Raw genomic sequence first — 115343 nt, 5'->3', positions numbered from 1 at the left:
GATATTGATCTTCAATCCGACCCGGATCCTTTTCTGGTTCTGTTCGTGGACCGACTGCTCATAGTCCATGAAATGGCGGTAGAGCTTTTCATAATCTTCCGGTTTAAATTTCTTGTCCATCACATTACCTCCGTATCATGCATTCGTTTCTCCATGAAATGGCTTAATTCATGCAGGGGCTTCTGAACCAGAAGGCCGATGCCGAGAGAAACCAGAAGAAAGACTGACAGCTGCAGGAGATAGAACTCATAATTGTGGCCGTACATACCGCCGATGCATTCCCTCATGGCATTGATCGCATAGGGGAAGGGGAAGAAAATGTAGACCTTTCGGAAGAATTCCGGCAAAAGCTCTATGGGGTAAGTTCCGGAGGATCCGGCGATCTGCAGAACGACCAGAACGACGGCGATGGCCTTTCCGACATCGTGGAAGGCAACCACCAGAGCATAGATGAGTAAAGTGAAAGTCAGCGAAGTAAAGGCGCAGGCAAACCAGAAGCGGAAAGGATGGAGACACTGGACCTTGAAAAGATAGAGATCTCCAAGAACTGTGACCATTGTCTGGACCTCCGCCAGAAAGAGAAAGGTCATGAAACGCCCGAAGAAACGCTGAGCAGAGGTAGAACCCGGATAGCGCTTCTTGTCCGGGCGGACTTTTACGATTGCAGTCAGGATCAAAGCACCGACCCAGATTGCCAGGGTGGTATAGAAGGGGGTGACCGCTGAGCCGTAATTTGCGACCGGATAGATGGCAGAGGACTTGATCGTGACCGGAGAGGAGAAGAAGGAAGCATAGAGATTGGGGTCTCCGGACAGGGTATTCATTAATACCTTGACTTTCTCATTATCGGATGCGGATTTTACCTGTGTGATCGTCTGACTCAGGCGGTTTGAAAGGGCCGAGAATACCTGTCTGGTATTGGAAAGAGAAGTATTGCCGGACGAAATGGTGACTTGCAGGGCACCAAAGACATTGCCCATGCCGGACAGGGTGTCGGACAGGGATGTCATGAGGGTCGAAGCCTGATTCAGGGTCTGGTCGGCGGAATCCAGAGCGGAATTCATGACAGGAAGCAGCTGGTTTTTGTACTGGTTCCTTAGATTTTCTGCCTGGGACCTGGCATTGGAAAGGTTATTTTTCAGGCTGTTTATCATATCAGAAGAGATGTCTTCGATGGTGGTATCATTCTGCATCTGATCCAGGGTCCCGTCCAATTTGTCTGTGGTTTGGATCATCTGTTCCAGGGCGCTTTTCAGGTTCTTTTCCCAGTCCTCTCCGCCGGACATGGAATCGCTGAGCGTTTTCAGCTCTGTCTGAACGGATGTGATATCTTCGGAAATGGTTTTTGCCCGGTCTTTTAAAGATGCAGTTGAAACAGATGGATCGGCATTTGTCAGCTGATCGGACATCCCTTGAAGCTGGTTTTCCAGAACTGAAATCTTCTGATCGACATCCTTGGAAAAGGCCTGAACCGACTGCCGGGCATTTGTCATGGAATCGCCGGTCTCCTGTAGAGAACGGGCTTCGTTCGAAGTCCCGTTTTGGGCGTATTGAACGTCAGAAGAAGCGGCTTTGACGGCCTGAGACAGGGCGGCGTTGCCTTCTTCGACTTGATCGATCAGAGTCATATAGGTATTTAACTCCTGGTTTAAATTTTCCATGCGGCGGATGATCTGATCCACCCCGCCCTGGGCCTGGATGTCAGATGCGATCTCATTGGCATCGGTAAAGACAGTCTTGGCCATGACTTCAATAAACTGATTGTTGACATTCGAAAGAACGGTCGTAGCCACGGTGTCTGTGATCTTATTTGCAACCGGATTCTTCTTCTGGTTTTGATAGAAGGTGATGGAAGGACGGTCTACATTTTTCGTGAAGACATGATACATAGAGTAGGTGAAGTCCTTGGGAACGATCAGGGCACCATAGTATTTGCCGGAGCGGACGCCCTCGATGGCAGCTTCTTTACTCTTTGGGAAGACCCAGTGGATCTTCTTGTTGGCCTTAAGATTCTCCAGAATCTTATCACCCGTATTCTCCGTCTTCTGATCCTCTGTGATATAATCCCTGTCGAGGGACACCGCAGCCAGAGTCAGATTCTGGGTATTGCCGTAAGGGTCCCAGTTGGAATAGATGTTGAGCCAGGCATAGAGGGCCGGCAGGACAGAAACGCCAAGAATGATGACGAGGACGAAGAAGTTCCGAAGCAGATGCTTCATGTCGTCCAGGAAGATTTTACGGATCATGTTCATGTGATTCCCTTTTTATTTCAGATTTTGCATGGCTTGTGAAGGATTAACCGGATCTTGCAGAAACTTGCGTAGTCATATTATAACAGAAATAGGTGCGTGAAATATAGGGCTTGAATGAGATTTGGATTCTTTTAGATCTGCCCTTGAAATTTACAATGGATTTTACTATAGTAATGGTTAATATGATGTCACACGTCAACGCATAAAAGTACACCGGATGGACTAGGAGAAAAAAGATGGAAATGCAGATGGACTTTAAACGCAGACTTCCCATACCGAAGGAAATCAAGGAAATGTTTCCCCTCCGGCCGGATGTCAGAGATCTGAAGGAGAGAAGAGATCAGGAGATCCAGCGGATCTTCCGCGGGGAAGATCCCCGTTTGATCCTTATCATTGGCCCCTGCTCTGCAGACCGGGAAGATGCGGTTCTGGATTATATGACAAGACTGGCTAAGCTTCAGGAGAAAGTGAAGGATAAGATCTATATGATCCCCCGGGTTTATACCAATAAACCAAGAACCACCGGAATGGGATATAAGGGGATGACGACTCAGCCGGATCCAACCAAGGGAGCAGATGTGCTGGGAGGCTTGATTGCGATTCGACAGCTTCACACCAAGGTTGTCGAGGAAACCGGCTTCACCTGTGCGGATGAAATGCTCTATCCGGCCAACCACCGCTATCTGTCGGACCTTTTGGCCTATGTGGCAGTCGGAGCCCGGTCCGTGGAGAACCAGGAACACAGACTGACTGCCAGCGGTGTCGGTATCCCTGTCGGCATGAAGAATCCGACCGGCGGAGACCTGTCCGTTATGATGAATTCACTGATTGCAGCTCAAAACGGTCATACCTTTATTTACCGAAACTGGGAGGTGCAAACCAGCGGAAATCCTTATACTCATTGCATCTTACGAGGCTATGTTGATAAATTCGGAAGATCTCATCCTAATTATCACTATGAAGATCTGCTTTCTCTGTCTGATGCTTATGCCAATCATCCGGATCTTAAATTTCCTTCGGTCATTGTGGACTGTAACCATAATAATTCCGGCAAGAAATTCCTGGAGCAGATCCGGATTGCCAAGGAGGTCATGCAGAGCCGGTCGCTTTCTAATGACATTCGCAAGATCTTCAAGGGCTTTATGATCGAGTCTTATCTGGAAGATGGGAATCAGCCGGTGGGCGGCGGAGTCTATGGTCAGTCCATAACAGACGCCTGCCTGGGCTGGGAGAAGACCGAGCGCCTGGTTCTGGATCTGGCGGATTTGGCCTGAATAGACGAAAAAAGGATCTGGAAAAAGATAAGAGCTGCTGCAGAATGATCTGTGGCAGCTGTTTTTTGTTACAATCTCATAAACTCATTTCTAAAATAATAGTAATTCCGGTGTTAAAAAGCTGTGATACATATCAGAAAAAATCAGATATTTTCCCGGCCTCTGCCTTCTTCCGGCAGGACCGGGCTTTTATTTGTGAAAAATCCGTTAAACCTGCCTTCAGAGTTCCCTCTTTCCCGCTCTGTCGTGTTATGATGATAGCAGAGACTTTTTCGTTTCTATCGTGTTCGTGCTAGCACGACTTGCAGTGTATCATTATGAAATAAAAACTGACAAAGAGGACTAGTTATATGGAATTAGAGGAAAATACAGACTCATCATCGATCTATGGTGATAAGATGCCGGATCTCTTACAGGTTCAGGAGAAACTCTTATGTGCGATTCAAAAACTGCGCGATAAAATGAAGGAAGAAACCGGCTCTGATCCTGTGGAACACTGTCTGGCCCGTATCAAGTCAGAAGAAAGTATGCGGGAAAAATGCCGGCGGCGGAATCTGCCGGAGACAGAAGAAGCCGCCTTGACGGAGATCTTCGACGCGGTCGGGGTACGGGTCGTCTGTGCTTTTATCAATGATGTCTATATGGTTCGGGATTATCTGGAGAACCTGCCGGATTTTGAAATCGTTCAGGAAAAGGATTATATTCGTCATGCTAAGCCAAATGGTTATCGCAGCCTGCATCTCATTCTTCGGGTCCATTTGGCAGAGGATCGTTCTTATTATGCGGAGATCCAGATCCGGACCATTTCCATGGATACCTGGGCTGCTCTGGAACATAATATTCGTTACAAACATAAGATCAAGGGAAATCTGGAGCTGATCGAGAGCGAACTCAAGCGCTGCGCAGATGAATTGGCATCGACAGATATGTCCATGCAGACCATAAGAGATATGATTCGGGAGGCTTAAGGAGAATGAAATTATTGCTTGCAGAAGATACGAAGGATCTGAATCGTGCATTGACAGCAATGTTGAAAATGCAGGAATATGATGTGGATAGCGCCTTTGACGGGGAAGAGGCTCTGCATCTGATTGAAGAAAATGACTATGACGGCTTGATTCTGGATATCATGATGCCGAAAAAAAGCGGCCTGGCTGTCTTGAAAGAGATCCGGGCCAAGGGGAATACCACACCGGTTCTGATGCTGACCGCTAAGTCGGAGGTCGATGACCGGGTAGAAGGCCTGGAGTCCGGGGCAGATGATTATTTGACCAAGCCTTTTTCCATGAAGGAACTCATCGCCCGGGTGCATGCCCTGACAAGAAGGAGTCAAAAGGCAAAACCTGTCGTTCTTCATTTTGGAAATGTGACTTTGAAGGAAGATACCGGAGAATTAAAGGCAGAGAACAGTATCCGGCTTTCCAATCGTGAGTCCGAGATGCTGGCCACTTTTTTAAATCATTCCGGAGAAAGCCTGGAGGCTTCTTATTTCATCGACCATTTGTGGAAGAATGACGCAGAGGCAGGAGAGGATATGGTGCTTCTCTATGTCCAGTATCTGAGAGATAAATTGTCTTATATCAATGCGGATCTGACGATCCTGGGAGAAAAGACAGGCCCTTTTGTATTGCAGAAAACAGCTTAAAGGAAAGGCGATTGCATGGATAAACGTGCCATAGAAAAGTTAAAACGAAAATTCGTCGGAATTGCCGCTCTGTCTTTTATGCTGGTCATGATCTTTATCGCCGGACTGATCTATGTGGGAAACCTCTGGATCGTAAATAGTGAGATCAATGATGTCTTGACTTATATTGTAGATAATGACGGAGAACTTCCGGAAAACGGACAGGCAAAGAAAGCCAGGGATTCTACTTTTGAAAATTTGCAGAAATCAGACAATAGTGACAGCAAAAAGACGATCACAGATAAATTGACCAATTTCTTCGGACTCCAGGGAAGTTATGATACGCCGGAGTTTCTCTACTCGACACGATTCTTTTCTGTGATCTATAATGCAAAGGACCATAGTGTTGTCGAAGTGAAAACGAGCCATATGGCATCGGTTGATAATGCAGAGGCCGTATCGATTGCGACTAAGATCGAGAAAAGGAATTTTGATTTCGGAAGATATGGCGATTTCTATTATAAAAAGTCGACAGATCCTGATGGCAAAAGCATCCTGGTCGTCATGGACTGTACCAGCCAGGTCTCTCTTTCCAAACGGATCTTGATTCTGTCTCTGATCTTTATCGGCTTCGGAATGGTTTTGTCATCCATCATTTTACGGGCCCTGTCTTCCCGGATTGTTGCACCGGAGATCCGAAACAGTGAAAATCAGAAGCGTTTTATTACCAATGCCAGCCATGAATTGAAAACACCGCTGGCTGTGATCCGGGCCAATACGGAATTGACAGAAGCCATGTCCGGCGAGACGGAGTGGACCAAAGCGACTCTCCGCCAGGTCGACCGCCTGCAGGGATTGATCCAGAACCTGGTTTTGATCACCAGGGCTCAGGAGCAGGATTCCAAGGATTCCCGGGTCGATATGGATATTTCAAGTGCAGCAAGGGAAACGGTGGAAACCTTCCTGCCCCTGGCTTCCCAGGAAGGTCTGAAAGTCACCATGGACATTCCAAAGGATCTCCATATGGTTGCGGAGGGTGGACAGATCCGCCAGCTGGTCTCACTTTTTGTGGATAATGCCATTAAGTATTGTGATTCGGATGGAGAGATCTGTATTCGGATCAGTCAGCCGAAAAGGGGACGGTATACCTTGTTCCAGTTTTCGAATTCCTATGCTGCCGGTAAGGATGTAGATTATACCCGTTTCTTCGACCGCTTTTATCGGGAGGATAAGTCTCATAATACCGATAAGGGAGGCTACGGCATCGGGCTTTCCATTGCAGAAACCATTGTAGAACAATATCACGGCTATGCCGGCGTTAACTGGAAAGACGGTGTCATCACATTTATCTGCCGTCTGTACGGTTAGGACTTTTGGGAGGATGATTATGCAGGAGGATTATCAAAAAGCAAGGAAACTTGGAAAAAAGGAATATAATAAGGCGGTTGCGGAAGGCCGTTATCCTTATCTTACGGCTCTGGATGACTTGATCAGTGAGAGCGATACCCGTGGGATCTATCCGGTCGGTTATGTTGAAATCCCCTTGGAAATGATTGCCGGGACCAAAACAGCCGGAAGGCAGAAGGCCTTTGCGGATGATTTTATGCCCCTTTTGGAATTCCGCTCGGAATTTGCCATGAAATGGTCCAATCTCTATGATTCCCAGATGGAAGAGGGAATTCGGGACCCCATCAAGGTCTATGAATATATGCACCGCTTTTATGTCCAGGAAGGAAACAAAAGAGTATCCGTTTCTAAATTTGTAGGTGCTGTCACTATTCTGGCTGAGGTCAACCGGATCATGCCGGCAGCGCAGGAGGAACCGGATTACCAGCTCTACATGGAATTTCTGGATTTCTATAATGTGGCTCCGATCTATGAGATCGATTTCTCCCAGGTCGGATCCTATCGAAAACTGGCAGAACTGATGCAGCTGGACTTCGAGCATCCCTGGCCCATTGATCTGGTTCAGAGATTAAAGGGCGGCTTCCAGTATTTTGACAAGATCTTTCGGCAGAAGTTTGAACAAAACCTCCGCATCAATTCCTCGGATGCCTTCCTGATCTATCTGAATTTCTATCATCTGGATGAAATGCAGGGCCTGCCGGAAACCGTCCTGAATGCCAGGATCTCTAAGCTTTGGAATGAGTTCCTGATCCGGTCCAACGCGGATGAGGTGACGGTCATAGACCAGCCTGATCCGGCCGGATCCACTTTCCGTACCCAGTCGGTTTTCCGGTCCATTTTCGGAGGGAACAGCCGTTACTCCAAGGAAAAACCGCTGAAAGTTGCCTTCTGTTATGAGAGACCTCAGGAGACCTCCAACTGGATCTATGGACATGAGTTGGGCAGAAATTTTGTGGAGAATAAGTATGGCGGGATCGTGGAGACCCTTTGCTTCGATCATTGTGGAAGTGAGGAAGAGCTTAGAACGGCGATCGACGATGCAGTTTCCAAAGACTGTGAACTGATCTTCACCGTCTCTCCCAAACAAATGACAGAGACGATGCGGTCGGCAGTGCATTTTCCTAAGGTGAAATTCTTCAACTGTTCGATCAATCTGTCACATGCCAGGGTGCGGACCTACTATGCCCGTATGTTTGAAGCCAAAGCCATTATCGGAGCTTTGGCCGCCTCTCTGTCCGATAATCATAAGATTGGCTATCTGGCGGATTATCCGATCTACGGATCTCTGGCTGAAGTAAATGCTTATGCAATCGGAGCGTCTATGGTGGATCCTAAGGTCGAGGTCTATCTTTCCTGGACATCCATGAAGGATGCCAACTGGCAGGAAGTCATGAAGAAGAATGGCGTAAAGCTGGTTTCCGGAAGAGATTTCATCCGGCCGGAAAAGGCATCCAGAGAGTACGGACTCTTTTCCATGGAAGACAATGGCTCGATACGAAACCTTGCTGCACCGGTCTGGAACTGGGGCAAGTTCTATGAACTCATTATCGATGCCTGTATGTCAGGATATCTGGATCAGGAGCCGGGAGATCAGGCCATCAATTACTGGTGGGGCATGTCGGCCGGCGTTGTGGATATCATCACGTCGGAACATCTTCCTTACCAAAGTAAGAAGTTGATCGATAATCTGAAACAGGCAACCGTGAACGGTGCGATCAATCCTTTCCGGGGAGAGCTGCGAAGTCAGAATGGATTGGTTCAGAAAGCAGGACACCATGGCTTGCCGGAACAGGACATTATTACCATGAACTGGCTGAATGATAATATCATTGGACGCCTGCCGCGTCTGGAAGAACTGACCAAGGCAGGACAGGATACGGTGGCAGTCAGCGGCATTATTAAGGAGGATGCCACGATCGCATGAAAATTTTAGTATTGGCAGATGAAGAAAATAAAGCTCTCTATGATTTTTACGATCCGGAGAGAACAAGAGGAGTGGATCTTATCATATCCTGCGGGGATCTGGACCATCGATATCTCGAATACCTGGAGACCATGACCAATGTGCCTTTGCTTTATGTTGCAGGGAATCATGACAAAGGCTATGTCCATGAGCCTCCCCAGGGCTGTATTCCCATCGATGATAAGATCTATGATTTTCGGGGATTAAGGATCCTGGGACTTGGCGGCTCCATGCGCTATCATGATGGTCCCTTTATGTATACGGAAGAAGAAATGAAACGCCGGATCAGTAAGATGCGGCCGGCCATCACCCTTCGGAACGGTTTTGATATTCTGGTGACGCATGCACCGGCAAAGGGCTATGGCGATTTGGATGATCTGCCCCACCAGGGCTTTGAATGCTTCAATACCCTGATGGATCAGTATCATCCCAAGTACATGCTCCATGGCCATGTGCATAAGAGCTACGGCGCCGAATTCAAACGGGAGCGCCTTCATCCAAGCGGCTGCCATATTTTAAATTGCTATGATACTTACTGCCTGGAGATCGGTGATGAGGAGCATCCGGCACAAGGGAAGACCGGTTCCGCTCTCTATGATCTCTATGTCGGCATGAAGGCCAGGCGAAGAGAGAAGAAGTACGGTTGTTGAGATAAGAATCGAGGAATAGAAATGGAAAAATTAAAAAATCGTTTTCTTAAATATATTAGTGTCTATACGACTTCGGATCCGAAGTCTGGGACAACGCCGAGTGCTGAGCGCGAACTGGATCTGGCCCGTCTTCTGATGGCGGATCTTACGGATATCGGGGTAAATGATGTCATTCTGTCAAAGCATGGCTATGTCTATGGACATATTCCTGCCAGCCGGGGGATGGAAGGCCATCGTTCCATGGCTTTGATCTCCCATATGGATACAGCACCGGATTATCCCGGGGAAAATGTAAACCCGCAGATTCTTCCCGACTATGACGGAAAGGATGTGAAGCTTGAAGGCAGCGGTGCCATCTTAAGCGTAAAGGATTTTCCGGAGCTGAAAAATCTGAAGGGAAGGACCTTGATCACGACCGATGGAACAACACTTTTAGGTGCTGATGATAAGGCCGGTGTCACGGAGATCATGACTGCTGTGGAAGAGATCCTTGAAAAGGAGCTTCCTCATGGTGATCTCTGGGTCGTATTCACACCGGATGAAGAGATCGGAGAAGGACCGGATCATTTTGATCTCGATCTCTGCAAGGCAGAGTATGCTTATACCGTAGATGGGGATTATGAGGGCGAGATCGCCTATGAAAACTTCAATGCGGCATCCTGTCAGGTCAAGATCAAAGGAAAGAATGTACATCCGGGTGAAGCCAAGAATATCATGGTCAATGCGGTAGATATCGCCTGTGAATTTGCATCCCGTCTCCCCAAGGATCAGAAGCCGGAAAAGACCGCAGGACGGGAAGGCTTTATTCATCTTATGGAGATGAAGGGGGATGTCGCATCCGCCGAGATGTCCTTTATTATCCGGGATCATGATCGAAACAAATTCGAAGAGAAGAAGAAACTGATGCAGGACCTTTCAAACCGGATGAATCAGGAATATGGACAGGGCCGGATTCAGGTCGAAATCAAGGATTCCTATTTCAATATGTTTGAAGTGATGAAGGATCATATGGACATTATTCATAACGCAGAAGATGCCATTCGTTCCGTCGGTCTGGATCCGATCTCCCGGCCGGTCCGTGGCGGCACCGATGGCGCAGCACTTTCCTTCAAGGGACTTCCCTGCCCGAATCTGGGTACCGGTGGATATGGTTTCCATGGACCTTATGAGCATTGCACCCTGGAAGCCATGGAGACTGTTGTAAAGGAACTGATCTATCTGGCTGCACATCCCCTGTGAGGGGATGGCTGATCCACTGTTGTATGTCAGAGCTGAAAAAAAGGCATTTCTGACGTTCCTGTGATCAAGCTTATAAATACGTTTTGCAGGGGGAGAAGAGTTATGGCAAAGATCCGGGATATTGCCGGAAAACTGGGCTTGTCACCATCTACGGTCTCTAAGGCCTTGAATGGATATGCCGGAGTTTCGGCAGAGACAAGAAAAATGATCCTACGTGAAGCAGAAAGGCAGCACTATGCAGTGCTGCCTCTTTCTGTCCGAAGGGAGCAGGCAATACGGGAGGAAATAGGCGAGAGCGGCTTTTTAAGACAGGAAGTGGAAGATGACATTCTTCCGGATTCCTCGAGTGAGAAGGAGTCGGACAGACTTTATGAGACTGCTTTCCGGGAGACTGCAGAACTCATCCGCATGGGTTTTCGCCAGATCTCTTATGAGACTTCCAGGGAATCTGTTGCGAGAGGCGTGGAGAAAGCCTGCATGGCAGGAAATGTGATTGCAGAGCGAATGAATGCAGATGCTGTTTCACAGACCTGCCTAGGAATGATCCATGCTTATTCTGCATCGGACCAAAGGAGCTTAATACGGATCATGGAAGATCCGGTGTAAATCAGGAAAAACGCATACGGATCATAGAAGATCCGGTGTAAATCAGGAAAACGCATACGGATTATAGAAAACCCGGATAGAAAACCCGGCCAATCAGGGGTGGGATTGGCCGGGCGAAACAGAGGGTATATGAAGAAAGAGAGAATCAGAAATTCCGATTCTTATTCTTAAGTAAGGCAAAATGAAAATCATTCGATGGGAATCGTCATTCTCCCAACCGGACCATAACGTCATGTTCTGTTCCGGACAAATCGGTCGGGATCAGATTGGACGCCATGACCTTTCCGTCTACTGTCATTTCTTTTACGCCTTTTTCCTTGTGGGCGCTGTTGTCGATATGGATATGGTATACATTTCCACGATACTTTCGAATGATATCAAAGCCATCGACAGAGGACGGAATGCAGGGGTTGATACGGAGACCGTCCAGGGTCGGCTGGATGCCCAGAATATACTGACTTATGGCAGTGAAAGTCCAGGCGGCCGTACCGGTCAGCCAGCTGTTCTTGCCTTCGCCGAAGGTCGGCGCATCGATACCGGCAACCATCTGGCAATAAGCATAAGGTTCGGTCCGGTGGATGTCGCTGATGTCCTCGAGATAGACAGGACAGGTCTTTTTGAAGACTTCAAAGGCCCGGTCTCCATGCCCAAGAACTGTTTCCGCACAGGCAATCCAGGGATTGTTGTGGCAGAAGATCCCGGCATTTTCCTTATATCCTGGCGGATAGGAAGAGATCTCCCCAAGCTCCAGATGATAGCGGGTATAGGCCGGCTGGAGAAGGACAATACCGTATTTCGTATCCAGACGTTCCTTTACGCTTAATAGAGCACTTTCAGCTTTTCCGCTGTCCAGGCCGACATGGGCCATGACGCACATGCCCTGAGGCTCGATGTAGATCTGGCCTTCCTCACATTCTTTGGATCCGACCGGATGAGACTCAGCATCATAGGCGCGAAGGAACCATTTTCCATCCCAGCCGGCGGTCTGAATGGTATGGTCCATTTCTTCGGTTTCTTTCCGGATTTTTTCGGCTTCTTCTTTGCAGTCGATATGATCCAGGATATCAGCCAGTTCATTCCCGTATTTTACGAACATGCCGGCGATGAAAACAGACTCTGCGACAGGACCTTCCGAAGGACCGCTGGTTTGGAAGGACTGACCGGGCCGGTCGGAGAAGCAGTTCAGATTCAAACAGTCATTCCAGTCTGCCCGGCCGATCAGAGGAAGGCCGTGAGGCCCCTTGTGGTTCAGGGTATATTGGAAGGAGATTCTTAAGTGGTCGATCAAGGGCTTGGCCTTGGAAAAGTCGCTGTCAAAGGCACAGAGCTCATCCAGAATACTATAGTCGCCGGTTTCACGGATATAAGCGGATGTTCCGGCGATGAGCCAGAGGGGATCATCGTTGAAACCGCCGCCGATATCGGCATTGCCCTTCTTGGTCAGGGGCTGATACTGGTGGTAGCAGCTGCCATCCGGGAACTGGGTGTTGGCGATATCCAGAATCCTCTGCCTTGCCCTTTCCGGGATCAGATGGACAAAGCCAAGCAGATCCTGACAGGAATCCCTAAAGCCCATGCCTCGCCCCATGCCGGATTCATAATAGGAAGCGGAACGGGACATATTAAAAGTGACCATGCATTGGTACTGGTTCCAGACATTTACCAGCCGGTTTAACTTCTCATCCTTCGAGGAAAGGCGATAGATCGAGAGAAGCTTTTCCCAGTAAGCGTGGAGTTCTGCCAGAGCCTGATCCACATCCTGATCGGTCTGATATTTCTGAAGCAGCCGGTAAGCCGGTTCCTTATTAATGACATTGGGGGCGATGAATTTCTTGTCGTTTGGATTTTCACAATAGCCGAGAAGGAAGATCACAGTCTTCTTTTCGCCGGGCTCCAGTGAAAGTCGGATCTCGTGGGCACCGATGGGTGCCCAGCCATGGGCAATGGAATTGGTACAGCCATCCCCGAATACGGCCTTTGGATGAGCCGGCCCGTTGTAGAGACCGACAAAGGCATCCCGGCTGGTATCGAAACCATCGATCGGACAGTTGCAGGCGAAGATGGCGTAATGATTCCGCCGCTCCCGGTATTCGGTCTTATGATAGATGACAGAACCCTCGACTTCGACTTCTCCGGTGGAGAAATTCCTTTGGAAATTTTCCTGATCATCTGCGGCATTCCAAAGACAGAACTCTACATAAGAGAAGAGAGTCAGCTCTTTTTTCTGATGACTCATGTTCGTCAAAGTAATCCGGTCGATCTCACAAGGATCGCTTGTCGGGACGAAACTCTCCTGCCGGGCCGAAACTCCATCCTTCTCCCCTAAGATCGTGGTATAGCCCAGACCGTGGTGACATTCATAATGATCCAGTTCGGTCTGGGTCGGCTGCCAGCCCGGGTCCCAGACAAGATCCTTATCCTTTATATAGAAATATAGACCATTGCAGTCAGCGGGAGAGTTGTTGTAACGATAGCGGGTCAGGCGTAAGAGCTTGGCATCCTTATAGAAAGCATAACCTCCGGAAGTGTTTGAGATCAGCCGGAAGAACTCTTTGGAACCCAGATAATTGATCCAGGGCAGCGGTGTTCTGGGCGTCTCGATGACATATTCTCTGGCCTTATCATCAAAATGACCATACCTCATTTCTGAAATCCTCCTTTTATAAGAAACATTCATATTTCTAATGTACAAATACAGAAACAAAACGTCTGAAATAAATGGAAAATGACGTTTTATTGGGAACGAATACGATTTCGTTCATTTAAAAGTATCATAATATCATTGATTACGAATTACAAGAGTTTCGGATTTTAGAAAGTCTTATTTGGCTATTTCGTGAAAATTTCGAGCAATTTTATTGGTTGAATTGTATATTGACGATAGACATGGGGTGAATTACTATAAGGTTACGAAAACGAGTTCGACATATTTCGAAAGAATCCTGAAAATAATGGCGAAATCGTATTCGAGTAATAGGCGAACCTGCACAGGGTTTGGAAAGCAGATTCCCGATGATGTGCACCAGATCCGGTATTACCTGATTCGTAAATACAGGGATCGTAAGGAAGGCATCAAGTATGGGGAAGGATCATGAATGGTTACAGTAAAGGATATCGCAGAATATTGTAAGGTTTCCAGCGCGACGGTGAGCAAGGCCTTGAATGGTTACGGAGACATCTCTCCGGCCACGGCAGACCGGATCCGCCAGGCGGCAAGAGAACTTCATTATCTGCCGAATGTTGCAGCAAGACAGCTGAAGACAAATAACTCCCATAGTATTGGCCTGCTTTTCGAAGACCATACGGGAAGCGGCCTGACGCATGAGTTCTTTTCAAAGATCTTAAATGCTGCGAAGAACGAGGCAGAGCATTCCGGATATGACGTAACCTTTATCAGCCGAAACCTGGGAGGGAAGCTGACATCCTATCTGGAACATGCCAGATATCGCAGACTGGACGGTGTCCTCATTGCCAGCGCCGACTTTGAATCCAGATCCGTGGAGGAACTGGTGCAAAGCGAGATCCCGACGATCACAATCGACTATAGCTTTAACGATCAGAGCTCTGTGATGAGCGATAATGTCGAAGGAAGCTACGCACTTACCAAATATGTGATCGAGATGGGACACAGGAAGATCGGATTTATCCATGGTGAGGATACTTCCGTTACCAGAAAGCGTATGGTCGGATTCAACCGGGCCCTGACCGAAGAGGGAATCACGGTTCCGGAAGAATACATCATAGAAGCGGCTTACCATAGTCCGGATTCCTGCAGGGAAGCAACAAGGAAACTGATGGAGCTTCGGGATCCGCCAACCGTCATTCTTTTCCCTGATGATTATTCTTACATCGGAGGATTGATGGAACTGGAGCGGATGCATGTGAAGATTCCGCTGGATGTATCTGTTGTTGGATATGATGGAATCGGTCTTTCTCAATATCTGCATCCGGTGCTTACGACCTATCATCAAGACTCAGAGGAAATGGGTAGGATTTCCATGAGAAAACTGATTGAGTCCATTGAGCATCCGAAGACCTGTGAAGCTGAAACACTAAATGTGAAGGGAAAGCTTTTGATCGGGCATACCGTTCGAAAGATCAGCTGACAGGAAAGAGAAAGATCGTTTGCATAGAAAAGAAATGCTCTTAAAAAGGAGGTAGAGAGTATGAAAAAAGGTGTTAAGAAGGCATTGTGTGTGGCACTTGCAGCCGGAATGATCGTTCCGATGGCCGCTTGCGGAAGCAAGGGTGGAAGTGCTGAGAAGACAGGCGGGGATGCCAAGACCACAAAAAGTGGCGGTGAGGGCAAGGTCCTGAACATTCAGTGCTGGAACGATGAGTTTGCAAGACGTCTGAGAGATCATTATCCCGATTTCAAACCGACAGATAAGGAAAATCCTACCAAGGGCGGCACAATCGGTGACGTCAAGGTGAAGTTTACCGTTACCCCTTCTGATAACAATGCTTATCAGAATAATCTGGATGAAGTTCTTCCGAAGAATGCCGACGCCAAGGATGACAGCAAAGTTGACCTCTTCCTGATTGAGGCCGACTATGCCAGAAAGTATATCAACACCAAGACCCCTGTAACGGAGAAGATTGCAGATCTCGGAATTACCGATGCAGATCTGGCTAATCAGTATCAGTACACCAAGGATGTTGTAACAGATTCCAAGGGAGATCTCCGTGGTGTATCATGGCAGGGCTGCCCGGGCCTTCTGATTTACAACAGATCCATTGCCAAGGCTATGTGGGGTGATGATTCACCGGAAACCGTTCAGGCTCATGTAAAGGATTGGGATACCTTCACAGCTACAGCTGCTGAGCTGAAAGCTAAGAATTATAAGGTTGAGGCAACGGTAAATGACTCCTACCGTGTATATTCCCAGAATGCCAAGACTCCTTGGGTAGACAAGGACGGTAAGATCCAGATCGATGCCAATATCATGAAGTGGGTAGATGATTCCAAGAAGCTGGTTGATGCCGGTGAGACCGGAACCGATGACCTCTGGAGTGATGGCTGGAGTGCAGGCTTCAAGGCTCCTGGCGATACCTTCTGCTATTTCGGACCTGCTTGGCTGATTAACTTCTCCATGGGCAATGCTCCCGATTCCGACAAGGGTGATGACGGCTCCATCGCACACGCCGGCGGATGGGGTGCATGTGCAGGACCTGAGTCCTTTAACTGGGGCGGTACCTGGATCTGCGCAGCCAAGGGCACTGATAATAAGACTCTGATCGCTGACATCATGAAGAAGATGACCTGCGATAAGGCTACCATGCTTGATATCGTGAAGAAGGATTCCGATTTCGTAAACAACCAGCCGGCTATGGAAGAAGCTGCTAAGGATGATTCCTATGCATTCAAGGTACTTGGCGGTCAGAACCCGCTGCCTCTGTTCTGCGAAGGCGCAAAGAAGATCAGCATGAAGAATCTTACCGATTATGATCAGGGCTGCACCGAGTCCTTCCAGAAGGCAATGAAGGATTACTTCACCGGTAATGCAACGAAGGATAAGGCTCTGGACAACTTCTATGCAGATGTTCTGAAGAAGTATCCGAATCTCTCCAAGTGAGAAATGTAGACCGATTCGTAGAGAAAGGTGCATGCTTTTGATCCCTTCGTCAAAATTTGAAATTTGATGGAGAAAAGGAAAGCACTTTTCAAAACAGGATCGTGAGTTCAGCATCTGCCTCCCTCATAAGGAGGCAGATGTTCTATCAGGACAATAGAGTCCTTGTTATGGGAGAAAAAGTATGAAAACGAAAAAGAATAAGGTCGCATCATATAACAAATGGGGTTATATTTTTCTCATTCCCTTCTTTGTTATCTTCACCATTTTCCAGTTGATACCCCTGGTAACGACTATTTTTAACAGCTTTTTTGAGAATTACCGGGTTGGACTGGAGCAGATCGGACCGCGTTTTGTCGGATTAGCCAATTATGCAAAACTGATCACCAAAGGGCACTTACTCATGTATGCCGGAAATACCATGATCATGTGGCTGATCGGCTTTATTCCGCAGATCATCGTTTCTCTCCTTCTGGCAGCATGGTTTACAGATCCCTCTCTTCGTTTGAAGGGTCAGCGCTTCTTTAAGACCGTTATTTATCTGCCGAACCTGATCATGGCAGCAGCATTCGCAATGCTCTTCTTTACTTTGTTTGGAGCATCGAAACATGCACCGATCAATGGACTTCTGATCTCCATGGGATTCTTGAAGAAACCCTTCGATTTCTTTGCCAGTGTATGGGCTACCAGAAGCCTGGTTGGTTTAATGAATTTCCTCATGTGGTTTGGTAATACGACCATTCTTCTGATGGCGGGCATGATGGGAATCGACCAGTCCCTGTTTGAAGCGGCAGAAGTCGACGGAGCCACATCCACCCAGATCTTCTTCAAAATTACCCTTCCCTTGTTACGGCCGATTCTGGTCTATGTTTTGATCACATCCCTGATCGGTGGTCTGCAGATGTTCGATGTACCGCAGATCTTAACAAACGGTAGTGGTCAGCCGAACAATACGACAATGACAATGATCATGGAATTGAACAAGCATCTGTATTCGAAAAACCTCGGTATGGGCGGTGCACTTTCCACGGTACTCTTCATTATCACCGGTATTTTAAGCTTCTTCGTATATAAGCTGACCATGAAAGGACAGGAGTCGTAAGGGAGACTTGTTATGAGAGATCGATTCGTAGAAAAGAGGGCATAGGATATGGATAATACATTCAGCATTCAAAGAAAGCAAGGCGTGGGAGTAAAAGTCAGAAGGGTCATTGCCTATATCGTTCTGATCTTCTTGTCCTTCCTCTGCCTCTTCGGATTCTATATCCTGTTTATCAATGCAACGAGAAGTAACGGAGATCTGAAGATGGGATTTCAGGCCTATCCCGGGACCCAGCTGGCGAAAAACTTCATCAATATGCTGCACAGTACACAGCCAATCGTACGAGGCATGCTGAATTCACTTTTGGTGGCAGGTGTCAGCGCATTCTTCTGCACTTACTTCTCAACCATGACAGCATATGCGATTCACGCATATCGTTTTAAACTGAGAAATGCGGCCTTTACTTTTATCCTGGCCATTATGATGATCCCGACACAGGTAACGGCACTTGGTTTCATTCAGTTGATCACCAAGATGGGATTGATGGATAATTACATTCCACTGATCGTTCCGGCCATTGCAGCGCCGGCAACCTTCTTCTATATGAAGCAATATATGGATTCCACCCTGCCCATGTCTCTTGTGGAAGCAGCCCGGATCGATGGAGCCGGAGAGTTTCGAATCTTTAATTCCATTGTACTTCCAATGATGAAACCTGCGATCGCAGTTCAGGCAATCTTTACCTTCGTAGCCAACTGGAACAATTACTTCACTCCGGCCCTGGTATTAAAAACGGAGGAATACAAGACCCTCCCCATTATGATTGCAGAACTTCGATCCGCAGATTTCCTCAAATTCGATATGGGTGTTGTCTACATGACGATCGCCTTCTCCATCTTCCCGGTCATTATCGTTTATCTGATCCTTTCGAAGAATATTGTAAGCGGCCTGGCCATGGGAGCTGTCAAGGGCTGATGGGATCGAGATCATAGGAATTGCAGTAGGACATGCATTGGGCGTGTGAAAAAACACCTTTTTTCACACGCCCATATTTTTTATAATTTTTACATCGAGTATTTGCCGGGCCCCGTGCCGGGAGAAATATCGTTATTTTCAATTTGAAGCCTTAGGAAAGGGAGGACAGTAAGCGTGAACGATATTCATTTCGAAATAGATGAGAAAGAAACCGATCAGAACCGGTTAGAGACCTGTGACCAGACACAGAATGATCCCCGGCCGGAAGTCAATGAATTGGCACAGGCTCAATTGTCTGGTGCAAAATTGTTTGAAGAAAAGTATGAGACTGAAGGAATGGCAGATCTCCTTCGAAAGGCGGCAGCTGAGGGTATCGTCCTCCTGGAAAACCGGGACCAGACCCTTCCTTTCCAAAAATCAGACCGCCTGGCTGTCTTCGGCCGCTGTCAGGTCGACAGTTTCTTTGTCGGTTACGGTTCGGGCGGTGATATCATCCCAGTCCGCAAAGTTTCCATTCTCCAGGGCATGGAGGAGGATCCGGACCTGACCATTGACCGGGATCTGGCGGATCTCTATCAGAAGTTTTCAAAAGCCAATCCGGTTGACACCGGCGACTGGAGCGCCTGGGGCAAGTGGCCGTTTTTTTATCCGGAGATGGAAGTATCCGACGAGACCCTTCAAAAGGTGGCGAAGGAATGCAACAAAGCGGTCTATATTATTGGCCGGGCGGCCGGGGAAGACCGGGAGAATCGCCTGGAGCCGGGAAGCTATTATCTGACTGCCGCGGAGGAGCGGATCCTGCAAAAGCTGGATCAGAACTTCGACTCCATCACGGTCCTTCTCAATATCGGAAACGTCATGGATCTGTCCTGGCTGTCGAACTATTCGCATATCAAAGCTCTGGCAATTGTCTGGCAGTTGGGCCAGGAGATGGGATATGCGGTTTCGGATGTCCTGTCGGGAAAGGTAAACCCATCCGGGCATCTTACGGACACGATCGCAAAGGAGTATCGTGATTACCCGTCCTCCGATTCCTTCGGTGATCCGGTTCGGAATGAGTATAAAGAAGGAATTTTCGTCGGTTATCGGCATTTTGAAAGCAGGGCAAAGGACAGGGTCCTCTATCCTTTTGGCTATGGTCTGTCTTATTCTGACTTTGAGATCCTGCCCAAATCGCTTCACCATTATCCGGGGCTGACGGAAATCCGGGCTTCTGTTAAGAATCTGTCCAAGAGACCGGGGAAAGACGTCCTCATGGTCTACGTTTCCACAGATCTGCCCAGGTCCAGGCTAAAGCGGCCGGCCCTTGCCCTGGTTGGCTTTGTAAAGAGCCAGCTTTTGAATGAGGGAGAAGAGGACACGGAAAATTTCATGGTCAGTGATTACCAGCTGTCTTCTTATGATGCGGACGGCCTTACCGGGCATCCTTCTGCCTATGTTTTGGAAGAGGGAACCTATACTTTCTATGCCGGGGATTCTGTCAGAAATCTGGTGGAGATCGGATCATTTGCGCAGGACATGACAGTTGTCACCCGCCAGTGTGAGAAGGCGACAACGGAGACCAGCCGGGAGCTTGCTGCCAGGATTCTGTCACGCCTGCCCAAGGAAGTGCCGAATCAGACGCGGGAATTGGCAGAGTCGGGAGAGAGGAAGGAGAAGCCTTTACCACAGTTTGAACAGATTAGTCTCCAGGATGTCAAAGATGGGAAGGCAAGTCTGGACGATTTTATCAGTCAGTTGACTTTTGAGGAACTGGTGGATCTGTCGCGCGGAGAAGGCCCCATGAATTCCAGCTTTGGAGCGGAGGGGAATACCGGGATTTTCGGCGGAGTGTCTGATTCTTTACGGGCCAAGAAGGTGCCTGTCATTGTGACCAGTGATGGCCCTGCAGGCCTTCGCCTAAGACATTATACGACTCTTCTTCCCATTGGAACGGCTTTGGCTTCGACCTGGAATGACAAGCTGGTCAATCAGCTCTATCAGAAAGAAGCGGAAGAGATGGAGCATTATCAAATTGATGTCATGCTGGCGCCAGGTATGAATATTCACAGGAATCCGCTCTGCGGAAGGAATTTTGAATATTTCTCGGAAGATCCTTATCTCACCGGTTGGATGGCTGCTGCGGTCGTGGATGGAATTCAGTCCAAGGGAGCCAGTGCCTGCCCCAAGCATTTTGCCTGCAACAGTCAGGAGACCGGGCGGAATCAGGAAGACTCTGTGGTGGATGAGAGGACACTTCGGGAGATCTATCTCAAAGCTTTTGAAATGTGCGTTGGTATCGCTTCGCCAAAGAATATCATGACTTCCTACAACCGGGTCAATGGTATCTATAGTCATTATCATTACGATCTGGTCACAACGATTTTAAGGAAAGAATGGAAGTATCAGGGAAATGTCATGACCGACTGGTGGATGCAGCCGGGCGAATCTCCGGAATTCCCGGGCCTTAAGAATAATGCCTACCGGATCCGTGCCGGCGTCAATGTCCTCATGCCCGGCGGCCGGGACTATATGGATCAGGGACCTCATCACAGTGATCCGGAAGTCGCAAAGTGTATGGAGCCGGAGGTTCCGGACGGTCTGACCCTGGCAGAGCTCCAGACAAATGCAAAGCATGTCCTGGAATTCTGCCTTGAGCGGATGGAATAAAAAGAGCATTGGAAAGTCCAGATATTATTTGGAAGATTGATGAATGTATTTCATTTAATGCTTGAACAAAATTTGATAAGTGATATATTTTGTATCAGCAGCAGGGAAATGAAAACCTGCCGCTGACAACTGCACAGCCTTTAAATTCATTGATGAGAACAAGTTCGGTTCACGAGTGAGAGCCATTCAGAGAACCTGCGGACGGTGTGAGCAGGCGGGCGCGCGAATTCGGATATCCTCTCGGAGAAGCAAAGCTGAACGGGAACGCTTTATATTTGATTCAAATCTGAAAACGGAATCGGAAGAATTCCGGACGGATCTGAACAGACTCAGACAGATTTGAAATCGAAATCCCAAGTAGGCGGCGACGGAATCCTCCGTTATAAGGAAACGTATGCTGGTACGTAAAAGTGTCGTCAGCCGTAGGTTTTACGGCAGGCGGAATCAGGGTGGTAACGCGGAATCATTTCGTCCCTCTCAGCCGTTAAGGCCGGGCAGGGACTTATTTTTTGTTTCGCGGAGGTATCACAAAATGAAAGCATTGAAAAAAGTATCAAAGTTTATGTCGAACCACACGGCGCTGGTCGTTATCGCCTTTGCCGTCGTGACCTTTATCTGGCCGGCCTGGATGGGCTGGGTCAACAAGGCCTGGTTTACCGATTTTGCAACCAATAAATTCACAACGCAGACCGTGATCATCGGCGTCATCATGATGAGCATGGGAATGTCAATGACGACCGAGGATTTCAGAATCCTTGCTCAGCGGCCCCTGGATATCTTCATCGGCGCAGCTGCCCAGTACGGCATCATGCCCTTCCTGGCCTATACGCTGGTTCATCTGCTTCGTCTGCCGGATGACCTGGCTCTGGGCCTGATCCTCGTAGGCTGCTGCCCCGGAGGCGTTTCCTCGAATGTCATGTCATATCTCTGCCATGGCGATGTTGCCTTTTCCGTCGGCATGACAACTGCTTCGACGATCCTTTCTCCGATCATGACACCGCTTCTCATCTCTCTTCTGGCAAGCGGTGCAACCGTCAGAATCAAGGCCTTCCCCATGTTCGTATCCATCATCGAAACCGTTATCCTTCCGGTTGCCCTTGGCTTTGTATTAAACGCAGTTTTCGGTAAGAGAGAAAAGTTCCGTGAATTCCAGCAGCTCATGCCGGCTGTTGCCGTTCTCGGTCTGGCTTTTGTTGTCGGCGGTGTTGTAAATTCCCAGGGCGCAAGCTTCTTTACATCCGGCCTTGTAATCTTTGTTGCAGTATTCCTTCACAACGGATTCGGCTATGTCCTCGGCTATCTGGTTGGCATCCTGACACGCATGAACAAGGCAAAGAGAAGAACCATCTCCATCGAGGTCGGCATGCAGAACGCAGGTATGGCTACAAACCTTGCCAATACGACTGCACAGTTTGCAACACTTCCCAATGCCGCCATCATCTCCGCTGTATCCTGTGTATGGCACTCCATCTCCGGAACCATCCTGGCAGGCTTCTTCTCATGGCTTGACAAGCGGGTAGAAAATAAGGCCCCTGCCGAGACCTTGGATGAGAAGGAAGAAGGGGCAGATCAGTCGACGGTAACTGAGTAATCGTACTGAAAAATAATATTGCTGAAAGAAAAAGTCCCGATGCAGAACGCACCGGGACTCTTCTTCTGTCTTTTTCATTGAACTTTTCGAATATTTATCGTGTGCCAGTGATGTAAATTTCGGGATTTCCATAAGACATTCGGAATCTATGTTCCGAATTCCTAGGTGTCAGGAATAACGCCTACCGGATCCGGGCAGGAGTGAATGTCTTAATGCCCGGTGGCCGGGATTACACGGATCAGGGTCCGCATCACAGTGATCCGGAAGTAAGGGATTGCATGGACGATAAGGTTTTGGATGGTCTGACCCTTGCGGAACTTCAGAATAATGCAAGGCATGTGCTGGAATTTTGTCTCTCCAGGATGTCCGGGCAGTAACCCATCGCCCCTACTTTTTTGCATCCCCCTTCAGGCGGTAGTCCCTGGGACTCATTCCATACTTCCCCTTGAAGATGCGATAGAAGAAGCTGGTATTTTCATATCCTACTGACACAGCGATATCAGCGATGGGGAGCTTCGTGGTAGAGAGAAGCCAAGCGGCTTGCTTCAGCCGGCGATCCATTAGGAGATCCTTAAAGGTTCCTCCAGTATGCTTTTTAATAAAGCGGCCCAGGCTATAGATATCAAGGCTGCACTGCTCTGCGAATTCCGTTAGTGTGGCCTTTTTATAGTCCTCATTGATGTAGGTTAAGAGCTGCATAATCAGCTTCTGATCATAGGAGTCCTGAGGCATCACAATCTGATCCATATGGGAGAGGAGATTCAGGAAGAGTAGTACCATGGTCTGCTGAGACAGAAGACGATGACCATGAGGCTTCTCTAGCATGATCCAGATCAGATTCTCCATGAGGTTTTGGACGGGCAGAATCCCAGACGCATGGAAGTAGAGGTAGTTACCGCCCATGTCCTGTTCTGTCAGGCAGGAGATCAGGAAGTCTGTAAGAGTGGAAGTATTATCCCCGATTCCTCGCAGAACCTCATCGAAAAAGGGCGGCAGGATAATGAAGTTAATGGCGATATCATCCCTCTTGGCAGGCAGAATCTCTTGCTTGGCATGCTGATTCATGAAGAGGAGATCTCCCTCCTCTAGCCGTATTTCCTGCCCATCAATGATATGGGTGGTAGATCCCTGGCACATGTATACGAACTCTACGAAGTTATGGCTATGCTCTGGGAAGTGTAGGAATCTGGTATTGGGACGGATATCGATGAGCTTTCCCTTTTCAAGGAGCAGAGTGGCATCAATCTGATTCTGTTCAGACAGAGTGGACTGTCTGGTCCCCTTCGTCTGTTGGCAATCCGCCTTTGCATCTCGATAGTAGATGCTTCGATCCACAGCCTTATTGCCTTCCAGGATTCGCTCCTCTTCTGGGGTGATTTTTGATAACTGTTCCAGCAATTCTTGATTCATATTGCATCCATTATTTCGTTTATATCGAATAGAACTCTCTAAATGTAAACCAAAGCAAAGATTGGTTTACATTTCTCATATATACTATCACAGTCGTGCAAATAAGGACATAAAAATAGATAAATCGTGTCCTTAAATGGCAAATAAGGACATGCTAGTATTTCTTGTAAAGAGATCATTCACTTGGTTCAAAGGAGAGCAAGATGAAAGTATTAGATTCAAAACTATTAGAGGGCTACGCAAGAATGGCAATGGACGGCTTCAACCAGGGCTGGCATGAGAGAAATGGCGGGAATCTCACCTATCGCATGAAAGCTGAGGAAGTGGCTGAGCTCCAGGAGGATTTCAATCTGAATGGTATCTGGGAGGACTTCGGCTGGCAGGCAGGTCATGAAGCAGACAGCACATTTCCTGAACTGGCTGGCGAATACTTCATGGTTTCCGGCTCTGGCAAGTACTTCCGTAATATCCAGCTGGATCCGGCAGCCAATGTCTGCATCATTAAGCTGAATGAGGATGGATCTAAATTCATGAAGGTTTGGGGCCTGGTGAATGGCGGCAGACCTACATCTGAGCTCCCTACTCATCTGGCAAATCTCCAGGTGCTGAAGGCAAGAGATGGTGAGATGCGCGTGGTTTACCACTGCCATCCACAGAATATCATTGCACTGACCTATGTACTTCCACTGGATACCAGGGTATTCACTCGTGAGATCTATGAGATGGCTACGGAGTGTCCAATCGTCTTCCCTGAGGGCATCGGCATCGTTCCTTGGATGCTGTGCGGCGGTAAGGAAATCGGTGATTACACTTCTGAGATTATGAAGAAGCAGGATATTGCGGTATGGGCACATCACGGTGCTTTCTGCTGTGGTCATGACTTCGATGAGACCTTTGGTCTTATGCATACAGTTGAAAAGGCGGCTGAGGTTCTGGTGAAGGTAATGTCTATGTCAAAGACGAAGCTGAACACCATTACACCAAGTCAATTCAGAGAACTGAATGCACCATTCGGCGTACATATCAATGAGAAGTATCTGTATGAGAAGAAGGATGCAACCATCGGACAGTTACCAGAGTAGACATCAGAAGGAGAAGAGAGATGCTAGTAGATACTAAGGCCAGAGTTGGCGTATTTTCTATTGCCCTGGGGGCATATTTACCACAGTTTCCACAGCTGCTTCCAGAGTTCGAGAGCCAGTTTGAGAACTTTAAGAAGTCACTCCCTGACACAGTTGAAATCGTGGATGGTGGTATGGTAACCACAAAAGAAGCTGCACAGCTTGCCGGGGATAAGTTCCGTGCTGCAGATGTAGATCTGGTATTCCTGCAGCTATTAACCTATGCCACATCCTATAACATGCTTCCTGCTGTGAAGGACTTAGATGTGCCGGTGGTACTGGTAAATGTACAGAAGAAGAGAGTGCCGGACTATGCGAAAGCAGAGATTCCTGACTGGTTAGGTGAACTCTATGCATGCGGTGCTGTTGGCGAAATGGTGGCTGATCTGAATCGCTATGATATGCGTCATGATGTGATCACTGGTGTGGTCGAGGGCGGTGATCCATATGTACAGGCTGAGATTGAGGAGTGGTGTCGTGCGGCTCAGGTTCGTCGCAGATTCCGCCAGACCAATATCGCTCAGATTGGACGTCCATACCCGGGTATGATGGATCTCTACATCGATGAGTCGAATCTCTATCGTAGACTCGGTCTCTACACCAAGCAGTTTGACTGGGAGCGTATGTGGGCTATTGCGGATGAGATCAGTGATGAGGATGCAAGAGTTACAGATAAAATTTCTGATATTCATAATACCTTCGATGTATTGGGCGATTATCAGGAGTCTGATATCCGTGTCATGGCCAAGTATGTGGTGGCCTTTGAGCAATGGGTAAAGGACGAGAAGTTAGGCTTGATTGCATCCCATTATGATGGACTGGCTCAGGGTAAGGCTGGTGTATTGGATTCTATGCTGATTCCGGCATTCTCCATGCTGATTAAGCAGGGAACAGCCTGCGCAGTCGAGGGAGATATGAAGGTTGCAATGGCTATGTCCATCTTAAAGACCATCTCCGGAACCGGTCAGCTGTCTGAGATGTACTCCATCGATTTCGATGATGATATCTGCATCATCGGACACAGTGGGTCAGGAGATGCTGCAATCTCCCAGGCCAGGAAGCCAACGATGAAGGTGGTTCCGGTATTCCATGGTAAGACCGGCGGTGGATACCTGACACAGTTCTACCCTCCAACCGGGGATATCACCTATCTGGCAATCACCCAGGATGGCAATGGGAAATTCAAGTTCATCGTGGCTGAGGGTGTCAATGAGGATGGTCCAATCTTTCACTTCGGTGATACCAATATGCGTACCCGTTTCCCCATCGGAGCTCGTGAGTTCGTTAATCGTTGGAGCGAGGCTGGCCCAACCCATCATATGGCAGCAGCTCTTGGCCATCATTTGTCAACCATTCAGAAGGTTGCTAAGATCCTGAATGTTCCGGTTGAGGTTATCTGCTGAGAAGTTGGGGTTCAATGCTCAGAAGTTGAGGTTCACTGTTCAGAAGAAGGAATCCCAACGGACTGGCTGGCCGAATAAGTAGAGAAGGTAGTACTATGAAGAACACATATCTGGCTGTTGATATTGGCGCATCCAGTGGCCGCCATATCATTGGCTCAGTAGAAAATCATAAGATCCGGCTTCAGGAGACCTATCGCTTTACCAATGGCGTCCATGAAGTTCATGGACACCTCTGCTGGGACATGGATCATCTGAGAGATAGCGTGATTCAGGGCATCAAGGCCTCTGTAGATGCAGGATTTTCTCCTAAGTCTATGGGAATCGATACCTGGGCAGTAGACTTTGTCCTATTAGATAAGAATCGTGAGATCCTTGGGGATACTGTTGCTTATCGCGACCAGCGTACCAATGGAATCCGTGACCAGCTGGAGAGGGATGGTATCATCACCTTCCGGGAGTGTTATCGTCGCACAGGTATCCAGTATCAGAAGTTCAATACCATCTATCAGTTACTGGCTATTAAAAGAGAGCATCCGGAGTATCTGGAGCATGCAAGGTACTTCCTGATGGTTCCGGATTATCTGAACTATATCCTGACCGGAGTCATGATGAATGAGTACACCAATGCTTCCACAACAGGCTTGGTTAATGCTGAATCGAAGAACTGGGATCTTGAATTGATTCGAAAGATAGGGCTTCCGGAAGAGATCTTTCTCCCAATTCAGATGCCTGGAACCGTTGTGGGAGAATTGCTTCCTGATATCCAAAAGGAAACCGGTGCAAGTCTTCAGGTGATTTTACCTGCCACCCACGATACCGGTTCCGCATTCTTAGCGGTTCCAGCCAGAGATGACAACGCGGTCTTCATTTCCTCTGGTACATGGAGTCTCTTAGGTGTGGAGAATCAAAAGGCAATCACCAGTATGGAAAGCTGTCGGGAGAACTTCACCAATGAGGGCGGATATGAGTACCGCTTCCGTTACCTCAAGAATATCATGGGCTTATGGATGTTCCAGAATGCCAAGAAGGAAATCGATGCCAAGCTCCCAGAGGGAGAAACTGCTTCCTTTCAGGAACTGCAGGATAAAGCGGATGGATATGACTTAGATGTATTGGTTAATGTGGATGATGATCGCTTCCTGGCACCAGAGTCCATGCTTTTAGAGGTGCGTAAGGCAAGTCAGGAGCAGGGGGTAGAGCTTCCCCAGGATGATGAGGCGGTGTTAAATGTGATCTTCCGTTCCTTAGCAGCAGACTATGCGGCCGCAGTGAAGAAGTTAGAGCAGCTTACAGGGAAGACCTATACTGCAGTAAATATTGTAGGTGGCGGCAGCCAGAATACCTACCTGAATGCCCTTACCGCCAAGTACACAGGTCTGCCTGTATATGCAGGTCCTACAGAGGGCACAGCGCTGGGGAATCTCATCGTCCAGTTTATCCATGATGGAGTATTTCAGGATCTGTCTGAGGCGAGAGCTGCAATTGCTGATAGTTTCGATATCAAAGAGTATTCATAAATCGACGAGACGTGATTTGATTATAATTTCATGTCAATCACTTACATTTTGTAATTACCCCTTCCGATAATCCCTTGGAGATTCTCCGGTGAATCTAAGGAAGGTGGTAGAAAACTGGCTCTGGGAGGAGAATCCTAGAGAGGAACTAATAGTCGCCATGGACTTATCGGTAGACTGGAGGAGGCGTTTTGCCTCCTCTATTTTTGTTGTAGAGATATAGTTGGCGAGAGACATGCCAGTCTCTTTTTTGAAAACCGTGGATAGGTAGCTGCGGCTGAGATAGAGGGCATCGGCTAAGTCACTGGTAGTGATTCGCTCGGTGATATGGTGTCTGACGTAGTTGGTGACACGAAGAACTAGGGCTGATGGGGTATCTCCCAGACGTAGACTCTGAACCTGAGAGGTGAAGTCCATAATCATATGGAGCTGTAGATTCATAATACGATCTGCTGTCTCAAGAGTCTCACATTTTTTGATATAGAGGTCGCTGAGGGAGAGGGCATCATCGATATGCAGTCCACCATTGATGGCGGCTCGCGAGGCGAGAGTGGTAGCGACGATAAAGGTGTTCTTCATCTGTCGGAGCTGATTTGCAGCCAGGATTCCAGGACGAATGGATGGCACATGGGAGATCCAATCCTGCAGTCCTGCCATATCTCCATTCTCGATGAATCCAAGCATGGTTTGTTCTACAGAGTAACTGTTGTGGGTTATCTCTGATGGAGAGATGAAGTCCCTAGACTCAGACTGGCTCTTAACTGTCTCTGTTTGTATCTCCTCCATGGTCTCATTGACAATCTCCACATCCTTTACGCTGATCTTCTTCTTAGTCAGGGCGAAGTAGAGAGCGCATAGAATCTGAATAGTTGTGGAGATGGGCAGGCAAACCAGGGATTGAATCTCCTGCTCAAAGGCCTTATGGGCATTACCTGTGAGATTAAGGGCGAGGGCTACTTTACGAATCATAGCATGGGAGAGTGGAACTTCACTGGTGGGTCCAATGATTAGAGTTTCATCTCCTACATGCAGGAAACCATAATAGAGAAATTCCTCTGTGACATAGTAACCTATTTCCTGTTGCAGTTCTAAGAGGATCTCTCGATGTAGGTCAAGGGGATTGGCCGAGAAGTGGACAGGAGACATCTGATAGATGACATCTTCCCCTTTTAGATACACTGTCTGCAGTCCTGTGAGATTACCAACGATCTGACACATATAGACCTTATCATCCATGCTGACTCTATTCATATTCATATCCTGGTCCATCCTACCTTATGCTCTGTATTGTCTACTCATATCATAACAAATCAGATGTAAATTACATAACAAATCTATAAAAATAATAACAAATACATAAGAGTAATCCTTGGAAACTTGGTACATTACAATCAGATATTTTCTAAGAAGGAGGAGCGTATGAAAGCAATTCGATTACGGACAGAGTATCTGGTGAATCCAGTTGGTATCAGTATTCAGAAGCCACGACTCATGTGGAATTGTGCGAATGGTGATAAACAGGATGCATATCAGATTCAGTGTTTTTCTATAGATTATCAGAGGCAGGAGATTCGTGGGGGAATGCCGACAGATGAGAGCATCCAGGAGGACCTCTATGATGAGTCCGATCTCCTCTGGGATAGTGGACGTGTGGAGTCACAGGCTATGCAGGCTGTATTCCCACTGGAACTAGAAAGCCGTCAGGAGATTCATTGGCGAATTCGTCTCTGGGGAGACAGCAGTGAGACAGCAGGACCATGGGCAGAGGCCAGCTTCGAGATGAGTCTCCTAGAGGCCTCGGACTTCACAGCCCAGTGGATTACTGGTGACTACCATGTGAGGAAAAAAGAGCGTTATCCAGTGGATTGCTTCCGTAAGGAGATTACCCTGCAGGGACAGGTGCAGAAGGCACGTCTCTATATCACCGCCTGCGGTCTCTATGAGGCCTGCTTAGATGGAGAGAGAATCGGAGACATGGTGATGGCCCCAGGCTATACCGACTATACCAAGCGTGTACAGCTCCAGACATATGATGTGACAGATTTCCTGAAAGAGGAACGTTCTCATGAAGGGAATGAGGACAGGGAGAAAAACCGCCCTAAGAACCCGTCTGATGCCCAGAATACAAAAATTTCCCACACAGTAACCGTCGAACTGGCAGATGGCTGGTACAGAGGCTCCTGCGGAGCATGGGGACTGAAGAATCAGTATGGCAAAGAGACCAAACTCTATGCTCAGCTAGAAGTGACCTATTCTGATGGTAGTAGAGAGGTCATCAACACAGACTCATCCTGGGAATGGTCCAATGATGGCCCAATTCGCCTGGCGGACAATAAGGATGGAGAGATTGTAGATGGTTGTATGACTCCAAGCTACCAAGGTTATGCCAAGGTGACGCATCATCCTGTGATTCCAACTGCCTCGAATAATGTGGCTGTGAAGCAGCAGGAGAGATTCCGTCCTGCGATTCTCCATACGCCAAATGGAGAGACTGTATTGGATTTTGGTCAGAATATAGCAGGCATTATTTCCTTTACAGTATCCGCCCATTATGGTCAGAAGATGGAGTTTTTATGCGGAGAGATGCTGGATCAGGATGGGAATTTTACTCAGGAAAATATCCAGTTAAAGAGAAAGGGTATCGTCACTCCTCTTCAGAAAATCCAATACATTTGTCATGAGGGACAGAATCATTATGAGACAAAGTTTGCCTTCTTCGGATTCCAATATGCCTTGTACAGAGGAGATGTAGAACTCCAACCAGAGGATGTGGAAGCTGTAGCAGTCTATTCCGATATGGAGCAGACGGGATTTTTTACCAGCTCCCATCCATTACTGAATCAGTTTGTGGATGCAACCATCTGGTCTGCGAAGGGCAATCACCTGGATATCCCAACGGACTGTCCTACCAGAGAGCGCCATGGATGGACTGGAGATGCGCAGATCTTCTTTGAGACAGCCAGTATCCTCTTTGATTTTGCACCATTTGCTAGAAAGTACCTGCAGGACGTATTCGACTGGCAGAAGCCCAATGGTAAGTTGCCCCATATCGTCCCAGAGGGTGGCGCAGACTTCTATATGGCCTCTATGAATGGCTCCGTAGGCTGGGCAGACATCGGCATTCTGATACCTTATCGCTATGCAAAGATCTTCGGGGATTCCACGATTCTAGAGCGCTACTACGATGGGATGGCTCGCTATGCCAGATTCATGGAGTCTCGCTGTGGGAAGCGGATGCCAATTTTCGCTGAGCACATCAAATTATCCAAGAAGGCACAGAGATATCTGGTGAATACAGGTCAGAGCTACGGCGAATGGGCCGAGCCAGAGGATGTATGTAAGTTCCGCTGGCAAGACTTCGTTGCGCCTCATCCGGAGGTGTCCACCGCCTACACCGCGTATGTACTTAGTCTCATGGCAGAGATTTCAGAGGAGCTTGGACATGAAGCAGATGCCAGGGAGTTCCGGGAGACCTCAGCAGGTTGTCGTATGGCTTATCAGGAATTAGTTGAAACCAAAGAATACACACTGGATACAGATCGACAGGCCAGATTGGTGCGTGGTCTATATTTCCATCTCCTAAGCGGTAAGCAGGCGGAATATAGCAGAAAGCGTCTGATCCAGGCCCTGGAGAACTATGGATGGCGCCTGGGTACAGGATTCCTATCTACACCACTGATTCTATATGTACTGCAGGATATCGATATCGAGGCTGCCTATAAGCTCCTCTTCAATGAGGAGATCCCAGGCTGGTTATCCATGCCGAAAAATGGAGCCACCACGATCTGGGAGAACTGGAATGGTCCATACAATACCCAGGGCGCAGGCCTTGGTTCTCTGAATCACTATTCCAAGGGTGCTGTCTGTCAGTGGCTCTTCGAATCCATGTGTGGCATCCAGGTAGATGGTGAGAATCACTTTACCATTGCACCTCATCCAGGTGGTGGCATGGAACATGCCCAGGCACGCTACAGAAGTGTCTATGGTGAAGTGTCCAGTGGCTGGAAACAGATGGATACAGGATATACATATCAGATTACCATTCCGGCAAACTGTACAGCCACAGTTATCCTGCCAGGTAGAGATCCTAGAGTCTATGGCCCAGGTAGTTATGTTCGATAAATGTAAATCATCCTGATGACTGGTGGATAAATCTAGTGTCCAACCCATCGTAAAGTTGAGAACAATCAAAAATTTTGATTACAAGAATAGAAAATTAGGCAGTATGAAAAGAAGAGAGACAAGGAATGTGTCTAATTTGAATATAGGATGGGAATAAAAACCAGTAGGGAGAAACTGGTTCGTAAGTATAGAGCAACATTATGTTGCATGGAGGTTTTTATGAGGTTGCCAAATAGTATGGTGAAATCTAAGGAAGTGACCCAGGCCGAACGATGGCTGGGTTACCTGCTTGGGCCTGCAGGTGCCCTGCTTCTTAATGCAGTACTTGCAACTTACTTGAATGTCTATTATACGGATGTACTGAAGCTGACAACCATTGGCGGTGGTGCATTCTTAGCTATTTTTCCAATTGTATCGAAGGTGTTCGATGCCATTACCAATGTGGTCATGGGATATATCATTGATCGCACCAAGTCCAAACAGGGAAAGGCACGTCCGTGGCTATTCCTATCTGCTTTTCTGGTGCCATTCTCTGGTCTGCTTTTATTTGTAGTGCCGAGAAGTAACTGTATTGTACAGATGATTTGGGTGGTATTCTCTTACAATCTCTTTTACTCCATTGCTTATACCATCTATAACATGAGCCACAATCTCATGGTGCCATTATCTACTAGAGATACTACAGCAAGAGGTGGCTTATCTGTATTCAACCAGATTACCACCATTATGATGAGCGGTATCTTAGTGGCACTGGTATTCCCAATGCTGATTATGCCAATGGTTGGCGTAGATCCTCATAAGTGGCTGACATTAATGGGTATTCTCTCGATCCTGGCGTTTCCTTTGACTCTGATGGAGTACTTTTTCACAAAGGAGAGAGTCACAGAGGAGATTGGTAATCAGCAGGAGACCATGTCTCTGCGAGAGCAGATGAAGATCGTCTTTACAGACAAGTATATGGTCCTTGTCTACATTTACTTCCTGATCTATACCATTGGATCATCCATGAAGAATCTGGGGCTGGTCTACTTCTGTAACTATGTGCTTGGTACCTATAATGATGGCTCCACACAGACTATGGTATCAGTAATCGGCGGTATCCCAATGGGACTGGGAATCTTCTTGGTATGGCCAATTGCTAAGCGAATCGGCAAGCGTAATATCACAATGTTTGGATTTATTATCTATGCTCTGGGAAGTTTCATCTGCTGTATGAACCCAACCAATATGACAGTTGTTCTGGTGGGACAGTTTATTAAGAATATCGGTGGTCTCCCAAGTGCATATGTTTTCATGGCTCTTTTCGCAGATTGTCTGGATCATATCGAGTGGAAGTCGAAGGTCCGTGTGGATGGTGCGGCTATGAGTATCTATAATATCATCGCCGTATCTACCGTGGGTATGTCTACAGGACTCTTCAATCTGATTCTGTCTAAGACAGGTTATATCGCACCGAAGATCAATGAACTGGGACAGACCATTGCTGCAAAACAGCCAGAGTCCGTACTGCAGGCCATTACCTTTAGCTTTGTCGGTCTAGAGGCCATCACAGGTATTGTGCTGGCGGTGATCCTATTCTTTGTAAATGTTGAGAAGAATATCGATAAGGAGCAGGCTGAGATTAAGGCGAGACATGAGGGATAATGATGGATATTGGCAAGGAACAAGCCGAAATCAAGGCATGATATAAGGAGTAATGATGAATATAGAAGAGTTAATTAGGAAAATGACAGTTGAGGAGAAGGTGGCCCTGGTTTCAGGGACAGACTTCTTCTACACCAATCCGATTCCGCGACTTGGCATCCCAAGTCTCTGCATGTCAGATGGCCCTCACGGACTGAGAAAGCAAATCGGAGAGGGTGACAATGGAATCAGCCAGTCGGAGCCGGCAACGGCTTTTCCGACAGCTGCAACCGTGGCTACCAGCTGGAATCCTGAGAATGCTCGCCGGCTGGGGGAGGCTATCGGCGAGGAGTGTAAGTACTATGATGTACATACCATTTTAGGACCTGGAATTAATATCAAGAGGAATCCACTCTGCGGACGTAATTTCGAATACTATAGCGAGGATCCTCTGCTGGCGGGTGTCATGGGAACTGCAGAGGTAGAGGGGGTGCAGAGCACAGGGGTCGGTGTATCCCTCAAGCATTTTGCACTGAATAATTCTGAGAACTACCGATTCTTAGGAAATTCTGTGGCCAGTGAGAATACCATTCGTAATCTCTATCTGAAGCCATTTGAATATGTGGTGAAGCACGGGAAACCGGCAACAGTGATGTGCGCCTATAACCAGATCAATGGAACCTACTGCTCGGAGAATAAGTGGCTCTTAACAGATGTGCTTCGTGATGAGTGGGGCTTCGATGGTGTGGTGATGTCCGACTGGGGTGCTGTCCGTGATCGAGTGGAGGCACTGAAGGCTGGCATGGACTTAGAGATGCCAGGAGATACCGCCATTTGTCGCCGCAGATTATTGGATGCCCTGGCAGAGGGAAGTCTGTCAGAGGAAGTGCTGGATCAGTCCTGCCTCCGGATCCTGAAGTGGATCAATACCTATGTGCCACAGGCTGGCAGTGCGAATCAGGAACAAGCAGGTAGCACGAACCAGATGGATGCTGCTAGGTCGGTATCGACTTCCGCAGAAAGGAAGACCGCACCCGACTGGACAGCTCATCATAAACTAGTCGCAGACATCGCTGCTGATTCAGCGGTTCTCCTGGAAAATGACGGTGTGCTGCCGTTGTCGGCTGAGACACCAGTGTATGTGGACGGTTTATTTTTCCATAATATGCGCTATCAGGGAGCAGGAAGCTCCATGATCCACCCCACTCAGGTGACCAGCCCTGAGGATGCTTTCCGTCAACATGGAGTGAAGATGGTTGCGCTAGAGGAGAGTCAAGTTGCTCTGGCCTTCATCGGACTGACAGATGACTATGAGTCGGAGGGTAGCGATCGCGAGCATATGAGACTGCCAGAGGAGCATATCGAACTGGTAGAGCGGCTGATTGCTAGCGGGAAAAAGGTTGTAGTTGTATTATTCGGCGGAGCACCTGTGGAGCTGCCATTTGCAGATCGGGTGAGCGCCATTCTAAATATGTATCTTCCAGGGCAGAATGGGGGAGAAGCGGTCTATCGTCTGCTCTATGGCGAGGTCAATCCATCGGGTAAGCTGGCTGAGACCTGGCCGATGCACTACGAGGATGTGCCTGGGCATGAGGAATTCGGAAAGCACAGGGTAGAGGTATACCGTGAGGGCTGTGAGGTAGGATATCGCTATTATAATAAGCATAAGATTCCGGTTCGTTATCCATTTGGATATGGGCTGAGCTATAGCAGATTCCAGGAGAGTGACTGGGAGCTTGTGATTGGTGATGCAGTTACCTACCAGAATACAGTCGCACACCAAGATGTAGTTACCTACAAGAAGACTGTGACGAATGTGGGAGACAGGGCAGGTGCTCAGGTTGTAATGCTCTATCTGGATGGAGAACTGGCTGGTTTCAATAAAGTGTACTTAGAAGCCGGCGAGACGAAGACTGTGTATGTTACGGTGGAGAAGGAAGAGCGGCAGCAGTATTCCGATGAATATACCATTCCAGCTGATGAGCCAAGTTTCCCTGTAAACTTGGAGTCTCGTTTCACAGACCTAAAACAGAGCTTTATGGGTCGAATCCTATTCAATGCAGTGCTATCTGTAGCAGACAAACAGGCTAAGGAAGCGGAGAAGATGCCTGAGGGTCCAGAGCGAGATAATAAGGCTAAGGGAGCACAATTCCTAAGACGAATCCTGGAGAGTAACTCTCCTAGATCCATGTCTATGACAGCAGGAAAGTCCTTCCCCTATAACTTCGCGGAGGGATTCGTAGAACTCACCAATGGCCATCTGATTCGAGGAGCAGCTTGCTTCTTCAAGAAGATTAAGGTCCCAAAATTGCCCAAGGAGGAGTAGGAAATTGGGAGTTCTTATAGCTAAAATTTGATGAGTTGTAAAAGCCTTCTTTACTGGCCATGAACCTACCTCCAATTGTTAGACCAAAATTCTAACGATTGGGAGGTCGGTTTTTGTGGCAAAATACAGATATGAATTCAAGAAAAAGTTGCTCTAATAATCTTGCAGATGTATGAAAAGGGATTTCAATTTCATTCTTTAATATCATCCATGTAGTGCTTCAAGAGTGCCTGCGATCCGTTATTTGCTTCGCCGTGATCTGAAAGGTCCTGGCAGATATCCCGGACTGCTTCTGTGATATCAAGCTTCAGCCCGTGTTTTTCGGCATTTGTGTCGGCCAAATTCATGTCCTTAATGAAGTGCTTCATAATGAAACCGGGATTGAAGTCGCCTTCCATGCCCTTTTTGGCAACGTTCGACAACTGGAAACTCCCGGCTGCGCCGGTTGCAATGGTGTTCACCATCATTTCTTCATCCAGGCCGACGGCTCTTGCATAAGCGATGGCTTCACAAGCCCCGGCAAGGGCACCTGCGATGGCAATCTGATTACACATCTTGGTATGCTGGCCACATCCGGCCTTTCCGGTATAGACAATGTTTTTTCCCATGGCTTCAAAGGCAGGGTAAACAGCATCGAAATCTTCCTTGTCACCTCCCGCGAGGATCGTCAGTGTTTTGGCTTTGGCACCGGAATCGCCTCCGGTTACCGGCGCATCCAGACCATGGAAGCCGGCTTCTTTTGCTTTTTCATATAATTCTACGGCAAGCTTTGGGTCGGATGTGGTCATGTCAACGAGATAGGTGCCGGGAGCTGCTCCTTCAAAGATGCCGTTTTTTCCAAGATAGACTTCTCTGACATCTTTTGGAAAGCCGACGATCGTGATGACAAGATCCTGGTCCCTGGCGCAAGCTGCAGGTGAGTCTGCCCAGACAGCACCCTCCGAGATCAGGGCCAAAGCCTTTGCCTTGGTCCGGTTGTAGACCGTCAGTTGAAAACCTGCTTTCATCAGGTTTCTTACCATGGAGGACCCCATAATTCCGGTTCCAATAAAACCGATTTTCTGAATACTCATTGTTACTCCTTCCTTTCTCTTTTATATCTCTTATTTTTTGTTGGTAAGATTGAAATAAACTGCAAATCAGATAGCCATCACTGCGGCGCTTTGTGTTTCTTACGATACTGAGCGGGCGTGCAGCCTGTAGTGTCACGGAAGCTCTGGATAAAATAGTTGACCGTGTTGAAAGCGAGGTTCTCGGCGATTTCACGAACACTCATGTCGGTGGATTCCAGCAGTACCTTGGCGCGCTTCACCTTGGCGTGGCGGATGTACTGGCTGACCGACATCCCGGTTTCTTTCTTGAATTTCTCCGTCAGATAGTATTCTGTATAACCCACGAGGGAGGCCATTTCGGAGACGCGGATTTTCCGGTCAAGGCTGAGTTCGATGTAGTCGCAGCATTTCTGAATTTCGTGGGAATATCCCGGATTTGTGCGGAGATAATGGACGCGGTAGATAAAGTCATGATACATGGCGTCTGCCAGTGCGGAAAGCTCGCCGGAATCCTTGCTGTCCTCCACAGCCTGGAGATAAGAGTCACCTACTGCGTAAGCAATTTCAGGCGACAAGCCGGCTTCCATGGCCGCGCGGCTGACCAGGGTGGTAAAGACGACAACACTGGTCTTTGACTGTCTCAGCGGATCAGCACTTTTAATGGGTACGCCGGGGCTGAGGTCGATGCTGCGCTGAATAATGGTATGGTAATTGATATCGCCGTTGCGTACCATCTGCAGCATGGCGCGTTCGGACAGCCATATTTTTTCCCGGTTTCGCGTGTCGACAGGCATTATTTTGTCCTCGGGAGAGGAACTTATGGAAGCCAGTACCTCAGGGCCGAGCTGTTTACCTGTCAGGGTGTTGTGCACCAGCATCACATAGCGTGAGAAAATGGCGTAGGGCATCACAGGCATCTGCGGAAGCGCAGCGATCAGATCTCTGCTCCAGCGGGCGTTTTCGTGTGTGTCAATAAATGGTCGAAGAGATGTGCGCAGCTGCTGCTCGGAAGGCTCCGTGTAGAACACGGGGCCGATCACGAAGATCAGGCTTTGCTTTCGCTCATCCTCAAAGGTGACAGCCCATTGCATCCCGATCGAAGAGCCGATCAGAAAGGGAAGGCTATGATCAGTATTTTTTGTAATCTTTTGTAACTTCTCCTTTGCTCCGAGAATGGAAAAAGCCTTTGCAAGAAGCTCCGAGTTTTCTGCGGGACAGGTGGAAGCGATCAGGTCACAATTTTCGTTGTAGCACCACACATACAGCTTTTCATTGCTGGAAATAATAGATTCAAGCAGAAGAAGATTCTCTTCTCCCCGCGTCATGTCATAATCCATAAGTCTTATGCACCCCCAGTTTCGCCGGTCTTTTTTTCACTGTATCACAATCATCCCACAGGAACAATAATCATCCTGAATTTTTGTAATTTTTGCAGGATTATTGGATTTACACTGATCCTGGCTGTTTGGTATTATGCCATTGCAAACGAAACAAATCCAAAAATCCACAAGAAAACAGGGGGATAACACAATGGAAGAAAAACTCACGCAAAGTCAGATCGACGGTGTTGAATATCGCCGTGCCAAACTCTGGCAGATCATTCTCGTCGCCTTCAACGCCTTCAACGGCATGGCCGTGTATTTTCTGATTGGCCTTGCCAGCTACTCGGCCAGCATCGGCTATGGCATCGCGACTGTGGTAGTCGGCGGTCTTTTGACCTTTACCCGCATTTTTGATGCGATTACCGATCCGCTGCTTGCCTTCGTGTATGACCGCTTCAACACACCCTTCGGTAAAGTTCGTCCGCTTCTTTTCATCGGTTGGGTGATCGAGTGTACCGGGCTCCTGTGCCTTTTCAATCTGTGCTCCAGCAAAGGACACGGCATTCCCGTGTTCCTGGCATGCTATATGATCTATGTAGTCGGCTACACCATCGTGAACATGACCGCTCAGACCATCCCTGCCCTGATGACCAATGATCCGAAGCAGCGCCCGACCGTTGGTGTTTGGCAGACTGCCCTCAATTACATCACACCGATGGCTCTGAACATCATTGTTTACACCAAAATCATGCCGGCAATGGGCGGCGGTTTCAATCAGGATTTCCTGAACGTGGTCTGCTGGATGTGCATGGCCATCTCCTTTGTCGGTATCGTTCTTGTCAGTATCGGTGTTTCTGAGTACGACAAGCCTGAAAACTTCAGGGGCATCGGCAAGACAGAGCACCTCAAGCTGAAGGATATGGTCGACGTGCTTTGTCACAATAAGCCGCTGCAGAGTTTCATCATATCTGCGTCCTCCGATAAGATTGCCCAGCAGGCTGCTTCCGCCTCCATCGTCAGCACGATGCTCAACGGCATTCTGATTGGCAATATGGGCCTGGCGACTATGCTGAGCATGATCGGTATGTTCCCATCCATCATTTTTGCCATTTACGGTGCACATTACGCCGGTAAGCACGGAAACAAGGAAACCATCATCGCATGGACCCGCTACAGCATCTTTGCTAACGTCGCCATGATTGTGTTTTTCATTATCACGAAATATACTGTTGGCACAACAGCGATCTCCTCATCTCAGCTTTTTAAGGTTATCTTCGTTGTTCTGACCTTTATGGTTAACGGTTTTGCCATGTGTATCACCACTGCCAACACCGGATTTATAGCTGATATCATCGACTTTGAGCTGGACCGCAATGGTAAATACATCCCTGCCGTTGTGACCGGCACTTACAGTCTGGTGGACAAGATCGTGTCTTCTTTATCCGCTGCTATCGCCACAGGCTGTGTTGCCCTGATCGGCTATACCTCCACCATGCCCCAGCCCACCGACCCGCAGACGGACGGTATCTTCTGGATGACCATGTTCCTGCGTTACGGTCTCGCAATCCTGGGCTTCATCTGCACGCTGCTGGCCATGCGCAAGTGCAAGCTTGGCCGTGCCGAGATGGTTGAAGTACAGAAACGTATCAACGAGAAGAAAGCAGCAGCACAGGAAGAACTATTCGATAAAGAGCTTCATAAGGGGGATCCGAAAAATGCGTAAAATTACCACCTTGACAGACGGTTGGCGTTTCGGGAAGAGCCGGGATGCCATGATCGAGAACGTCACACTGCCGCACACCTGGAACGCTGTTGACGGACAGGATGGAGGCAATGATTATTATCGCGGTACCTGCTGGTATATGCGCGAGCTTACAGAGGAGGAGACAAAAGGTGAGCGCCTGTTTCTGGAAATCAATGGCGCTGCCAACACCTGCGAGATCTGGCTTAACGGCGAACGGCTGACTCATCATGAAGGAGGTTACTCCACATTCCGCGTGGAACTGAGCGGGAAGCTGCAAAAGCAAAAGAAGAATCTGCTGGAAATCTCTGTAAGCAATGAGGATAATTCGACGGTCTACCCCCAGAAGGCAGATTTCACCTTCTACGGCGGTTTGTACCGGTCGGTAAATCTGATTTCCGTTCCGGAGGAACATTTTGAATTATTAAAGGACGGAACCCCCGGCATCAAGGTCACACCAGTGGTGGATCTGGAAAGTAAAAGCGCCACGGTTACGGTGGAAACCTGGCATAATGGCAAGTCGGTCGATATCACCGTCAACGGCGAGACCCGGACTGTGGAGCACTGCGCTGAGTTTGTCATCGAAAACGTTCATCTTTGGGATGGATTGAAGGATCCCTATCTCTATACTGCTACGGCAAAGCTGCCTTCAGGTGATGAGATTTCCACGCGTTTCGGCTGCCGCGTCTTCACATGTGACCCCGAGAAGGGCTTCTTCCTCAACGGCCGCAGTTACCCGCTCCGCGGCGTGAGTCGTCATCAGGACAAAAAGGGCAAGGGCAATGCCCTCTCTTATGAGGATCATGCTGCCGATATGGCCATTATCCGCGAACTTGGTGCGAACTCGCTACGGCTTGCCCATTACCAGCATGCGCAGGAGTTCTATGATCTCTGCGATGAAAACGGTATCGTGGTCTGGGCGGAGATCCCGTATATCACGATGCATATGCCAAACGGGCGGCAGAACACGCTCGATCAGATGCGCGAGCTGATTACCCAGTGCTACAACCACCCCTGCATCGCGGTCTGGGGCCTTTCCAATGAGATCACCGCGGCCAGCGCCGTGAACGAGGAGCTGCTGGAGAACCACCGCGCGCTCAACGATCTTTGTCATCGTATGGATCCCACTCGACTGACAACAATGGCCAATGTTTTTATGCTGGAGATCGATAGTCCCATACTTGAGATTCCTGATATCAACAGCTACAATCTCTATTTCGGCTGGTATCTAGGGGAGCTGGAACAGACCGATGAGTTCTTTGACGAGTACCACGCGAAGTATCCGGAACGTGTCATCGGATTCTCGGAGTACGGTGCGGACGCCAACCCCGCCTATCATTCTTCTAATCCCCAAAAGGGAGATTACACCGAGGAGTATCAGGCACTCTATCACGAGCATATGCTCGCCATGATTGAGGCGAGGCCATATCTCTGGGCAACGTACGTGTGGAACCTTTTTGATTTTGCGGCAGACGGCCGTGACGAAGGCGGCAAGCACGGTGAAAATCAAAAGGGACTTGTGACTTTTGACCGTCAACTGCGAAAGGACGCTTTTTATCTCTACAAAGCAGCCTGGAACAAAGAGCAGCCCTTCGTCCACATTACGGGTAAGCGTTATAAAAACCGCGCCGAAGCCGAGACCGAAATCAAGGTCTACTCTAACTGTGATGAAGTGAAGCTTTATGTGGACGACATGCTGATCGGCACGCAGACGGGAAAGACGATCTTCCGCTTCCGCATCCCCTTGCTGGGCGATCAGATGATCCGGGCCGAGGGCGACGGCTGCAGCGACGTCACGGTGATCCGCCGCGTCGATGCGCCGGATGAGAGTTACATCTTCAACAAAGCTGCGGCCAGCGTCACCAACTGGTTCGATGCGGACGAAATCGACCCGAACTGCTTCTCTATCAACGACACGCTAGGCGAGATCCGGCAGAATCCGGAGGCCGGGGCGATCGTGAGTGCTATGATGGCGAAAGGAGCCTCCGAACGGGGAGACGTGGCTGACGTAGTGAAGGACAATCCCGCACTACAGCGCATGATGGGGCGCATGACCATGGTGAGCCTTCTAAAGCAGGGCGGCGCGGATGAGGAATCCATCAGGCAGCTTAACAGGGTATTGCAAGGGATCAAAAAATGAAGACTTATGTTCAACAGATTATGCTGGGTACGGTGACCTCGAATGAAGCACAGGCTCGCAAGACACTGGAAAAAATCAAGGCGGTAGGATACGATGGCCTTGAGCTCAATTCCTTTATGATCCATCCGACCGGTCTTCTGGTGCGCATGCTGACGAAAGCGGCCGGCATGCCCACCGGAAAGGGCGGAAAACTCGACTGGCACGCGCTGCTGGCGGAAAGCAATCTTGGCGTTTCCAGCCTTCATACGGACCTCGGCAGCCTGGAGCGTGACGCTTCTGCTGTCGTTGCAGAAGCAAAGAGTTTCGGCACGGATAAGGTCGTAATCACTGGCATGTACCGTTTCGACTATAGCGACGAAAAGGCTTTGCACGACTTGGCCGGGCGGCTGAACAGAGTGGGAGAAGTGCTGAAAAAAGAGGGCATCGAGCTCCTCTACCACAACCACAATGTCGAACTGCTGCCACTCGGAAGAGGAAAACGTGCTTACGACGTACTGATTGACGAGACGGATCCATGCTTTGTCAGTTTCGAGTTCGACAGTTACTGGTTCACCGATGGCGGGGCAGATGCGAAGAGCTGGATGAAACGACTCGGAAGTCGGATGAAGCTCTGGCACGTCACCGATCGTGGCAGTCGGCAATCAGGTCCGACGATGACACCGATCCTAAAGTCAGACAGCATGGAGCTTGGCACCGGGAACATGGATCTCGATGGTCTGCTCGCAATTGCACAGGAAAACGGCGTGGAGAGCGTCATTCTGGAGAGTCATAAAAACTGGGTGAATAAAGACCCGATTAAAAGTCTGGAAGTCAGCGCTGCCTGGTTGAATGAGAGGAAATAACATGAGTATGCTTTTGCAGAACCGCCTGCCCGCACGATGGGAGGCCGAATGGATCGATCCCGAGGTGCCACATGACAAGGAACAGCGGCAGCCCGCCTCTGTTCTGCGCCGCCGTTTCACAATGGATCATACGGGAAATGCCGTGCTCTATATCACTTGTCATGGTTTGTACGAGGCGGTCTTGAACGGCACGCGCGTCGGAAACTTCGTACTGGCACCCGGCACGGGCGACTACCATAAACGATTGTGTGTACAGGCCTATGATGTTTCTGATCTGCTCCGTAAAGGCGAGAACGAGCTGATTGTCACCCTCGGCGATGGCTGGTATCGCGGCTGTGTAGGCATTGACGGGCTGCGGAATTTCTACGGCGAGGATCTCGCCTTGCTCTGCCAGATCGAGCTCGATGGAAAGGCTGCTCTTTGCAGCGATGAAAGCTGGGAGGCCAGTCAGAGCGGACCGATACGCGAGAATGATCTCCAGCAGGGCGAGACATACGATGCCCGCATGGAGGAGATTGCCGACTGGCATGCTGTCACCGTGCGGGACTTCGGCTTTGATCATCTCTGTGGCGAGGACTTCCTACCGGTCTGTGAGCATGAGCGTTTCGAGGGAAAGCTGATCCGTACGCCGAACGGTGAGACGGTGATCGACTTTGGCCAAAACCTTGCCGGCTATACGGAGATTCGTGTAACGGCTAAGGAGGGACAGCGAATCGTGATCTGGCACGGCGAGACCCTGGACGAAAACGGCAACTTCACCCAGTCCAATTTTGACCCGGGCGCGCGTAATAAGAACGGGGGCATCCCGCAAAAGCTGGAATACATCTGTAAAGACGGGCTGAACATCTATAAACCAAGCTTCACGATCTTCGGCTTCCGTTATGCAAAGATAGAAACCGACATTGACCTGACGGATGCGCACTTCACCTCAATCGCTGTTTACTCCGACATGTCGCAGACTTCGTTTTTCAACTGCGGTAACGCTGAGGTGAACCGCCTCTTTGAAAACTGCCTGTGGTCCATGCGCTCGAATTTCTGTGACATCCCCACCGATTGTCCCACCCGTGAGCGCGCGGGATGGACAGGCGACGCAGGCGTCTTCGCACCGACGGGTCTGATGTTGATGGACTGTGCACCGGTTCTGCGCAAATGGCTTGGCGAGTGCCGGCTGGCGCAGAGCGAGGATGGACTGGTACAGAATATTGCTCCGGTAAACAATTCAGGCACGAAGATCTCAAACATGCTGCAGGGCTCCGCCGGCTGGGGCGATGCCTGTGTGCTGGTGCCCTGGGCGATTTATGAGGCTACGGGAGACAGGTCGATTCTTGAGGAAAACTACGACATGATGCGTCGCTGGATGATTTTCTGCGAAAAGCGCGCCGCTAAAACGCGGCCACAGAATCTTTTGAACCCGTATAGAAAGTATCTGGTGGACGAGGGGTTCCATTTCGGCGAGTGGTGCCAGCCGGATGTGGACAACATGGCTGCAATGAAAAAGAACATGATGTTCGGCGCGCCGGAGGTTGCCACGGCTTATTATTTCAGGTCCGCTACGCTACTGTCCCAGATTGCTGCGATTCTCGGTAAACAAGAGGAAGCGGATAAATTCAAGGAAATCGCGGAGGGCGCGAAGAAGGCCTATCGCTATACTTGCACGAAGAACGGCGTGATCAAATCTGACCGCCAGTGCGAATATGTGCGCCCCATCGCTTTCGGGCTGCTGGATAGCAGTGAGGCAGAGGCTGCTGCGAGTGCGCTGAACGATCTGGTCGTTCAGAACGGCTATCATCTGAACACCGGATTTCTCTCCACCCCTGATCTCTGCCGCGTGCTCGCGGACTACGGTTATACGGACACGGCCTATAGGCTTCTGCTGCAGGATGATTGCCCAGGCTGGCTCTATGCGGTGAAGAAGGGAGCAACCACAACCTGGGAGACCTGGGACGGAGTGCGCAGGGACGGCACGGTGCACGATTCCCTCAATCACTACTCCTACGGAGCAATTGCCGGCTGGCTGCTCGATGGTGTCTGCGGTATTCAGTTCAAAGCCGGGAAGCTCATGATCCATCCACATCCACATCCCGCACTTGGCTTTGCCAGGGCTGAGCGGCGTACCTTGTACGGCACGGTCAAAAGCGCCTGGTGCTATAAAAAGGGAAAATTGGTCTTTGATATTTCAGTGCCCGTCCCGGCCGGGGTCGAGCTGCCGAACGGGGTAACACACGAAGTTACCAAGGGAGAATACCATTATGAAGTATATCTGTAACCCTATCAATGTTAACTACCGTTATCAGTTTAATGCCGATCCGCGCAAGGGCGGAGAACTGCAGATCTGCCGTGAGGCAGCCGATCCCTCAATGATTCTTTTCAAGGGTCGTTACTACATCTTCGCCTCCATGACACTGGGTGTCTGGGTGTCGGACGATCTGGCACACTGGGAGAACTATCGTCTGCCGGAGGGGCTGCCTTTCTATGATTACGCTCCGGATGTACGCGTAATCGGAGATTATGTGTACTTCTGTGCCTCTGCACGCGAGCACAGCTGTGACCGCTGGCGCACGAAAGATGTTCTGAACGGCCCCTATGAGCGTATTGAAGGTTCTTTCCCATTCTGGGATCCGAATCTCTTCCTGGATGACGACGGGCGTGTATATTTCTACTGGGGGTGTTCCAACGAGACGCCAATTTACGGTGTGGAGCTTGATCCTGAGACTATGCTTCCGAGGAGCGAAGCAGTTGCTGTCGTAGAAGGCCATCCCTTTGAGATCGGCTACGAGCGCATCGGTGAGGACAACAGCACACTTCCGGCCTCCGCGGAAGAGGTCGAGGCGAGATATCAGGCATATCTCAAGTCCAGGAACATGACGGAGAGCATGGTTCCTGAAAACCTTCGGCCACTGATCCGCGGCATGTTTTCCAACAAGCCTTATATTGAAGGAGCGTGGATGGACAAACATTGCGGGAAGTACTATCTGCAATACGCCACCCCCGGAACGCAGTACAATACCTATTCGGACGGCGTCTATGTGGGCGAAGGTCCGCTCGGTCCCTTCCGCCTGGCAGAAAACAACCCCTATTCCTACAAGCCCGGCGGCTTCCTTCCTGGCGCTGGCCATGGCTCGACGATGCAGGATAAGAATGGAAGCTTCTGGCATACGGCGACGATGCGGATCTCGGTGAATCATGACTTTGAACGCCGTGTAGGACTGTGGCCAGCGGGCTTTGATGATGATGGCGAACTTTTCTGCAACCAGCGTTACGGAGACTGGCCGATGGCGCTTGAAGGTGACCCCTGGCGCGATCCGGCGTGGATGCTTTTGAGCGTGGGCAAGGCAGCGACCGCTTCTTCTTTTGTCCCTGGCCACGAACCTTCGATGGCAGTGGAAGAGAACGTGCAGACCTGGTGGCGGGCAGCAGGCAACAGCCGTAACGAGTGGCTGTGCGTCGATCTCGGGAAGCGATTCAAGGTGCACGCCGTGCAGATTAACTTTGCTGATGACAGGATCGACACTCCCTGTCCCGGAGAGATCCGTCCCGGCTCGCAGGCGCGCTACATCGATGAAGCGGAGCGCATTACACAGTGGAAGCTGGAGGGGAGCGTTGATGGGGAAAAATGGTTTGTCATCGAGGACAAGTCCGACAGCGCAACCGATCTTTCCCATGATCTGATCATACGCGAGGAAGGTATTGATGTCCGTTATCTACGCCTGAGCGATATGGCTGTGCCCTTTGAGCAGGCGCCGTGCGTCTCCGGTCTTCGTGTCTTTGGCCTGGGGGATGGCGAAAAGCCAGCCGAGCCGGTCTTTTCCGCTGCGCGGACGGGAGATCTGGACATGACCATACAGATCAGGGAACAGAAGGACGCTTTGGGATACAACATCCTCTTCGGTTCCTCGCCGGAGAAGTTATATCACAGCTATCTGATTTTCAAGGCCGGCTCTCAGCGGGTCGGTGCGCTGATCAAGGGCCGTGAATACTATGTTCGTGTGGATGCTTTTAATGAAAACGGTATCACTAAGGGCAAGTGTGTGAAACTGTAAGGAGGGAAGAAAATGGCATTTACGAAGGGATTTCTAATCGGCGCAGCGACCGCTGCCCATCAGGTGGAGGGCAATAACAGAAACAGCGACTATTGGATTCAGGAGCATCTGCCGCACAGCAGTTTTATCGAGCCGAGCGGCGAAGCCTGCGACCATTACCACCGTTATGAAGAAGATATAAAGCTGATGGCAGCGGCCGGTCTGAACGCCTATCGTTTCTCGATCGAGTGGGCACGCATTGAGCCCGAGGAAGGGCAGTTCGATGAGCGGGAGATTGAGCACTATCGTGACGTGATCCGCTGTTGTCGGGCGAACGGCATAGAACCCATTGTGACGCTCATGCACTTCACCTCCCCTGCATGGCTGATCCGCAAGGGCGGCTGGGAAGCGGAGAGTACGATCGAGTACTTCCGTCGATATGCCGCTTACGTCACCGAAAAGCTCGGCGCGGAGCTGGACTATATTTGTACGATCAACGAGGCTAACATGGGCCTGCAGTTAGCGGCGATCTCAAAGCGCTTCCGCCTGATGGCCGAACAGGCGGCGAAGAAGGGGGCCTCCGACGCGAAGAAAGCCGAAGGCAAGGTACAAGTAGGAATGAACTTCGAGAAAATGATGGAGAACATGAAGTTCGCCGCCATCGAGAACGCCCAGGCTTTCGGAACACCTCAGCCTCAGATCTTTGTAAGCGCTCGTACGGCTGAGGGCGATGCGCTGGTCTTTCGCGCGCACCAGGCGGCGAAGAAAGCGATTAAGGCTCTTTACCCCGACATCAGGGTGGGCATTACGCTCTCCCTGCATGATCTGCAGGCGATGCCGGGAGGAGAGAGCTATGCCGAGGCTGCCTGGGACGAGGAGTTCAGGCACTACCTGCCGTATATCGCAGACGACGACTTTCTCGGCGTGCAGAATTATACCCGCACGCAGTATGGGCCCACCGGACAACTGCCGTGCCCCGAGGGAGCGGAACTGACCCAGATGGACTATGAGTTCTATCCCGAGGCTCTGGAGCATGTGATCCGCCGTGTCGCAGAGGAATTCAAAGGGGATCTGATCGTCACGGAGAACGGGGTTGCTGTCTCGGACGATGCGCGCCGGGTGGAATTTATCCGTCGGGCGCTCGCGGGTGTTGAGAGCTGCATCAAAGACGGTATCCCCATCAAGGGCTATATGTACTGGAGCCTGTTGGACAATTTCGAGTGGCAGAAGGGATTTTCCATGACCTTCGGACTGATCGCCGTCGACCGCACCACACAGACGCGCATACCAAAGGAGAGCCTCGCCTTCCTGGGGTCTTATAGAAAGGAAACGAGACTGTCCGGTGAAATATAAAGTGGTATCGAATACGTGTGTCTTCAAAAATAAGGAGGAGATTCCATGCCGATGCAAATGGGCTTTCGCTGGTATGGCGAGGGCAACGATAAAATATCTCTGAGCGATATCCGTCAGATTCCGGGCGTGAGTACCATTGTCTGGGCGCTTCATGACAAGCTGCCCGGTGAGATCTGGCATCCGGAAGAAATCAAGCCTGTAGTAGATCAAATCAAGGCGGCAGGCTTCAACGCCGATGTGGTGGAGTCCGTAAACGTGCATGATGACATCAAGATTGGACTGCCTACACGTGACGGCTACATCGACAATTACATTCAAACGATCCGAAACCTAGCCCCTTTTGGCGTGAAGGTCATTTGTTATAACTTCATGCCGATTTTCGACTGGACGCGCTCCGACCTCTTCCACCCGGTAGGGGACGGCTCTACCGCGCTGTACTATCAGAAGGATATGATTCAGGACGATCCGAAAGAAATGGCAGACTACGTGATGAGCTTTACGGAGAAATACCACATGACCTTCCCCGGCTGGGAGCCTGAGCGAATGGCGAAGCTGGACGAGCTGTTTGAGAAGTACAAGGATGTCACCAAGGAGAAGCTCTGGGACAATTTCAAATACTTCCTCGAAAGCCTGATGCCTGTGTGCCATGAGACCGACATCACAATGGCCGTTCATATGGATGATCCGCCCTGGGACATCTTCGGCCTGCCGCGACTTCTGGTAGATGAGGCGAGCATAGACCGTTTTCTTAAGATGGTGGATGATCCCTATAACTGTCTGACTCTCTGTTCCGGAAGCCTGAACGCGAACCCCAAAAACAATGTGGCAGCCATCGTGCGGAAACACTGCGACCGCATTGCCTTCGCCCACATCCGCAATGTCAAGCACTTCCCGAATGGGGATTTTTCCGAGGCGAGCCATCGGGACTGCGACGGAGACACCGGAATTCTCGATATTCTCCGTGCCTATCACGACTGTGGCTATGAGGGCTATATCCGACCCGACCACGGCCGCCACCTTTGGGATGAAAAGCCGGGAAACGTGCGGCCCGGCTATGGTCTGTATGACCGTGCCCTCGGTATCATGTACATGCTGGGTGCCTGGGACCTGATGGACAAGGAGGATGCAGAAAAATGAGATTGAATAATGAGGCTCTGGAGAACCGGGATGAGTGGGAAGCCAAAGGCTACCATCTGCCCGAATACAATCGAGAGACCATGATAGAAAGGACAAGGGCCAACCCGACGTGGCTGCACTTCGGCGCGGGCAATATCTTCAAGGCTCTGCACGGGATGGCCGCTGAACGTATGCTGAACGAGGGGGTGCTGGACAAGGGTATCATCGCCGTCGAGCGCATGAATCACGGCGGCGAGAACTATGACGATCTGGCTGTCGTCGTGACGCTGAAAGCCAACGGAAGCGTGGAGAAAAACATCCTCGGCGCGATAGCCGAGACCTGTTACCTGTACAGCGGCGAAGAACGCCTCAAGGAGATCTTCCGCAATCCCTCCCTGCAGCTTGCCACCTTCACCATCACCGAGAAGGGCTACAGCCTGGCCGGTGATGACGTGAAGGCTGACCTTTTGGCTTCTCCAGAAGAGGCCAGGAGCTACTTGGGCAGGGTCGCCGCACTTCTGTTTGAGCGCTTCAAGGCGGGCGCATATCCGATCGCGATGGTGAGCACCGACAACTGCTCCCATAACGGCGACAGGCTCAAGGAGGCAATGGCCGCCTTTGCCGAGGCCTGGGGCAATGAAGGTTTCCGGAGCTATATCGAAAACGGCGAAAAGGTCTCCTTTCCATGGACGATGATCGACAAGATCACACCGAGCCCCGATCCCGCGGTCGGCGTGATGCTGAAGAGGGATGGTCTGGAAGACTTCGCCCCGGTGCGGAACGCCCGCGGCACGGTCAGGGCGCCATATGTCAATGCCGAGGAGAGCGAGTATCTGGTGTTGGAGGATGACTTCCCCAACGGCCGCCCGGAGCTTGAGAAGGCCGGCTTCTTCTTCACCTCGCGTGAGACCGTCGATAAGGTCGAGCGCATGAAGGTCTGCACCTGTCTCAATCCCCTGCACACAGCTCTGGCCATTTACGGATGCCTGTTGGGCTTTGAGAAGATCTCTGCAGAGATGCAGGATGAGGATCTTCGCAAGCTGGTAGAGATCATCGGCTACAAGGAGGGCCTTCCGGTTGTGACCGATCCCGGCATCATCAATCCGCAGGACTTTATAGATACCGTCGTGAAGATACGGATCCCGAACCCCTTTTTACCGGACACCCCGCAGCGCATTGCCACGGACACTTCTCAGAAGCTGCCCATCCGCTTCGGCGAGACCATCAAGGCCTACCTGGCATCCGACAGGCTGGACGTCAATGATCTCAAGCTCATCCCGCTGGTGTATGCCGGCTGGCTGCGCTATCTGATGGCGGTGGACGATAACGGCAAGCCTTTTGACCCGTCGCCCGATCCCCTGCTGGAGTCCGCTCAGGCTTATGTGAAAGGCTTTAGAATTGGCGAAAAACCCGACTGCTCCAGGCTTGCAGGACTGCTGCACGACAAAACGATTTTCGGCGTCGATCTCATAGAGACCGGACTGTCTGACAAGGTCTGTGCTTACTTTACCGAATTGACCGCAGGCACAGGAGCGGTGCGTGCCACGCTGCACAAATATGTGACGGCGGAATAGAAGAACGAATGCGGTGAACGAACGTATTAGCAGAATAGGCGTGCCTTGCGAAAGCTTTGTGCGCGGGCACCGTTACCAATACCGCTCAGATCGATAGGGGGTGCGGCCATTTTCTTGGAATTGCTATTTAGACAGTCCAAGAAAATGTCCGCACCCCCATATTTTATATATCGATTTCAGGAGCGGCAAGGTTTGGATTGATTGGATCGTATTTTTGAGTAAAATAAAATTAAGGCTTTTCTTGTCCGAAAACGATGGAAAGCGGCTTTATAAGCATAAAAGCAGAACCTTTCAAACCTTAACTTGAACAGGAGTTACCAGTGTCTATAGAATTTACAGATAAGAAATATGATGTCATTATTATCGGCGCCGGCCCCGGCGGGATCTATGCGGCTTATGAACTTGTGAAGAAGGCGCCGGATCTTTCGGTCGGTCTCTTCGAGGAAGGCATGCCGTTAGAGAAAAGGCATTGCCCGATCGATGGTAAGAAGATCAAGTCCTGCATCCATTGCAAGACCTGTTCGATCATGAACGGTTTCGGCGGTGCGGGGGCCTTTTCAGACGGCAAATATAATATCACCAATGATTTCGGCGGCACCCTCTATGAATATCTGGGTCGGGAGAAGACCATTGAACTCATGAAGTATGTTGACCGGATCAATATGGAAAACGGCGGCGAAGGCACCCATCTCTACTCGACTGCCGGTTCCCATTTCAAGACACTCTGCATGCAGAACGGCCTCCAGCTTTTGGACGCTTCGGTCCGCCACCTGGGGACCGACAAGAATTATGTCGTTCTCGAGCATCTCTATGACATCTTGAAGGATCATGTTGATTTCTATTTCAATACGCCGGTCAGCCGCATTGAAGCCCTGCCGGTCGATCCGAAGACTTCCGGAGAGGCCCACGATGCGTCTTCGGAGAAATGTAAGGCGTCGCCTTACATTTACCGGATCCATACCGAGCGTGGTACAGCAGTTTCTAAGAATTGTATCGTTTCTGTCGGCCGGTCGGGTTCCAAGTGGATGGAATCGGTCTGCCGGGACCTCGAGATCGAGACCAGCTCCAACCGGGTGGATCTGGGCGTCCGGGTAGAGCTTCCGGCGCCGATTTTTGAACATCTGACCAGCGAGCTTTATGAGAGTAAGATCGTTTATCGGACCAAGAAGTTCGAGGATCGGGTGCGGACTTTCTGTATGAATCCGAACGGGATCGTCGTCAATGAAAATACCAATGGAATTGTGACGGTCAACGGCCATTCCTTCGAAGATCCGGCCAAGAAAACGGAAAATACGAATTTCGCACTTCTTGTATCCAAGCATTTCTCTGAGCCTTTCCATGATTCCAATGGATACGGTGAATCGATTGCCCGTCTGTCCAATATGCTGGGCGGAGGCGTCATCGTACAGAGGTTCGGCGATCTCGAGAGAGGAAGACGGTCAACAGAAAAGAGGATCGAAGAGGGTACGGTTCGGCCGACTTTGAAGGCAACACCGGGAGATTTGTCTCTGGTTCTTCCCAAGCGGATATTGGACGGCATCATTGAAATGATTTATGCTCTGGACCGGATCGCTCCGGGTACTGCCGGCGACGATACGCTCCTCTATGGCGTCGAAGTCAAATTCTATAATATGGAAGTGCAGTTAAATAAGCGGCTGGAGACCAGATATCCGGGACTTTTCATGATCGGAGACGGATCCGGCGTGACCCATTCCCTGTCGCATGCCTCGGCATCGGGTGTCTTTGTGGCGGATGAGATCGCGGCTGCTTTAGATACAAGAAAGTCTCTGAAATAAGAATAAGAAGCCGAAAAACAGCATACGATAAAACAGACAACCATCGGCTAAAAAGCAGAAAGGAGGTCCCGGCCTTGGGACAGACGGATGATAAGACCTATATCGCGATTGATCTGAAATCCTTTTATGCCTCAGTCGCTTGCCGGGATCTGGGTCTGGACCCTCTGACGACAAATCTGGTTGTTGCAGATCCGACCCGGACGGAGAAAACCATCTGTCTTGCCGTCTCTCCTTCCCTGAAAGCTTACGGGATCCCCGGTCGGGCCAGGCTTTTCGAAGTGAATCAGGTGATAGACCGGATCAATGCAAGCCGTCCCAAAGACCCTGTGACTTTTCGGATTGCCCCGCCTCATATGGCCCGCTATATGGAAGTCAGCCGGCAGATCTACGGAATCTATCTCGGTTTCGTAGCACCGGAAGATATTCAGGTCTATTCGGTAGATGAGGTCTTCATGGACGTGACAGGCTATCTCCACAGCTTTCACAATGATCCGCATGAGATGGCGATGGCCATGATCCATAAGGTCTTAGAGGAGACCGGAATTACAGCAACAGCAGGCATCGGCCCCAATCTCTATCTGGCCAAGGTCGCTATGGATGTCATGGCAAAGCATATCCCGCCGGATCAGGACGGTGTGCGGATCTCTGAACTCTCAGTCCGATCCTACCGGGAGAAACTATGGGATCATAGGCCTCTCACGGATTTCTGGAGGCTTGGTCCCGGCATCGCCAGAAGACTGGAGAAAAACGGCATGCATACCATGGGGTCTGTGGCCTTCATGGCAGCCCATAATGAAGACTGGTTTTTCCGGGAATTCGGCGTCAATGCGGAATTCCTCCTGGATCATGCCTTCGGCTATGAACCCTGTACCATCCGGGATATTAAGAAATTAAAACCAAAGCCCAAGTCCGTCTCGCAAGGGCAGGTCCTGGTTTCGCCTTATATTTATGAAAAGGCCCGCCTGGTCATCCGGGAGATGGCAGAAGTCCTGGCCCTGGATCTTGTTCGAAAGCACTTTTTGGCTGGCAGCATCGTCCTGACGGTCGGTTACGATATCGAGAATCTGACGGATGCGGACCGGCGAAGGAACTATCACGGGCCCATTGTCACGGACCGTTACGGTCGTAAGATCCCGAAGGCCGCTCACGGGACCGAGCGTTTGGAAATAGAGACCAATTCCAATCGGGAGATTGCGGAAGCCACAGTCCGCCTCTTTGACCGGATCGTGGATCCGGATCTTCTGGTCCGTCGTATGTATCTTGTGGCGGATCGGATCCGGGAGGAAGAGCCGGATGTCATTAAGAAGGGACAATTATCCATTTTTGACCTTGCTAAAGACCGATCCATCGATCGAAGAAAAGACCGGAAGGCTCAGGAAGCCATCTTAAAACTCCAGGAAAAATACGGGAAAAATGTGGTTATGAAGGGCATTGATCTGGAAGAAGGCGCAACGCAGCGAGAAAGGAATCATTCCATCGGAGGTCATAAGGCATGAGAGATGAGATCCGACAATTGATTGACCTGGACTGGACCGGCCCTCGCCGGCATCCCCATCTGTCCATGGATAAGAGAGCGGCCCAGTTCAATCCCTTTGCTGCATTGACAGGTTACGAGAATGAGATCCGGGAGGAGGGCCGGCTGACAGAGGATAAGCCGGCCCTTACGGAGGAAGAGAAAGATGCCATCGGTTATCGCCTGCAGGAATTATCGGAAAAACCCGGCACGAGGATCCGTCTGACCTGTTTCCGAAAGGATCCGAGGAAGAAAGGCGGGCAGATCCAAAACCTTTTCGGAACCGTCTCTGCTGTCCGCCCTGTGACCGCTGTCGATCATGGTTTCTTAGACCTTATTGTGGAAGACGTCGGGACGGTCTCTATTTCATTCGATGACATCCTGGAAGTGGAGGAAATATAATGCGGCTGGATAAACTCCTTTCGGATATGAATCTGGACAGCAGAAGCAACTTAAAGAAGGCCATCCGAAAAGGAAATGTCACTGTAAACCAAAGCCCTGTCCGGGATCCGGCTGCCCCGGTTTCCAGGGAAGACAGGGTGACTTATTTCGGCAGGCCTGTGATCTATGAGGAATTTCAATATTTTATGTTGAATAAGCCGGCCGGAGTCCTTTCCGCAAGGTCTGACAAGAGGCAGAAGACGGTTTTAGACCTCTTGCCAAAGGACCGGCGGACGGACCTCTTCCCGGTCGGCCGGCTGGATAAGGATACGACAGGACTTCTTCTCATTACCAATGACGGAGATATGGCTCACCGGCTCCTTGCACCGAAAAGCCATGTGGATAAAGTATACGAAGCTCTTGTTTTGGGAAGAGTCGGATCGAAGGAAGTGGAAGCTTTCCGGGAGGGTCTGGTCCTTGACGGGGATTTTACCGCGGCGCCGGCCGGATTATCGGTCTTGTCAGTAGAGGGGGATCAGAGCCTGGTCCGGATCACCATTCACGAAGGAAAATTTCATCAGATCAAGCGCATGTTTGAAGCGGTCAGCATGGAGGTCCTGACCTTGAAAAGACTACAGATGGGAAGCCTGGTTTTAGACCCGAAACTCTCGGAAGGAGAGGCCAGGAGACTGGATCCTGAGGAAGTTTTCGGACTTGAAAATGATATCAGGAGAATTTAGACTGGAAAGTATGATGACAGGGTCAAAAGCTCGCCAATAGATATGAAAACATGCAGACTTTGAGAGCTAAAAAATAAAAATGGGTGATCGCTTAAAGGAAAGAGACTGCTCCAAGGAGGAAGAGTGAAATGGATTCGGAAAAGATTCTAGAAAAATCGGAAGAAAAGCCAAAGGATCATTCGACAGGCAAGCCGGCAGAATCACAGTCCAAAGACGACCGTGATTTCCTCCTGGAATATCTGGACAACCGGATCCGCACCACCCTGAATTCTCTGCAGGGCCTGGTAAGAGACGGGCGGGAAGAAAACTTTCGGTCCGCCGCTTCCGGGAAGGTTGATCAGATCTTTGCCAGGATCTCACTTTTGGGCAGAGAATTAAAGGATTCTACGGCCGGTATTATGGATCTCTATCTCCGGAATGTGGAAAAGTCCGTCCGGGAGACCGAAAACGTGGAATTAGATCATCTGATCGAGGGCCTTCTTGCCGAGATGCGGCAGGAATGTCAGGACCGGCACGTTATTTTGCGGAATTACCTGGCGGAACTATCGGGGACTCCGGTACGGATCGATCGGAAGCAGGCTTTTTCTCTCATGAATTCTCTTCTCCAGGTAGCTGTAAGATATTCCAATCCCAACAGCACCGTGACCATGCAGGGAAAAAGGCTAGGCAGGGAAGACGGAAAAATTCAATTTGAATTTTCAGCCGAACTTACGGATTCTGCTCTCACCCAGGATCATTTTGTGGAAATGAAGACCCTCTATCGGATGATCCGCCAGCGAGGGATCGGCATCATGCCGGTCGGTCTGGATGACCGTTCGGTCAGTCTCCTTCGTCTCTTCTTCTATGCTGAGGCTATGGGCAGTCCCAATGTGGCATATCGAATGACAGCAGGCGGCATATCCCTCTCTTTCCCCTGTGAAATGGAAGAGGGCAGAAGGGAGAAGAACCTTGCAAGCTGGGGGAATATGTCGGATCTGGCCGGCAAATGGATCCTGCTCGCAGAGGACAACCGGATCAATCAGGAAGTGATCTCCCGCATTCTTACAAGCTACGGAATGTGTGTGATTCTGGCCGGCGATGGTCAGGAAACCTTAAAAATATATCAGGAAAATGAAGACCGGATCGATCTCATCCTCATGGATGTCGTGATGCTGAATATGAACGGTCTGGAAGCGACGCGGCAGATCCGTTCTCTTCCATCCGAAAAGGCAAAGACCGTTCCGGTCATCGCAATCACGGCGGATACCCTTCGAAGGAGCCTGTCAACGGAGCTTCGGGAAAGCGGTATCAATGCCTATCTTTATAAACCGCTTGAGCCGGAGGTCCTGATTCAGGAAATCCGAACTTTCATTTAAGCTTAGAACTGACAGAGGTTGCCTTGTTCGAAGATCTCGGGAGCGGATCTGTTCATTCCTTCCGAATCGAAGGAAACATTTGTCAGACAGGAGAGGGTATGGGTCATATCAGGGATAAGGAGATCGAATACAAAGATTATATCACCTGTTCCTATAACAGGTCGTATATGCTTTGTCTTTTGAAAGAATGGGCATATCGCGCAAAAGAAGAAGAGGACCGGGGCAGGGCCGTACTTCTGTATTTTAATATTTCCGGCTTCAAAATGTATAACGAAGCCTTTGGGATGAAAGAAGGCGACCGCTGTCTCAAAGATGTCGCAGAGGTCTTATCGGATATTTTCGGGAAGGAAGGGACGGCTCGCCTGTCGGCGGATCATTTTGCCTGCCTTTCAGAGGATATAGAAGGATTGGAGAAAAAGGTCAGTCTGGCCCATGACAGGGTATTTCATCTCAGGGACAGCTTCAGCCTGAACCTTCTGACCGGGATTCTTGTTGTAGCGAAAACAGATCTGCAAGCCGAGGATCTGGACATGGCGAAGATAGCCTGCGACCAGCTGCGAAATGACAGTATGCATTATCTGTGCTACTTCACCAATGAGCTAAGGGAGAGTCTGGAGAAAAGACATTATATCCAATCTGCTATTGATGAAGCTATTTCACACTCCTATATTAAGATCTATTATCAGCCGGTGATCCGGACTTTGAATGGGATGGTCTGCTCATTGGAGGCCTTGACTCGTTGGGATGATCCCAAATATGGTCTGATCTCGCCGGCGGATTTTGTTCCTCTTCTTGAGGAGAGGCATCTGTCCTATAAACTGGACAGTTACGTGGTGGATCAGGTGACTTCCATGTTAAAGGAACGCTATGACCGGGGACTTGCCATCGTTCCTGTTTCCGTGAACTTTTCCAGAAGAGATTTTGATGTGATGGATCCCTTCCAACTGGTCAGCAGCATGGTAAAAAAGAAGGGCCTTCATCCCGAATGGATCTGTGTGGAACTTACGGAGACGACCGTCATGGATGCCCCGGAGAAGATCCGGGACCAGATGAGCCGTTTTCATAATGCCGGATATGAAGTCTGGATGGATGACTTCGGCTCTGCTTTTTCTTCTCTGAATTCACTGAAAGATTTTGATTTTGATGAGATCAAACTGGACCGCGGTTTTCTCTTAAATGGCAGTAAGAAGTCTCTGGCCATCGTGCGGTCGGTCATTCAGATGGCCAAGGAGCTGGGCGTTCACACGCTGGCAGAAGGAGTGGAGACAGAGGAACAGCTGGATGCTTTACGGGAAATGGGCTGTGAGAAAATTCAGGGTTATTACTACTCCAGGCCCCTGCCCTTGGATCAGTTACTGATCAAATTAGAGAATCGAAATCTCGTGTTTGAAAATCAGGCGGAAAAAGACTTCTTCGATGAAGTCGGACAGATCGACTTAAATGTGAAAGAACCGCGTGCGATGATCTCCTTCCATGACGATCAGATCCGGCTCTACTATCAGAATCAGGCCTTTCGAGAGATCCTGATGGAGAATGGTCTGACAGGAAAGAAGAGCATTGAAGATGCCCTGAATCGGAATCAGTCCTTCACCAGTGAAAAAATTCTGAAATTGATCCGGTCTGCGATCTTAAGTAATGCGATCGAGACAGCCTATCTCTTCTACATGGGACATTATCTCAGAATTCGAATGAAGAAACTGGCAGACAGCGTCACAGGCTCTATGCTCCTGGTGGAATGTACGGATGCCACGAGAGAGGAGAAGGGAGACATCGTCCGTTTCGATCCGGTTCTTCGAAGTCTGATCCAGTCTTATGAGGATATCTATCTGGTCAATGCCACAAAGCAGGAAATCCAGGTGATCCAGTCCTCAGTGGATGGGGAGAATCCGGGAGATACCTATATCGGGAAACGGGTTCTGGAGTTGATCTGGAACCGGATCTACTTCAAGGACCAGGATCGTTTCCGGGAGAATTCCGGCTATTCCTGCATCAGTCAAGAGATGATTCGCTTGAAAAGGGACAGTTTCAACGCACTTTACCGTATGATCCAGAAAGACGGTTCCATTCAATGGATGGAATTTACCTGGGTTCGGATCCCGGGCATCAATCAGGAGACCTGCCTCTTCTGTATTAAGCCTGCTGCTGTTTCGGCTGCCGAGAATCCTGAAGATCTGGTTCGCCTGCTCTGGCAGGATGACTGGGGCAGTCTGGCAAGGGAAGAAAAAAAACTCGGTAACCGCATGGAAATGGAGCATCTTCTTTTTACGGCTCTGATGGAGCAGTCCAGGATCCACTTCTTCTGGAAAGACCGGGAGAGGAGATTTCTCGGAGCTTCCAGATCCTTCCTGAATTTCTATGGCTTTGATTCGGAAAAGGAGATCATAGGGAAAACAGACGAGGACCAGGGCTGGCATATTGACGGAAGCTTATACAAAGAAGACGAGCTGAAAGTGATCACGCAGGGAAGCACGGTTTATTCCGTCCCCGGCCAGAATGTTTTAAATGGGATCATAAGGAATATTCAGGCGACAAAGTTCCCGGTCTACAAAGACGGTAAGATTGTCGGCCTGATGGGTTATTTTGTTGATGCGGATAAGCTTCTGCCCAAGGCCAGGGCAGCGGAAGCAAACCTGATGAAGGATCCTGTCACGGGATTTCTGTCCATCCAGGGATTCCTGTCTGCCTTATCCGCCTACGAGGACAACTATCAGAAAAATCGGGAAGATTATAGTCTCGGCATACTGTTTTTCCCTTCCTATGACAGAATCTATGATTCTTTCGGCATGCTTTCTGCAGAGAACCTGATCCTTAAGATCGCAGACATCCTTCAGATTTCTTTTCAGGAGAATTGTACGGTAGCCCGCGTGCAGAAGGGGACTTTTGCCATCCTTCGAAAGACTGCGCCCTCCAGGGCAAATTTCGATGAACGGATGAAACAGTGTATGCGGCAGATCGACCGGATTCATGAGATTGACGGGCATGCCATACTGACCAAAGTCGGATACGGATCGGCAAGCCGAAAGGAGACCTATTCGCAGTACCGGCTCCTGGCGGTAACGGTCGGCCGGGTAGAGATCGATGAGACATCGTCCTGGAAACTGACTTCAGCGGAACTGGAATTTCGCATGGCGGAGTATGAGAAGATTTTTGATAAGGTCCATATTGTAAATGTACCAAGTCGAAGTATTGTAGAACCTTTTCGCAGCGATCCCGAGAATATGGAAGATGGTTTCTGCTGGAAGCATTGGGGGATGAACGAACGCTGCAGGGATTGTCTGGCTGCAAGAGCTATGGCAAGAGGAGGCAAGGAAATTGCGATTCAGCACAGGGCTGACGGGACTTATCTCATGCTTGCACATCCGCTCCTTTTCCAAGGCAAAGAGTACTGCCTGGAGGCGGAGGTCCGGGTAGAGAATGAGGCTCTTACGAGTAAACGGCACATTGCCCTGCCGACTTTTCAACAGGACAAGGAATATATCGATCCGGTGACTGGTCTAAGAAACCGCCGGTATTTTGAAGAGCAGCTGGCCGGCTGCAGAGCAGGGGCATTGGCCGCAATAGAAATCCTGAATTACAGGAAGCTGCAGGATCTGATCGGAAAAGAGAAGGCAGAAGGCCTGTTAAGGGAATTGGGGCAGATTCTTCAGGACAGTTTTCGAAAAGAAGATCTGCTGTTCCATTATGACGGCGGTGAATTTATCGCAATTCTGGATCAGATCAGCGAAGAGACTCTGAAAGGGCGTCTGCACTTGATTCGGAATGCGGCGGAAAGTATCCTGGCTATGCATGGTGCTGTTGCCTGTCAGATCAGAGTGGCAATTGGTGCAGTTTACGGGGAGGGTGATATCGAAGATCTTATTTTCCGGGCAGAGAAGAACCTCTATCTGGCCCGTCGGGAGAAGAAGGGTATCCTCCTGACGGAAAGCGACAAGGAATCTTTTGATTCGGGTGAAATATAGACCGATTCGATCATTCCGACCAGGGAATGAAAACCGGTCCGGATCGTCAGATGTCGGATCCGGATGGAATTGGTAGAAAAGAGGGTGTTTTATGGAGTATGAAAGAGAAATGAAAAATACAGGCCTGGTGACAAGGCCGAATTGTCTGGTTGGAGTCGGTGCCAGTGCCGGAGGGCTCGAGGCTCTCCAGCAGTTTCTGACCTTCCTGCCTTCCAATACCGGTATGGCCTTTGTGATCATACAGCATCTGGCACCGGATCATAAGAGCCTTCTGACCGAGATCCTTGGGAAATATACCAATATGAAGGTGGTAGAGATCGAGGACGGGATGAAACTGGAAAAAAATCATGTCTACATGATCCCGCCCCGTTTCGATGTGGAAGTCCAGGGCGACATCCTTCGCCTGCATGAATACAATACCCAGCTTATCAATCATCCCATCGATATTTTCTTCCGCTCCATGGCGTTTTCCTTCGGGAATCGTTCTGTTGCAGTCATCCTTTCGGGCACGGGATCTGACGGAACGAATGGGATACGTTTTATCAAAGATCAAAATGGCATGATCATCGTTCAGTCTCCGGAATCGGCGAAATTCGACGGCATGCCAAGAAATGCGATCGCAACCGGTTTTGCGGATCTGGTGCAGAATCCCGAGTCCATTGCCAGGGAAATGGCCCATATCGCATCTTCCATGGTTGATGACAGTGCAAAATTAAAGCTCTCGGATCAGGATCTCATGGCCCAGATCTTCTCCATTCTTCGGAATGTGACCAATATCAACTATACCTATTATAAGCAGACGACGATCTTACGAAGGATCGAGCGGCGGCTGGTGATCACCCATAATCCTAATCTCCAGGCCTATGTCAACTATCTCAACAACAATCCCGACGAAGCCAAGCTTCTGGCCAAGGAGGTTCTGATCGGTGTCACTTCCTTCTTCCGGGACAGTGATTATTTCGATGTTCTGAAAGAAAATGTGATTAAGCTGATCCTGAAAGAGGCGCCTCAGTCCAAGCAGATCCGGGTCTGGGTAGCCGGCTGCTCGACCGGTGAGGAAGCCTATTCGATCGCCATTCTCTTCCTGGAAGCCATGGAAGAATTAAATATTCACAGGAAGGTGAAGATCTTTGCAACGGATCTGGACTCGGATGCCATTGCAACCGCCATGAAGGGGACCTATGGCGATAATATCATTGAAGACGTCTCCATCAGTCGTCTGTCCCGCTTCTTTGTCCGTAAGGGCAATAAATATCAGGTTCGGCGAAATGTCCGTCAGATGATCATTTTTGCCAAGCATAATGTCTTCCAGGATCCCCCTTTCGGAAAACTGGATCTCATCAGCTGCCGGAATGTCCTCATCTACTTCCAGACGGTCCTGCAGAAGAATCTTTTCTCGATCTTTCATCGGGCTCTGAATGACCATGGATATCTCTTCCTTGGAAAATCGGAATCCGTCACGGATTATGATGATGTCTTCCGCACAGTCTGCCCCAATGAGAAGATCTTCATTCATAATGTTTCCGGCAAGGCGCCTGCCCACGAGGAATTGGGCTACAGTCTTCAAAGTATAGAGACCAACCTGGAACCGGTAGCAGATCAGGGCACGGAAGAAGAATCTGAGGAGCAGGTGGCTTCCAATGAACTGAATACCAGCATTCTGGAGAATCTGATGCCGGCGACAGCTCTTCTGGACGGGAAAAATGAACTGATCCGGACCTACGGGGATTGTTCTAAATTTCTCTCGATCCCGGTCGGACTGGCAACACTGGATATCTTCATGCTGCTGCGGTCAGATCTGAAAATCGCGGTCTCGACAGCTCTTCGGGAAAGCCGAAGCAAAAAGGCCAGGGTTGCCTATGATAAGGTTCCTTTCCAGTCCGATGGGAAGGAAGAATATATTACCTTGGTTGCCCAGCCGGTTTTCGATCAGAATGGCAGGAATACGGACTATACCGCCATTGTTTTCATACAGGGCAATCAGGAAGTCAGCGGAGAAGTGAAGGATTTTAAGATCGACACGGCAGCATCCGAGCGGATCGCAAATCTTGAGACCGAGCTTCGTGGTACCCGGGACAAGCTGAAACAGGCGGTTTCGGAACTGGAATCGGTCAATGCCGAACTTCAGGCGGCAAATGAAGAGCTTTTGACTTCCAATGAGGAATTACAGTCTTCGAATGAGGAGCTGCAGTCGGTCAATGAAGAGCTCTATACCGTAAACAGTGAATATCAGGCCAAGGTCAAGGAATTGGGAGACTTGAATGATGATATGGCCAATTTCCTGTCAACGACTCTGATCGGAATCATCATGGTCGATAAGAATCTGAATATCCGAAAGTTCACCGAATATATCGCATCGGAATTCAATATCGGGGAGCAGGATGTCGGAAGATCCTTGAAATACCTGACCTTCAGTTTCGCCACGGTCGACCTTTTGAATCAATGCCGACAGGTCCTGGAGACCGAAGAAGCGATGGAAGAGCATTGCGCATCGACTTCAGGAAAGACCTATCTCATCCGGATTGCTCCTTACCGGAGTCATATCACAGACCCGGATACCGGCAAGAATACAGACGGACAGATCCAGGGCCTGGTTTTGACTTTCGTGGATACGACGAAGCAGATCGATGACCAGGAACAGGTGGAGGAATTGTCCAGAGCCCTTCGGAAAGCAGTGGAAGAAGGAAGGGAAAAGGAGAGCTTCCTGTCTCATATGTCGCATGATATGCGGACGCCTCTGACAGCGATCCTCGGCCTGACCCAGCTTGACCTCCAGAAGCCGGATCTTCCGGAGGACCTTGCGGAGGATCTTGGCAAGGTGGAAGCATCCAGTAAATATCTCTTAGGATTAATTGAGGAGATCCTGGAGACCAGTCAGATCCATGCCGGAAAGATCGTTTCGGTCTCCTCTGCGATCCGGGAAAAAACGATTGTAGATAATATCGAAAAGGTCATGGCCGTTCAGATGAAGCAGATGGGACGGGATTTTCAGATCCAGGTTACCGGCAGCGTCAACAGGGTGGTCATGGCAGATGCAAAGCATTTGGAGAGAGTGCTTGTAAATCTGCTTCAGAACAGCCTGAAATATACCAAGAAGGGAGGACATATCCGCCTCGGCGTTAATGTCCGTTATGCGGGCAGTACAGCTCGCTATACTTTCACGGTAAGGGATGATGGCGTCGGTATGAGTAAGGACTTCCAGAAGAGAATGTATCTGCCTTTTGAGCAGGAAGGAAAGAATCCGGATGGCGGAGAAGGTGGAAACGGCCTCGGTCTCTATATCGTTAAGACTCTGACCTCTATTATGGATGGTGACATTTCCTGTATCAGCGAAGAAGGGCATGGAACGGAATTCATCCTGCACTTTACCTTCCCTCTGGCGACGGATGAACAGGTCCGCCTGGCTTCTTATCATGCTGAGACCTATGAGGAACAGGTCCTTTACGGAAAGAATGTGCTTTTGGTCGAAGATAACCGGATCAATGCAGAAGTCATCATGAAGATCCTGAAGACCAAGGGCATTCATTATGAACTGGCAACGGATGGACAAGAGGCTCTGGATCTCTTCCGTACCCAGGGAGCTTATCATTTCCAGGCGATCCTTATGGATCTTATGATGCCTGTCATGGATGGAAAGGAATGTACCAGAGAGATCCGTAATCTCAATCAGGAGGATGCGAAGACGATCCCGATTCTGGCGCTTACGGCGGATGCCTCTCAGGGGACGGAAGAATCCTGCTTAAGGGCCGGAATGGATGGTTATATCGAGAAACCGATCGAACCGGACCATCTTTTTTATAAGCTGGCGGAAGCTTTTGAAAGGAGGGATACCGCCGATGGACAATAATCTGAGAAGTGTCTGTGATTATCTGGATCAATGGGGAGCAGATACCAAAGCAGGGCTTCGAAGGGTTCTTGAAGATAAGGATTTCTATTATAAGCTGCTCCTGGAATTCAGCCAGGATGATGCCCTTCGAAGGCTTGAAAACGCCATTGACAACAGTGAGTGGCAGCAGGCATTTGTGATCGCTCATGATTTAAAAGGAGCAGCCTTAAGTCTCGGGCTTTTGCCTTTAAGCCGTACCATTTCCGCTGTCGTCGAGGATTTAAGGTCAGAAGTCCGTCCGACTCTGACAGATGATCTCGGGAAATTTCAGCGCCAGTGGCAGCAGTATCAGAAGATCATCCAGTCCTGGACGGTCACGCCGACCGCTGAGGGAGAGGGGGATGATAGGATCTCCTCTCAGAAGCTTGTCATTCCGGATTTCTGTCATGATCTTCCGGTTGTCTATGTGATCTATCGGAGTGTATTGAAACCGGATACAAGCATTCCGGAGGACCTTCTTTATCTGGATATGTCCGATGCCTATTGCAAGCTGATCGGACGGGAACGAAAGAAACTGATCGGTCATACGCATTCGGAAGTCTTCGGATCAGTGGATCCCTCCTGGATCGAATCTGCTTCCCGGGCCTCTGTCTATCGGCGGAAATCGGACAGCCACTATTTCGACCGTCTGACGGATCGCTGGTATCATCTGACCGTTGCTCCGATCGGCATCCCCGGCTGTTCGGTTTTCTCCTTCCAGCCGGTGGAAGATACCCAGTCCGACCGAAAGGCTCTGCTTCGAAACCAGAATACGGATAAGCTGATCTTACAGATCTGCAGGACACTCGATATGGATGCTGATTATTCCAGAGCCATGCAGAGAGTGCTGGAGGAATTGAGCCATGTGATCCATCCTGACCGGATCTATATCGTAGAGAAGAAAGGCCCTCTCATTCGGAATTCCTTCGAATGGTGTGCGTCCGGAGTTGAGCCTCTCTTAAAAAAGCTGGGATCCAAGGTCAATCCGGAGATTAGCCGGGGCTGGGGGATTGAGAACGGATCTCCTCATCTGAGTCTGGTCGAAGATATTGAAGAGCTTCGGGATCGCTTTCCGGTCAATTACCAGATCATGAAGAAGGAAGGCATCCGCAATATGATGACAGTTCCCTTCTATTCCGGAGGAGAGGCCATCGGTCTCATGGGTATTCATAATTTCACGCCGAGTGAAACGGTTGATATCCGAAAAGTCATGCAGAATGTCGCTTTCTTTATTTCCGTAAAAGTATCAAACCATATTCTGATGGACCGTCTGGAGGATCTGAAGAAATATGATAAGACGACCGGGGCAAAGAAGAGAGAAGATATGCTGAAATGCCTGCAGAGGATTCAGACCAGGGATCAATCAGCCGGGATCATTTATTGCAATCTGAATTCCATGAAGGAGATCAATGACAGGCAAGGCTTTATGGGAGGCGATGAAGTCTTAAGAAGAGCCGTCCAGATCTTGTCGGACCTGTTCGGGAGACAGAATATCTACCGGATCGGAGGCGATGAATTTCTTGCCTTGGTCAGTGAAAAGAGCGAAGAAAAATTCCTGGATATGGTGCGTTCCCTGCGGGAACTGCAGACCGATCCGGCCACTCCTTCCATGGCGATCGGATCCGCCTGGGTCAGCCATGGCATGGAGGTAAAGGCAGGGATTCGAAAGGCTGATCAGGCTATGCAGGAAGATAAGAGAAAGTATCAGATGAGCCATCGTATGGCATGATCGATTACAGGGGCGGGAGTTGGAAAGTTAAGAAAACCGGTATGGCCCTGCAGCTTGTGATAAAGGTTCGGCCTTCTTTTGGAAATGCGTGTTTTTGCAAGATCCAACCGCATAATTGCCGTCGGGTCTGTGCTATGATAAGAAAGGCTCAGCTGCCATTCGTATACAAGTATGCTTTGGCGAGAAGTCCTAAAGTATGGATGATATTGTTTGGGCTGCCATTCGTATACAAGTATGCTTTGGCGAGAAGTCCTAAAATATGGATGATATTGTTTGGGCTGCCATTGGTATACAAGTATGCTTTGGCAGGTCTTGATACTGTGATCATCAGAGTAATGAGAAATCTGTAGTAAGAAGAGGGAAAACATGTTACAGGAAAGCATAAAGAAACTGGTTCAATATGGTATCAACAGCGGTCTGACACCGGAATGCGAGCGGATCTATTCCACAAATCTCCTTCTGGATCTCTTCCATGAGGATGAGTATACGGATCCGGATTGTGATCTTCAATCGATCGTTCTGGCAGATGTCTTAAAGGACCTCCTGGACGAAGCAGTAGCGCGTCATATCATTGAGGATTCCATTGTTTACCGGGATCTGTTCGATACCAAGATCATGAACTGTCTCTGCCCACGTCCGGCAGAGGTTCAGCGCCGTTTCTTCGAGGAATACAAGAAGTCGCCGGAAGATGCCACCAATTATTTCTATGATCTCTCCCGGGCATCGAATTATATTCGGACCGATCGCGTGAAAAAGGACCTCCGCTGGAAGGTGGATACCGATTATGGAACATTGGATATCACGATCAATCTGTCGAAACCGGAGAAGGATCCCAAGGCCATTGCAGCTGCCCTGAAAGCTAAGAATTCCGCTTATCCCAAGTGCCAGCTCTGCATGGAAAACGAGGGCTATGCCGGCAGAGTCGATCATCCGGCCAGAGAAAATCACAGGATCATTCCTCTGACAATCAATAACAGCCGTTGGGGCTTCCAGTATTCTCCTTATGTCTATTTCAATGAGCACTGCATCGTCTTTAACGGTCAGCATACTCCGATGAAGATCGAGAAGGCAACTTTCCGTAAGCTCTTTGACTTTGTAAAGCAGTTCCCCCATTACTTTTTGGGATCAAATGCAGACCTTCCCATCGTCGGTGGCTCCATTCTGACGCATGATCACTTCCAGGGCGGACGGTATACATTTGCCATGGAGAAGGCACCGGTTGTAGAAAAGTTCACTGTGCCCGGTTTTGAGGATGTCGAGGCCGGCATTGTCAAATGGCCCCTGTCCGTGATCCGTTTGGACGGTAAGGATGATAATCGGGTCATTGAACTTGCCGATCACATCTTGAAGGCCTGGAGATCCTATACGGATGAGGATGCTATGATTCTTGCCGAGACCAATGGCGAGCCTCACAATACCATCACTCCGATTGCCAGAATGCGGGACGGGAAGTACGAACTGGATTTGGCTCTTCGGAACAATCTGACGACAGAGGATCGCCCCATGGGACTCTATCATCCGAGACAGGAACTTCATCACATCAAGAAGGAAAACATCGGCCTGATCGAAGTCATGGGTCTGGCAGTTCTGCCTTCCCGCCTGAAGAAGGAAATGGAAGAGATGAGACCTTATGTGGTCCGTGGAGATATCGATGGCATTCGAAAGAATGAGATGATCGATAAGCACGCAGACTGGGTCGAGAGCTTTCTTTCTGACTACAAGGCAAAGGGAATTGAGGTCACAGAGGAAAATGTAGACCGGATCCTGGAGCAGGAGATCGGTAAGGTCTTCTGCCAGGTTCTTGAAGATGCCGGTGTCTATAAATTCACGGAAGAAGGACAGAAAGCCTTCCACCGCTTTATTGACAGCCTGTAAGCTGGGAACATTTGTCAGTGTTTGTTGACGGATTTTTGTCACAGCTTTGTTGATGGATTTTTGTCAAAGTTTTGTTGATGGATTTTTGTCAAAGTTTTGTTGATGGATTTTTGTCAATGCTTTGTTGATGGATTTTGTCAAAGCTTTGTTGATGGATTGTTCGTTGACGTTGGCCGTTGTTTCAATATTCTATGATCGATACATCTGAACGGTGTGTTCGACTTGGTTTTCATTTTATGTCAGTTGTAATCAATCGGAGAGGGTCTGTACCCTTGATCCAGAGTTCCCTTCTTTCGGCAGAGCCGGGCCTGGTCCACGGCTTTACCAGCCGGGAAGGCGGGGTCAGTCAAGGATATCTGTCCTCTTTAAATCTAAGCTTTACCCGTGGCGACAAAGAGGAGAATGTCCGGGAGAACTTCCGCCGTTTGGGAGAGACCATCGGTTTTGGACCGGAACGATTTGTCTTGACGGACCAGACTCATACCAGAAATGTCCGCCTGGTGACTAAGGAAGATGCCGGAAAGGGCCTGACGCGCCCCAAGGACTATAGGGATGTGGATGGTCTTGTGACGAATCAGCCGGGTCTGGTTCTGTCGGTTTTTGTTGCGGACTGTCAGCCGGTTCTTCTGTATGATCCGAAACATCGTGCTGTTGCAGCCGTTCATTCCGGCTGGAGGGGGACCGTGGGAAGAATCTCCGGGCGAGCCCTTCAGATGATGAAAGAGCATTTTGCTACAGATCCGGCGGATGTCATCGCCGTTGTTGGCCCATCCATCTGTCCGAATTGCTATGAAGTGTCAGAAGATGTGGCAGAGGCCTTCCGGCAGGAGTTTTCCTTATCTAAATCCAACAAGATCCTGACCCCGGGTCGTCTGGCAGAGGATGGAAGACATTATCAATTGAATCTCTGGGAGGCCGTAAGAGTCACCCTTTTGGATCTGGGCTGCAGAGATTGCAATATTGATATTCTTGGACTCTGCACCAAAGAACATGCAGACAAACTCTTTTCCCATCGTGCCAGCGGCGGAAAACGTGGCAATATGGCAGGAGTGATTGCTCTCTTATGACCCCTGTGAAATGATTGCAAGTGGCCTCGCATGATGTCGAGCACGTTTTAAAACAAATATTCGATATATGAAATCTTTTGAAAACAATGCGCTTTTCCAGCGCCTTCTGAGACTGTTTTCAAGACAAATATTCGATATATGAAATCTTTTGAATATGATGCGCTTTCCCAGCGTCTCCTGAGGCCGTTTTCAGGACAAATATTCGATATATGAAATCTTTTGAATATGATGCGTGTTTTTAGGGCATTTTTATAGCATGAAATGAAAAAGATTTCATATATCGAATTTTTAGGGCTGAAAAAGGCTTTTTTTCGATATGAAACACGCATGATTTTAAAAAGAATTTATATATTGAATTTCACTCAGGCAGGCTTCATTGAATACCTCAAAGGCAGGCTTCATTGAATTCCAAAAGGCAGGCTTCATCGAATTTCACAAAGGCAGGCCTCATTGAATTCCACACGGACAGCCCACGATTGCCTTTCATACTGATAGAAAATCACCCCTTGGTAATTTTACACAAATTACCAGGGGGTATTCTTGTATGAATCGCCATATTGTAGCTCTTGGTTCAGAATGCTATCATGGAAACCAAGGATATATGTACTGGTTTCCGGCACGCATCCATTTAATCACAGACTGCAGGGGAAAGAAAGGAAACCGCAAGAATCCAAAGGTCGAAACCATATGAATCCAAAGGCCGAAGCCGCAAGCATCCAAAGGTCGAAGTCGCAAGAATCCAGAGGCCGAAACCTTAAGAATTGTATTGTAGGATCCTCAATAATCGGATCGAAATAGATGGGAGGTATTAATGAGCGGATTTTTATCAGGAAAAGATGAATATAACAAAGCTCGAATCCTGGAAGGCACCATCCGGGTATTCCGAAAAAAAGGCATTGGTTTTACAATGAATGACCTGTCGAAGGAACTCGGTATGTCCAAGAAGACGATTTATACCGTTTTCCGGGACAAGGAGAGCCTGCTTTATACTATGGTTGATTATTTCTTCGACTCGGTAAAGAAGGATGAAAATGAGATCCTGCAGAAAGCGGATCTCTCTACGGAGGAGAAACTTCGTCAGGTTTTGGGGGTTATGCCGGTAAGCTATTCCGATATTGATTTCGGCTCGATCTATGCTTTACAGGATAAGTATCCGAGAGTCACCGGACATTTACGGAAACGTCTGGAAAGCGACTGGGAAACCACTTTATCTCTTGTAGATCAGGGCGTGGAAGAAGGGATTTTCCGGCCGGTCAATAAGGTTGTTTTCCAGCTGACTTTTGAAGCTTCGGTAGAGCGTTTCCTGTCGGATGATACCTTAAGGAAGAATCACATTCACTATAAGGATGCACTGGACGAATTGACGTCACTTATGATCGGGGGAATCCTGAAATAAAATTGGGGGAATCCTGAAATAAAATCGGGGAAATCCTGAAATAAATACGGTAGGAAGGAATTGAGTAGAAAAATGGAAGAGAAGTCGCGTGTAATTTTTGGCAATCAGCTTTCGGATAAGATCTATCGGAAAGCGGTAAAATCCAAAAAGAAGTATATGAAAAAATTCGGGGATGACAGTCAGACCAACTATCCTGTGATCGTTCGGAAGAATCCGGTCATCGGAGATTCTCTCGGAGTACAGGATATCAGGATCGAGGATGGTCCGTCGCCGGAGACTTTTGATCATGAAAAGGGAATCATTGTCGGAAATATCCGTATGGGATTCGGCCATTATCGGATCAGTATGGCAATGGCATCGGCAGCCAAGGCCCTGGGCTATACCCCATACTGGCTGGACTTAAATTCCTTCCCGGAGACTACCTGCACCAAGGTCATTTCCTATCAGAACGATCTCTATTCCCTGGGATCCCGCCTGTCGAAAATCGGCCTCTTCAACAAGCTGGTCTGGGAACCCGTGAATTATGAAGGTTTTCGCGCTCTGTCTTACAATGCGGCAGATCAGAAGAATGCGGAACTCATGGTTCCCGTTTTCCGAAATATCCCCAAAGACATTCCCTTGATCGGAACTCATGTCTGGCCGGCTCAGGCTGCCATTCATGCAGATATGAAATATGTGGTCAATGCCATTCCCGACAACTGGCCCATGGCACTGCATCTGGCAGAAGGAGCTCTTCATACGATTCAAACCAGGAACTCTTACCAGGGATATAAGATCTTAAATGGCATGCAGAAGGACAAGGTCAATCATCCCATGCCGAACAATGCTCTGTATTACACCGGGCATTATATTGATCATGAGCTGGTTTCCAATATTGATTCGGATTGTCAGAAACGTATGGCGAGAAAGAAAGAAAATAAGCCTATGCGCTTCCTTCTGACCATCGGAGGAGCAGGAGCGCAGAAGGAGATCTTCGAAGCCATTATCAAGTACTTACTGCCTCTGATCCGGACCCAAAAGGCCGCCCTCTATGTGAATGTCGGCGATTACAAAAATGTCTGGGAGGACATGGTAAAGGCCCTGCCCGAGATGAAAGATCTGGCGACCGAACACTTTGAAGACTTTAAAAAAGCTTCCGCTTTTGCTGCAGATGCGATCGATGGCGAAGTCGATGGCATCCATGCCTTTTATCATAAGGACATCTTCGAAGCGGTCTACATCACAAACCTTCTTATGAGAAGCTGTGATGTCCTGGTGACAAAGCCGAGTGAGCTGGCTTTCTATCCGGTTCCCAAGCTTTTCATCCGCCGGGTCGGAAAGCATGAGATGTGGGGCGCCATCCATTCTTCTGAGATGGGAGACGGAACGCTGGAGTGTCGGGATATCCCTCATACACTGCAGATGCTGGATATCTTCCTCCAGGACGACAATATGCTTGCACAAATGTGCGATGCCATCCGCTTGAACAATTCCATCGGTCTCTATAACGGCGCCTATAATGTTGTGAAACTTGCTATGGGATTAAAATCGAAGCAGTGATAGTAAAATGTAGACCGATTTGAAGGAATTGCCTTGTATGAAAATAATGCAAGTGCGACCGGTTTAAATAAAGAAAAGAAAATGGGAGAAAACCCATTTTAATTTAGAAATGAGGGAAATATGAATCTGAAACCTGTCACCAAAAAAATCATCTGGTTCTTTGCCATCGGACAGCTGGGCTGGTCCCTGATGTCTGCCATTCTTACCAACTTTATTGAATCCTTTTATCAGCCGGACCAGGTCTCGGTTTCCGAAGGAATGCTTTACTTCATTCCTCAGGGACGTGTGATCCTCGGCGTTTTCACCGTTATCGGCGGCATCTATGCCTTGGGACGTGTCTTTGATGCCATCACCGACCCCTGGATCGGCAACCTGTCGGACAAGAGCAAAAACCCTAAGGGCCGCCGGATTCCTTTTATGAAGAAGGCCGCTATCCCTCTGGCACTGATCACCATTATGGTCTATATTTGCCCGGCACCCGGAAATCCGGTTGCATCGAAGCTGGGCAGTAACGGAATCATCAATGGAATCTGGGTTCTTGTCATGATGCTTTTGTTCTATCTCTTCATGACGATTTACTGCACGCCTTACAATGCACTGATCGCCGAGCTTTCCAGAGATGAGAAGACCCTGGCGAATATTTCGACAGCAATTTCCTTTACCTTTATTTTCGGTTCCGCTCTGGGCTATATGGCACCGACCATCTGGTCCGCTATCACACCCATGGTAGGAAGCAGAGTCTGGGCGATGCGGATCGTTTTCATTGTCATGGCTCTGATCGCCATGGTCTGCTGCCTGGTTCCGACCCTGACCATTAAGGAAATGGACTATGTCGAAGTCCATCCGACCGAGGGCAATGCCTTCCGTTCTCTGAGTAAGTGTTTTTCCAACCGTGAATTCCGGATCTTCGTCGTTTCCGATATCTGCTATTGGATCGGTATTACCATGTTCCAGACCGGACTTCTTCACTACGTAACGGTTCTTATGAAACTGCCGGAGAGTTTCAGCTCCCTTCTCTACATCGCAATGACCTTCCTTTCGGTGGTCTGCTATGTACCGGTCAATATCATCATGCAGAAGGTTGCCAAGAAGAAAATGGTTGTTTTCGCCTTCCTTGGTATGTGCTTTGTCTTCCTCATCACCGGCCTGTCCGGCCTCTTCCATGTGCCCGGAATCGTAAGCGGTGTCCTGGTTGTCCTGGTTGCAGCCTTTCCTATGGCAATCCTTGGAATTATTCCGCAGACCATTGTTGCAGATATTGCAAAATCCGATTATATTGTTACCGGAGAGAACCATGACGGAATGTTCTTCGCTGCCCGTACTTCTCTATGAAGATGGGTCAGTCCCTGTCCATTCTCTTATTCACCTCTCTCGGTACCATCAGCGTAGCTACAGGACTCGGCTACCGAATTGCAGCCTTTTTCGCAATCGCCTTCTGCTTCCTTGGAGCAGTGGTCCTGCATTTTTATAATGAGTCCAAGGTTCAGGGCATTCTAAAGGATGGCTTTCGGGAGTAATAGGAAGGAAATAAGCCTATGATTCGCATTTTTGAAACCAAGCAGACGATCTCCGGAGAAAACACAGGAAAGGGCAATGACGAGGAAAAGCAGGAGAAAACCCTGACTCTTCTGAACTTTGTCCTGGAGACCGGCCATACCAGCTATCTCTTTCGGACCACTGCGACCGGTCAGTTGGAGCATCTCTATTATGGCAGGAAGATCCATGTGGATGAGACCAGTCATCTGGAAGAATCCCATACCAATGCGCACGGGAACTCCATCCTCTATCAGAATGACCATCCGGAGCTGTCTCTGGAAGATCTCTCCATGGAGACATCCGCTTACGGCAAGGGCGACATCCGGGAGCCTCAATTCGGGATCCTTGCGGCCGATGGGAGTTCGACTTTGGATCTGGTCTATCTTTCCCATGAGATCCTGGATCATAAGGAGCCTTTCCGGACCCTGCCTTCTTCCTACGGCGATCCCGCCGATGGCGGAAAGGTAGACCATCTTTTGCTTTCCCTAAGGGATCGGAATGCGGGTTATATCGTAGAACTCCATTACTACGTTTACGAGGACTGCGATGTCATCAGCCGGTCAGCCAAATTTATCAATGCAAGCAGCACTGAGGTCACCCTGACCCGGGCCCTGTCCAATCTTTTGGATTTCCCGGCCAGCGGTTATCAGATCACATCCTTCCATGGCGGCTGGATCAAGGAAATGGGAAAATATGAGACCATACTGACTGCAGGAAAGTTTGTCAATTCTTCCTTCACCGGCACTTCCTCCAACCGGTCCAACCCTCTGGTTCTTATGGCTGAGCCCCTGGCGGATGAAGACCGGGGCAGAGTCTATGGCTTTAATCTCATATATTCCGGCAACCACTACGAAGCCTTCGATGTGAATTCTTTCGGAAAGACCCGTTTTGTGAGCGGCATCAATCCGGATCATTTTTCCTGGCATCTGAATCCCGGTGAGGAATTTGAGACACCGGAAGCTGTAATGACCTTTTCGGACCAGGGTTATAATGGCATGTCACAGAATATGCACCACTTTGTCAGACGGCATATCAGCCGGGGCGTGTGGAAAAATAAGGAAAGGCCGGTTCTTCTGAACAGCTGGGAAGCCAATTACTTCGATATCGATGAAGGAAAACTTTTAAAGCTTGCCAAGAAGGGCAAGGAAGCCGGCGTGGAGCTTTTTGTCATGGATGACGGCTGGTTCGGACAGAGATCGGACGACCACCGTGCCTTAGGCGACTGGCAGGTTAATACCAAGAAACTTCCGGGAGGACTCAAGGGACTTTCGGATAAGATTCATAAACTTGGCCTGAAATTCGGAATCTGGATCGAACCTGAAATGGTCAATGTGGATTCGGACCTCTACCGGGCTCATCCGGACTGGTCCATGGACATCCCGGGAAAGGATCATGCGGAAGGAAGAAACCAGAGACTTCTGGACTTCGCTAATCCGGCCGTAGTGGATTATATTACCAAGGCAATTTCAGCCGTTTTGCAGTCGGCAGAGATCGATTATGTCAAGTGGGATATGAATCGGATCGTTTCGGATATTTATTCGAAGTATCTGCCTGCGGACCGTCAGGGCGAGACCCTGCACCGTTATATGCTGGGTGTCTATCAATTGATGAAGAATCTGACAGAAGCTTTTCCGGACATTCTCTGGGAAGGATGCGCTTCCGGCGGCTGCCGCTTTGATCTGGGCGCTCTATGTTTCTTCTCTCAGATCTGGGCCAGCGATAATACGGATGCGGTTTCCCGTATGGATATCCAGAACGGCTACAGTTACGGCTATCCCCAGATTACCTATACTTCTCATGTTTCTGCCGTGCCGAATCACCAGACCTTAAGGGTAACTCCGATGGAGACCAGGGCCAATGTGGCCTTCTTTGGGAACCTGGGCTATGAATGTAATCTCTGCGATATGTCGAAGGAAGACTGTCAGGCCATTGCCGTGCAGATCAGTATCTATAAGAAGTATCGTAAGACACTGCAGTTCGGTGACTTCTACCGGACCAGTGAGTCCCTGGCTGCAGGAAACCGGGCTTCGGATCTTGGCAGGGCCTTAGGCCTTATGTCTCCGGCAGGAGGAGAGGGCCAGTCGGATAATATCATTACCTGGACCATTGTAAGCCCGGATCGGAAACAGGCCGTGGCAATGGTGGCAGAAAAGGAGATCCATCCTTCGGATCCGCATCTTACTTATGTGGCAAGGGGATTGGATCCGGACAAGAAATATCATTTCTCGAATCTGCCCATTCAGGTCAATGTGAAGACCTTCGGAGATCTGGTGAATACGGTCGGCCTGCCCATCCATGTCAAGCAGGATTCCCTGGTGCATAATCTGATCGCCAGATTCTATCATCTGGATGGAGAAAAGGAAGATTCCTATGCCTATGGAGACAGCCTGATCGAATATGGAAAGCCCCTGACTCAGGCCTATATCGGAAGCGGGATCAACAATGTCCGTGTCTTCAAGGACGCAAGCTCCAGGCTCTATTTCCTGGAAGAAGTGGAACAGGAAAAAGAGACACAAGAAGATCCGGCAAAAGAGAAAGAAGAAGATCCGGCAAACGAGGCATAAAGCTTAAAGTAACTGCAGGAAATCAGTAGGACAGCCCCTTGTCTTCAGAAACCGAAACGAAATAAGAACTGAAAAAAGGACTGAAAAAAAGAACTGAAAAAAGAACTGAAAAGCACATTTCCTCGAGTTTTTTCAAGGTTTCCCTCTTTTTTATGGTGGAATGATATAATATTCGATAGATTATATTCAAACTTTGAATGATTGCAACATATGAGAAGAATCAATTTTGCAGGTAGGGGAGGTCCATTATGGATCTAAATAAAATCAGATATTTCCTTCGGGCAGCAGAACTGGAAAATTTCTCAGAGGCAGCGGATGAGTGTAATATTTCTCAGGCCACGATGAGCAAGTATATTTCCAACCTGGAAGAAGAGGTGGGATTTGATCTCTTCGCCCGGGAGCATAGAAAGGCTTTTCTGACGCCGTCCGGCCGTCAGCTCTACCGGGGCCTTCGACAGATTGAAGATGATTATCAAAAGCTTCTCGTGGAGATTCGGAGCAATTGCGGGAAGGAGATCCGTGTCGGCATTGCTATGCAGGAGTATCTGGAATTCCCCGGAATACGGAGTTTCCAGGAAGATCATCCGGATGTCACGGTAAGCTTCAGCTTTGACAATCTCTCTAATTTGGAAAAACAGCTGGCCGGTCACGCCATCGATGCGGTCCTCTATTCTTCCGCTCAAGAGTCTTCGAGCGAATTTATGTCTGCGAAGATCTATGAAAGCGGGTCCGCACTTTTTATTCACAGAGATCTCTGGAAGAAGTATCAGAGTATTTCGGCCATCTTAAAAAACGAGATCTTTATCACAAAGTCTGATTCTGATTGGTATAAAACCACATTGAGTGATCAGATGAAGGCCATCTACGGAGAACCGATCGCAAAGATCGAGACCCGGAAGATGCTGATGGATCAGCTCTTGCAAGTCCTGCAGAAGAGGGGATATGCCATCCTTCCCCTGACAACTGTGCATGGCCTGGATCAAGTGATCCTGGTGTCACTGGATTTCTCTATCCGGAATAAGGTTTTTATGGAATATAGACCGGCCGACAATAACTCCGTGATCCGTGATTTTGTGAATGCCTTGCGGATGAACTGAGGCCTGATATTTTCCGGATCAGGTGAATGTATGAAATGAGTGAAAAAAGTCCTGCCACACGGCATACCATGTGGCAGGACTTTTTGTCACTGTGATCAAATGTATTTTTTGAAGTGGAAGTCCTGCGTCTTGTACAAGCTGTAGTAGGAACTTGCCACATAACTTATGGCGATCGGCAGGAGGAAGAAGGGCATGGCCTTGAAGCCGAAGAGTTCAAAGAGGAAGACCAGACCGGTCATGGGGCAGTTGGTGACACCACAGAAGACAGCCCCCATACCGGCAGCGGCAGCAAGTGCCGGACTTAAGCCGAGAAGTGGTCCGATGGCAGCGCCCAGTGTCGCTCCGATGAAGAAGGAAGGAACAATTTCACCACCCTTGTAGCCGGCGGCAATAGAGAGCGCTGTGAACAGGATTTTCATGAGAAAGGCATACCAGGGGGAATTTCCCAAGATGGCCTGCTCGATCATATCAATGCCTGCCCCGTTATATTGCTGAGGCGTCTTCTCAAGAAAACCTGTGAGAAGGGTCAGGCCAAGAAGAATACAGCCGATGACAAAGGCACGGAGGTATTTATTTCCGACCAGGCTGCCAGCGTATTTCCCGGCTTCTCTTAATGCCAGGATGAAAAGAACAGCAGCCAGACCGGAAGCGATCCCGACCAGGCTGATTTTTAATGCGGAAAGAAAAGTAAATTCCGGCACCTTCCCGATCGCATATCTGGGCAGGGGCTGGTGAAGAAGAAGGGCAACTCTGTGAGCGGTCAAGGCGGAAATGACACTGGGTAAAAGAGCAGGATAATACATGACGCCGACAGAAGTGATCTCCATAGCGAAGACTGCTCCTGACAGGGGGGTCCCCAGTAAAGCGGAGAATGCGGCTCCCATACCGGAAATGACCATAATTCTCCGGCTGTCATCTTTCTGGTGGAAAAGCTTTGCCATATAAGCTCCGACGCTGCCTCCCAACTGGAGGGCTGCTCCCTCTCTTCCGACCGATGCTCCGCAGAAATGAGAGAAAATCGTGGAAATAAAAATCAGAGGCGTCATTCGAAGCGGAATCTTCTGTCCATCCCGGATGGAGGCCAGAACCAGGTTGGTTCCGCCGGGGTTGTCTCTTTTCGTGATATGATAAAGCCAGTGAATCACCATGGCACCAAAAGGCAGGAGGAGAACTACATAGAGATGGTTTTGCCGAAATCCTGTCGCCCAGGCAATGCCATAATAGAAGACGGTGCCAATCAGGCCGAGAACCAGGCCTTCCAGTAGGGAAATGAGAGTCCATTTGATGATTTTTTGGATCCGTAAGCCGCTGATGGTCAGGCGGTTTTTCAGATGCATGGTATATTTTTCTTTCTCTTCTTGCATTTACTGCCTCGTTTTCTCGCAGAAACTTTACTGAATGTCAAAAGGTAAATAACGCTCATTTCTTATGATAAATAAAAAAGAAAAGGGATACAAGTTTTTTAGTCTGTGCCTGTCCCGGCAGATCTCTTTCATGGTAAGATAAGTAAGATTGAGTAAGATGAGTAAGATGAATAAGATTGAGTAAGATGGGTAAGATCATTTTACTTTATTCAATTAATAAAAACTTTCCCCGTTTTGGAGGTACTTTAAAGTATGATAAGAGTAACCTTTGTCCACCAGAACTGTTTTGTGGTGGAATTAGACCACCACCTTCTGGTCTTTGACTATATTCCTGACACGGCCCTTCTGGACTGTCAGCCCCCGATCCGTCTACACGGCCATCTGCCTCTTTTGCCGGAGGACAAGAAACTTTACTTCTTTGTGACCAATAGCCAGAAGGATTCCTATGATCCTAAGATCTTTGAATGGCTCGAGACAAGAAAAGACACGGTCTACATTTTACCGAGAGATCTGAGGATCGACGCTTCGACCAAAAGAAAATACGGTCTTTCCATGTCTTCCCGGAAACGGGTGAGGAAGATGGGTGTTCGGCAGAACTTAGAAGTCGGGGATCTGGAAATATATACCTTAAATCCCAATACCATAGGAGTCGCTTACTTTGTGACTTGCGAGGGTCTCAGGATCTACCATGCCGGGGATCTGAACTGGTGGAACTGGGGTGTGGAGCGCGAACTTTACAGCCAGATGAGCGGAGCCAATTACAAGAGGGAGCTTCGTCATCTGAAGGAAAAGCATATCGATCTGGCCTTTGTGGATCTGGATGGAAGGCTGGGAGAGGGCGCAAGGCTTGGGATTTCCTATTTCTTAAGACATATTCCGGCAGACCTCGTTTTCCCTATGCATCTTTGGCAGGATTACGGCCAGATCCGGGCCGTAAAGGAGGATCCGGAATTGAGAGGCCTTGCGGATAAGGTGGTTTCCATCGACCGGGAGAATATTGTCTATGAGATCCCGGATGACAGGAGATCTCCTTCATAAAAGGTTTTTGAAAGGAAAGAAGATTGAACAGAAAGTCCCCGAAAGCTTTACAAGACGGGATCAATCTCTTATAATTTAAACGTTTGTTATCACTATGATTATTGCGAGAGTTCCGAAACAGAAAAAACCAAGCGTAATCATTTTTATCCTAAAACTGGCCATATTGGCATGAGAGGTTTTCATCCATGAAGTACGGAGTAAATGAACTCAGAAAAATGTACCTGGATTTCTTCGAAAGCAAGGGACACCTTGTCATGAAGAGCTTTTCCCTGGTACCCCATAATGACAACAGCCTTCTCCTGATCAATGCAGGAATGGCTCCCCTGAAGCCCTATTTCACGGGCCAGGAAATCCCGCCGAGAAGACGTGTTACCACCTGCCAGAAGTGTGTAAGAACCGGTGATATCGAGAATGTCGGTAAGACCGAACGTCATCTGACCTTCTTCGAAATGCTGGGAAATTTCTCCTTCGGTGATTATTTCAAGACCGAAGCCATTCACTGGAGCTGGGAATTTCTGACAGAGGTTCTGAAACTGGATCCTGAGAGACTTTACGTCACGATCTATATTGATGACGATGAAGCATATAAGATCTGGCACGACGAGATGAATGTTCCTTCCGACCACATCATGCGGATCGGCCGGAATGCCGACGGCTCTTCCGATAACTTCTGGGAGCATGGCGCAGGCCCCTGCGGTCCCTGCACGGAGATGCACTATGACCGTGGTGAGAAGTATGGCAATGGTCCGGAAGATGTTCTTGGCGGCGAAGGCGACCGCTTCATGGAGATCTGGAACAATGTCTTCACCCAGTTCGAGGGCGACGGACATGGCGGTTATACCGAACTGTCTCAGAAGAATATCGATACCGGCATGGGCCTCGAGCGTCTGGCAGTTGTGATGCAGGATGTGGAGTCCGTTTTCGATATCGATACCATGGTAGCCATTCGAAATGCCATCTGTGACCTTGCCCATAAGACCTATAAGGAAAATGAGAAGGACGATGTCTCGATCCGTCTGATCACCGACCATATCCGTTCGGCAACCTTCATGGTATCCGACGGCATCCTGCCTTCCAATGAGGGTCGGGGCTATGTTCTCCGCCGTCTGATCCGCCGGGCTGCCCGTCATGGCAGAATGCTTGATATTCAGGGAAGCTTCCTGGCAAAACTGGCTGACGTTGTTATCGAATCCTCCAAGATGGGATATCCGGAGCTTGCCGAGAAGGCCGCTTTCATTAAGAAGGTCCTGACCAAGGAAGAAGAGCAGTTCAATAAGACCATTGACAAGGGACTGGAGATGCTTTCCGAGCATGAGGATGCCCTGAAGGCAGAAGGTAAGACCGAACTTTCCGGTGAGGATGCCTTCCGTCTCTATGATACTTATGGTTTCCCTGTAGATCTGACTGCTGAGATCCTGGAAGAGAAGGGCTTCACCTATGACAAGGCCGGCTTTGAGGCCTGCATGGAAAAGCAGAGGAAACAGGCTCATGATGCCCGGAAGGAAACCAACTACATGGGAACCGATGCATCGGTTTACCAGGAGATCGATCCGGCCATCACATCGACCTTTGTGGGTTATAATGCAAATCTGGACCATGACTCTAAGATCTCTGTTCTGACCACAGAATCTGAGATCGTAGATGCCCTGACCGAGGGCCAGAAGGGTACGATCATTGTAGATGAGACTCCTTTCTATGGCACCATGGGAGGTCAGCTGGGTGACCATGGCCGTATCTATAACGAAGATGGAGAATTCCGTGTTGAGGATACCATCCATCTTCTGGGCGGCAAGATCGGACATGTCGGCGTCATGACCAAGGGTTCTCTTACCGTAGGATCCAAGGTCCATCTGTCTGTGGATAAAAAGAGGAGAAATCTGATCTCCAGAAACCATACCGCAACTCATCTCTTACAGAGTGCTCTGCAGAAGGTCCTGGGCGATCATGTGCAGCAGGCCGGTTCCGAGAATAAGGAAGATCGTCTGCGTTTTGACTTCACGCATTTCTCGGCGATGACCGGGGAAGAACTGAAGAAGGTGGAAGACCTGGTCAATGAGGAAATTGCCAAGGCTCTTCCGGTACATACCGAGGTCATGTCTTTGGAGGATGCCAAGAAGACTGGTGCTATGGCACTGTTCGGTGAGAAGTATGGCGATAAGGTTCGAGTCGTAAAAATCGGAGACTTCTCCGTAGAGCTTTGCGGTGGAACCCATGTTTCCAATACCGGCGAGCTTGGCGCATTTAAGATCCTGTCCGAGTCCGGTGTAAGTTCCGGAGTCCGCCGGATCGAGGCTGTCACATCCGATGGTCTCCTGGCATATTATGAAGGAGAAGAAAAGCTTCTCCATGAAGCCAGCGAAGCTGCCAAGGTAACTTCGGCAGAACTTACCGAGCGGATCGTTAAGATGCAGGAAGAATTGAAAGCTCTGAAGTCGGAAAACGAGTCTCTGAAAGCCAAGGCTGCTCAGGCAGCAGCCGGTGATGTTATGGATCAGGTTCAGGATGTCAAGGGCGTGAAGCTTCTGGCAGTTCATGTGCCTAATGTCGGCGGCAAGGAGCTTAGGGATCTCGGCGACTCCTTCAAGGAGAAACTCGGATCCGGTGTGATTGTGATCGCTTCCGAAGCAGACGGTAAGGTCAACCTTCTGGCCATGGCTACCGATGACGCTGTATCACGTGGTGCGCATGCAGGCAATCTGATCAAGGCCATTTCCGGTCTGGTCGGCGGTGGCGGCGGCGGACGTCCTAACATGGCTCAGGCCGGCGGCAAGAAACCGGAAGGAATCGATGCAGCCTTGGAGAAGGCAAAGGAAACTTTGGCAGAACAGCTGGGTTGAATATGATAAGGCCGCCGGGACAAGTCCAGACGGCCCTTTTTTCGGAGTGTCAAAGGAATAGTACTATGAATCAGACCATATCAGGATCCAATCCGAAATCAGGCGGAAAGCCGATGAAGGGAAGAAAGAGAAGAAAAAGGGCCGTACGGATTTGCTTTTATTTTCTGATCCTTTTTTCGGCTTTGCTTTTGATTTTGATGCTTGTCAACCGGCCTGTGATCCATATCGATCTTTCCGGGCCGTCAACAAAAAAGATCGATTATTCGACCGATTATAAGGACCCCGGCGCCAAGGCTTACCGGACCGGCAGCCTTTTTACCTTTCTTCATAAGGACCTGCCGGTTCATACACATGGCAAGGTCGATACGAAGAAAGTCGGGACCTATAAGATCACCTATCAGGCTTCCTATGGTCGTTCGCACGCTTCTGTCGTTCGAAAAGTTGAGGTCGTAGATCGAAAAGCCCCGGTCATTACCCTTTATAACAACCCGGATATTAAGACCATGGAAGGCCAGCCCTATCAGGAAGAGGGTTACAAGGCAGAAGATGATTATGACGGCGATCTGACATCCAAGGTAACAGCCAGGGAGAAGAATGGCAAAGTCTATTATACCGTCAAGGATTCTTCGGGAAATGCAGGCCATGCCGAACGAAAAGTGGTCTATGCTCCAAAGGAAAGCGAAAAGCCGAAAGCGGTGGAAGGTCCCACGGGGGCAGGAGACGAAAAAACCATCTATCTGACTTATGATGACGGTCCCGGGCCTTATACCGACCAGGTCTTGGAAACCCTGGCAAAATATAATGTTAAGGCTACCTTCTTTACGACTTCGGTTAATTCGGATTACAGAGACCGGATTGCCAAAGAAGCGGCAGCTGGCCATACGGTTGCCATCCATACCTATTCGCATGATTATGCGAAGATCTATGCAAATACCGCTGCCTATTGGGCGGATTTCGACCGGCAGAATGCTGTCCTGAAGGAATTGACCGGACATGGCAGTACCCTCTTCCGTTTTCCGGGAGGAAGTTCCAACCTGGTCAGTAAGAAGTACACACCGGGTATCATGACCACTCTGGCAGAGCAGGCCGAAGAGAAGGGCCTGACCTATTTCGACTGGAATGTTTCTTCGGGAGACGGCGGAAATCCGCTGCCTACGGATACCGTCTTCAATAATGTCATCACGCAGGTAACAAAGAATACTGCCAATGGACATCCATCCGTTGTTCTCCAGCATGATACCAAGCTTTATTCCGTAAATGCCATCGGCCGGATCATTGAGTGGGGCCAGGCGAACGGTTATCATTTTGAACCTTTGAGTAACTGGTCCTACAATGCCCACCACCATGTGCAGAACTGACTTGACGAAAAAAGTTGATAAAGCACCTTGACGGATCAGGAAAGTGTGAGTATACTAACTTAAGTGCGTTGATTTCGTTTATAACCGATTCAGCTATACGCATAATCTTAAAAGCTGGAGGGAGGTTTGGTTCGAGAATATGGCAACTGTTATTGTAAAAGAGAATGAATCTCTTGACAGCGCCCTTCGCAGATTCAAGAGAAGCTGCGCAAAGGCAGGCATTCAGCAGGAAATTCGTAAGAGAGAGCACTATGAGAAGCCCTCTGTAAAGCGGAAGAAGAAGTCTGAAGCTGCTCGTAAGAGAAAGTACAAGTAATTCCGTTCGGAGTTCCTGTATCAGGGAAGAATCAAATCTGAGAACCTCGTCCTAGGACGGGGTTCTTTCCATGTAGAGGAAAAGGAGAAAAAAGTGGCAAGTTTACGTGAAGAAATCGAGAAAAGGCGGACCTTCGCCATTATTTCCCACCCCGATGCCGGTAAGACGACTCTGACAGAGAAGTTCCTTCTCTACGGAGGCCAGATCAATCAGGCCGGTTCGGTCAAAGGAAAGGCAACTGCCAGACATGCGGTATCCGACTGGATGGAGATCGAGAAACAGCGTGGTATTTCTGTAACATCCTCCGTTCTCCAGTTTAACTACAAGGGCTATTGCATCAATATACTGGACACGCCGGGACACCAGGATTTCTCGGAAGATACCTATCGAACCCTTATGGCCGCAGACTCTGCCGTCATGGTCATCGACGGCGCCAAGGGCGTGGAGCCCCAGACCAGAAAACTTTTTAAAGTCTGCGTCATGCGGCATATACCGATCTTCACCTTTATCAATAAAATGGACCGGGATGCCAGAGATCCTTTTGAACTTATGGATGACATCGAAAAGGAACTGGGGATCGATACCTGCCCGGTCAACTGGCCCATCGGTTCCGGTAAGGAATTCCGTGGCGTCTATGACAGAAAGAGCCGGAATGTTCTTCTCTATTCCGATACTTTAAAGGGAACCAAAGAGGGCGTGGAAGAGGATCTGTCCATTGATGATCCTGCTTTAGCCGGGGCCATTGGCGACCAGGCCTTATCCAGGCTGAACGATGAGATGGAACTTTTGGACGGCGCAGCAGTGCCTCTGGATATGAAACGGGTTGCAAAGGGCGAAGAGACTCCGGTCTTTTTCGGATCCGCCCTGACCAATTTCGGCGTGGAGACCTTCCTTTGCCATTTCCTGGATATGACGACATCCCCCCTGCCCCGTCAGTCCGACCAGGGAGAGATTGACCCCTTTAATCCGGATTTCTCGGCCTTTGTTTTCAAGATCCAGGCCAATATGAATAAAAACCACAGAGACCGGATCGCCTTCATGCGGATCTGTTCCGGAAAGTTTACAGCCGGTATGGATGCCTATCATGTACAGGGCAAGAAGATGGTCCGTCTCTCCCAGCCTCAGCAGATGATGGCAGAAGAGCGGAAGATGGTGACAGAGGCCTATGCCGGTGATATCATCGGTATTTTCGATCCCGGCATTTACAGTATCGGTGACACCCTGACTTCATCCAAAGACCACTTTGCCTTTGAAGGGATCCCGACCTTCGCACCGGAGCACTTTGCCCGCTGCCGCCTTCTGGATTCCATGAAACGAAAACAGTTCGTCAAAGGGATCAACCAGATCGCCCAGGAAGGTGCCATCCAGATGTTCCAGGAATATAAGGGCAACATGGAAGAGATCATCGTCGGCGTTGTCGGCGTCCTTCAGTTTGATGTTCTGAAATTCCGTCTGCAGAGTGAATACAATGTAGAGATTCTTCTGGAAAATCTTCCCTATGAGTACATCCGCTGGATCCAGAATCCGGATGAGATCAATGTAGACCAGATCGCCGGTACCTCGGATATGAAGAAAGTCCTGGATATGAAAGGCAGACCCTTGCTTCTCTGGGTCAACGAGTGGTCGATCGGCATGACCCTGGATCGAAACAAGGGCTTGAAACTCGAAGAATTTTCGAGAAACTGACCGGATCAAAACAGATCATGTCAGCTGACTTTTCACCGGGATGACAGGCTGGATATTATCACCGGCCTATGCTTCATGATTTCTTTAGATTCTTCGGTAAAAATTTAGAATTCCAATCGGCATGGGAAGAAAATTTCCGTTAAAATAAAGAAAAGAAATTCCCCGGACAGGATTGACAGGAAGATCGAACTGGTTTAGGATAGGAACAGTTCAATCGAACAGTTGTTCGATATCTTCCTGATCCGGAATGCATGATGAAAAGGAGATTGAAATGGCGGGAACAAAGGATAAGAATGATCGCTTGAAAGCACTGGATGCAGCGATTGCGCAGATAGAGAAGCAGTACGGCAGGGGCTCTGTCATGAAACTCGGGGACAATTCCCAGAATATGAAGGTGGAAACAGTTCCAACAGGATCCTTAAGCCTGGATATTGCCCTGGGACAGGGCGGACTTCCCAAGGGCCGTGTGGTAGAGATCTACGGACCGGAATCTTCCGGTAAGACGACTCTGGCCCTGCACTGCCTGGCTGAAGTACAGAAGAGGGGTGGTATTGCAGGATTTATCGATGCAGAGCATGCCCTGGATCCGGTCTATGCCCGGAATATTGGCGTGGATATTGATAATCTCTACATCTCCCAGCCGGACAGCGGAGAACAGGCTTTGGAAATCTGCGAGACCATGGTTCGTTCCGGTGCGGTCGATATCGTAGTCGTGGACTCGGTTGCTGCTCTGGTTCCCAAGGCAGAGATCGACGGTGAGATGGGAGATTCCCATGTCGGCCTTCAGGCCCGCCTCATGTCCCAGGCTTTGCGGAAGCTGACCGGTGTGATCAGTAAGACCAACTGTATTGTGATCTTCATTAACCAGCTCCGTGAAAAAGTCGGTATCATGTTCGGTAATCCCGAGACAACGACCGGTGGCCGTGCCTTGAAGTTCTATGCTTCCGTACGTCTGGATGTCCGCCGAATCGAATCCATTAAGCAGGGCGGCGATATCATCGGCAACCGTACCCGTGTCAAAGTGGTGAAGAATAAGATCGCGCCGCCTTTCAAACAGGCGGAATTCGATATCATGTTCGGAAAGGGCATTTCTAAGGAGGGTGATATCCTGGATATTGCTGCCAACCTGGATATCGTCAATAAGTCCGGTGCCTGGTACGCATACAAGGGAGAGAAGATCGGTCAGGGACGTGAGAATGCCAAGGACTATCTCCATCAGAACCCTGCTGTTTGCATGGAGATCGAGAATCAGGTCAGAGCACATTATGGAATGGATGCAGACCTTCTGCCGGATGATACAGATACGGACAGCGATCCCTTGAAAGAAGAGAAAGAAGAATGATGATCATCAGGGAGATTCTTCCCTGTCCGAATTCAAAACAAAGAAGCCGGATCTGTCTTGACGATGGAACCGGCTTCATTCTCTATCGGAAAGAGATCTATCACTATGATTTGAAAGAAGGACAGGAGTTAAGCCGGGAGATCTATCAAAAGATCTTACAGGAGATCATGATCCCGCGGGCGAGAAAAAAGGCCATGCATCTTCTGGAACAAATGGACCGAAGTAAGGCAGAGCTTTCCAACCGCCTGAAGGAAGCCGGATATCTGCCGGAAGCAATCGAAAATGCCATATCCTACGTCGAATCCTTTCATTACATTGATGACGAGCGTTATGCGAGAAATTACATCCGCTATCATCAGGAGGCAAAGAGCAGAAGACGCCTGAATCAGGATCTGAAGAAGAAAGGAATCTCCGATGAGATCATTCGTCTGGCCATGGAAGAAGAGAATCAGACAGATCCGAAAGATCAAATCCGAAAACTTCTGGAGCAAAAGCATTATAGTCTTTTTGATCCGGATGGCAGGATCTGCCGGAAAGAGGAGGCCAGGGCCTGTCGATTTCTGGCTTCCCGAGGCTTTGAGACAGGGGATATCTTGGATGTCATACATCGTTTTCAAGAGGAAAACTTTCAATGAGCCTATGCACCGGCATTGACTTTAATTCTGTGAATATGTACAATAAAACTGTTGTAAGTTGAATAATATTTCATATATTTTTTCAAGTTTTCAATACAGTTAACCGTACATAGACAATTGAATAGAGGAGGTGCTCCTGTGGAGGTAGTAATTACGATTGTTGTTGCTATCGCATGTTTTGCAGTGGCATTCTTCATTGGCAAAAGATTATCGGACATGCAGCATGCAAAAGATGATGCAGAAAAGATGGACAGTGCTGAGAAGAAGGCCAGGAAAATCGTTGATGATGCGATAGAAGAAGGAAATGCCAAGAAGCGTGAAGCATTACTGGAAGCCAAGGAAGAGAATCTGAAGACCAGAAATGATCTGGAAAAGGAGATCTCAGAAAGACGTTCCGAGATTTCCAAGAATGAGAGACGGGTGCAGCAGAAGGAAGAGAATTTGGACCGGAAGCTGGAATCTTGCGCTCAGAAGGAACAGGCTCTTAACAAAAGAGAGGAAGATCTTCGAAAGAGACAATCTGATTTGGATAAGCTTCATCAAAAGAGAATACAGGAGCTCGAGAGAATTTCGGGTTTGACCAGAGACCAGGCAAAGAAAACACTCTTAGACTCTTTGGAAGCAGATGTTCATCTGGATGCAGCTAAGCTTGTGAAGGAAACCCTGGCAGCTGCGAAGGAAGATGCCAATAAGAAGGCAAAGGATATTCTTGTCACTGCCATTCAGAAGTGTTCGGCAGATCATGTGGCAGAGGCTACGATCTCAGTGGTCCAGCTTCCAAATGATGATATGAAGGGAAGAATTATCGGACGAGAGGGAAGAAATATTCGTACCCTGGAGACCTTGACCGGAGTAGAATTGATCATTGATGATACGCCGGAAGCCGTTGTCCTGTCTGCCTTTGATCCGGTTCGCCGGGAGATCGCAAGGGTCGCCCTGGAGAAGCTGATCGTGGATGGACGGATCCATCCCAGCAGAATTGAGGAAATGGTAAATCAGGCCAAGAAAGAAGTGGATAATACGATCCGGGAGGCCGGTGAAGAGGCTGCTTTGGAAGCCGGTGTTCATGGCTTGCATCCGGAACTGATCAAATTACTCGGAAGAATGAAATTCCGAACCAGTTATGGTCAGAATGGCTTAAAGCATTCGATCGAAGTTGCAGAACTCTGCGGCCTTTTAGCAGTTGAAGTTGGTGTCGATGTCCGTATGGCAAAACGTGCCGGTCTGCTTCATGATATCGGTAAGGCAGTAGATCGGGAAAGAGAAGGATCCCATGTACAGCTCGGTGTAGAAATTGCCAAGAAGTATAAAGAGGATCCGGTCATTGTCAATGCGATCGCATCCCATCACGGAGATGTAGAACCGGAAAGCCTGATTGCATGTCTTGTACAGGCTGCAGATACCATCAGTGCCGCTCGTCCGGGTGCTCGCCGTGAGACTATGGAAGCCTATACTCAGCGTCTGACTCAGCTGGAGGAGATTACCAACAGCTTTAAGGGTGTTGAAAAATCTTATGCCATCCAGGCAGGCCGTGAAGTCAGGATCATGGTGATTCCGGATCAGATCGACGATGCCGGCATGGTGCTTCTTGCAAGAGATGTTGCTAAGAAGATCGAGGCAGAAATGAAGTATCCGGGCCAGATCAAGGTCAATGTAATTCGTGAATCTCGAGTGACTGATTACGCAAAGTGATTCCATCCAATGAAATTTAAAGTCGGTAGAAAGCAGTTCTATCGTTCATATCAGGCAGCAGCAAACAGAAAATGAAAAAGAGGCAGCTGGCATTATTGCGGGCTGCCTCTTTTCTCTTTTCGATCAGCGGGCTATGTATCAGGCGAAGGAAGGCAGAATCGAAACAGCATGGAAGACTATTTAAAAGATAAGCATGTCGTACGGGTAGACCGTAAATTAATCCATAGAGGATCTATTTTAGATATTTATGAGGATCAGATGCTTCTCCCGGACGGAGGTCATGAGACCTGGGACTTTGTTTCTCATCGCATGGGAGCAGCAGCGGTCCTGGCAGTAAAAGAAGACGGGAAACTGATTATGGTCCGGCAATACCGGCCGGCACTGGATCGCTGGACTTTGGAGATCCCTGCAGGATCCAGAGATTCCCTGGAGGAAGATACCAAAGTTACAGCACAAAGAGAATTGGAAGAAGAGACCGGATATCGCTGTGAGGGCCTCGAAAAACTACTATCGTTAAAGACTACGGTAGCCTTCTGCAATGAATTTATCGATGTATATCTGGCAGAGGGTTTAAAGGTGAAGAAGGAACAGAAACTGGATGAGTCGGAAGTGATCCGGCTGGAAGAGTGGGATCTGGATGATCTGATCGATCAGATTGGCCAGGGGAAGATCCAGGATTCCAAAACCGTTTCTGCGATTCTTGCCTACCGGGTCTTGTTATATCAAAGGAACAGGACAAATGTATGAGTGTATATTTAATTGATTATGAAAACGTGCATTATGCCGGATGGGAAGGCATAGATAAGCTGACAAAAGAGGATGAAGTGATCCTTTTTTACAGCGAGAATGCATCGACCATTCCCATGGAATTACATATCAAAGTGGTGAATTCCGGTGCAAATCTCCGCTATATTCATGTTGCAAAGACGGCCAAGAATTATCTGGATTTTCAGCTTTCAGCCCTGTCCGGCTATCTGGTTGCCCAGACCAATCAGACGGAATTTGTTGTCGTATCGAAGGATACCGGCTTCAATGCGGTCGTAGATTTCTGGAATCACCAGGATTTTGCCGGGCGGGAAGTACGCTTTAGCAGAAGAGAACAGATCGCGGAAGTTCCTGCAGTAAAAAAAGCTGCTCCGAAGAAGGCAGCCAAAAAGACAGAAACATTGAAGACAGAACCAAAGAAGACAGAACCAAAGCAGACAGCAACAAAGAAGATAGAACCAAAGAAGACAGAAACAACGAAGATAGAAACAAAGAAGGAAGTGAAGCAGGGAACTTCCAATCAGACTCCTGTAAAATCGGAAGAGAAGAAGTCGGAAGAGAAGAAACAGGCCGATGACGGTCGGCAGGCTGCAGCACAGACAACAGACAAAAAGAAGGCAGCAAAGAAGGCAGCAAAGAAGGCAGCAAAGAAGGCAGTCAAGCAGGCAGATTCCCCGAAAACTGCCCTTCCTCCTCTTACGTCCCAGCAGAAGGCGGAGATCCGTGCTGCCGTGAAGCCTTTTAAGCTGCCACCCAGCAGTTATACCAAGATCTATCATGCATTCAAAAGCACTGGTGATAAGAATGCTTATTATTCTGCCATCGTAAAGACCTTAAATGATCAGAAACTGGGATCCTTGATCTATAAGGCCACCCGGAAGACTTTTGACAAGGCACAGGAACAGGCAGGCCTGAATAAGCAGGCATGAACAGGCAGGCATGAACAAGCAGGCATGAACAAGCAGGCATGAATCAGCAGGTTTTAAAATTTAAAGCCCAGGCCACGGGGGCTATGGTATAATAGAATCCATATATGAAATTACACAGATTCACAATCAGACGGAGGGAAAAAGATGGCTGATAAGATTTATACGATCCGTGAAGGCGTTACCGTTACGGAAGAAGTGATTGCAAATATTGCAGCTCTTGCAGCGACAGATGTGGAAGGCGTTGCTTATTTAAACGGTGGTCTGACCCGCAGCAATATCATTAAGGCCGGAGCCGGAAAAGTTTCCAAGGCGGTTCGTGTCATTGCCGATGCAGAAGGCAGCCTGACGATTCAGATGATCATTGTGACCGACTATGAACACAGCATTCTGACCGTATCCAGGCAGGTACAGGAAAAAGTGAAGACGACGGTGGAAGACATGACAGATCTTACGGTAAAGGCTGTTGATGTCAAGGTCTCAACGGTCAGCATGCAGAAAAATCAGTAATAAAAAACCGGTAATCATAGAAGCCGGACAAAGAAGGAAGCGAACCATGACAAGAAGACAGATCCGCGAGGAGATTTTTAAAATAATTTTTCAGATAGACTTCTATGCAGGAGAAGATCTGCCGGAGCAGATCAACCTTTTCTTACAGGAGATCGATCCGCCCATAGAGGATGGAGCAGATTCTGCCTATATCGAGGAGAAATGCAAGACCTTATTGTCGCATGTCCCGGAGATCGACGATGCAATCAATGCTTCCGCAGAAGGCTGGACAACCAAACGTATGGCAAAGGTGGATCTGACTCTGATCCGTCTGGCAATCTACGAAGCGAAGTATGAGAAGCTTCCGGCCGGCGTTGCAATCAACGAAGCCGTAGAACTTGCAAAGAAGTACGGAGAAGAGACTTCTCCCGCCTTTATAAATGGCGTTCTGGCACGTGTGATTGCCTGAGATCGATTGATTCAGTATAGCAGTACAGGTTACGTGTTTTGCCGGAAAGGGATCCTTGGGAGTTTGAATGAAGGCAGTTACAGTCAGTCAGGTAAATGAATATATTGCAGATCTTTTACAGGACAACGGGAATCTTCAGCGCCTGTCGGTGGAAGGTGAGGTTTCGAATCTCAAATATCATTATTCCGGCCATGTCTACTTCACTTTAAAAGACAATCGTTCTGCGATCTCTGCTGTGATGTTCGCAGGTGACAAGAGGACCGGCCTTACATTTCCCATGCAAAACGGGGATAAAGTCGTAGTCAATGGCCGGATCGGTGTCTATACCAAATCCGGCCAGTACCAGATCTATGCCAAGAAGATCGAGAGGGCCGGTCAGGGTGATCTCTACCTCCGCTTTGAACAGCTGAAAAAAGAACTTTCCGAAATGGGGATGTTCGATCCAAGTTTTAAGCAGCCGATCCCGGCCTATGCCCATACGATCGGAGTCGTGACCGCATCGACCGGGGCTGCTATTCGGGATATCATTCAGATCTCTAAAAGGCGGAACCCTTATGTCCAGATCATTCTCTGCCCGGCACAGGTGCAGGGAAAAGGAGCAGCAGAATCCATCGTCCGGGGGATCGAGCGCCTGGATGAGATGGGGCTGGATCTTCTGATCGTCGGACGGGGCGGAGGCTCCCTGGAAGATCTCTGGGCCTTCAACGAAAAAGAGGTTGCTTATGCGATCTTCAATGCAAAGACGCCCATCATTTCGGCTGTCGGGCATGAAATCGATTTTACCATAGCAGATTTTGTTGCAGATCTCAGGGCACCGACGCCATCGGCTGCCGCAGAGCTTGCTGTATCAGATATCAAATCGATCGAGGACCGTCTGGAAGAAGGGAAAAATCGCCTGGATTTTTTTATGACAGGCTCTTTGAATGGCAGGCGGGAACGGCTGCAGGCATTCTCGGAACTCTTAAGACACAGAAGTCCGGACCGGCTTTTGGATGAACGCCGCCGCTATCTTTTGGATACGGAAGAACGTCTCCTGGAACGGATGGATATCCGGATTCGAAATGATAAGCAGAGGATCCTGCTCTATGAAAAGATGGGTGAGTTGATGGGAAACCGGCTTCGGGATCAGAGAAACCGCCTGTCTCTTCTGGCCAAAGGACTGGAAGGAAGATCCCCGGTCAAGCGGCTGGAAGCAGGTTTTGCCTATCCGGAGACAAAGGACAAAAAGCATTTTACTTCGGTCAGGGATCTTAAGGTCGGGCAGGAATTCTATCTTAGAATGAAGGATGGCAGGATCCTTGCAAAGACAGAAGAGATTGAAGACCTGAAAGATATGGAAGAAACGGGAGAAAAGGAAGAGGCATGAAGATGGAAGAAGCAAGAGATCTGGAGAGGGAAGACCTGGAAGGGATCGATCCGATAGAAGACAGCTCAAGAGAAAAAGATGCAGAAGGAAAGTCCTCAGAGCCGACTTTGGAAGACCGCTTTCAGGAGCTGGACTCCATATTAAAGAAACTGGAAGATCGGAACCTGCCTCTGGAAGAATCTTTCCGCCTCTATGAACGTGGCGTTCGGGAATTGAAATTAGCCAACGCCGAGATCGACCGGGTTGAGAAGAAGGTTCAGAAGCTGAATGAGGACGGCAGTCTGTCTCCATTGGATCAGGAGGAAGAGTAAGATGGATTTTCAGAAGGAATTGGATTATCGTGCAACAGAAGTGGATCGGATCCTGGTTCGGGAACTCCCCAAGGCAGAGGGCTATCAGGCAAACCTCTATGATGCCATGCGCTACAGCGTCCTGGTCGGCGGAAAACGTCTCCGTCCCATCCTGATGGAGGAAACTTATAAATTGTTCGGCGGCCGGTCAGAGGCCATAGAACCCTTTATGGCAGCCATTGAAATGATCCATAGCTATTCTCTGGTCCACGATGATCTTCCGGCTATGGACAATGACAAGCTTCGCCGGGGAAATCTGACGACTCATGCCAAGTATGGAGAAGCTCTCGGCATTCTGGCCGGAGATGCGCTGTTGAATTTCGGCTTTGAAGTTGCTTTCCGTGCTTTTGACCGGGCACCCGAGGATTCCGACCGGATCATCAAGGCATTGAAAATTCTTGCCGATAAGGCAGGATCCAACGGTATGGTCGGCGGTCAGGTCGTAGATATCGAGGAAAGTGATCAGAATGGCATTTCTCTGAACCGTTTAAATTTCCTCTATACCAAGAAGACTGCAGCATTGATCGAAGCTTCCATGATGATTGGCGCAGTTCTTGCCGGTGCAGATGACAAGCATGTGAAAACCATGGAAGAGGTTGCCAGAAAGATCGGCCTGGCTTTCCAGATCCGCGATGATGTCCTGGATGCCATCGGCGATGAAGAAACTCTTGGTAAAGAGGTTGGTCAGGATGTAAGAAATCAGAAAGTCACTTATCTGTCCTTTGTCGGTCTGGAGCGGGCCAAGCAGGAAGTCAACAAGCTTTCGGATGAAGGTATTACAACGCTCCTGGCCCTGCCTTATGAGAATCGTTTCTTAACGAAACTTCTGGAGTTCCTGGTGCACAGGGAGAAGTAAGTATGGTACTAGATCAAATTCACGGGCCGAATGATATCAAGCTGGTCCGAAAGGATGAGTTGCCCCAGCTTGCCCGGGAGATCCGTTCCTTCCTGATAGAACACATCTCAAAGACCGGCGGACATCTGGCCAGTAACCTGGGTACCGTCGAACTGACGATGGCACTCCATCTGGTTTTGGATCTGCCCCATGACAAACTGATCTGGGATGTCGGCCATCAATCCTATACCCATAAGATCCTGACCGGACGGAAAGAAGGCTTCGACAGCCTCCGTCAGTTCGGCGGTATGTCCGGCTTCCCGAAACGGGAGGAGAGCGACTGCGATGCCTTCGATACCGGCCACAGTTCAACTTCTATTTCCGCCGGTCTGGGTTATATTTATGCAGAGAGCCTGACCGGGGAGAATTATCATGTCTTCTCCGTTATCGGTGACGGCGCCATGACCGGCGGCATGTCCTATGAAGCCATTAACAATGCCGCGGTTTTGAAGCGGAATTTTGTCATTGTATTAAACGATAACAAGATGTCGATCGGCCCCAATGTCGGCGGCTTGTCCAACGACCTTGCGGCCCTTCGGACCAGCGCCGGTTATGTGGACCTGAAGGAAAATGTAACCCAATCCCTGGAGCGGATCCCGATCTACGGGACCAAGCTTGTCGCGAAGATTCGAAAGACCAAGAACGGCTTGAAGCAGATCGTGATCCCCGGCATGGCCTTTGAGGATATGGGCATTATGTATCTGGGACCGGTGAACGGTCACGATATCGAAGCCATGACAGAGATCTTCCGGAGGGCCATGAAGGTCCAGGGACCGGTTCTGGTCCATGTCATTACCCAGAAAGGCAAGGGCTATGGACCGGCGGAGAGGCATCCTTCCCGCTTCCACGGGGCAGCACCATTTGATATTGAAACCGGAATTCCAAAAGATGCCAAGCATCAGGCCAGTTATACCGATGTCTTTTCCACCGTCATGCGAAAGCTGGGTGAGCGGAATGACAAGGTCGTAGCCGTGACGGCAGCCATGGCAGACGGCACCGGTTTGAAACGGTTTCAGAACCTTTTCCCGGACCGCTTTTTCGATGTGGGCATTGCAGAGGAACATGCCGTGACCTTTTGCGCAGCGATGGCTGCCGAGGGCTTACGGCCGGTCTTTGCTGTTTATTCCACCTTTCTGCAGAGAGCCTATGACCAGATTCTTCATGATGTCGCTCTGCAGAAGCTTCCGGTCATTTTCGCCATTGATCGTGCCGGCCTGGTCGGACCGGACGGAGAGACCCATCAGGGGATCTTCGATCTGTCCTATCTTACGACCATACCGGGCCTTTGCGTTATGGCCCCGAAGAATAAATGGGAACTTTCGGATATGATGAAATTCGCCCTGACTTTGGATCAGCCTTGTGCCATCCGTTATCCCAAGGGGAAGGCCTGCACCCTCCTGGAAGAAAAACGGGATCCCATAGAAATCGGAAAGGCCGAGATCATCTGTCAGGGAGAGCCCGGCGGGGTCCTTCTTTTTGCCATCGGCAGTATGGTGGAGACGGCGGTCTATGTCCGGGAGTATCTGCTCTTCTATGGAATCAATGTTTCCATTGTCAATGCTCGTTTTGCAGCACCTCTGGATACGGCTTGTATTTTGGAAGCAGCCGGTCGGTCTTCTCTGATCGTGACCATGGAAGAAAATGTGCGAAGCGGCGGAATGGGTATGCATGTGGCAGAACTTCTGGAGTCTGCCCATAAGAAATGCCGTTTCTTAAATATTTCGATTCCGGATGCCTTCATTCCGCAGGGCAGCGTCAAGGAATTAAAGCAGGCTCTGGGCCTGGATCCGGTTTCCATTGCAGACCGGATCCGAAAGGAACTCCAGGAGATGGAGCTGAAATAAGGAGTAAGTATGAAGGAAAGACTGGACATTCTTCTGGTGAACCGTGGCCTTGCACCATCCCGTGAAAAGGCCAAGGTCATGATCATGGAGGGAAATGTCTTTGTAGATAATAACCGGGAAGATAAGGCCGGCATGAAATTTGATACGGAGGCCGAGATCGAGGTCAAGGGTCAGGTCATGCCCTATGTCAGCCGGGGCGGATATAAGCTGGAAAGAGCCATGGAATCCTTCCCTATTGTATTGAAAGACAAGGTTTGCATGGACATCGGTGCTTCGACCGGCGGCTTTACGGACTGCATGCTGCAGAATGGAGCCAAAAAGGTCTATTCCATCGATGTCGGCTATGGTCAGTTCGCCTGGAAACTCCGTCAGGACGAGAGAGTCGTCTGTATGGAGAAAACCAACATCCGTTATGTCAAGCCGGAAGACATCGGGGAGAGGATCGACTTTGCTTCCTGTGATGTCTCCTTTATCTCCCTGACTAAGATCCTGGTGCCTGTTCATGCCCTTCTTTCGCCGGATGCCGAGATGGTTTGCCTGATCAAGCCGCAATTTGAAGCCGGCCGGGAACGGGTCGGTAAGAAGGGCGTGGTCCGGGACCCCAAGGTCCATATGGATGTCATCCGGGAGATCGCTGATTTTGCAGAGGCAAACGGTTATCATGTCTGTGGCTTGGATCATTCTCCAATCAAAGGCCCGGAAGGAAATATTGAATATCTGATCTACCTGAAACGGACGGAAAGTAAGGCAGAGGGAAATGTAGACCCGGCGCCGGTTTCCATTTCACAGGAAGACATTGAATCCATCGTAAAACTGGCCCATGAGAGGTTGGCATGAAACATTTCTTTATTGTCACAAGGAATATGAATGAACGGAATGCCGGTTTGATTCGCGAAATGGAGGAACAGATCCGAAGCAAAGGCGGAACAGCTTCCCATTGCCTCTATATCGAGGATACGGCGGGCAGGCAGCCTCTGGATCTTCCTTTCCCCAAAGAGACCGAATGTGTCATTTCTGTCGGCGGAGACGGAACCATGGTCCGGGCAGCACAGAGTATCGGAGACCGGGAATATCCCCTGATTGGCATCAATCGGGGGCATCTGGGATATCTCTGTGAGCTGGCGGATTCAGAGGTGCCGAAGGCCATCGATCGCCTGATGGCGGACTCCTATGAGATCGAAGACCGGATGATGCTGGAAGGCCGGATGACCGGTGACAGGCCGACCAGACATGAAGCGTTGAACGATATTGTCATCACAGCGGCAGATGGCTTGAATTTGATCAATCTTACAGTTTATATTAATGGCAATCTGCTTTATTCTTATAATTGTGACGGCATGATCCTGTCGACACCGACCGGATCCACTGCCTATAACCTCTCGGCCAACGGACCGATCGTCGATCCCAAGACCAGAGTCATTCTTTTAAATCCTCTGAATCCGCATACCTTGAATTCCAGGGCCATCGTCATAGATGCGGAGGACGAGCTGATCGTGGAACTTGGTGTCCGGCATGATGATGTCAATGAGACGGCAACCGTTGCTTTTGACGGCTTTCATCGCATGCAGATGAAGCGGGGTGACAGGGTCTTGATCAAGAAATCAGACCGAGTCACTCGAATGATCCGTCTGAGTCAGATGAACTTTCTGGAGAGAATCTCCGTGAAATTAAGAGAAAGTTAAAAGATCGGGCCCTTGTCCGTTCTTTTATCTATGGCGTTCTTTTATCTATGGATAAATAAGGAAACGCATTGAAAAACTCAACATAGGCTGCAGCCACAACAGGAGAGAACAATGTCCATATCAAAGATCGAAAGGCAAAACAAAATTCTGGATCTGATCATAAAAAAGGAGATCGGAACACAGGAGGAACTGGCAGATGAACTGGAAAAGGCCGGTATTAAGACGACCCAGGCAACGGTTTCCAGAGACATCCGGGAGATGAAACTTACAAAGGTTGCTTTGTCTGATGGAAGACTTCGTTATGTCGCATATCAGGAAACGGAAGAAAATCTGACAGAGAAGTACATCCATATTTTAAAAGAAGGCTATCTGTCTATGGATAATGCCCAGAATATTCTGGTCATCCGGACAGCATCCGGCATGGCAATGGCCGTGGCAGCTGCCCTGGATAAGTTGGATTTTCCGGAAATTGTAGGATCTGTCGCCGGGGATGATACCATTCTTTGCGCCATCCGCTCTCTGGAGGATACGGCGGTCGTCATGAACCGGCTGTCCAAAGTACTGGAAGAGAAATAAGGGGAAAAAGAGGGGGAGAAGAGAGTGGAAGGAGAAGTATGTTACTGAGTCTTACCGTTGACAATCTGGCCTTGATCACGCATGAGGAGATCGAATTCGGATCCGGCCTTAATATTCTGACCGGTGAGACCGGCGCCGGAAAGTCGATTCTTCTTGGGGCACTCGGTCTTTCTCTGGGAGGCAAGGCAGACCATGACATGGTGAGAGATCCATCCAAACCTGCGATGGCAGAGGCCGTCTTTTCCGTGGAAGATCCGAAGGAGGTGGAGAGGCTTCGGGCCATGGAGGTGGAACCCTATGACGGGCAGGTCATCCTGAGCAGGAAAATGAATGGCAATCGGACGGTCGCCAAGATCAATGGAGAGACCGTACCTTCTGTCAAATTGACGAAGGTAGGAAACCTGCTTCTGGATATCTACGGTCAGCATGAGCATGAGTCTTTGCAGAATAAGAAGAAACAGCTGGCTCTGCTGGACGAATATGCATCTACGGTGCAAGAGGATCATCACGATCTTCTCGATTCTGTCACAAGTGCTTATCGGGATTATCAGGAGGCTTCTGTTGCGCTGGAACATGCCAAAATGGATGAATCGGACCGGGTTCGGGAGGCATCTTTCCTGGAGCATGAGATTCAAGAGATCGAGGAAGCAAATTTAAGACCAGGGGAAGATCGTAAGCTCGAAGATCATTACCGGCGGATGAAGAATAGTGAAAAAATTGCCGAGGGACTTCATCGGGCAGAAAGCTTAGTGACGGAAGACCGGGCAGCTTCGGATCTGGTCGGACAGGCACTTGGGGAATTGAATGCTCTGGTCTCCTATGATCCGGAAGGTCTTACGAGCTTGCAGTCAAGCCTTAGCGACATCGACAGTCTGCTTTCTGATTTTAGCCGGGATCTTTTGGATTATGAGGAAGCCATGGAATTTGATCCGGAGGACTTCCGGGAGACCGAGGAGAGGCTGGACCTCGTCAATCACTTGAAGATGCTTTATGGAAATACCATCGAGGCCATCCAGGATGCTTTGGAAGAAAAGAAGAAGCGCATGGAAGAGCTTTCGGATTACGATGCGTATTTGTCTCGACTGACCAAGCGCTTTGAAAAAGCCCAATCGACACTAAAAAGAGCTTGTGACCGCTTGACCGAGGCAAGAAAGAAGGCAGCCGGAGAGCTGACCATTCAGGTGACCGAAGCTTTGAAGGACTTGAATTTTCTGGACTCTCGTTTTACCATGAGATTTCAGGCCAAGGATTGGTCGGCAAATGGACAGGATGACTGTGAGTTCTATATTTCCATGAATCCGGGGGAACCCCTGAGGCCCTTGAAAGATACGGCTTCCGGCGGTGAGTTGTCCAGAATTATGCTGGCCATTAAGACGGTTCTTGCAGAAGAAGACCATATTGACAGTCTGATCTTCGATGAGATCGATACCGGGATCTCCGGCCGCACAGCCCAGAAGGTTTCGGAGAAGCTGGCGGAATTAGCCATCAGACACCAGGTCATCTGCATCACACACCTGCCACAGATCGCATCCTTTGCAGACCGGCATTTTCTGGTGGAGAAAAAAGTAGAGAAGGATCGGACCATGTCATCGATCCGGATCCTGGATCAGGCAGAAGAAGTCAATGAACTCTCTCGAATGCTGGGTGGAAGTGAGATCACGGACACGGTTCGGCAGAATGCGGCCGAGATGCTGGATCTGGCGGAGAAGACCAAAGAAAAACGAAGGAAAAGAAAAAAACAATGACAGAAGAAGAATTAATGGAAGCCGCAGCTTCTCCTCTATTTACCGGTGTAAAGCCAGAGGAGATCCAGGCCATGATGGGCTGCCTTCAGGCGAAGAGGAAAAAGTTTAAGAAAGGCGAGACCATTTTTGATGAAGGCGAGAGTCTGACGGAATTTGCCTTGCTTTTAAGCGGATCAATCATTGTAGAGAGTGAAGATTACTGGGGAAACCGCAGTATTATGCAGAGGATCGAGGCTCCGGATATTTTCGGAGAAGCCTATGCTGCATCACCGAAGGAACCTTTATTGAACTATATTATAGCGGCAGAGGATACGGAAGTTTTGTTCATGGACAGCCATGACCTTCTTGCGGTCTGCAACAGATCCTGCAGTTATCACAATACGCTGATTCAGAATCTTTTTGTTATCATGGCAGGGAAGAACCGGAGACTGACCGGGAAACTCCGCCATCTGAGTAAGAGAACAACCAGAGAGAAGATCCTAAGCTATCTGTCGGAGATGCGGCAGAAAGTCGGAAAAGATATTTTTGAAATTCCCTTTAACCGTCAGCAGCTGGCGGATTATCTCTCGGTAGACCGGAGCGCTCTCTCTGCTGAGCTTAGTAAGATGAAAAGAGACGGACTGATCCGCTATCAGAAAAGTACGTTCGAATTATTGAAATCAGAAGAGGATTAAGAAGAGGCCGGCAAAAGAAGGGCGAATGAGAAAGGGCGAACAGGAAGAGGACCAAAGAAATGAAAGAGCAAGACAAGTTTTTAAGTAACAAGATCATCCGGGATGCTACAGCAGCAGATAATAAGAACCATACCAAGGAAAATTGGAACATGGCTCTTACGGTGTTACTGAAGCAGTGCCATGAAGGATCAGACTTTCTGGTGCCGGTAGATGTGCAGCAAAATAAAGAGAGTCAGGAGAGATCCATCTTCTTTCGTCTTCTGGAAAATCCCAATGGAGATAAGATGCTTCCGGTCTTTACGGAACCCGAAGCCTTACGGCCGGCGGAAGAGAAATTCGGAAAGCCCCAGCCGGTCATTGCCATGCCTATAAAGACTGTTTTCCATCGACTTCTTGGTATGCCGGATCTGAAAGGACTTGTGATTGACCCTTTCACCAATGCTTTCGGAATTGAAAAGAATGCAGTTCAGGCCATTCTGGATTCGGATCATGAGATGAATCTGAAACGGGCCGGAATCTTATTTAATCAGGGTGATATTACAAAGCTTCATATCAGTTGTATCGTTAATTCGGCAGATCCGTTATTTAATGATGGCGGCGGAGAGGACCATGCCATCTATATGGCGGCCGGCGAAGCGATCGATGATGCATTGGATCAGCTGGGCAGTTGTAAGATTTCCGAGGCGAAGATCACACCGGCGTTTGATCTTCCCAGCCACTATATTATCCATACGGTCGGACCGACGGTGGAGCCCGGAACAGAGATGGCGGATGTGAAGGAAGAAGATGCAAATGCTCTAAAGGCTTGTTATATCAACTGCCTGGAACTGGCCAAGAAGTATGACATTCATTCCATCGCTTTCCCGGCGATCTCGACCGGTCTCTCCTCCTTCCCTCTGGAGGCGGCAGTTCCCATTGCGGTAAATTCTGTTTCCAAATGGCTGGATGATAATAAGGACTATGGCATGATGGTTGTCTTCTCCTGTTATGATGACAAGACCATCAATGTTTTCCAGCAATACATGACCTATCTGAAACAAAAGGCAGACCAGATGAAGGAGGATTACGGCTCCCTGGAAAATGCCGTTTCTCATATGGATGAAAATGGAAACCTGCCGGAAGATGTTACGGTCGATAAAGATGGCAACCGGCTCGAGAAGGATCCGACTCTGGTCTACAGTAAAGAAGAGATCGAGAATGCCGCAGCCCGTACAGCCCGTGAACTTCAGGAACAGTATAAGAAGGAAAATGGTGCCAGCTAAGGTATAGTTATGGACATTGCTGCCCGGTAAGATACAGTTAAGGAAAATAGTGCCTGGTATGGTACTTCTAAGGAATACGGTGTCCAGGCTTATGATAAATCCCCTGCTTTGAAAAGCAGGGGATTTTTTGTCTTGGACAGTCGCCTCGTAGCATCAAATTCGACTGTCTTGATAAGCTCTGGTCTGTCTTTTATCCTGTCGACACAGCATTCTAAGCTCTGGTCTGCCTTTTATCCTGCCGACACAGCATTCTTCTGACTGGAGAAGTAATAGACATGCTCGGATAGGATCTCATCTTCCGAGAGTTCATTGTGATTGACTTCCCGGACCATGGCATTCAGTTCCTCTGTTCCGCCGTCTATGTCGGATGGGATCAAGAGAATTTCATGGATACTGGAAGGAATGATATAGAAGTCCGTTCCCATTTTTCTCGAGAAATTCTCCAGAAGATGCGGATAGAGCATACAAGAAGCCCCATTCAGCCGGGACTGATTCGAGAGCACATAGATGGGGGTATAATCTTTTGGCTGTTCGAATCCGTTCGGCATTAAATCGCCAAGGACATCGGTAATCGACTCAATGGAAGCCGGGAGAAGGACGGGTGTATTTTTTCTCGCTGCCTGTAAGAGCTCTTCTTTCGTAACACCCCATTCTTTGAGATGAGACTGATGAATCAGGATACTGGACCGCCCGTTTTCATCCGCATTGATCAGGATCCGGAAGATGATGGCCAGATCCATATAAGAAATATAGGGCAAGTCAGAAAGGAAAGCCTTGTTTCGCGGTAAGTTCACGAGATCGTAGATGATTCGTCCTTCGATCTCGGAATAGTTGGTAAGAAGGTTCGGATCGACTTTTGGATCTGGAATATCTCTGCTTAAGACGGCAGCAATCTCATCTATGATCGCATTGAATTTCATTTCCTGATTCCGGTATTCTTGATAAAAATACTGGAGATAGACCTGAGGAGTAATGGACTTTCCGGGACGGGTCAGAAAAATGCCGTCCAAGCAGGTATCATTATTCTTTATAACTTCCCGGACTTCAATTGCTCCATCGGGAAAACGCAGCATCAGATCCGAGAGGACCGCTTCTTTAAATTCCGGATAGCTGAGATCTGTTTTGTTATTCATATATGGCCTTTCCTGGCCCGCTGCCTGTAAGAAAACTGTAACAGGGACAAAGGGAAATCGCAAGAAAGAGATTCTGAATTTTTTCGAAAGAAAATAAAGAGAATCGAAAGAATCTGTCCCAGGCTCTTCTTGTTTTTTGACTTTAGATCAATATACGGGCACTATCCGCAGGACTTAAACCATTTTTATAGAACATCAACAAATACTATAGTATAATAAGCAATAGATATGTGAAATGTGCATTAAATCATGAATCGATTGTAGGCCTGCACACAAATATTGAAGGAGAAGATATGCGACTCTTGGTTGTATATGACATAGCTATATCCGAATCAGGCACAAAACGTCTTACGAAAACAGCAAAAATTTGTGAAAAGTATTGTACCAGAGTTCAGGATTCAGTATTTGAGGGAATTCTAGATCAAGCTGAATTAACAAAATTGGTGCATGAGCTAAAGAAAACGATTGATGAAAATTGTGATTCGGTCAGAATATATAAGCTGTCAGATAGATCTAGTGCAAATAATCCGCTCACAATCGGACAAAAGACTAGGACAGAGACTTTTTCAAGTGATGCATTTATCTTATAAGGAAAATGAGCATGGAGTATTATGCACGTAAAGATAAAAATGGAGAGCTGGAGACATTGGAACATCATACGAAGCTTGTTTCTATGAAGGCTTCTCAATATGCCGATGTTTTTGGATGCGGTAAGATTGGTGAACTATGTGGTGATTTGCATGACAGCGGGAAACATACGAAGAAGTTTCAGGAAGTGTTATTAGGCTCCAGAACAAAAGTGGATCATGCAATCGTCGCAGCAATTTTAATATTCAACAGTTTCTCTGCAATACCAACTTCTATCTTAGAAACTCTTGCGGGAGTTTGCGCTGCGCATCATTCCGGTCTTCGGTGTAAATCATATGATTATACACTTCCACAAGACTATGATTCCCCGATAGATATGTTGGTAAAAAACGATGATGGCAGAACACCAAAAGAAAATGCCTTGTCAAGCCAAAAGGAGTATGAGGAAATTGTTGCTTATGAAAAACCGGTAATTGATGAGATGAATCGATATTTGGATGAAAAACCAATATCGAATATTATTGAACGCTTTATTGATATCGAAAAAAACGGAGCGGATTGCATAGGACCTAATGCTTCCTTGATGCTTTGGGCTCGTATGCTTCTCTCCTGTTTGGTAGATGCAGATTATTCATCAGCTGCTTCATGGGATGATCCGGATTATTTTGAAAAATCAGAATTACCAGCATTGTCAGAAAGCAGTCTGGATGAAATGTTAAACCAGTTGGAGACCTATCGGAATGGAATTTTGAGTACAACAGATCAGACGGCGAGGATGAATATTTTACGTGGCATTGTATATCGGGATGCCGGTGATGCAGGCAAGGACCAAGGATATAGCTTCCGAACGATGACAGCGCCAACAGGTACAGCTAAGACTCTCGCAATCATGAAGTATGCATTGGAAAAGGCAAAGATAGAACACCATAAGCGAGTTTTTATCATACTTCCGTTTTTATCAATTATTACTCAGAATGCAGATGAGTATAAAAAAATATTCGGAAATGAGGTTGTTTTAGAAGACGATAGTCAGACTGACTATACAGATCGTACACGGGAATATTCTGAACGATGGTCTGCTCCAATCATTGTTACTACAACCGTAAAATTCTTTTCTACTATATTTGCTTCCCAAAGTACAGAACTGCGACGACTTCATCAGATAGCAGATTCTGTCATCGTCTTTGATGAGTGCCAGTCGCTTCCTGCATCTGTCTTGGATTGTACGGTTTATGCACTTCAACAGCTTGTAAAAAATTATCATACGGATGTCCTATTTTCAACTGCAACTCTTCCTTCTTATGAGTATCGGAAGGGAATCAATTGGAAAACCAAGGAAGTCATAAAGGATGTGAAAAATCTTTATGAAGAATATCATATTGCTAAGAATACAGAGGTTGAATTTGCTTCGGAGGACCAGGAATATGATACGAAAAATCTGATAGAACGGTTTTCTGATAAAAATCAAGTGGTATTTATTTTTAACACGACAAAAAAAGCAAGAGAAATGTATACGGAGTTAAAAAATAAGTACGGAGAGGATTCTTGTCGGCTTTTGACATCGGCTCTTTGCTCGGATCATAAAAGAGAACTGATAAAGTGGATAAAAAGTAGACTGAAAAAGGGTAAAGCGTGTTTTCTGTCAAGCACACAAAGTATCGAGGCAGGCGTGGATGTAAGTTTTCCATGTGGAGCTAGGGAATATGCTCCTTTTTCTTCTGTTGCACAGTCAGCTGGAAGAATCAACAGAAATGGAGAAGGCAAGGGATATATGCTTGTTTTCAAACACAAGAATCATAGCAAATACGATTTTCCAGGTGCGGATTACATGATGGCTAGTGAGAAAACGATGAGCATGGCTGAGAAAAAAAGAAAGAAGGGAAGCACCCTATCTACAGATTCTTTGGAGGATATGGATTCTTATTATAAAAGATTGTTTCGGTCGGAGGCTGCGAAAGAAGATAGACCAGCGCTTACAGAAGCCATTAAAAAAGGAAACTATTTTGAGACGGAAGAAAACTATTCTATTATTGAGGATAAGGGACAGATCAATATTATCGTGCCTTATTTTGAAAATGAGAACAGTATGAAAATATACAATGAAATTGCTTCAGAACTTCGTGAATCGGATTATGGAATAACAAAAGGACAGATGAACAGGGCAGCTGGAATCACAGTCTCTGTATATCCGAACAAAAAAGATGAAGTGAAATCATGTTGTCAGCAATTATTTATGATGACAAAAGAAGGAGAGGAAACTGTCAATTGGTATCTGCTGGAGGATGAGCAATATTATACGGAACATGGACTAGACCTGGAATCTGTTGGTATTGGGTCAATATATTAGAGGAGGAGAATGAATGTCAAAATACAGAACTGACCGTTCTGAAGTATCGGTTGATGTATGGGGTAAGATCGCTATGTTTACCCCACCGGAAAGCAAAATTGAAAGGGTGAGTTATAGCGTGCCTACGCCATCTGCATGTAGGGGAATACTCTGCAGCATCTATCTGAAACCGATAGAATTTTACTATGAAATAAAGCAAATCGAGGTTATGAAACCGATAAAGACGATTGAAATCAAGACGAATGAGTCGAAAACAAAAATAGAATTCGAGAACCCTCGTCCGGTATATCTTACAATGGGAAATATGGAGAATCTGTCGTCTGGACGAACCGGTCAGGGGACCCAGAGAGGCAATGTATATCTTAGAAACGTGTATTATCGAATCACGGCAGATATTGTAAGGCGGCCGGATGCACCATCAAGGGTCACTATAGAAGGGCTTCATAATCAATTTATGAATCGAATAGAGAAAGGCAAATGTTTCAGACAGCCTGTTTTTGGAACACATGAATGTATGGCTTTTTTTAAGGTGCCGGATCCAAGCATGAGTCCTATTAGAGAAAGCAGAGATTTTGGATATATGTTATATGATGTTTTTGACATCACAAGAAATGAAAAATTGAATAGTTCAGAAGATGGGAATGCGCAGAATCTGATAAGACCTTCTTTTTATCACGCTGTTATGCGGAATGGTATTATCGATGTACCGAGGTGGGGAAGCTCTGATATAAGGAGGCTGATCTAATGCTGCAGGATGTGTACAATTATGGGATAAAACATAATATCGAGCAGAAACCCAATACGGATATGAAGCAGATAGCCGGATACATCTGCATTGATGATGACGGCGAATTTGAATCAATTGAAGACGGAAGCCCCGGGAAAATCCCATGCCCTGATATTGGGACGGAAAAACAAGGTCTAGGCACAAATGCTCTTGTTGACAAAGCTGAAAGAATCGTTCCGCCTTCAGATAAAACAGTGGTTACAAAGAATCATACGAACTGGTTGAAGCTTATGGAAGAATGCTGTAATGCCGTTCCGGAATTTAAACCACTTATGATTTATCTGGAATCCTTGGAAAAGGATGATGCTATCCGAAAAGAGCTAACAGATGCACTGATCGATCATAAGCTTTTAACATTGGATAAAAATGGTAATCTTGTCGGGTCAAAACTTTTAACATTTAAAATCGATGGTGAATCAATTATCGAGTCCGGACTTTGGGAAAATTGGCTTTCTGAACATGTTAAGCAATATGCCGAAAATCAGGGGAAATCTGATACTGGTCGGACAATGATATCTGCAATTACAGGAAATTCGGTCACGATTTCTGAAGAGTGTAAGCCGAAAGTCAAGGGAGGTGTTCTTGGAAAGGGAGCAACTCTTACGGTTTCTTATGATAAACAGTTTCAGGGAAGATCATCATTTGATTCATACGGGATGACAAGGGGACAGAATTCAGCTATAGGTGATGCAGAATCCATAGTAATATCTGATACATTGAATTATCTTGGATCATCAAAACACAATAGTTCAACACAGTTTGGCATTTTTTATTGGTATTCAGATGATAAAGTGCCGGATCTGATAGGAGAAATGGTTTATTCTCCTAAGGGAAAATCTGAAGAAGAAAAATGGTCAGACCTGAGGAAAGAAACACCGGAGCTTTCTTCACTTTATGATGCTGCATTGAAGGGTACTTTGCCGGAGAAATTTCCGGATGATTCATATTTTAAGATATTTAAAGCAACGAATTCACAAGAGCGATACAGTACAAGAGAAGTTTTCTATGGCTCATACGAGGAACTGAGAAATGGTATTTATCATTGGTATCAGGATACAACGATTAAAAACTGGGAGAGATCTGACAAGGGACAATGGAAATGCAATCTTATAGCGAACAGGAATATTTACAGTATTCTGTTTAGTTTTCTTGAGAGGGAAAATACTGCAGACGGACCATTGAAGGAAAGTAAGTCTGAATATGGAGAGGATATGTTGAATCTGCTTCACTCAATATATTCGGGGTGTCAGATTCCTGAAATATTTTTTCAGAGGGCAGTTAGAAAGGGGTACACCAGTCTTCTTTTGGGAAAGACATTCAGACCTGTTTTTATTCAAGTAATAAAGGTATATTTAACCAGAAAACCAGGAGGAATCAAGATTATGGAAGATGTATCGGTAAATGGCAAAGAACCTTTGGCTTACTCTTGTGGCCGTTTGTTCGCTGTCTATGGGAGAATACAACAAGTTGCAGTTAACTTTTCTAAAATTGGAAATGACGTTTGCTCCAGATATATTGGAATGATGTTTAAGCATCCGGATGAGGCATTTGTTGAAATGGCCAAGCTGTCATTTGCACATATGAAAAATGTTGATAATAAGGATTATTTCAATAGAAAAATTGCTGAGATCACTGCGAATATCGGCACTGAGTTTCCAAAGAAATTTACCAAGACAGAGCAGGCTGAATTTCTTCTCGGATATTATAGACAGTTGAATATTTTCAATGAGGAAGCTGCAATGAAAAAAATAGAAATTCCAAAGATGAATCCGGAGATTTAGGAAACAAAGAATTTGGTAATAAATAAGGAGGTAAAAGATGGAACTGAAAAATAGGTATGAGATAGTTTCTTTTGTACAAGCAGTAACTTGTAATCCGAATGGGGATCCAGATATGGATAATCGTCCCAGGATCGATGATGAGACCGGTAAAGCATACATGACCGATGTTTCTATAAAGAGCCGTATTCGTGGGTATATAGACGGGACAAAGCATGGTGAGATAGACTCAAATGGAAACGGACTGGATATTCTCATGCGGCATGGAGAAAGCCTTAATCGCGATATTGCCGAAGCAGTTTTGGAGGGAAAAGAAGGCGGTAAGGTTGATGCCAAAAAATTTAATAATACAACCCAAGGTGTAAAGCAGGCAAGGGACTTTATGCTTAGGAAATACTGGGATGCAAGAGTATTTGGTGCAGTCCTTTCAACAGGATTGAATGCAGGTCAGATTAACGGACCTGTTCAGTTTGCATTTTCTGAATCAGTAGATCCGGTTACACCGGAAATTATTGGCATAACCAGAAAGGCATTTGCTATACCGCAGGGTGAGAAGGGTGACAGTAAATTTGGAACACTCGAGGAATATGATGAGTGGGCAGCTAGTCTACCAGATGAAAAAAAGAGAGGAATGGGCAACAAGAAGATCGTTCCATATGCTTTGTTTCCGGTAAAAGCCTCTGTTAGTGCAGGATTGGCCAAAAATACAGGCATGACGGAAGAAGACTTTCAGCTACTGATGGAAGCGTGGGCAAGAATGTATGATTATAATATATCTGCTTCAAAAATGGGGATGGCCTCTCTTCTCCCGATTTTTGTATTTAAACATGTTGGTACTCAGACAATCGGAGCAAATCAAGATGAAGATGCAAGAATAAAGGCGGAAAAGCAGAATGCGGCAGAAGCATTTCTTGGATGTGCTCCTGCCTATCAGATTTTCGATTTATTCAGTGTAACGAAGAAGGAAGATGTAGATGTCCCTCGGAGCTTCCATGATTATGAGGTATTCTTTCACTGGTCAAAACTTCCGAAAGGAGTCGTAGTAGGAATTGCAGATTATTCCGGAAATATTGAGTGGGATATTGACTGGGATAATTGGAGTACCAAATACGATTGGATCAAAGTTGATTGATGGATGATGAAAGAATTCTCATCTCGTGGATCACCCAGTTTGCATATTGCCCTCATCGCCTCTATCTGGAGGCGGTAGAGCAGTACGCCGCAGATAATGTCTATACAGCAGAGGGAACTGTTCAGCATCAACGGGTTCATGAACCCAAAATAGAGAAGAGAGGTTCCGAAATTCGTATTACGGGCTTTTCAGTATATTCGAACACATTAAATCTGACTGGGATCTGTGATGAGATTAAGTGTACGGTATCTCGTTATGGATGTTATATCCCATTACTCAATGAGCAATGCAAAATAACTCCAACGGAATTCAAGCATGGGAAATACGGGCGTGGACATGAAGAATATGATCTTCAGCTAACGGCACAGGCTATGTGTCTTGAAGAAATGTTTGCCTGCCATATTGAAGAAGGCGAGATCTATTATATCGGTTCAAAAACCAGAATTGGAGTGCCTATTACAGATGCCGCAAGGGAAAAGGTTAAGGATATTTTAATTCAAATAAATCATATTCTTGATGGGCAGCTTATACCTAAAGCAGAATATAAAAAAAGGTGTCCGAAATGCTCTATGTATGACATTTGCAATCCCAAAACGGAGATGATTTTACGTTATATGAGAAATATTTGGGAACAGTATTGTGAGAAGAATTAATAAAACAATATATATCACGAGCGATGATTTATATATTCACTGCGACCACGATGCCTTGGCTCTTATGAAAGATAAGTCCATTGTTACAAGAGTTCCCGTAACTGCAATTGAACAGATCGTGGTTTTCGGTAGTGCGACGATATCAAGCTATGTCATAAAATTCTGCAATGAGAATCATATCTTGATGACGTACGTATCTGAGTACGGTAGTCTCTATGGAAATATTTTTGGAACGTGGTACGGAAATGTCGATTTGCGTGACAAACAGTATCGACTAAAAGATTGCGGTAGGGATGTTTGTCTGGTGCGGAATATCCTTTTGGGTAAATTTAACAATTCTCGTAATGTGATCATGAGAAGTGCGAAAGATGCATCTGATGAAAATGCCGATGTCTTATATCAGCTAGCAGGCAGACTTAGCAATCATATTTCCAAGCTTCCAGAATTACAGAGTATAGAGGAACTACGTATTGCCGAGGCAAATGCTGCTTCTGAATATTTCTCTGTATTTGACAATATGCTTAAGAGTCAAGATGCGTCAATGTCATTTGTGAAGAGAAGTCGGAGACCACCTGAAAACAACTGCAATGCCATACTGTCACTGTTGTATACGCTTCTTACAATAGACTGTGCAGCTGCACTTGCTGCATATGGATTAGACGTTTATAAGGGATATCTCCATAGCGTCAGAGCAGGAAGGAAATCTTTGGCATGCGATCTTGTGGAAGAGTTTCGAGCCTGTATTGTAGATAAATTTGTTATTACAATGATAAATCGAAGACAGATTTCTGGTAATGATTTCCAGAGAGATGCCGCTGGAATTAGGCTGAAACATGCTTCACTACAAAGAGTGCTGCAGGAATGGGAAAAATATAAAGCAAAAGAGATAATGCATCCTTTATATAAGAAGAAGTACGAACAGAAAGTTTTACCATATTTGCAGGCTCAGCTTTTATCACAATATATTCGGGGGGATATTCCGGAATATCCTCCGTTTATTTGGAAGCAATGAGAGAATCTGAGGTGCACATGATTTTCTGGGGAGATTCTCGCTAAAATAAGTTTATTTATTTAGGTCACATCTTTATTTATTAAGTCAAATCTTTACTAATTTACGACAATTTTATAAGTATTATACAATATTGGAATAGATTAATTGTCCAATATTGCTGAAGCCCCTCGCAGAGGGGCTGGTATTGAAATTATTTCTTCCTGCCCTAGCTTTCGATTCGCCTGAAGCCCCTCGCAGAGGGGCTGGTATTGAAATATTGTATCCGAACTTGTTTGTATCCCACTTTGCGTGAAGCCCCTCGCAGAGGGGCTGGTATTGAAATTGCTTTGATTCGTTCAACTGCATTTCAACAGAAGAAGCCCCTCGCAGAGGGGCTGGTATTGAAATTCGCTGGTTCTATCGTGTTGCGTCCGGTGCTCTTGAAGCCCCTCGCAGAGGGGCTGGTATTGAAATTGCTATGACAATATGAAACTCATGCGGTATCAGAAGCCCCTCGCAGAGGGGCTGGTATTGAAATGGTTGTCTCCCAGATTCTTTTTATGGTCGGGCCGAGAAGCCCCTCGCAGAGGGGCTGGTATTGAAATACGCTCTGATCGTTGATCATGCCCGACCAGTATGAAGCCCCTCGCAGAGGGGCTGGTATTGAAATTTGTTTCGGAATATGCGAAGGCGTGCAGAGATGAAGCCCCTCGCAGAGGGGCTGGTATTGAAATACATCTAACCTGTAGGCTATGACAAGTTAGTATAGAAGCCCCTCGCAGAGGGGCTGGTATTGAAATTAAATACGAAAAATGTTTTCTATAGTAATTTCGGAAGCCCCTCGCAGAGGGGCTGGTATTGAAATTTAACCACCTGACCGTGAGTTCCGGCCATTTTGGAAGCCCCTCGCAGAGGGGCTGGTATTGAAATCGTTGTATTCTGGTACATAAGAGCGGCCACGTATTGAAGCCCCTCGCAGAGGGGCTGGTATTGAAATTAATAGTATAGACATGATTTTATGTGATCTACGAAGCCCCTCGCAGAGGGGCTGGTATTGAAATTAATATGATATATCGCATAGTTACACCTCTTAAGAAGCCCCTCGCAGAGGGGCTGGTATTGAAATATGGATAAGGATACCGGAAAGGCCGTATCCGCAGAAGCCCCTCGCAGAGGGGCTGGTATTGAAATTATTGAAGATGGCCTTGTGATCTTCTTGACACCGGAAGCCCCTCGCAGAGGGGCTGGTATTGAAATAACGGCATTTTATCAGATTTACTAGGCGAGACGGGAATCCCCTCGCAGAGGGGCTGGTATTGAAATCGCATCTTCCATATCGAACCATACACCGACTTTAGAAGCCCCTCGCAGAGGGGCTGGTATTGAAATATAAAGATATGACGGCTTTTTATGCAATCGAGGAAGCCCCTCGCAGAGGGGCTGGTATTGAAATACCATCACAGATCTTTGGTTCCATGGAATGGCCTGAAGCCCCTCGCAGAGGGGCTGGTATTGAAATACACTAATGTTTTCAACATTTATCATCTGATTTCCGAAGCCCCTCGCAGAGGGGCTGGTATTGAAATATAACAAAAAGTTTTTTGTTAAAAGTTAGTTTTGAAGCCCCTCGCAGAGGGGCTGGTATTGAAATGGATAAAACCGATCATAAAAAACAAGTTAAGAAAGAAGCCCCTCGCAGAGGGGCTGGTATTGAAATCCACTTGCAAACCGTTGAAAACACTGAATGGTAGAAGCCCCTCGCAGAGGGGCTGGTATTGAAATGGATCCAACGATATGCAAGCCGACCAAAAGATCGAAGCCCCTCGCAGAGGGGCTGGTATTGAAATTACGACGACGGATATTACCAGGCGGACGATAAGGAAGCCCCTCGCAGAGGGGCTGGTATTGAAATGCAATCAGAAAAGGCGGATGCGCCTTCATGTCTAAGAAGCCCCTCGCAGAGGGGCTGGTATTGAAATTATGTAGCTCCACGCGGCGTGGCTCATGTTGCGAAGCCCCTCGCAGAGGGGCTGGTATTGAAATAAATCAAGTAGAGAATATAACGGATGAAATTGGAAGCCCCTCGCAGAGGGGCTGGTATTGAAATACAACATTATCCCAGTTTGCCGTGCATGTCATTTGAAGCCCCTCGCAGAGGGGCTGGTATTGAAATTCCGACATAGAAGTTGTCTGCGTTGTTCCCCTTCGAAGCCCCTCGCAGAGGGGCTGGTATTGAAATCTCGTTGGAAATTATTATGTAGGATCGATCAGAAGCCCCTCGCAGAGGGGCTGGTATTGAAATACAAATTTCGGCTTGAAATAAAGGCAGGAACCGGAAGCCCCTCGCAGAGGGGCTGGTATTGAAATGAAGAATAATCCAGAACTGAACTATCGGCTAACGAAGCCCCTCGCAGAGGGGCTGGTATTGAAATTTGTCGAAGATCTTTGAAACCATTGTGAGGTTACTGAAGCCCCTCGCAGAGGGGCTGGTATTGAAATTATACCGACGCGGGATGCACCAGTCCGGCAAAGGAAGCCCCTCGCAGAGGGGCTGGTATTGAAATTTTGTAAGCGATTTATCTAAGGGCGGATTTACCGCCAACAGAAAGCCTCCTAAAATGTGAGATTGTAAGCATTTTACTCTATTCACTTGTGAGGAGGCTGACAATGAGTTCCAGAGCCCAAATC

At 48.4% G+C, this 115343-nt stretch carries 83 protein-coding genes and 1 CRISPR repeat array (1 of these 84 running past the window's edge); of the genes, 74 read left to right on the top strand and 9 right to left on the bottom strand.

Annotated features, from left to right (window positions below; genetic code table 11):
• Both ACKX2L_RS07615 and ACKX2L_RS07610 read right to left on the bottom strand, forming a co-directional pair.
• Positions 1-120: the beginning of a hypothetical protein gene (locus ACKX2L_RS07615; RefSeq protein ID WP_497552979.1), read on the bottom strand. It extends 339 nt beyond the left edge of the window; only the first 120 of its 459 coding nucleotides appear in the window; the start codon lies at positions 118-120; the stop codon falls past the left edge of the window.
• Positions 120-2252, bottom strand: a complete 2133-nt coding sequence (locus tag ACKX2L_RS07610) for a YhgE/Pip domain-containing protein (protein WP_497552978.1) — start codon at positions 2250-2252, stop codon at positions 120-122. Before ACKX2L_RS07610 ends, ACKX2L_RS07615 begins: the two co-directional genes overlap by 1 nt.
• A gap of 236 nt (positions 2253-2488) precedes the next feature.
• On the opposite strand from ACKX2L_RS07610, the gene ACKX2L_RS07605 reads away from it, so the two are divergent.
• The 8 genes from ACKX2L_RS07605 to ACKX2L_RS07570 all read left to right on the top strand — a co-directional run bounded on the left by ACKX2L_RS07605 (position 2489) and on the right by ACKX2L_RS07570 (position 11015).
• Positions 2489-3526 carry a 3-deoxy-7-phosphoheptulonate synthase gene (locus ACKX2L_RS07605; protein ID WP_497552977.1) on the top strand — a complete coding sequence of 346 codons (1038 nt, stop codon included), beginning with the start codon at positions 2489-2491 and terminating at the stop codon, positions 3524-3526.
• 350 nt (positions 3527-3876) lie between these two features.
• The gene (locus tag ACKX2L_RS07600; protein ID WP_497551230.1) at positions 3877-4494 is read left to right on the top strand and encodes a GTP pyrophosphokinase; all 618 of its coding nucleotides are present in this window, start codon (positions 3877-3879) and stop codon (positions 4492-4494) included.
• 5 nt (positions 4495-4499) lie between these two features.
• Positions 4500-5171, top strand: a complete 672-nt coding sequence (locus ACKX2L_RS07595) for a response regulator transcription factor (RefSeq protein ID WP_497552976.1) — start codon at positions 4500-4502, stop codon at positions 5169-5171.
• A 15-nt stretch (positions 5172-5186) separates the two neighbouring features.
• Positions 5187-6518: a sensor histidine kinase gene (locus ACKX2L_RS07590; RefSeq protein ID WP_497552975.1), complete on the top strand. Its 1332-nt coding sequence runs from the start codon at positions 5187-5189 to the stop codon at positions 6516-6518.
• A gap of 19 nt (positions 6519-6537) precedes the next feature.
• On the top strand, positions 6538-8481 hold the full coding sequence (locus ACKX2L_RS07585) for a BMP family ABC transporter substrate-binding protein (protein ID WP_497552974.1): 1944 nt from the start codon (positions 6538-6540) through the stop codon (positions 8479-8481).
• Positions 8478-9170 carry a metallophosphoesterase family protein gene (locus tag ACKX2L_RS07580; RefSeq protein WP_497551234.1) on the top strand — a complete coding sequence of 231 codons (693 nt, stop codon included), beginning with the start codon at positions 8478-8480 and terminating at the stop codon, positions 9168-9170. Before ACKX2L_RS07585 ends, ACKX2L_RS07580 begins: the two co-directional genes overlap by 4 nt.
• A gap of 21 nt (positions 9171-9191) precedes the next feature.
• A complete protein-coding gene (pepT, locus tag ACKX2L_RS07575; RefSeq protein ID WP_497551235.1) occupies positions 9192-10409 on the top strand; it encodes a peptidase T in 1218 nt (405 codons plus the stop codon).
• Positions 10410-10511: 102 nt separating this feature from the next.
• Positions 10512-11015 (top strand): LacI family DNA-binding transcriptional regulator, encoded by a 504-nt coding sequence (locus tag ACKX2L_RS07570; protein ID WP_497551236.1) that lies wholly within the window; start codon positions 10512-10514, stop codon positions 11013-11015.
• A 205-nt stretch (positions 11016-11220) separates the two neighbouring features.
• Here the strand turns inward: ACKX2L_RS07570 and ACKX2L_RS07565 are convergent, their stop codons facing one another.
• Positions 11221-13659 carry a glycoside hydrolase family 94 protein gene (locus tag ACKX2L_RS07565; RefSeq protein ID WP_497552973.1) on the bottom strand — a complete coding sequence of 813 codons (2439 nt, stop codon included), beginning with the start codon at positions 13657-13659 and terminating at the stop codon, positions 11221-11223.
• A gap of 451 nt (positions 13660-14110) precedes the next feature.
• Between ACKX2L_RS07565 and ACKX2L_RS07560 the strand changes: the two genes are divergently transcribed.
• The 7 genes from ACKX2L_RS07560 (at position 14111) to ACKX2L_RS07530 (ending at position 23222) form a co-directional block, all read left to right on the top strand.
• Positions 14111-15121, top strand: a complete 1011-nt coding sequence (locus ACKX2L_RS07560) for a LacI family DNA-binding transcriptional regulator (RefSeq protein ID WP_497551238.1) — start codon at positions 14111-14113, stop codon at positions 15119-15121.
• 60 nt (positions 15122-15181) lie between these two features.
• Positions 15182-16591: a carbohydrate ABC transporter substrate-binding protein gene (locus tag ACKX2L_RS07555; RefSeq protein WP_497551239.1), complete on the top strand. Its 1410-nt coding sequence runs from the start codon at positions 15182-15184 to the stop codon at positions 16589-16591.
• A gap of 181 nt (positions 16592-16772) precedes the next feature.
• A complete protein-coding gene (locus ACKX2L_RS07550; protein ID WP_497551240.1) occupies positions 16773-17690 on the top strand; it encodes a carbohydrate ABC transporter permease in 918 nt (305 codons plus the stop codon).
• A gap of 48 nt (positions 17691-17738) precedes the next feature.
• The gene (locus ACKX2L_RS07545) at positions 17739-18605 is read left to right on the top strand and encodes a carbohydrate ABC transporter permease (protein WP_497551241.1); all 867 of its coding nucleotides are present in this window, start codon (positions 17739-17741) and stop codon (positions 18603-18605) included.
• A 174-nt stretch (positions 18606-18779) separates the two neighbouring features.
• The gene (locus ACKX2L_RS07540) at positions 18780-21254 is read left to right on the top strand and encodes a glycoside hydrolase family 3 protein (protein WP_497551242.1); all 2475 of its coding nucleotides are present in this window, start codon (positions 18780-18782) and stop codon (positions 21252-21254) included.
• Positions 21255-21786: 532 nt separating this feature from the next.
• Entirely contained in the window at positions 21787-22845 is a 1059-nt protein-coding gene (locus tag ACKX2L_RS07535) for a bile acid:sodium symporter family protein (RefSeq protein WP_497551243.1), read from the top strand.
• 200 nt (positions 22846-23045) lie between these two features.
• Positions 23046-23222: a hypothetical protein gene (locus ACKX2L_RS07530; protein WP_497551244.1), complete on the top strand. Its 177-nt coding sequence runs from the start codon at positions 23046-23048 to the stop codon at positions 23220-23222.
• A 10-nt stretch (positions 23223-23232) separates the two neighbouring features.
• Here the strand turns inward: ACKX2L_RS07530 and ACKX2L_RS07525 are convergent, their stop codons facing one another.
• On the bottom strand, positions 23233-24255 hold the full coding sequence (locus ACKX2L_RS07525) for an AraC family transcriptional regulator (protein WP_497551245.1): 1023 nt from the start codon (positions 24253-24255) through the stop codon (positions 23233-23235).
• Between the two features lie 203 nt (positions 24256-24458).
• On the opposite strand from ACKX2L_RS07525, the gene rhaD reads away from it, so the two are divergent.
• The 3 genes from rhaD to ACKX2L_RS07510 all read left to right on the top strand — a co-directional run bounded on the left by rhaD (position 24459) and on the right by ACKX2L_RS07510 (position 28296).
• Complete coding sequence (gene rhaD / locus ACKX2L_RS07520) at positions 24459-25337, top strand: rhamnulose-1-phosphate aldolase (RefSeq protein WP_497551246.1); 879 nt, start codon at positions 24459-24461, stop codon at positions 25335-25337.
• Between the two features lie 20 nt (positions 25338-25357).
• A complete protein-coding gene (locus tag ACKX2L_RS07515; protein ID WP_497551247.1) occupies positions 25358-26779 on the top strand; it encodes an arabinose isomerase in 1422 nt (473 codons plus the stop codon).
• Positions 26780-26874: 95 nt separating this feature from the next.
• Positions 26875-28296 carry a rhamnulokinase gene (locus ACKX2L_RS07510; protein ID WP_497552972.1) on the top strand — a complete coding sequence of 474 codons (1422 nt, stop codon included), beginning with the start codon at positions 26875-26877 and terminating at the stop codon, positions 28294-28296.
• Between the two features lie 54 nt (positions 28297-28350).
• Here the strand turns inward: ACKX2L_RS07510 and ACKX2L_RS07505 are convergent, their stop codons facing one another.
• On the bottom strand, positions 28351-29550 hold the full coding sequence (locus tag ACKX2L_RS07505) for a helix-turn-helix domain-containing protein (protein ID WP_497551249.1): 1200 nt from the start codon (positions 29548-29550) through the stop codon (positions 28351-28353).
• 162 nt (positions 29551-29712) lie between these two features.
• On the opposite strand from ACKX2L_RS07505, the gene ACKX2L_RS07500 reads away from it, so the two are divergent.
• From ACKX2L_RS07500 to ACKX2L_RS07490, 3 genes are all read left to right on the top strand, one after another.
• Positions 29713-32415 carry a family 78 glycoside hydrolase catalytic domain gene (locus ACKX2L_RS07500; RefSeq protein WP_497551250.1) on the top strand — a complete coding sequence of 901 codons (2703 nt, stop codon included), beginning with the start codon at positions 29713-29715 and terminating at the stop codon, positions 32413-32415.
• Between the two features lie 219 nt (positions 32416-32634).
• Complete coding sequence (locus tag ACKX2L_RS07495; protein WP_497551251.1) at positions 32635-34059, top strand: MFS transporter; 1425 nt, start codon at positions 32635-32637, stop codon at positions 34057-34059.
• A gap of 82 nt (positions 34060-34141) precedes the next feature.
• Positions 34142-36364: a glycoside hydrolase family 3 C-terminal domain-containing protein gene (locus ACKX2L_RS07490; RefSeq protein WP_497551252.1), complete on the top strand. Its 2223-nt coding sequence runs from the start codon at positions 34142-34144 to the stop codon at positions 36362-36364.
• A gap of 191 nt (positions 36365-36555) precedes the next feature.
• On the opposite strand, the gene ACKX2L_RS07485 is transcribed toward ACKX2L_RS07490, so the two are convergent.
• Both ACKX2L_RS07485 and ACKX2L_RS07480 read right to left on the bottom strand, forming a co-directional pair.
• Complete coding sequence (locus tag ACKX2L_RS07485) at positions 36556-37431, bottom strand: NAD(P)-dependent oxidoreductase (protein ID WP_497551261.1); 876 nt, start codon at positions 37429-37431, stop codon at positions 36556-36558.
• Positions 37432-37514: 83 nt separating this feature from the next.
• Positions 37515-38753, bottom strand: a complete 1239-nt coding sequence (locus ACKX2L_RS07480; protein ID WP_497551253.1) for a helix-turn-helix domain-containing protein — start codon at positions 38751-38753, stop codon at positions 37515-37517.
• 193 nt (positions 38754-38946) lie between these two features.
• Between ACKX2L_RS07480 and ACKX2L_RS07475 the strand changes: the two genes are divergently transcribed.
• The 24 genes from ACKX2L_RS07475 (at position 38947) to ACKX2L_RS07360 (ending at position 77935) form a co-directional block, all read left to right on the top strand.
• Complete coding sequence (locus ACKX2L_RS07475) at positions 38947-40461, top strand: MFS transporter (protein ID WP_497552971.1); 1515 nt, start codon at positions 38947-38949, stop codon at positions 40459-40461.
• Positions 40454-42619, top strand: coding sequence for a glycoside hydrolase family 2 protein (locus ACKX2L_RS07470; RefSeq protein ID WP_497552970.1), 2166 nt, complete (start codon positions 40454-40456; stop codon positions 42617-42619). The genes ACKX2L_RS07475 and ACKX2L_RS07470 overlap by 8 nt, the downstream gene beginning before the upstream one ends.
• Positions 42616-43461: a sugar phosphate isomerase/epimerase family protein gene (locus tag ACKX2L_RS07465; protein ID WP_497552969.1), complete on the top strand. Its 846-nt coding sequence runs from the start codon at positions 42616-42618 to the stop codon at positions 43459-43461. The genes ACKX2L_RS07470 and ACKX2L_RS07465 overlap by 4 nt, the downstream gene beginning before the upstream one ends.
• A gap of 1 nt (position 43462) precedes the next feature.
• Positions 43463-45727 carry an alpha-L-rhamnosidase gene (locus ACKX2L_RS07460; protein ID WP_497552968.1) on the top strand — a complete coding sequence of 755 codons (2265 nt, stop codon included), beginning with the start codon at positions 43463-43465 and terminating at the stop codon, positions 45725-45727.
• Entirely contained in the window at positions 45711-47501 is a 1791-nt protein-coding gene (locus ACKX2L_RS07455; RefSeq protein WP_497552967.1) for a family 43 glycosylhydrolase, read from the top strand. Before ACKX2L_RS07460 ends, ACKX2L_RS07455 begins: the two co-directional genes overlap by 17 nt.
• 12 nt (positions 47502-47513) lie before the next feature.
• Complete coding sequence (locus tag ACKX2L_RS07450; RefSeq protein ID WP_497552966.1) at positions 47514-48833, top strand: glycoside hydrolase family 1 protein; 1320 nt, start codon at positions 47514-47516, stop codon at positions 48831-48833.
• Between the two features lie 51 nt (positions 48834-48884).
• Positions 48885-49970 (top strand): mannonate dehydratase, encoded by a 1086-nt coding sequence (uxuA, locus tag ACKX2L_RS07445; RefSeq protein WP_497552987.1) that lies wholly within the window; start codon positions 48885-48887, stop codon positions 49968-49970.
• Positions 49967-51523: a mannitol dehydrogenase family protein gene (locus ACKX2L_RS07440; RefSeq protein WP_497552965.1), complete on the top strand. Its 1557-nt coding sequence runs from the start codon at positions 49967-49969 to the stop codon at positions 51521-51523. Before uxuA ends, ACKX2L_RS07440 begins: the two co-directional genes overlap by 4 nt.
• 320 nt (positions 51524-51843) lie before the next feature.
• Positions 51844-53319 (top strand): NAD(P)/FAD-dependent oxidoreductase, encoded by a 1476-nt coding sequence (locus ACKX2L_RS07435; protein ID WP_497551087.1) that lies wholly within the window; start codon positions 51844-51846, stop codon positions 53317-53319.
• Positions 53320-53393: 74 nt separating this feature from the next.
• On the top strand, positions 53394-54815 hold the full coding sequence (locus tag ACKX2L_RS07430) for a Y-family DNA polymerase (RefSeq protein WP_497551086.1): 1422 nt from the start codon (positions 53394-53396) through the stop codon (positions 54813-54815).
• A complete protein-coding gene (locus ACKX2L_RS07425) occupies positions 54812-55234 on the top strand; it encodes a YolD-like family protein (protein ID WP_497551085.1) in 423 nt (140 codons plus the stop codon). Before ACKX2L_RS07430 ends, ACKX2L_RS07425 begins: the two co-directional genes overlap by 4 nt.
• On the top strand, positions 55234-55953 hold the full coding sequence (locus ACKX2L_RS07420; protein ID WP_497551084.1) for a pseudouridine synthase: 720 nt from the start codon (positions 55234-55236) through the stop codon (positions 55951-55953). Before ACKX2L_RS07425 ends, ACKX2L_RS07420 begins: the two co-directional genes overlap by 1 nt.
• A gap of 128 nt (positions 55954-56081) precedes the next feature.
• Entirely contained in the window at positions 56082-57308 is a 1227-nt protein-coding gene (locus ACKX2L_RS07415) for an ATP-binding response regulator (protein ID WP_497551083.1), read from the top strand.
• A 98-nt stretch (positions 57309-57406) separates the two neighbouring features.
• Positions 57407-61267 (top strand): EAL domain-containing protein, encoded by a 3861-nt coding sequence (locus ACKX2L_RS07410; RefSeq protein WP_497551082.1) that lies wholly within the window; start codon positions 57407-57409, stop codon positions 61265-61267.
• Between the two features lie 91 nt (positions 61268-61358).
• The gene (locus ACKX2L_RS07405; RefSeq protein WP_497551081.1) at positions 61359-65114 is read left to right on the top strand and encodes a CheR family methyltransferase; all 3756 of its coding nucleotides are present in this window, start codon (positions 61359-61361) and stop codon (positions 65112-65114) included.
• Entirely contained in the window at positions 65104-66861 is a 1758-nt protein-coding gene (locus tag ACKX2L_RS07400) for a diguanylate cyclase domain-containing protein (protein ID WP_497551080.1), read from the top strand. The genes ACKX2L_RS07405 and ACKX2L_RS07400 overlap by 11 nt, the downstream gene beginning before the upstream one ends.
• 366 nt (positions 66862-67227) lie before the next feature.
• Positions 67228-68736, top strand: coding sequence for a UDP-glucose--hexose-1-phosphate uridylyltransferase (gene galT / locus ACKX2L_RS07395; RefSeq protein ID WP_497551079.1), 1509 nt, complete (start codon positions 67228-67230; stop codon positions 68734-68736).
• A gap of 272 nt (positions 68737-69008) precedes the next feature.
• On the top strand, positions 69009-69803 hold the full coding sequence (gene pgeF, locus ACKX2L_RS07390) for a peptidoglycan editing factor PgeF (RefSeq protein WP_497551078.1): 795 nt from the start codon (positions 69009-69011) through the stop codon (positions 69801-69803).
• 811 nt (positions 69804-70614) lie between these two features.
• The gene (locus tag ACKX2L_RS07385; RefSeq protein WP_497551077.1) at positions 70615-71199 is read left to right on the top strand and encodes a TetR/AcrR family transcriptional regulator; all 585 of its coding nucleotides are present in this window, start codon (positions 70615-70617) and stop codon (positions 71197-71199) included.
• A gap of 72 nt (positions 71200-71271) precedes the next feature.
• Positions 71272-72738 carry a DUF6937 domain-containing protein gene (locus ACKX2L_RS07380; protein WP_497551076.1) on the top strand — a complete coding sequence of 489 codons (1467 nt, stop codon included), beginning with the start codon at positions 71272-71274 and terminating at the stop codon, positions 72736-72738.
• A gap of 120 nt (positions 72739-72858) precedes the next feature.
• Positions 72859-74070, top strand: a complete 1212-nt coding sequence (locus ACKX2L_RS07375; protein ID WP_497551075.1) for an MFS transporter — start codon at positions 72859-72861, stop codon at positions 74068-74070.
• On the top strand, positions 74067-74255 hold the full coding sequence (locus ACKX2L_RS07370; protein ID WP_497551074.1) for a hypothetical protein: 189 nt from the start codon (positions 74067-74069) through the stop codon (positions 74253-74255). Before ACKX2L_RS07375 ends, ACKX2L_RS07370 begins: the two co-directional genes overlap by 4 nt.
• 18 nt (positions 74256-74273) lie before the next feature.
• Positions 74274-76838 (top strand): alpha-galactosidase, encoded by a 2565-nt coding sequence (locus ACKX2L_RS07365; RefSeq protein ID WP_497552964.1) that lies wholly within the window; start codon positions 74274-74276, stop codon positions 76836-76838.
• 248 nt (positions 76839-77086) lie between these two features.
• Positions 77087-77935 (top strand): LysR family transcriptional regulator, encoded by an 849-nt coding sequence (locus ACKX2L_RS07360; RefSeq protein ID WP_497551072.1) that lies wholly within the window; start codon positions 77087-77089, stop codon positions 77933-77935.
• Between the two features lie 95 nt (positions 77936-78030).
• Here ACKX2L_RS07360 and ACKX2L_RS07355 read toward each other — a convergent pair whose 3' ends face one another.
• Complete coding sequence (locus ACKX2L_RS07355; protein ID WP_497551071.1) at positions 78031-79299, bottom strand: chloride channel protein; 1269 nt, start codon at positions 79297-79299, stop codon at positions 78031-78033.
• Positions 79300-79551: 252 nt separating this feature from the next.
• Between ACKX2L_RS07355 and ACKX2L_RS07350 the strand changes: the two genes are divergently transcribed.
• The 22 genes from ACKX2L_RS07350 (at position 79552) to ACKX2L_RS07245 (ending at position 103246) form a co-directional block, all read left to right on the top strand.
• Positions 79552-80337, top strand: coding sequence for an MBL fold metallo-hydrolase (locus tag ACKX2L_RS07350; RefSeq protein WP_497551070.1), 786 nt, complete (start codon positions 79552-79554; stop codon positions 80335-80337).
• Between the two features lie 185 nt (positions 80338-80522).
• Positions 80523-83174 carry an alanine--tRNA ligase gene (gene alaS / locus ACKX2L_RS07345; RefSeq protein WP_497551069.1) on the top strand — a complete coding sequence of 884 codons (2652 nt, stop codon included), beginning with the start codon at positions 80523-80525 and terminating at the stop codon, positions 83172-83174.
• A gap of 65 nt (positions 83175-83239) precedes the next feature.
• On the top strand, positions 83240-84532 hold the full coding sequence (locus ACKX2L_RS07340) for a polysaccharide deacetylase family protein (protein ID WP_497551068.1): 1293 nt from the start codon (positions 83240-83242) through the stop codon (positions 84530-84532).
• 139 nt (positions 84533-84671) lie between these two features.
• A complete protein-coding gene (rpsU, locus tag ACKX2L_RS07335) occupies positions 84672-84848 on the top strand; it encodes a 30S ribosomal protein S21 (RefSeq protein ID WP_497551067.1) in 177 nt (58 codons plus the stop codon).
• 93 nt (positions 84849-84941) lie between these two features.
• On the top strand, positions 84942-86534 hold the full coding sequence (locus ACKX2L_RS07330) for a peptide chain release factor 3 (RefSeq protein ID WP_497551066.1): 1593 nt from the start codon (positions 84942-84944) through the stop codon (positions 86532-86534).
• Between the two features lie 271 nt (positions 86535-86805).
• Positions 86806-87876 carry a recombinase RecA gene (recA, locus tag ACKX2L_RS07325; protein ID WP_497551065.1) on the top strand — a complete coding sequence of 357 codons (1071 nt, stop codon included), beginning with the start codon at positions 86806-86808 and terminating at the stop codon, positions 87874-87876.
• A complete protein-coding gene (locus ACKX2L_RS07320; RefSeq protein WP_497551064.1) occupies positions 87873-88511 on the top strand; it encodes a regulatory protein RecX in 639 nt (212 codons plus the stop codon). The genes recA and ACKX2L_RS07320 overlap by 4 nt, the downstream gene beginning before the upstream one ends.
• Positions 88512-88706: 195 nt before the next feature.
• The gene (rny, locus tag ACKX2L_RS07315; protein WP_497551148.1) at positions 88707-90203 is read left to right on the top strand and encodes a ribonuclease Y; all 1497 of its coding nucleotides are present in this window, start codon (positions 88707-88709) and stop codon (positions 90201-90203) included.
• 168 nt (positions 90204-90371) lie between these two features.
• Entirely contained in the window at positions 90372-90950 is a 579-nt protein-coding gene (locus ACKX2L_RS07310) for an NUDIX hydrolase (protein ID WP_497551063.1), read from the top strand.
• Positions 90947-91897, top strand: a complete 951-nt coding sequence (locus ACKX2L_RS07305) for a PIN domain-containing protein (RefSeq protein ID WP_497552963.1) — start codon at positions 90947-90949, stop codon at positions 91895-91897. The genes ACKX2L_RS07310 and ACKX2L_RS07305 overlap by 4 nt, the downstream gene beginning before the upstream one ends.
• A 144-nt stretch (positions 91898-92041) precedes the next feature.
• Positions 92042-92404 (top strand): Asp23/Gls24 family envelope stress response protein, encoded by a 363-nt coding sequence (locus ACKX2L_RS07300; protein ID WP_497551061.1) that lies wholly within the window; start codon positions 92042-92044, stop codon positions 92402-92404.
• A 46-nt stretch (positions 92405-92450) separates the two neighbouring features.
• Positions 92451-92852 carry a transcription antitermination factor NusB gene (nusB, locus tag ACKX2L_RS07295; protein ID WP_497551060.1) on the top strand — a complete coding sequence of 134 codons (402 nt, stop codon included), beginning with the start codon at positions 92451-92453 and terminating at the stop codon, positions 92850-92852.
• 67 nt (positions 92853-92919) lie between these two features.
• Positions 92920-94218, top strand: coding sequence for an exodeoxyribonuclease VII large subunit (xseA, locus tag ACKX2L_RS07290; RefSeq protein WP_497551059.1), 1299 nt, complete (start codon positions 92920-92922; stop codon positions 94216-94218).
• A gap of 2 nt (positions 94219-94220) precedes the next feature.
• Positions 94221-94529 (top strand): exodeoxyribonuclease VII small subunit, encoded by a 309-nt coding sequence (xseB, locus tag ACKX2L_RS07285; protein ID WP_497551058.1) that lies wholly within the window; start codon positions 94221-94223, stop codon positions 94527-94529.
• 1 nt (position 94530) lies between these two features.
• On the top strand, positions 94531-95424 hold the full coding sequence (locus ACKX2L_RS07280; protein ID WP_497551057.1) for a polyprenyl synthetase family protein: 894 nt from the start codon (positions 94531-94533) through the stop codon (positions 95422-95424).
• 2 nt (positions 95425-95426) lie between these two features.
• Positions 95427-97307: a 1-deoxy-D-xylulose-5-phosphate synthase gene (gene dxs, locus ACKX2L_RS07275; RefSeq protein WP_497551056.1), complete on the top strand. Its 1881-nt coding sequence runs from the start codon at positions 95427-95429 to the stop codon at positions 97305-97307.
• 9 nt (positions 97308-97316) lie between these two features.
• Positions 97317-98144, top strand: a complete 828-nt coding sequence (locus ACKX2L_RS07270; protein WP_497551055.1) for a TlyA family RNA methyltransferase — start codon at positions 97317-97319, stop codon at positions 98142-98144.
• The gene (locus ACKX2L_RS07265; RefSeq protein ID WP_497551054.1) at positions 98141-98989 is read left to right on the top strand and encodes an NAD(+)/NADH kinase; all 849 of its coding nucleotides are present in this window, start codon (positions 98141-98143) and stop codon (positions 98987-98989) included. Before ACKX2L_RS07270 ends, ACKX2L_RS07265 begins: the two co-directional genes overlap by 4 nt.
• Before the next feature lie 111 nt (positions 98990-99100).
• Positions 99101-99565 (top strand): arginine repressor, encoded by a 465-nt coding sequence (gene argR / locus ACKX2L_RS07260; protein ID WP_497551053.1) that lies wholly within the window; start codon positions 99101-99103, stop codon positions 99563-99565.
• Between the two features lie 38 nt (positions 99566-99603).
• Positions 99604-101310 carry a DNA repair protein RecN gene (recN, locus tag ACKX2L_RS07255; protein WP_497551052.1) on the top strand — a complete coding sequence of 569 codons (1707 nt, stop codon included), beginning with the start codon at positions 99604-99606 and terminating at the stop codon, positions 101308-101310.
• Positions 101307-101984, top strand: a complete 678-nt coding sequence (locus tag ACKX2L_RS07250; RefSeq protein ID WP_497551051.1) for a Crp/Fnr family transcriptional regulator — start codon at positions 101307-101309, stop codon at positions 101982-101984. The genes recN and ACKX2L_RS07250 overlap by 4 nt, the downstream gene beginning before the upstream one ends.
• Before the next feature lie 59 nt (positions 101985-102043).
• Positions 102044-103246, top strand: coding sequence for a macro domain-containing protein (locus tag ACKX2L_RS07245; protein ID WP_497551050.1), 1203 nt, complete (start codon positions 102044-102046; stop codon positions 103244-103246).
• 230 nt (positions 103247-103476) lie between these two features.
• Here ACKX2L_RS07245 and ACKX2L_RS07240 read toward each other — a convergent pair whose 3' ends face one another.
• A complete protein-coding gene (locus ACKX2L_RS07240) occupies positions 103477-104379 on the bottom strand; it encodes a DUF5688 family protein (RefSeq protein WP_497551049.1) in 903 nt (300 codons plus the stop codon).
• A gap of 293 nt (positions 104380-104672) precedes the next feature.
• On the opposite strand from ACKX2L_RS07240, the gene cas2 reads away from it, so the two are divergent.
• The 7 genes from cas2 to cas1 are packed head-to-tail and all read left to right on the top strand — an operon-like array spanning position 104673 to position 112676.
• Positions 104673-104969, top strand: coding sequence for a CRISPR-associated endonuclease Cas2 (cas2, locus tag ACKX2L_RS07235; RefSeq protein ID WP_497551048.1), 297 nt, complete (start codon positions 104673-104675; stop codon positions 104967-104969).
• An 11-nt stretch (positions 104970-104980) separates the two neighbouring features.
• Positions 104981-107314: a CRISPR-associated helicase Cas3' gene (gene cas3 / locus ACKX2L_RS07230; protein WP_497551047.1), complete on the top strand. Its 2334-nt coding sequence runs from the start codon at positions 104981-104983 to the stop codon at positions 107312-107314.
• A gap of 13 nt (positions 107315-107327) precedes the next feature.
• Positions 107328-108059: a type I-C CRISPR-associated protein Cas5c gene (gene cas5c / locus ACKX2L_RS07225; RefSeq protein WP_497551046.1), complete on the top strand. Its 732-nt coding sequence runs from the start codon at positions 107328-107330 to the stop codon at positions 108057-108059.
• A complete protein-coding gene (locus ACKX2L_RS07220) occupies positions 108059-109882 on the top strand; it encodes a type I-C CRISPR-associated protein Cas8c/Csd1 (protein WP_497551045.1) in 1824 nt (607 codons plus the stop codon). The genes cas5c and ACKX2L_RS07220 overlap by 1 nt, the downstream gene beginning before the upstream one ends.
• 37 nt (positions 109883-109919) lie before the next feature.
• The gene (gene cas7c, locus ACKX2L_RS07215) at positions 109920-111011 is read left to right on the top strand and encodes a type I-C CRISPR-associated protein Cas7/Csd2 (RefSeq protein ID WP_497551044.1); all 1092 of its coding nucleotides are present in this window, start codon (positions 109920-109922) and stop codon (positions 111009-111011) included.
• Positions 111011-111664, top strand: coding sequence for a CRISPR-associated protein Cas4 (cas4, locus tag ACKX2L_RS07210; protein WP_497551043.1), 654 nt, complete (start codon positions 111011-111013; stop codon positions 111662-111664). The genes cas7c and cas4 overlap by 1 nt, the downstream gene beginning before the upstream one ends.
• Complete coding sequence (gene cas1, locus ACKX2L_RS07205; RefSeq protein WP_497551042.1) at positions 111651-112676, top strand: CRISPR-associated endonuclease Cas1; 1026 nt, start codon at positions 111651-111653, stop codon at positions 112674-112676. The genes cas4 and cas1 overlap by 14 nt, the downstream gene beginning before the upstream one ends.
• A gap of 159 nt (positions 112677-112835) precedes the next feature.
• Positions 112836-115219: direct repeats of the CRISPR family, unit length 32 nt; unit sequence GAAGCCCCTCGCAGAGGGGCTGGTATTGAAAT.
• Positions 115220-115343: the final 124 nt, after the last annotated feature.

It is taken from the genome of Porcibacter vitabionis (assembly GCF_046263795.1).
GTDB lineage: Bacteria > Bacillota > Clostridia > Lachnospirales > Lachnospiraceae > Lachnocurva.
This window is presented reverse-complemented; position numbering and strand designations above follow the sequence as displayed.

Coding starts and splice junctions, on each gene's coding strand:
- ACKX2L_RS07610 (WP_497552978.1), bottom strand. CDS start 2,252: ATGAACATGATCCGTAAAATCTTCCTGGACGACATGAAGCATCTGCTT.
- ACKX2L_RS07605 (WP_497552977.1), top strand. CDS start 2,489: ATGGAAATGCAGATGGACTTTAAACGCAGACTTCCCATACCGAAGGAA.
- ACKX2L_RS07600 (WP_497551230.1), top strand. CDS start 3,877: ATGGAATTAGAGGAAAATACAGACTCATCATCGATCTATGGTGATAAG.
- ACKX2L_RS07595 (WP_497552976.1), top strand. CDS start 4,500: ATGAAATTATTGCTTGCAGAAGATACGAAGGATCTGAATCGTGCATTG.
- ACKX2L_RS07590 (WP_497552975.1), top strand. CDS start 5,187: ATGGATAAACGTGCCATAGAAAAGTTAAAACGAAAATTCGTCGGAATT.
- ACKX2L_RS07585 (WP_497552974.1), top strand. CDS start 6,538: ATGCAGGAGGATTATCAAAAAGCAAGGAAACTTGGAAAAAAGGAATAT.
- ACKX2L_RS07580 (WP_497551234.1), top strand. CDS start 8,478: ATGAAAATTTTAGTATTGGCAGATGAAGAAAATAAAGCTCTCTATGAT.
- pepT (WP_497551235.1), top strand. CDS start 9,192: ATGGAAAAATTAAAAAATCGTTTTCTTAAATATATTAGTGTCTATACG.
- ACKX2L_RS07570 (WP_497551236.1), top strand. CDS start 10,512: ATGGCAAAGATCCGGGATATTGCCGGAAAACTGGGCTTGTCACCATCT.
- ACKX2L_RS07565 (WP_497552973.1), bottom strand. CDS start 13,659: ATGAGGTATGGTCATTTTGATGATAAGGCCAGAGAATATGTCATCGAG.
- ACKX2L_RS07560 (WP_497551238.1), top strand. CDS start 14,111: ATGGTTACAGTAAAGGATATCGCAGAATATTGTAAGGTTTCCAGCGCG.
- ACKX2L_RS07555 (WP_497551239.1), top strand. CDS start 15,182: ATGAAAAAAGGTGTTAAGAAGGCATTGTGTGTGGCACTTGCAGCCGGA.
- ACKX2L_RS07550 (WP_497551240.1), top strand. CDS start 16,773: ATGAAAACGAAAAAGAATAAGGTCGCATCATATAACAAATGGGGTTAT.
- ACKX2L_RS07545 (WP_497551241.1), top strand. CDS start 17,739: ATGGATAATACATTCAGCATTCAAAGAAAGCAAGGCGTGGGAGTAAAA.
- ACKX2L_RS07535 (WP_497551243.1), top strand. CDS start 21,787: ATGAAAGCATTGAAAAAAGTATCAAAGTTTATGTCGAACCACACGGCG.
- ACKX2L_RS07525 (WP_497551245.1), bottom strand. CDS start 24,255: ATGAATCAAGAATTGCTGGAACAGTTATCAAAAATCACCCCAGAAGAG.
- rhaD (WP_497551246.1), top strand. CDS start 24,459: ATGAAAGTATTAGATTCAAAACTATTAGAGGGCTACGCAAGAATGGCA.
- ACKX2L_RS07515 (WP_497551247.1), top strand. CDS start 25,358: ATGCTAGTAGATACTAAGGCCAGAGTTGGCGTATTTTCTATTGCCCTG.
- ACKX2L_RS07510 (WP_497552972.1), top strand. CDS start 26,875: ATGAAGAACACATATCTGGCTGTTGATATTGGCGCATCCAGTGGCCGC.
- ACKX2L_RS07505 (WP_497551249.1), bottom strand. CDS start 29,550: ATGAATATGAATAGAGTCAGCATGGATGATAAGGTCTATATGTGTCAG.
- ACKX2L_RS07500 (WP_497551250.1), top strand. CDS start 29,713: ATGAAAGCAATTCGATTACGGACAGAGTATCTGGTGAATCCAGTTGGT.
- ACKX2L_RS07495 (WP_497551251.1), top strand. CDS start 32,635: ATGAGGTTGCCAAATAGTATGGTGAAATCTAAGGAAGTGACCCAGGCC.
- ACKX2L_RS07490 (WP_497551252.1), top strand. CDS start 34,142: ATGACAGTTGAGGAGAAGGTGGCCCTGGTTTCAGGGACAGACTTCTTC.
- ACKX2L_RS07480 (WP_497551253.1), bottom strand. CDS start 38,753: ATGGATTATGACATGACGCGGGGAGAAGAGAATCTTCTTCTGCTTGAA.
- ACKX2L_RS07475 (WP_497552971.1), top strand. CDS start 38,947: ATGGAAGAAAAACTCACGCAAAGTCAGATCGACGGTGTTGAATATCGC.
- ACKX2L_RS07470 (WP_497552970.1), top strand. CDS start 40,454: ATGCGTAAAATTACCACCTTGACAGACGGTTGGCGTTTCGGGAAGAGC.
- ACKX2L_RS07465 (WP_497552969.1), top strand. CDS start 42,616: ATGAAGACTTATGTTCAACAGATTATGCTGGGTACGGTGACCTCGAAT.
- ACKX2L_RS07460 (WP_497552968.1), top strand. CDS start 43,463: ATGAGTATGCTTTTGCAGAACCGCCTGCCCGCACGATGGGAGGCCGAA.
- ACKX2L_RS07455 (WP_497552967.1), top strand. CDS start 45,711: ATGAAGTATATCTGTAACCCTATCAATGTTAACTACCGTTATCAGTTT.
- ACKX2L_RS07450 (WP_497552966.1), top strand. CDS start 47,514: ATGGCATTTACGAAGGGATTTCTAATCGGCGCAGCGACCGCTGCCCAT.
- uxuA (WP_497552987.1), top strand. CDS start 48,885: ATGCAAATGGGCTTTCGCTGGTATGGCGAGGGCAACGATAAAATATCT.
- ACKX2L_RS07440 (WP_497552965.1), top strand. CDS start 49,967: ATGAGATTGAATAATGAGGCTCTGGAGAACCGGGATGAGTGGGAAGCC.
- ACKX2L_RS07425 (WP_497551085.1), top strand. CDS start 54,812: ATGAGAGATGAGATCCGACAATTGATTGACCTGGACTGGACCGGCCCT.
- ACKX2L_RS07420 (WP_497551084.1), top strand. CDS start 55,234: ATGCGGCTGGATAAACTCCTTTCGGATATGAATCTGGACAGCAGAAGC.
- ACKX2L_RS07415 (WP_497551083.1), top strand. CDS start 56,082: ATGGATTCGGAAAAGATTCTAGAAAAATCGGAAGAAAAGCCAAAGGAT.
- ACKX2L_RS07410 (WP_497551082.1), top strand. CDS start 57,407: ATGGGTCATATCAGGGATAAGGAGATCGAATACAAAGATTATATCACC.
- ACKX2L_RS07405 (WP_497551081.1), top strand. CDS start 61,359: ATGGAGTATGAAAGAGAAATGAAAAATACAGGCCTGGTGACAAGGCCG.
- ACKX2L_RS07400 (WP_497551080.1), top strand. CDS start 65,104: ATGGACAATAATCTGAGAAGTGTCTGTGATTATCTGGATCAATGGGGA.
- galT (WP_497551079.1), top strand. CDS start 67,228: ATGTTACAGGAAAGCATAAAGAAACTGGTTCAATATGGTATCAACAGC.
- ACKX2L_RS07385 (WP_497551077.1), top strand. CDS start 70,615: ATGAGCGGATTTTTATCAGGAAAAGATGAATATAACAAAGCTCGAATC.
- ACKX2L_RS07380 (WP_497551076.1), top strand. CDS start 71,272: ATGGAAGAGAAGTCGCGTGTAATTTTTGGCAATCAGCTTTCGGATAAG.
- ACKX2L_RS07375 (WP_497551075.1), top strand. CDS start 72,859: ATGAATCTGAAACCTGTCACCAAAAAAATCATCTGGTTCTTTGCCATC.
- ACKX2L_RS07370 (WP_497551074.1), top strand. CDS start 74,067: ATGAAGATGGGTCAGTCCCTGTCCATTCTCTTATTCACCTCTCTCGGT.
- ACKX2L_RS07365 (WP_497552964.1), top strand. CDS start 74,274: ATGATTCGCATTTTTGAAACCAAGCAGACGATCTCCGGAGAAAACACA.
- ACKX2L_RS07360 (WP_497551072.1), top strand. CDS start 77,087: ATGGATCTAAATAAAATCAGATATTTCCTTCGGGCAGCAGAACTGGAA.
- ACKX2L_RS07355 (WP_497551071.1), bottom strand. CDS start 79,299: ATGCAAGAAGAGAAAGAAAAATATACCATGCATCTGAAAAACCGCCTG.
- ACKX2L_RS07350 (WP_497551070.1), top strand. CDS start 79,552: ATGATAAGAGTAACCTTTGTCCACCAGAACTGTTTTGTGGTGGAATTA.
- alaS (WP_497551069.1), top strand. CDS start 80,523: ATGAAGTACGGAGTAAATGAACTCAGAAAAATGTACCTGGATTTCTTC.
- ACKX2L_RS07340 (WP_497551068.1), top strand. CDS start 83,240: ATGAATCAGACCATATCAGGATCCAATCCGAAATCAGGCGGAAAGCCG.
- rpsU (WP_497551067.1), top strand. CDS start 84,672: ATGGCAACTGTTATTGTAAAAGAGAATGAATCTCTTGACAGCGCCCTT.
- recA (WP_497551065.1), top strand. CDS start 86,806: ATGGCGGGAACAAAGGATAAGAATGATCGCTTGAAAGCACTGGATGCA.
- ACKX2L_RS07320 (WP_497551064.1), top strand. CDS start 87,873: ATGATGATCATCAGGGAGATTCTTCCCTGTCCGAATTCAAAACAAAGA.
- ACKX2L_RS07310 (WP_497551063.1), top strand. CDS start 90,372: ATGGAAGACTATTTAAAAGATAAGCATGTCGTACGGGTAGACCGTAAA.
- ACKX2L_RS07305 (WP_497552963.1), top strand. CDS start 90,947: ATGAGTGTATATTTAATTGATTATGAAAACGTGCATTATGCCGGATGG.
- ACKX2L_RS07300 (WP_497551061.1), top strand. CDS start 92,042: ATGGCTGATAAGATTTATACGATCCGTGAAGGCGTTACCGTTACGGAA.
- nusB (WP_497551060.1), top strand. CDS start 92,451: ATGACAAGAAGACAGATCCGCGAGGAGATTTTTAAAATAATTTTTCAG.
- xseA (WP_497551059.1), top strand. CDS start 92,920: ATGAAGGCAGTTACAGTCAGTCAGGTAAATGAATATATTGCAGATCTT.
- xseB (WP_497551058.1), top strand. CDS start 94,221: ATGGAAGAAGCAAGAGATCTGGAGAGGGAAGACCTGGAAGGGATCGAT.
- ACKX2L_RS07280 (WP_497551057.1), top strand. CDS start 94,531: ATGGATTTTCAGAAGGAATTGGATTATCGTGCAACAGAAGTGGATCGG.
- dxs (WP_497551056.1), top strand. CDS start 95,427: ATGGTACTAGATCAAATTCACGGGCCGAATGATATCAAGCTGGTCCGA.
- ACKX2L_RS07270 (WP_497551055.1), top strand. CDS start 97,317: ATGAAGGAAAGACTGGACATTCTTCTGGTGAACCGTGGCCTTGCACCA.
- ACKX2L_RS07265 (WP_497551054.1), top strand. CDS start 98,141: ATGAAACATTTCTTTATTGTCACAAGGAATATGAATGAACGGAATGCC.
- argR (WP_497551053.1), top strand. CDS start 99,101: ATGTCCATATCAAAGATCGAAAGGCAAAACAAAATTCTGGATCTGATC.
- recN (WP_497551052.1), top strand. CDS start 99,604: ATGTTACTGAGTCTTACCGTTGACAATCTGGCCTTGATCACGCATGAG.
- ACKX2L_RS07250 (WP_497551051.1), top strand. CDS start 101,307: ATGACAGAAGAAGAATTAATGGAAGCCGCAGCTTCTCCTCTATTTACC.
- ACKX2L_RS07245 (WP_497551050.1), top strand. CDS start 102,044: ATGAAAGAGCAAGACAAGTTTTTAAGTAACAAGATCATCCGGGATGCT.
- ACKX2L_RS07240 (WP_497551049.1), bottom strand. CDS start 104,379: ATGAATAACAAAACAGATCTCAGCTATCCGGAATTTAAAGAAGCGGTC.
- cas2 (WP_497551048.1), top strand. CDS start 104,673: ATGCGACTCTTGGTTGTATATGACATAGCTATATCCGAATCAGGCACA.
- cas3 (WP_497551047.1), top strand. CDS start 104,981: ATGGAGTATTATGCACGTAAAGATAAAAATGGAGAGCTGGAGACATTG.
- cas5c (WP_497551046.1), top strand. CDS start 107,328: ATGTCAAAATACAGAACTGACCGTTCTGAAGTATCGGTTGATGTATGG.
- ACKX2L_RS07220 (WP_497551045.1), top strand. CDS start 108,059: ATGCTGCAGGATGTGTACAATTATGGGATAAAACATAATATCGAGCAG.
- cas7c (WP_497551044.1), top strand. CDS start 109,920: ATGGAACTGAAAAATAGGTATGAGATAGTTTCTTTTGTACAAGCAGTA.
- cas4 (WP_497551043.1), top strand. CDS start 111,011: ATGGATGATGAAAGAATTCTCATCTCGTGGATCACCCAGTTTGCATAT.